This is a genomic window from Cellulosimicrobium sp. EB106-03-01-XG111 (assembly GCF_058792115.1).
On sequence record NZ_JBYTEQ010000009.1, the window covers coordinates 37 to 113,579 of the forward strand.

At 75.2% G+C, this 113,543-nt stretch carries 104 protein-coding genes (1 of these 104 running past the window's edge); 72 read left to right on the plus strand and 32 right to left on the minus strand.

Annotated features, from left to right (window positions below; genetic code table 11):
• Nucleotides 1-292 precede the first annotated feature (292 nt).
• The 5 genes from AC3WT4_RS09550 (at nt 293) to AC3WT4_RS09570 (ending at nt 6,798) form a co-directional block, all read left to right on the plus strand.
• The gene (locus tag AC3WT4_RS09550) at nt 293-1,606 is read left to right on the plus strand and encodes an ammonium transporter (RefSeq protein WP_074809975.1); all 1,314 of its coding nucleotides are present in this window, start codon (nt 293-295) and stop codon (nt 1,604-1,606) included.
• Entirely contained in the window at nt 1,603-1,941 is a 339-nt protein-coding gene (locus tag AC3WT4_RS09555) for a P-II family nitrogen regulator (protein WP_021483028.1), read from the plus strand. The genes AC3WT4_RS09550 and AC3WT4_RS09555 overlap by 4 nt, the downstream gene beginning before the upstream one ends.
• Nucleotides 1,942-1,957: 16 nt before the next feature.
• Entirely contained in the window at nt 1,958-3,805 is a 1,848-nt protein-coding gene (locus AC3WT4_RS09560) for a [protein-PII] uridylyltransferase (protein ID WP_492315331.1), read from the plus strand.
• 111 nt (nt 3,806-3,916) lie between these two features.
• Complete coding sequence (gene ffh, locus AC3WT4_RS09565; protein ID WP_074809977.1) at nt 3,917-5,530, plus strand: signal recognition particle protein; 1,614 nt, start codon at nt 3,917-3,919, stop codon at nt 5,528-5,530.
• A gap of 146 nt (nt 5,531-5,676) precedes the next feature.
• Nucleotides 5,677-6,798: an amidohydrolase family protein gene (locus AC3WT4_RS09570; protein WP_400109762.1), complete on the plus strand. Its 1,122-nt coding sequence runs from the start codon at nt 5,677-5,679 to the stop codon at nt 6,796-6,798.
• Between the two features lie 17 nt (nt 6,799-6,815).
• Here the strand turns inward: AC3WT4_RS09570 and AC3WT4_RS09575 are convergent, their stop codons facing one another.
• Both AC3WT4_RS09575 and AC3WT4_RS09580 read right to left on the minus strand, forming a co-directional pair.
• Nucleotides 6,816-7,907 carry a peptidase M16 family protein gene (locus AC3WT4_RS09575; RefSeq protein WP_492315332.1) on the minus strand — a complete coding sequence of 364 codons (1,092 nt, stop codon included), beginning with the start codon at nt 7,905-7,907 and terminating at the stop codon, nt 6,816-6,818.
• A complete protein-coding gene (locus AC3WT4_RS09580) occupies nt 7,835-8,371 on the minus strand; it encodes a hypothetical protein (protein ID WP_492315333.1) in 537 nt (178 codons plus the stop codon). Before AC3WT4_RS09580 ends, AC3WT4_RS09575 begins: the two co-directional genes overlap by 73 nt.
• A 258-nt stretch (nt 8,372-8,629) precedes the next feature.
• Here AC3WT4_RS09580 and rpsP point away from each other — a divergent pair, with 258 nt between their 5' ends.
• From rpsP to AC3WT4_RS09640, 12 genes are all read left to right on the plus strand, one after another.
• Entirely contained in the window at nt 8,630-9,067 is a 438-nt protein-coding gene (gene rpsP, locus AC3WT4_RS09585) for a 30S ribosomal protein S16 (RefSeq protein WP_021482888.1), read from the plus strand.
• Nucleotides 9,067-9,306 (plus strand): RNA-binding protein, encoded by a 240-nt coding sequence (locus AC3WT4_RS09590; protein ID WP_061268928.1) that lies wholly within the window; start codon nt 9,067-9,069, stop codon nt 9,304-9,306. Before rpsP ends, AC3WT4_RS09590 begins: the two co-directional genes overlap by 1 nt.
• A gap of 137 nt (nt 9,307-9,443) precedes the next feature.
• Nucleotides 9,444-10,034: a ribosome maturation factor RimM gene (gene rimM / locus AC3WT4_RS09595; protein ID WP_492315334.1), complete on the plus strand. Its 591-nt coding sequence runs from the start codon at nt 9,444-9,446 to the stop codon at nt 10,032-10,034.
• A 1-nt stretch (nt 10,035) separates the two neighbouring features.
• Nucleotides 10,036-10,854, plus strand: coding sequence for a tRNA (guanosine(37)-N1)-methyltransferase TrmD (trmD, locus tag AC3WT4_RS09600; protein WP_074809981.1), 819 nt, complete (start codon nt 10,036-10,038; stop codon nt 10,852-10,854).
• A gap of 274 nt (nt 10,855-11,128) precedes the next feature.
• Complete coding sequence (gene rplS / locus AC3WT4_RS09605; protein WP_074809982.1) at nt 11,129-11,488, plus strand: 50S ribosomal protein L19; 360 nt, start codon at nt 11,129-11,131, stop codon at nt 11,486-11,488.
• Nucleotides 11,489-11,630: 142 nt separating this feature from the next.
• Entirely contained in the window at nt 11,631-12,446 is an 816-nt protein-coding gene (gene lepB, locus AC3WT4_RS09610; protein WP_286185895.1) for a signal peptidase I, read from the plus strand.
• Nucleotides 12,443-13,273: a ribonuclease HII gene (gene rnhB / locus AC3WT4_RS09615; RefSeq protein WP_074809983.1), complete on the plus strand. Its 831-nt coding sequence runs from the start codon at nt 12,443-12,445 to the stop codon at nt 13,271-13,273. Before lepB ends, rnhB begins: the two co-directional genes overlap by 4 nt.
• Nucleotides 13,274-13,323: 50 nt before the next feature.
• Nucleotides 13,324-13,623, plus strand: a complete 300-nt coding sequence (locus AC3WT4_RS09620) for a DUF2469 domain-containing protein (protein ID WP_024840525.1) — start codon at nt 13,324-13,326, stop codon at nt 13,621-13,623.
• Nucleotides 13,624-13,736: 113 nt separating this feature from the next.
• A complete protein-coding gene (locus AC3WT4_RS09625; protein WP_021483325.1) occupies nt 13,737-14,096 on the plus strand; it encodes a YraN family protein in 360 nt (119 codons plus the stop codon).
• A complete protein-coding gene (locus AC3WT4_RS09630) occupies nt 14,096-15,634 on the plus strand; it encodes a YifB family Mg chelatase-like AAA ATPase (RefSeq protein ID WP_492315335.1) in 1,539 nt (512 codons plus the stop codon). Before AC3WT4_RS09625 ends, AC3WT4_RS09630 begins: the two co-directional genes overlap by 1 nt.
• Before the next feature lie 31 nt (nt 15,635-15,665).
• Entirely contained in the window at nt 15,666-17,033 is a 1,368-nt protein-coding gene (gene dprA / locus AC3WT4_RS09635; protein WP_492315336.1) for a DNA-processing protein DprA, read from the plus strand.
• A gap of 291 nt (nt 17,034-17,324) precedes the next feature.
• Nucleotides 17,325-18,221: a tyrosine recombinase XerC gene (locus AC3WT4_RS09640; protein WP_400110160.1), complete on the plus strand. Its 897-nt coding sequence runs from the start codon at nt 17,325-17,327 to the stop codon at nt 18,219-18,221.
• 95 nt (nt 18,222-18,316) lie between these two features.
• On the opposite strand, the gene AC3WT4_RS09645 is transcribed toward AC3WT4_RS09640, so the two are convergent.
• On the minus strand, nt 18,317-18,826 hold the full coding sequence (locus AC3WT4_RS09645; RefSeq protein WP_492315337.1) for a peptidoglycan DD-metalloendopeptidase family protein: 510 nt from the start codon (nt 18,824-18,826) through the stop codon (nt 18,317-18,319).
• 660 nt (nt 18,827-19,486) lie between these two features.
• On the opposite strand from AC3WT4_RS09645, the gene rpsB reads away from it, so the two are divergent.
• From rpsB to AC3WT4_RS09705, 12 genes are all read left to right on the plus strand, one after another.
• Nucleotides 19,487-20,470 (plus strand): 30S ribosomal protein S2, encoded by a 984-nt coding sequence (rpsB, locus tag AC3WT4_RS09650; RefSeq protein ID WP_034652460.1) that lies wholly within the window; start codon nt 19,487-19,489, stop codon nt 20,468-20,470.
• A 192-nt stretch (nt 20,471-20,662) separates the two neighbouring features.
• Entirely contained in the window at nt 20,663-21,502 is an 840-nt protein-coding gene (tsf, locus tag AC3WT4_RS09655) for a translation elongation factor Ts (protein WP_034652463.1), read from the plus strand.
• 163 nt (nt 21,503-21,665) lie between these two features.
• Nucleotides 21,666-22,421 carry a UMP kinase gene (gene pyrH, locus AC3WT4_RS09660; protein WP_031315725.1) on the plus strand — a complete coding sequence of 252 codons (756 nt, stop codon included), beginning with the start codon at nt 21,666-21,668 and terminating at the stop codon, nt 22,419-22,421.
• A gap of 75 nt (nt 22,422-22,496) precedes the next feature.
• Nucleotides 22,497-23,054 (plus strand): ribosome recycling factor, encoded by a 558-nt coding sequence (frr, locus tag AC3WT4_RS09665; protein ID WP_074809986.1) that lies wholly within the window; start codon nt 22,497-22,499, stop codon nt 23,052-23,054.
• A 32-nt stretch (nt 23,055-23,086) separates the two neighbouring features.
• Nucleotides 23,087-23,944, plus strand: coding sequence for a phosphatidate cytidylyltransferase (locus AC3WT4_RS09670; protein ID WP_492315338.1), 858 nt, complete (start codon nt 23,087-23,089; stop codon nt 23,942-23,944).
• Between the two features lie 59 nt (nt 23,945-24,003).
• On the plus strand, nt 24,004-25,149 hold the full coding sequence (rlmN, locus tag AC3WT4_RS09675) for a dual-specificity RNA methyltransferase RlmN (protein ID WP_074809987.1): 1,146 nt from the start codon (nt 24,004-24,006) through the stop codon (nt 25,147-25,149).
• Nucleotides 25,146-25,697: a DivIVA domain-containing protein gene (locus tag AC3WT4_RS09680; RefSeq protein ID WP_021482018.1), complete on the plus strand. Its 552-nt coding sequence runs from the start codon at nt 25,146-25,148 to the stop codon at nt 25,695-25,697. The genes rlmN and AC3WT4_RS09680 overlap by 4 nt, the downstream gene beginning before the upstream one ends.
• 16 nt (nt 25,698-25,713) lie before the next feature.
• Nucleotides 25,714-26,469 (plus strand): class I SAM-dependent methyltransferase, encoded by a 756-nt coding sequence (locus AC3WT4_RS09685; protein WP_492315339.1) that lies wholly within the window; start codon nt 25,714-25,716, stop codon nt 26,467-26,469.
• Between the two features lie 60 nt (nt 26,470-26,529).
• Complete coding sequence (gene dxr / locus AC3WT4_RS09690) at nt 26,530-27,729, plus strand: 1-deoxy-D-xylulose-5-phosphate reductoisomerase (RefSeq protein ID WP_492315340.1); 1,200 nt, start codon at nt 26,530-26,532, stop codon at nt 27,727-27,729.
• A 58-nt stretch (nt 27,730-27,787) separates the two neighbouring features.
• A complete protein-coding gene (locus AC3WT4_RS09695) occupies nt 27,788-29,098 on the plus strand; it encodes a M50 family metallopeptidase (RefSeq protein ID WP_492315341.1) in 1,311 nt (436 codons plus the stop codon).
• A 247-nt stretch (nt 29,099-29,345) separates the two neighbouring features.
• Entirely contained in the window at nt 29,346-30,485 is a 1,140-nt protein-coding gene (ispG, locus tag AC3WT4_RS09700) for a flavodoxin-dependent (E)-4-hydroxy-3-methylbut-2-enyl-diphosphate synthase (protein ID WP_021482273.1), read from the plus strand.
• 7 nt (nt 30,486-30,492) lie between these two features.
• Nucleotides 30,493-31,458 carry a GNAT family N-acetyltransferase gene (locus AC3WT4_RS09705; RefSeq protein ID WP_492315342.1) on the plus strand — a complete coding sequence of 322 codons (966 nt, stop codon included), beginning with the start codon at nt 30,493-30,495 and terminating at the stop codon, nt 31,456-31,458.
• A gap of 39 nt (nt 31,459-31,497) precedes the next feature.
• Here AC3WT4_RS09705 and AC3WT4_RS09710 read toward each other — a convergent pair whose 3' ends face one another.
• Nucleotides 31,498-32,421, minus strand: coding sequence for an Fpg/Nei family DNA glycosylase (locus AC3WT4_RS09710; RefSeq protein ID WP_492315343.1), 924 nt, complete (start codon nt 32,419-32,421; stop codon nt 31,498-31,500).
• A gap of 33 nt (nt 32,422-32,454) precedes the next feature.
• Between AC3WT4_RS09710 and AC3WT4_RS09715 the strand changes: the two genes are divergently transcribed.
• Nucleotides 32,455-34,338: a proline--tRNA ligase gene (locus tag AC3WT4_RS09715; RefSeq protein WP_492315344.1), complete on the plus strand. Its 1,884-nt coding sequence runs from the start codon at nt 32,455-32,457 to the stop codon at nt 34,336-34,338.
• A 182-nt stretch (nt 34,339-34,520) separates the two neighbouring features.
• Here the strand turns inward: AC3WT4_RS09715 and AC3WT4_RS09720 are convergent, their stop codons facing one another.
• Nucleotides 34,521-35,690: a DUF4439 domain-containing protein gene (locus AC3WT4_RS09720; RefSeq protein WP_492315345.1), complete on the minus strand. Its 1,170-nt coding sequence runs from the start codon at nt 35,688-35,690 to the stop codon at nt 34,521-34,523.
• 148 nt (nt 35,691-35,838) lie between these two features.
• Between AC3WT4_RS09720 and rimP the strand changes: the two genes are divergently transcribed.
• The 10 genes from rimP to AC3WT4_RS09770 all read left to right on the plus strand — a co-directional run bounded on the left by rimP (nt 35,839) and on the right by AC3WT4_RS09770 (nt 46,073).
• Nucleotides 35,839-36,444, plus strand: a complete 606-nt coding sequence (rimP, locus tag AC3WT4_RS09725; RefSeq protein ID WP_074809993.1) for a ribosome maturation factor RimP — start codon at nt 35,839-35,841, stop codon at nt 36,442-36,444.
• 2 nt (nt 36,445-36,446) lie between these two features.
• Entirely contained in the window at nt 36,447-37,508 is a 1,062-nt protein-coding gene (gene nusA / locus AC3WT4_RS09730; RefSeq protein WP_492315346.1) for a transcription termination factor NusA, read from the plus strand.
• 81 nt (nt 37,509-37,589) lie between these two features.
• Nucleotides 37,590-37,913, plus strand: a complete 324-nt coding sequence (locus AC3WT4_RS09735) for a YlxR family protein (protein WP_257418918.1) — start codon at nt 37,590-37,592, stop codon at nt 37,911-37,913.
• A gap of 157 nt (nt 37,914-38,070) precedes the next feature.
• On the plus strand, nt 38,071-40,929 hold the full coding sequence (gene infB, locus AC3WT4_RS09740) for a translation initiation factor IF-2 (protein ID WP_257418919.1): 2,859 nt from the start codon (nt 38,071-38,073) through the stop codon (nt 40,927-40,929).
• A gap of 197 nt (nt 40,930-41,126) precedes the next feature.
• On the plus strand, nt 41,127-41,579 hold the full coding sequence (gene rbfA / locus AC3WT4_RS09745; RefSeq protein WP_074809997.1) for a 30S ribosome-binding factor RbfA: 453 nt from the start codon (nt 41,127-41,129) through the stop codon (nt 41,577-41,579).
• 22 nt (nt 41,580-41,601) lie between these two features.
• Nucleotides 41,602-42,564: a tRNA pseudouridine(55) synthase TruB gene (gene truB / locus AC3WT4_RS09750; protein ID WP_492315347.1), complete on the plus strand. Its 963-nt coding sequence runs from the start codon at nt 41,602-41,604 to the stop codon at nt 42,562-42,564.
• Nucleotides 42,565-42,715: 151 nt separating this feature from the next.
• Nucleotides 42,716-43,750 (plus strand): bifunctional riboflavin kinase/FAD synthetase, encoded by a 1,035-nt coding sequence (locus AC3WT4_RS09755; RefSeq protein ID WP_492315348.1) that lies wholly within the window; start codon nt 42,716-42,718, stop codon nt 43,748-43,750.
• A 2-nt stretch (nt 43,751-43,752) separates the two neighbouring features.
• Nucleotides 43,753-44,445 carry an ABC transporter ATP-binding protein gene (locus AC3WT4_RS09760; RefSeq protein ID WP_108051705.1) on the plus strand — a complete coding sequence of 231 codons (693 nt, stop codon included), beginning with the start codon at nt 43,753-43,755 and terminating at the stop codon, nt 44,443-44,445.
• A 2-nt stretch (nt 44,446-44,447) separates the two neighbouring features.
• Complete coding sequence (locus AC3WT4_RS09765) at nt 44,448-45,461, plus strand: DUF6297 family protein (protein WP_492315349.1); 1,014 nt, start codon at nt 44,448-44,450, stop codon at nt 45,459-45,461.
• Between the two features lie 81 nt (nt 45,462-45,542).
• A complete protein-coding gene (locus AC3WT4_RS09770) occupies nt 45,543-46,073 on the plus strand; it encodes a hypothetical protein (RefSeq protein WP_492315350.1) in 531 nt (176 codons plus the stop codon).
• A gap of 19 nt (nt 46,074-46,092) precedes the next feature.
• On the opposite strand, the gene AC3WT4_RS09775 is transcribed toward AC3WT4_RS09770, so the two are convergent.
• Entirely contained in the window at nt 46,093-46,869 is a 777-nt protein-coding gene (locus AC3WT4_RS09775) for an ABC transporter ATP-binding protein (protein WP_492315351.1), read from the minus strand.
• Between the two features lie 41 nt (nt 46,870-46,910).
• Nucleotides 46,911-48,038 (minus strand): ABC transporter permease, encoded by a 1,128-nt coding sequence (locus tag AC3WT4_RS09780; protein WP_492315352.1) that lies wholly within the window; start codon nt 48,036-48,038, stop codon nt 46,911-46,913.
• Nucleotides 48,039-48,256: 218 nt separating this feature from the next.
• Here AC3WT4_RS09780 and AC3WT4_RS09785 point away from each other — a divergent pair, with 218 nt between their 5' ends.
• From AC3WT4_RS09785 to AC3WT4_RS09820, 8 genes are all read left to right on the plus strand, one after another.
• Nucleotides 48,257-49,705 (plus strand): sensor histidine kinase, encoded by a 1,449-nt coding sequence (locus tag AC3WT4_RS09785; protein ID WP_492315353.1) that lies wholly within the window; start codon nt 48,257-48,259, stop codon nt 49,703-49,705.
• Nucleotides 49,702-50,340 carry a response regulator gene (locus AC3WT4_RS09790; RefSeq protein WP_492315354.1) on the plus strand — a complete coding sequence of 213 codons (639 nt, stop codon included), beginning with the start codon at nt 49,702-49,704 and terminating at the stop codon, nt 50,338-50,340. Before AC3WT4_RS09785 ends, AC3WT4_RS09790 begins: the two co-directional genes overlap by 4 nt.
• Before the next feature lie 282 nt (nt 50,341-50,622).
• Complete coding sequence (locus AC3WT4_RS09795; protein WP_074810004.1) at nt 50,623-52,569, plus strand: peroxidase family protein; 1,947 nt, start codon at nt 50,623-50,625, stop codon at nt 52,567-52,569.
• Between the two features lie 152 nt (nt 52,570-52,721).
• Nucleotides 52,722-52,991, plus strand: coding sequence for a 30S ribosomal protein S15 (rpsO, locus tag AC3WT4_RS09800; RefSeq protein WP_021479897.1), 270 nt, complete (start codon nt 52,722-52,724; stop codon nt 52,989-52,991).
• Nucleotides 52,992-53,302: 311 nt separating this feature from the next.
• Complete coding sequence (locus AC3WT4_RS09805) at nt 53,303-55,528, plus strand: polyribonucleotide nucleotidyltransferase (protein WP_074810005.1); 2,226 nt, start codon at nt 53,303-53,305, stop codon at nt 55,526-55,528.
• A 1-nt stretch (nt 55,529) separates the two neighbouring features.
• Nucleotides 55,530-56,861 (plus strand): M16 family metallopeptidase, encoded by a 1,332-nt coding sequence (locus tag AC3WT4_RS09810; RefSeq protein ID WP_074810006.1) that lies wholly within the window; start codon nt 55,530-55,532, stop codon nt 56,859-56,861.
• 207 nt (nt 56,862-57,068) lie between these two features.
• On the plus strand, nt 57,069-57,824 hold the full coding sequence (gene dapB / locus AC3WT4_RS09815) for a 4-hydroxy-tetrahydrodipicolinate reductase (protein ID WP_492315401.1): 756 nt from the start codon (nt 57,069-57,071) through the stop codon (nt 57,822-57,824).
• 59 nt (nt 57,825-57,883) lie between these two features.
• Entirely contained in the window at nt 57,884-58,357 is a 474-nt protein-coding gene (locus AC3WT4_RS09820) for a hypothetical protein (protein ID WP_074810111.1), read from the plus strand.
• A 19-nt stretch (nt 58,358-58,376) separates the two neighbouring features.
• Here AC3WT4_RS09820 and AC3WT4_RS09825 read toward each other — a convergent pair whose 3' ends face one another.
• The 6 genes from AC3WT4_RS09825 to AC3WT4_RS09850 all read right to left on the minus strand — a co-directional run bounded on the left by AC3WT4_RS09825 (nt 58,377) and on the right by AC3WT4_RS09850 (nt 62,971).
• A complete protein-coding gene (locus AC3WT4_RS09825) occupies nt 58,377-58,835 on the minus strand; it encodes a hypothetical protein (RefSeq protein ID WP_074810007.1) in 459 nt (152 codons plus the stop codon).
• Nucleotides 58,836-58,914: 79 nt separating this feature from the next.
• Entirely contained in the window at nt 58,915-59,424 is a 510-nt protein-coding gene (locus AC3WT4_RS09830) for a GNAT family N-acetyltransferase (protein ID WP_034656108.1), read from the minus strand.
• 40 nt (nt 59,425-59,464) lie between these two features.
• Nucleotides 59,465-59,785 carry an AzlD domain-containing protein gene (locus AC3WT4_RS09835; RefSeq protein ID WP_492315355.1) on the minus strand — a complete coding sequence of 107 codons (321 nt, stop codon included), beginning with the start codon at nt 59,783-59,785 and terminating at the stop codon, nt 59,465-59,467.
• Entirely contained in the window at nt 59,782-60,633 is an 852-nt protein-coding gene (locus AC3WT4_RS09840; protein ID WP_400109717.1) for an AzlC family ABC transporter permease, read from the minus strand. The genes AC3WT4_RS09835 and AC3WT4_RS09840 overlap by 4 nt, the downstream gene beginning before the upstream one ends.
• Nucleotides 60,630-61,271 carry a TIGR00645 family protein gene (locus AC3WT4_RS09845; RefSeq protein ID WP_257417094.1) on the minus strand — a complete coding sequence of 214 codons (642 nt, stop codon included), beginning with the start codon at nt 61,269-61,271 and terminating at the stop codon, nt 60,630-60,632. Before AC3WT4_RS09845 ends, AC3WT4_RS09840 begins: the two co-directional genes overlap by 4 nt.
• A 215-nt stretch (nt 61,272-61,486) precedes the next feature.
• Nucleotides 61,487-62,971 (minus strand): NAD-dependent succinate-semialdehyde dehydrogenase, encoded by a 1,485-nt coding sequence (locus AC3WT4_RS09850; protein ID WP_074810012.1) that lies wholly within the window; start codon nt 62,969-62,971, stop codon nt 61,487-61,489.
• Between the two features lie 126 nt (nt 62,972-63,097).
• Here AC3WT4_RS09850 and dapA point away from each other — a divergent pair, with 126 nt between their 5' ends.
• The 3 genes from dapA to AC3WT4_RS09865 all read left to right on the plus strand — a co-directional run bounded on the left by dapA (nt 63,098) and on the right by AC3WT4_RS09865 (nt 66,731).
• Nucleotides 63,098-64,042, plus strand: a complete 945-nt coding sequence (gene dapA / locus AC3WT4_RS09855; protein WP_492315356.1) for a 4-hydroxy-tetrahydrodipicolinate synthase — start codon at nt 63,098-63,100, stop codon at nt 64,040-64,042.
• 51 nt (nt 64,043-64,093) lie between these two features.
• On the plus strand, nt 64,094-65,779 hold the full coding sequence (locus AC3WT4_RS09860) for a ribonuclease J (protein WP_492315357.1): 1,686 nt from the start codon (nt 64,094-64,096) through the stop codon (nt 65,777-65,779).
• Between the two features lie 82 nt (nt 65,780-65,861).
• Entirely contained in the window at nt 65,862-66,731 is an 870-nt protein-coding gene (locus AC3WT4_RS09865) for a DUF4328 domain-containing protein (protein ID WP_492315358.1), read from the plus strand.
• A gap of 49 nt (nt 66,732-66,780) precedes the next feature.
• Here the strand turns inward: AC3WT4_RS09865 and AC3WT4_RS09870 are convergent, their stop codons facing one another.
• Complete coding sequence (locus AC3WT4_RS09870) at nt 66,781-67,371, minus strand: TetR/AcrR family transcriptional regulator (protein WP_074810015.1); 591 nt, start codon at nt 67,369-67,371, stop codon at nt 66,781-66,783.
• Between the two features lie 101 nt (nt 67,372-67,472).
• Between AC3WT4_RS09870 and AC3WT4_RS09875 the strand changes: the two genes are divergently transcribed.
• Nucleotides 67,473-67,883: a hypothetical protein gene (locus AC3WT4_RS09875; RefSeq protein ID WP_492315359.1), complete on the plus strand. Its 411-nt coding sequence runs from the start codon at nt 67,473-67,475 to the stop codon at nt 67,881-67,883.
• A 45-nt stretch (nt 67,884-67,928) separates the two neighbouring features.
• Entirely contained in the window at nt 67,929-68,294 is a 366-nt protein-coding gene (locus AC3WT4_RS09880) for an immunity 51 family protein (protein ID WP_257417099.1), read from the plus strand.
• An 80-nt stretch (nt 68,295-68,374) separates the two neighbouring features.
• On the opposite strand, the gene AC3WT4_RS09885 is transcribed toward AC3WT4_RS09880, so the two are convergent.
• Nucleotides 68,375-69,283 carry an MBL fold metallo-hydrolase gene (locus AC3WT4_RS09885; protein WP_492315360.1) on the minus strand — a complete coding sequence of 303 codons (909 nt, stop codon included), beginning with the start codon at nt 69,281-69,283 and terminating at the stop codon, nt 68,375-68,377.
• A gap of 121 nt (nt 69,284-69,404) precedes the next feature.
• Here AC3WT4_RS09885 and AC3WT4_RS09890 point away from each other — a divergent pair, with 121 nt between their 5' ends.
• The 4 genes from AC3WT4_RS09890 (at nt 69,405) to AC3WT4_RS09905 (ending at nt 74,191) form a co-directional block, all read left to right on the plus strand.
• Nucleotides 69,405-72,233 carry an FtsK/SpoIIIE family DNA translocase gene (locus tag AC3WT4_RS09890; RefSeq protein WP_492315361.1) on the plus strand — a complete coding sequence of 943 codons (2,829 nt, stop codon included), beginning with the start codon at nt 69,405-69,407 and terminating at the stop codon, nt 72,231-72,233.
• Between the two features lie 63 nt (nt 72,234-72,296).
• Nucleotides 72,297-72,926: a CDP-diacylglycerol--glycerol-3-phosphate 3-phosphatidyltransferase gene (gene pgsA, locus AC3WT4_RS09895; protein WP_074810018.1), complete on the plus strand. Its 630-nt coding sequence runs from the start codon at nt 72,297-72,299 to the stop codon at nt 72,924-72,926.
• Nucleotides 72,923-73,480, plus strand: coding sequence for a CinA family protein (locus AC3WT4_RS09900; protein ID WP_083385401.1), 558 nt, complete (start codon nt 72,923-72,925; stop codon nt 73,478-73,480). Before pgsA ends, AC3WT4_RS09900 begins: the two co-directional genes overlap by 4 nt.
• Nucleotides 73,481-73,849: 369 nt before the next feature.
• Nucleotides 73,850-74,191 carry a helix-turn-helix domain-containing protein gene (locus tag AC3WT4_RS09905; protein ID WP_021483863.1) on the plus strand — a complete coding sequence of 114 codons (342 nt, stop codon included), beginning with the start codon at nt 73,850-73,852 and terminating at the stop codon, nt 74,189-74,191.
• Nucleotides 74,192-74,242: 51 nt separating this feature from the next.
• On the opposite strand, the gene AC3WT4_RS09910 is transcribed toward AC3WT4_RS09905, so the two are convergent.
• Nucleotides 74,243-75,082 carry a DNA-formamidopyrimidine glycosylase family protein gene (locus AC3WT4_RS09910; RefSeq protein ID WP_175009572.1) on the minus strand — a complete coding sequence of 280 codons (840 nt, stop codon included), beginning with the start codon at nt 75,080-75,082 and terminating at the stop codon, nt 74,243-74,245.
• Nucleotides 75,083-75,126: 44 nt separating this feature from the next.
• Entirely contained in the window at nt 75,127-80,091 is a 4,965-nt protein-coding gene (locus tag AC3WT4_RS09915; RefSeq protein WP_492315362.1) for an Lhr family helicase, read from the minus strand.
• A gap of 87 nt (nt 80,092-80,178) precedes the next feature.
• On the opposite strand from AC3WT4_RS09915, the gene AC3WT4_RS09920 reads away from it, so the two are divergent.
• The 5 genes from AC3WT4_RS09920 to AC3WT4_RS09940 all read left to right on the plus strand — a co-directional run bounded on the left by AC3WT4_RS09920 (nt 80,179) and on the right by AC3WT4_RS09940 (nt 85,436).
• Nucleotides 80,179-80,412, plus strand: coding sequence for a DUF3046 domain-containing protein (locus AC3WT4_RS09920; RefSeq protein WP_034655650.1), 234 nt, complete (start codon nt 80,179-80,181; stop codon nt 80,410-80,412).
• A gap of 104 nt (nt 80,413-80,516) precedes the next feature.
• Complete coding sequence (locus AC3WT4_RS09925) at nt 80,517-82,712, plus strand: alkaline phosphatase family protein (protein WP_492315363.1); 2,196 nt, start codon at nt 80,517-80,519, stop codon at nt 82,710-82,712.
• Nucleotides 82,709-83,509: an MBL fold metallo-hydrolase gene (locus AC3WT4_RS09930; RefSeq protein ID WP_492315364.1), complete on the plus strand. Its 801-nt coding sequence runs from the start codon at nt 82,709-82,711 to the stop codon at nt 83,507-83,509. Before AC3WT4_RS09925 ends, AC3WT4_RS09930 begins: the two co-directional genes overlap by 4 nt.
• A gap of 209 nt (nt 83,510-83,718) precedes the next feature.
• On the plus strand, nt 83,719-84,828 hold the full coding sequence (gene recA, locus AC3WT4_RS09935) for a recombinase RecA (protein ID WP_492315365.1): 1,110 nt from the start codon (nt 83,719-83,721) through the stop codon (nt 84,826-84,828).
• Nucleotides 84,829-84,944: 116 nt separating this feature from the next.
• Nucleotides 84,945-85,436 (plus strand): regulatory protein RecX, encoded by a 492-nt coding sequence (locus AC3WT4_RS09940; protein ID WP_255181047.1) that lies wholly within the window; start codon nt 84,945-84,947, stop codon nt 85,434-85,436.
• A gap of 87 nt (nt 85,437-85,523) precedes the next feature.
• Here AC3WT4_RS09940 and AC3WT4_RS09945 read toward each other — a convergent pair whose 3' ends face one another.
• The 4 genes from AC3WT4_RS09945 to AC3WT4_RS09960 form a co-directional block, all read right to left on the minus strand.
• On the minus strand, nt 85,524-86,426 hold the full coding sequence (locus tag AC3WT4_RS09945; RefSeq protein ID WP_492315366.1) for an amino acid ABC transporter permease: 903 nt from the start codon (nt 86,424-86,426) through the stop codon (nt 85,524-85,526).
• Nucleotides 86,423-87,112 carry an amino acid ABC transporter permease gene (locus AC3WT4_RS09950; protein WP_074810025.1) on the minus strand — a complete coding sequence of 230 codons (690 nt, stop codon included), beginning with the start codon at nt 87,110-87,112 and terminating at the stop codon, nt 86,423-86,425. Before AC3WT4_RS09950 ends, AC3WT4_RS09945 begins: the two co-directional genes overlap by 4 nt.
• A 99-nt stretch (nt 87,113-87,211) precedes the next feature.
• Nucleotides 87,212-88,075 (minus strand): glutamate ABC transporter substrate-binding protein, encoded by an 864-nt coding sequence (locus AC3WT4_RS09955; protein WP_492315367.1) that lies wholly within the window; start codon nt 88,073-88,075, stop codon nt 87,212-87,214.
• A gap of 195 nt (nt 88,076-88,270) precedes the next feature.
• On the minus strand, nt 88,271-89,089 hold the full coding sequence (locus AC3WT4_RS09960; RefSeq protein WP_083385403.1) for an amino acid ABC transporter ATP-binding protein: 819 nt from the start codon (nt 89,087-89,089) through the stop codon (nt 88,271-88,273).
• A 102-nt stretch (nt 89,090-89,191) separates the two neighbouring features.
• Here AC3WT4_RS09960 and miaB point away from each other — a divergent pair, with 102 nt between their 5' ends.
• Nucleotides 89,192-90,856 (plus strand): tRNA (N6-isopentenyl adenosine(37)-C2)-methylthiotransferase MiaB, encoded by a 1,665-nt coding sequence (gene miaB, locus AC3WT4_RS09965; RefSeq protein ID WP_492315368.1) that lies wholly within the window; start codon nt 89,192-89,194, stop codon nt 90,854-90,856.
• Between the two features lie 82 nt (nt 90,857-90,938).
• On the opposite strand, the gene AC3WT4_RS09970 is transcribed toward miaB, so the two are convergent.
• Nucleotides 90,939-91,451 (minus strand): type III secretion system chaperone family protein, encoded by a 513-nt coding sequence (locus AC3WT4_RS09970; protein ID WP_074810028.1) that lies wholly within the window; start codon nt 91,449-91,451, stop codon nt 90,939-90,941.
• On the minus strand, nt 91,448-92,047 hold the full coding sequence (locus AC3WT4_RS09975; protein ID WP_083385404.1) for a type III secretion system chaperone family protein: 600 nt from the start codon (nt 92,045-92,047) through the stop codon (nt 91,448-91,450). The genes AC3WT4_RS09970 and AC3WT4_RS09975 overlap by 4 nt, the downstream gene beginning before the upstream one ends.
• Nucleotides 92,048-92,146: 99 nt before the next feature.
• Here AC3WT4_RS09975 and AC3WT4_RS09980 point away from each other — a divergent pair, with 99 nt between their 5' ends.
• A complete protein-coding gene (locus tag AC3WT4_RS09980) occupies nt 92,147-92,842 on the plus strand; it encodes a hypothetical protein (protein ID WP_492315369.1) in 696 nt (231 codons plus the stop codon).
• Here the strand turns inward: AC3WT4_RS09980 and AC3WT4_RS09985 are convergent.
• From AC3WT4_RS09985 to AC3WT4_RS09995, 3 genes are read right to left on the minus strand one after another with little or no spacing between them, the layout of a single operon-like run.
• Entirely contained in the window at nt 92,832-94,826 is a 1,995-nt protein-coding gene (locus AC3WT4_RS09985) for a hypothetical protein (protein WP_108050156.1), read from the minus strand. The two genes, AC3WT4_RS09980 and AC3WT4_RS09985, sit on opposite strands and share 11 nt — an antisense overlap.
• Complete coding sequence (locus AC3WT4_RS09990) at nt 94,823-96,799, minus strand: HSP90 family protein (protein ID WP_108050158.1); 1,977 nt, start codon at nt 96,797-96,799, stop codon at nt 94,823-94,825. The genes AC3WT4_RS09985 and AC3WT4_RS09990 overlap by 4 nt, the downstream gene beginning before the upstream one ends.
• On the minus strand, nt 96,796-97,293 hold the full coding sequence (locus tag AC3WT4_RS09995) for a type III secretion system chaperone family protein (protein ID WP_074810031.1): 498 nt from the start codon (nt 97,291-97,293) through the stop codon (nt 96,796-96,798). Before AC3WT4_RS09995 ends, AC3WT4_RS09990 begins: the two co-directional genes overlap by 4 nt.
• Nucleotides 97,294-97,434: 141 nt before the next feature.
• Between AC3WT4_RS09995 and miaA the strand changes: the two genes are divergently transcribed.
• Nucleotides 97,435-98,505, plus strand: a complete 1,071-nt coding sequence (miaA, locus tag AC3WT4_RS10000) for a tRNA (adenosine(37)-N6)-dimethylallyltransferase MiaA (RefSeq protein WP_492315370.1) — start codon at nt 97,435-97,437, stop codon at nt 98,503-98,505.
• Nucleotides 98,502-99,524 carry a diaminopimelate epimerase gene (gene dapF / locus AC3WT4_RS10005; protein ID WP_492315371.1) on the plus strand — a complete coding sequence of 341 codons (1,023 nt, stop codon included), beginning with the start codon at nt 98,502-98,504 and terminating at the stop codon, nt 99,522-99,524. The genes miaA and dapF overlap by 4 nt, the downstream gene beginning before the upstream one ends.
• 9 nt (nt 99,525-99,533) lie before the next feature.
• Here dapF and AC3WT4_RS10010 read toward each other — a convergent pair whose 3' ends face one another.
• Nucleotides 99,534-100,223, minus strand: a complete 690-nt coding sequence (locus AC3WT4_RS10010; protein ID WP_492315372.1) for a class I SAM-dependent methyltransferase — start codon at nt 100,221-100,223, stop codon at nt 99,534-99,536.
• Nucleotides 100,224-100,371: 148 nt separating this feature from the next.
• On the opposite strand from AC3WT4_RS10010, the gene hflX reads away from it, so the two are divergent.
• The 3 genes from hflX to AC3WT4_RS10025 all read left to right on the plus strand — a co-directional run bounded on the left by hflX (nt 100,372) and on the right by AC3WT4_RS10025 (nt 105,275).
• On the plus strand, nt 100,372-101,928 hold the full coding sequence (hflX, locus tag AC3WT4_RS10015) for a GTPase HflX (protein WP_257417469.1): 1,557 nt from the start codon (nt 100,372-100,374) through the stop codon (nt 101,926-101,928).
• A gap of 168 nt (nt 101,929-102,096) precedes the next feature.
• Nucleotides 102,097-104,238 (plus strand): ATP-dependent DNA helicase, encoded by a 2,142-nt coding sequence (locus AC3WT4_RS10020; protein WP_492315373.1) that lies wholly within the window; start codon nt 102,097-102,099, stop codon nt 104,236-104,238.
• 29 nt (nt 104,239-104,267) lie between these two features.
• A complete protein-coding gene (locus tag AC3WT4_RS10025; protein ID WP_108050166.1) occupies nt 104,268-105,275 on the plus strand; it encodes an L-lactate dehydrogenase in 1,008 nt (335 codons plus the stop codon).
• 115 nt (nt 105,276-105,390) lie between these two features.
• Here AC3WT4_RS10025 and lexA read toward each other — a convergent pair whose 3' ends face one another.
• Nucleotides 105,391-106,125: a transcriptional repressor LexA gene (gene lexA, locus AC3WT4_RS10030; RefSeq protein ID WP_492315374.1), complete on the minus strand. Its 735-nt coding sequence runs from the start codon at nt 106,123-106,125 to the stop codon at nt 105,391-105,393.
• Nucleotides 106,126-106,459: 334 nt separating this feature from the next.
• Between lexA and AC3WT4_RS10035 the strand changes: the two genes are divergently transcribed.
• Complete coding sequence (locus AC3WT4_RS10035) at nt 106,460-106,825, plus strand: LysM peptidoglycan-binding domain-containing protein (protein WP_286186133.1); 366 nt, start codon at nt 106,460-106,462, stop codon at nt 106,823-106,825.
• Nucleotides 106,826-107,193: 368 nt separating this feature from the next.
• Nucleotides 107,194-107,724: a transcriptional regulator NrdR gene (gene nrdR / locus AC3WT4_RS10040; protein ID WP_108050170.1), complete on the plus strand. Its 531-nt coding sequence runs from the start codon at nt 107,194-107,196 to the stop codon at nt 107,722-107,724.
• A gap of 181 nt (nt 107,725-107,905) precedes the next feature.
• Here the strand turns inward: nrdR and AC3WT4_RS10045 are convergent, their stop codons facing one another.
• Complete coding sequence (locus tag AC3WT4_RS10045; protein WP_492315402.1) at nt 107,906-108,928, minus strand: aldo/keto reductase; 1,023 nt, start codon at nt 108,926-108,928, stop codon at nt 107,906-107,908.
• A gap of 272 nt (nt 108,929-109,200) precedes the next feature.
• Here AC3WT4_RS10045 and AC3WT4_RS10050 point away from each other — a divergent pair, with 272 nt between their 5' ends.
• Nucleotides 109,201-109,395 carry a DUF5302 domain-containing protein gene (locus AC3WT4_RS10050; protein ID WP_031316400.1) on the plus strand — a complete coding sequence of 65 codons (195 nt, stop codon included), beginning with the start codon at nt 109,201-109,203 and terminating at the stop codon, nt 109,393-109,395.
• Nucleotides 109,396-109,464: 69 nt separating this feature from the next.
• Here the strand turns inward: AC3WT4_RS10050 and AC3WT4_RS10055 are convergent, their stop codons facing one another.
• The 3 genes from AC3WT4_RS10055 to AC3WT4_RS10065 all read right to left on the minus strand — a co-directional run.
• Entirely contained in the window at nt 109,465-109,884 is a 420-nt protein-coding gene (locus AC3WT4_RS10055) for a pyridoxamine 5'-phosphate oxidase family protein (RefSeq protein WP_074810039.1), read from the minus strand.
• A gap of 111 nt (nt 109,885-109,995) precedes the next feature.
• The gene (gene serA / locus AC3WT4_RS10060; RefSeq protein ID WP_108050173.1) at nt 109,996-111,195 is read right to left on the minus strand and encodes a phosphoglycerate dehydrogenase; all 1,200 of its coding nucleotides are present in this window, start codon (nt 111,193-111,195) and stop codon (nt 109,996-109,998) included.
• 88 nt (nt 111,196-111,283) lie between these two features.
• A protein-coding gene (locus AC3WT4_RS10065; protein ID WP_492315375.1) for a HelD family protein crosses the window boundary here: on the minus strand, nt 111,284-113,543 show its 3' portion. Its footprint extends 5 nt past the window's final position; the window shows 2,260 of its 2,265 coding nt (coding positions 6-2,265); its start codon lies beyond the right edge, outside the window; the stop codon is at nt 111,284-111,286.

Here is a 113,543-nt window from a genome sequence, read left to right on the forward strand (position 1 = left end):
CACCCCCCCCCCCCCCCCCCCCCCCCCCCCCCCCCCCCCCCCCCCCCCCCCCCCCCCCGCGCCCGTCCGGGTGCCGGGCCGCGGCTCCCAGCAGGTCACGGCACGATCACGGTGCGATCACGACCCGGTCGCGGCGCCCCTGGCCGGGCGGCCGCGCGGTGCGGCGAAACCGAACGTTTACGTCCGGGCGGCCCTTGTCACGCCGGCGTAACGCGGCGACACCGCCGGGGAAACCCGCCCGCACCACCGTAGTCCCCGACCGGCCGCCCGGCCGGCGAGGGGAGATGATCCGATGGAGTGGGACACCGGGGCGACCGCGTGGATGCTGACCTCAGCATCCCTCGTGCTCCTGATGACGCCCGGACTGGCGTTCTTCTACGGCGGCATGGTCCGCGCCAAGTCCGTGCTGAACATGATGATGATGTCGTTCGGCGCGATGGCCGTCGTGGGCGTCGTCTACGTGCTGTGGGGCTGGTCGATGTCCTACGGCGAGGCCGGCACGGGTGGCCTGTTCGCCAACCCGTTCGCGCAGTTCGGCCTCAAGGGGGCGATCACGGACGCCGACGGCAGCGCCGTCGCGAGCACGCTCGGCAACTACCCGAACGTGGTCGACATCGCGTTCCAGGTGACGTTCGCGATCATCACGGTCGCGCTCATTTCGGGTGCGCTCGCCGACCGCGTCAAGTTCGGCACGTGGCTGACGTTCACGGCGATCTGGGTCACGGTCACGTACTTCCCGCTCGCCCACATGGTGTGGGGCGGCGGCTTCCTCTCGGCCAACGAGAACGGTCTCGCCGCGAAGGTGTTCGGGGTGACCGACGGCGCCGCCACGGTCGCGCCGATCGACTTCGCGGGCGGCACCGTCGTCCACATCAACGCCGGTGTCGCGGCGCTCGTGCTCGCGCTCCTCATCGGCAAGCGCAAGGGCTTCGGCACCGAGCCGATGCGCCCGCACAACCTGCCGTTCGTCATGCTGGGCGCGGCGCTGCTGTGGTTCGGCTGGTTCGGCTTCAACGCGGGCTCCGCGTTCGGCGCGAACGAGACGGCCGGCCTCGCCTGGATCAACACCACGAGCGCCACGGCGGCCGGCATCATCGGCTGGCTCGTCACGGAGAAGATCCGCGACGGTCACGCCACGTCGCTCGGCGCGGCGTCCGGCGTCGTCGCGGGCCTCGTGGCGATCACGCCCGCGGCCGGCGCGCTCAACCCGGTCACGTCGATCGTCCTGGGCCTCGTCGCCGGCGCGCTCTCCGCGCTCGCGGTCGGCCTGAAGTACCGCTTCGGCTACGACGACTCGCTCGACGTCGTCGGCGTCCACCTCGTCTCCGGCCTCTGGGGTACCGTCGCGATCGGCTTCCTCGCGACCGACACGGGCCTCTTCTTCGGGGGCGGCGCGCAGCAGCTCGTCGTCCAGGTGCTCATCGCGCTCGTCGCGATCGTCTTCACCGCGATCACGACGACGGTCATCGGCCTGATCCTCAAGGTCACGATGGGCTGGCGCGTGAGCGAGGACGCCGAGGTCGGCGGCATCGACCTCGCGGTCCACGGCGAGACGGCGTACGAGTCCATCCAGCAGGGCAGCGTCATCAGGGAGGTGCGGGCATGAAGCTCGTCACGGGAATCATCCAGCCGCACCGGCTCGACGACGTGAAGTCGGCGCTCGAGGCCGCGGGCGTGCGGGGCATGACGGTCAGCGAGGCCAGCGGGTACGGCCGTCAGAAGGGCCACACCGAGGTCTACCGCGGGGCCGAGTACACGGTGGACCTGGTCCCCAAGGTCCGCATCGAGGTCCTCGTGGACGACGCCGACGCCACCGCGGTCACCGAGGTGATCGTCAAGGCGGCGCAGACCGGCAAGATCGGCGACGGCAAGGTCTGGACGGTGACCGTGGACGACGTCGCCCGGGTGCGCACGGGCGAGCACGGCCCCGGCGCCCTGTGAGGAGACGGACCATCGGATGACTCACCACGCCGACACCCCGACCACGGGCGGGGTCGCAGGGGGATCGGCGGGGCGCCCGGCAGGGCCGGGAGAGCACGGCACGCAGGTCCCGCACCTCGAGGGGGTGCGGGACCTGCGTGCGCGGATGCTCGACGTCGCGCGGTCCATGAGCGGACCCGGCCGCAGCGGGGTCGCGCGCCGCGCCGCCGTCGTCGACCTCGTCACGTCCTCGCTCGCGAGCCTCTGGCTCGACGCGACCGACGGCGTCGCGCCCGAGGGGCTCGCGCTCGCCGCGGTCGGGAGCCTCGGGCGGGGCGACATGGGCCCCGCGAGCGACCTCGACCTCGTCCTCGTCCACGACGGTCGTACCCATTCCCCGGACGAGGTCGCCCACGTCGCCGAGCGGCTCTGGTACCCGCTGTGGGACGCGGGCGTCGACCTCGACCACGCGGTGCGCTCCCTCTCGCAGTGTCGCCAGGTGGCGTCGAAGGACGTCCCCGCAGCCGTCGGGTGGCTCGACGTGCGCGCGGTCGCGGGGGACGCGCTCGTCGTGCACCGCGCCTCCTCCGCGGTGCTCACCGACTGGCGGTCCGCCTCGCGCCGCCGCCTGCCCGACCTGCTCTCCTCGACCCGCGAGCGCGCCGAGCGGTCCGGCGAGCTCGCGTACCTCATCGAGCCCGACCTCAAGGAGTCGCGCGGCGGCATCCGGGACGCGGTCGTGCTCTCGGCGCTCGCGGCGACGTGGCTCACCGACCGCCCGCACGGGTCGGTCGACCGCGCGCACGCCCACCTGCTCGACGTCCGCGACACGCTCCAGGTCGTGACTGGTCGGCACACGAGCCGCCTGCTGCTCGCCGACCTCGACGAGGTCGCCGCGCTGTCCGGGTACGACGACCCCGACGAGCTGCTCGCGAGCCTCGCCGCGGCGGGCCGCGAGATCTCCTACGCGCTCGACACCACCGTCCGCCGGGCGCGGCAGGCGCTCCAGCGGCCGTCGGTCGCGCGCCGCCCGGTGCTCGTGCGGGGACGACGCGCGGCGCCACGGCTGCGGTCGGTCGGCGACGGGCTCGTCGAGCACGACGGCGAGCTCGTGCTCGCCGTGGACGCCCACCCGGAGGCGGACCCGCTCCTGTCGCTGCGCGCCGCGGCGACGGCGGCCCGCACGGGGCTGACGCTCTCGCCCGTCTCCGTCGCCAGCCTCGCGCGCTGCCCCGCCCTGCCGGAGCCGTGGCCGCGCGCCGCGCGGTCCGCGTTCCTCGCCCTGCTCGGGTCCGGTCAGGCGCAGGTCGCGGTCTGGGAGGCGCTCGACCTCGCGGGCGTCGTCACGACGTGGATCCCCGAGTGGGCGGGCGTGCGCAACCGGCCGCAGCGCGCCGCCGTCCACCGGCACACCGTCGACCGGCACCTCGTCGAGGTCGTGGCGCGCGCCGCGCGCGCCCGCAAGGAGGTCGAGCGCAGCGACCTCCTGCTGCTCTCCGCGGTCCTGCACGACATCGGCAAGCGCGCCGGAGCCGTCGACCACTCCGTCGAGGGCGCGCGGCTCGTGCCCGCGATCCTCGGCCGCATGGGGTTCGAGCCGGACGTCGTGGCCGACGTCGAGCGCCTCGTCCGCCACCACCTCACCCTCTCGCGCCTGGCCGTGAGCGAGGACCCCGACGACCCGGCGACGGTCGCGGAGCTCGCGGACGCCGTCGACCACCGCGCCGACCTGCTCGTGGTGCTGCGCGCGCTCACGGAGGCGGACGCGTCGTCGCTCGGCCCGAGCGCGTGGACGGCATGGCGCGCGCGCCTCGTGGACGACCTCGTGGGGGAGACGCTCCGCGCGCTGGGCGCCGTGCCGGGGGGACCGGGCGCCGCCGGGTAGGCTGGACCCTCGCGGACGGCCCGTCCCGTGCCCGCCCCACGTCTGCCGGGGAGCGGGGACGACGGAGGGCCGACGCGCACGAGACTTCCGACGACTGGTGAGGATGACGCGGTGTTCAACACGCTGTCGGACCGACTGACTTCGACCTTCAAGAACCTGCGTGCGAAGGGCCGGCTGTCCGAGGCGGACATCGACGCGACGATCCGGGAGATCCGGCGCGCGCTGCTCGACGCCGACGTCGCGGTGCCCGTCGTGCGCGAGTTCAGCGCGACGGTGCGCGAGCGCGCGCTCTCGTCCGAGGTCTCGGGCGCGCTCAACCCGGCGCAGCAGGTCGTCAAGATCGTCAACGAGGAGCTCGTCGGCATCCTCGGCGGCGAGAGCCGCGGGCTGCGGTTCTCCAAGACACCGCCGACCGTCATCATGCTCGCGGGCCTCCAGGGTGCCGGAAAGACGACGCTCGCGGGCAAGCTCGCCCTGCACCTGCGCGAGCAGGGGCACACGCCGCTCCTCGTCGCCGCCGACCTGCAGCGCCCGAACGCCGTCACCCAGCTCTCGGTCGTCGCCGAGCGCGCCGGCGTCCCGGTGTTCGCGCCGCACCCCGGCAACCAGAGCGGCGTCGAGGTCGACGACGTGATCGGCGACCCGGTCGCCGTCGCGCGCGAGGGCGTCGAGACGGCGCGCCAGCGCCAGCACGACGTCGTCATCGTCGACACCGCGGGCCGCCTCGGCCTGGACGCCGTCCTCATGCAGCAGGCGTCGGACATCCGCGACGCCGTGCAGCCCGACGAGGTCCTGTTCGTCATCGACGCGATGATCGGCCAGGACGCCGTCGCGACCGCGAAGGCCTTCGAGGAGGGCGTCGACTTCACGGGCGTCGTGCTCACGAAGCTCGACGGCGACGCGCGCGGCGGTGCCGCGCTCTCCGTCCGCGGGGTCACCGGCCGCCCGATCCTCTTCGCCTCCACGGGCGAGAAGCTCACCGACTTCGAGGCGTTCCACCCGGACCGCATGGCGTCGCGCATCCTCGACATGGGTGACGTCCTCACGCTCATCGAGCAGGCCGAGAAGGCGTTCGACGCCGAGCAGGCCGCGAAGATGGCCGAGAAGGTCGCCACGGGGCAGGACTTCACGCTCGCGGACTTCCTGGTGCAGATGCAGCAGATGAAGAACATGGGCTCGATGAAGAAGATGCTCGGCATGCTGCCCGGCATGGGCCAGATGCGCGAGGCCATCGAGAACTTCGACGAGCGCGAGGTCGACCGCATCGAGGCCATCATCCGGTCGATGACCCCCGCGGAGCGGGACAACCCGAAGATCATCAACGGCTCGCGGCGCGCGCGCATCGCGCGCGGCTCCGGCGTGACGACGAGCGACGTCAACCAGCTCCTCGAGCGGTTCGCCGGCGCGCAGAAGATGATGCGGCAGATGAGCCGCGGCGGCGGGATGCCGGGCATGCCGGGCATGGGCAGCCTCCCGGGCATGGGCGGCAAGAAGGCCCGGGGCCGCCAGGCGCCGCAGCGCAAGGTCAAGGGCAAGTCGGGCAACCCGGCGAAGCGCGCCGCGCAGGAGCGCGCGGCCGCCGCGCGCGCGGCGGGGGAGCTCACCGGTCCCGCGGCGCCGTCGGGCTCCGCGTTCGGCGTCGGGCCCACGGACGCGCCGCCGTCCGCCACCCCGGACGACCTGCAGCTGCCGCCCGGGTTCGAGAAGCTGCTCGGCGGCCGCTGAGCCGCGGCCGTCCCGGACGGCCGCCCGCGCCCGGGTGCGACCCGCAGCCGCCCGGGCGCTAGGTTATGTCCGTGGCACCGCCCGGTGCCGCACCGCGCCCCCGACCGGGCCGTCTCCCGTCCCGTCCGTCCTCACCCAGGAGCCGCATGTCCGCGCTGGAAGGCCCCACGCTGCACGTCCGCGGCCACGTCATCGTCGGCGACGACCGCGAGGTGGGCGACCTGTGGGTCAAGGACGGGCGGATCAGCCTCACGCGGCCGTCGGCGCAGGGCACCAACATGGTCGAGCTCGAGGGCTGGGCCCTGCCCGGCCTCGTCGACGTGCACTGCCACGTGGGTCTGGGCGCCCAGGGCGCCGTCGACGCGACGACCGCGCAGGAGCAGGCGCTGACGGACCGCGACAGCGGGGTGCTCCTGGTGCGCGACGCCGGATCGCCGCTCGACACGCGGTGGGTGCACGGCCGTCGTGACCTGCCGCGCCTCGTGCGCGCGGGGCGCCACCTCGCCCGGCCCAAGCGCTACCTGCGCCACTACGGGCTCGAGCTCGACGACGTCGCCCAGCTCCCCGAGGCCGTGCGCCGCGAGGCGCGCCAGGGCGACGGGTGGGTCAAGATCGTGGGCGACTGGATCGACCGCGACCTCGGCGCCGAGGGTGACCTGCGGCCGCTGTGGCCCGACGACGTCCTCGCCGAGGCGGTCGCGGCCGCGCACGCCGAGGCCGCCCGTGTGACCGTTCACGCGTTCTCCGACGAGGTGATCCCGTCGCTGCTCGCCGCGGGCGTCGACGGGATCGAGCACGGCACGGGGATCCACCCCGACCTCATGTACGAGATCTCCGAGCGGGGCGTCGCGGTCACCCCGACGCTGCTGCAGATCGGGCAGTTCGAGAACATCGCGCGCCAGGCCGACGCCCGCTACCCGGTGTTCGCGGCGCGTATGCGGCGCCTGCACGAGCGGCGGTACGAGCAGGCGCGGGCGCTGTACGAGTCCGGCATCCAGATCCTCGTCGGCACCGACGCGGGCGGGACGATCGGGCACGGTCGCCTCGCCGACGAGTGCGCCGAGCTCGTCGCGGCGGGCATCCCCGACGCCGCGGTCGTCGCGGCCGCGAGCTGGCAGGGCCGGGAGTACCTCGGCTACACGTCGCTCGTCGAGGGCGCGTCGGCCGACTTCGTCGTCTACCCGCAGGACCCGCGCCAGGACGTCGGCGTCCTGCGCGCCCCGACCGCCGTCGTGCTGCGCGGCGAGATCGTGGCGCCCGCGGGCTGACGGCGCGACGGTGAAGGTCAGCGCGCGGGGACAGGTGCCGGGTCGCCGGTCTTCCCCGCAGCGGTGGACTTGACGTAGCGCACCGTGGGCCCGAGCCGGTCGACCGCGCCGGCGAGCGGGGCGGCGAGGTTCCGGAAGAAGGCCGGCACGAGGACGACGCTGGCGCCGCGTGCCGTGACGAGCTCGACGTCGCCGTCCTCGTCGACGCCGGCGAGGAGGACGTCCTGGTGGCGGATCGTGTACGTCGCACCGGGGTCGGCGAGGACGAACCGGTCCTCGAGGAGCCGGACGCTCGATCCCCTGGCCGGGGAGAAGAGCCGGGCCTTGTGGCGGGAGCCCCCGCGGCGCGGGACAGGGGTCGTGTCGTCGAGGAGCGACACCGCGGCGAGGCGGTCCTTCGCGAGCCGCGCCAGCGCCTCGTCGTGCGGGGCGTGGCCCGCGGGGAGGCAGACGAGGAGGGTGCTGCGGAGCTCCGCCAGCACGGACGCGACGGCTCGGCCGGACACCAGCGGGAGTCGTTCGCTCACCTCGCCGGGCGGGGAGGCCGCGAAACCACGCAGCTCGTAGGACGCCGCGAGGTCGAGCCACCAGGCGTGGGAGGCCACGAGGTCGAGCTCGTTCGCGAGCACCGCCCGGGCGCGCTCCAGCTCGTCGGGACCCGGCCCGGAGACCGCGAGGCGTTCGAGGACGTCCAGGGCGGTGACGAGGACGTCGCACACCCGCTCGGGTCCTGGATCGGCCGCGATCGTCAGGACGTCGCGGACGTCGTCGATCTGGACCGCCATCGACTGGACCGTGTAGACGTCTCCCTGAGCCGTCCGCAGCGTCGCGTTGAGCGCCTCGGTGAGCACGGCGGTCGCGAGGATGCGGGTGGCGTCGTCGTGCTCCGTCGAGCACTCGCCGGACAGCACGAGCTCGTCGCTGCTGTGCTCGGCCCACGAGGGGCCGGGGAGCGCCGACGGAGGGTGCGGCAGCCGGGCGACCGGCGGCCCCGAGGGAAGCTCCAGGCGGAGGCCTTCCGGCAGGGGAGCGGTGCTCACGAGCACGGCGTTGTCCCGGTGGAACCACCGTGCGGCAGTCTCCCGTACCTCGTCGATCGTCCAGTCCATGAGCCGCGTGTGCGAGAGCGCGGCGACCCCGGTGCCAGAGACGGTCCGTAGCGGACCGTGAACGCGTCGTGCGCCGCGTACAGACTCTCGCGCCCGACCTCGGCGAGCACGGTCCGCCGTTCGAGGTCGACCTCCTCCGGCGTCACCGTGCTCAGCTCTCGGACCGCGCGGCACGCACGGTCGACGAAGTCGACGAGCTGGTCCGGCCGGCCGGTCGCGTAGAACGAGGTGGAACGCAGCGTCGACTCCGCGTTGTGGGGGATGTCGACGCGACCCACGCGGCGCATGACGAGGTGCTCCACCAGATGGGTGATGCCCACCGTCCGTGGGTCCATGTCCTGGAGGCCGACCCCGAAGAGGAGCGTCACGGTCGGGTCCGTGGCGAGGTCCGCCCAGAGGACGGGGACACCGTCGACGACGGTACGGTGGTGGGGGCGCTGCGGTGCGCCGTGGGGCTCGGCCATGCGGTTCCTTCTGACGGTCCGGGACCGGCCCCGGCGCCGCGCGGCGGTGGCCACGTGAGGCGGGACTCTACACCGTGGCCGGACGCTCGGGAGCGGGCGATGTTGGTCAGCGCCCGTACGGTCTGGCACAATGTCCCGGTACTCGGCGTGCCCCGGCCCCTCTCTCCGGCGCGTGCCGTGTCCTGAACCCCTTCCTCGTCCTGTCCCCACGGGACGATCGCGGGTTCGCCCGAACCAGAACCAGGAGAGACCACCACTGTGGCCGTCAAGATTCGTCTGAAGCGTCTCGGCAAGATCCGTGCGCCGTACTACCGTGTCGTCGTCGCCGACTCGCGCACCAAGCGCGACGGTCGTGTGATCGAGGAGATCGGCAAGTACCACCCCACCGAGGAGCCCTCGTTCATCGAGATCACCTCGGACCGCGCCCAGTACTGGCTCGGCGTCGGCGCGCAGCCGACGGAGCAGGTGCTCGCGCTCCTCAAGGTCACCGGCGACTGGCAGAAGTTCAAGGGCCTGCCCGGCGCCGAGGGCACGCTCAAGGTCAAGGGCGAGAAGGTCGACCCGACCGCCGCCATCGAGGCCGCCGCCGCGGACGCCGAGAAGGTCAAGGCCAAGGCTGCCGAGAAGAAGACCGAGGCTCCGGCCGAGGAGACCGCCGACGCGGCCGACGAGGCCGCTGCCGACGAGCAGGCCTGATGATCGCCGAGGCCCTCGAGCACCTCGTGCGCGGCATCGTGGACAACCCGGACGACGTCCGCGTGGCCACGAAGACGCTGCGTCGCGGTGACCTGCTCGAGGTCCGGGTGCACCCGGAGGACCTCGGCCGCGTCATCGGTCGCGGCGGGCGCACCGCCCGTGCCCTGCGCACGGTCATCGGCGCGCTCGCGACCGACGGGCCGGTCCGCGTCGACGTCGTGGACGTCGACCGCCGCTGAGGCCCGCACCGACGACGCCCCGCGAGGGGCGACGGGCAAGGCCCGGCCCGCCACCGGCGGCCCGGGCCTTCCTGCGTCCGCCGCCGGAGGACCGGCGCGCACCCGTCCCATCCAGCACCACACGAGGAGACACGACGATGGAGCTGACGGTCGCGCGCGTCGGCAAGGCGCACGGGCTGCGAGGCGAGGTCGCCCTCGACCTGCGCACCGACGAGCCGGAGGAGCGCCTCGCGGTGGGGGAGCGTCTGGAGACGCGACCCGCCGACGCCGGCCCCCTCACCGTCGCCACCGTGCGCGTCCACCAGGGCCGCTGGCTCGTCGGCTTCGAGGGCGTGCGCGACCGCACGGGCGCCGAGGCGCTGCGGGGCGTCGAGCTCGTCGTCGAGGTCGAGGCGTCCGACGAGGAGGACGCGTGGTACCCGCACGAGCTCGCCGGGCTCCGCGCCGAGAGCGCGGACGGGCGCGTGCTGGGGCGCGTCGAGGGCCTCGAGCACCTGCCCGCGCACGACGTGCTCGTGCTGCGCGAGCCGGACGGCGCCCGCACGCTCGTGCCCTTCGTCCGGCAGATCGTGCCCGTCGTCGACGTGGCCGGCGGCCGGGTCGTGCTCGACCCGCCGGGCGGCCTGCTCGCGTCGGACGCGGAGCGCCTGGAGGTCGCGGCGCCGAGCGCCGGCGACGCGGCGGACGCGCCCGGGCCGCAGGACGCCCCGGCCGACGGCGAGGCCTGACGTGCGGATCGACGTCGTCACGATCTTCCCCGACTACCTCGCCGCGCTGGACCTGTCGCTCGTCGGCAAGGCCCGCACGGCCGGGATCCTCGACCTGCGCGTCCACGACCTGCGCGACTGGACTTCGGACCGGCACCGCACGGTCGACGACACGCCGTTCGGCGGCGGCGCGGGGATGGTCATGCGCCCCGACGTGTGGGGGCGGGCGATCGACGACGTGTCCGGCCTCTCGGCCGAGGCGCCTGGGGGCGAGGCGAGCGCGGTGCACCTGGTCGTGCCGACGCCGTCGGGCGCGACCTTCACCCAGCGCACCGCGGAGGAGCTCGCGACGGAGGAGCACCTCGTCGTCGCCTGCGGACGCTACGAGGGCATCGACGCGCGCGTGGCGGAGCACTACCGTGCCGCCGGGATGCGCGTCAGCGAGCTCTCGATCGGCGACTACGTGCTCAACGGCGGCGAGGTCGCGGCGCTCGTGATGATCGAGGCCGTCGGGCGGCTGCTGCCCGGCGTCGTGGGCAACCCGGAGTCGCTCGTCGAGGAGTCGCACGGGGCGGCGGGGCTCCTGGAGTATCCCGTCTACACGAAGCCGCCCGTGTGGGACGACCTCGAGGTTCCCGACGTCCTGCTGTCCGGGCACCACGCCCGGATCCGGCGGTGGCGCCGGGACGAGGCCCTGCGTCGTACCGCCCGCCGCCGCCCGGACATGGTGCGCGCGCTCGACGTCGCGGCCCTCGACCGGCACGACCTGGCGGTCCTCGCCGAGGCCGGCTGGGACGTCGTCGACGGCCACCTGGAGCGCCCCGCCGACGACGCCCGCTGAGCCGGGCCGCGCGGCGCGGGCACGCGCGGTCGTCCGTGGCTGCCGCACCGACCCTCGGGTGTGGCAGAATGGTCGATCGGTGTGTGCCGCCCCGGACCTCTGCCACAGGGGAGCCCGCGCCCGATCCTCGGGCGGACTGGCACGACGGACCCGACGACCGCGAGGTCGTCGACCGTCCACGCGCAGCACGGCACACCCCACCGATTCGACGACGGCCCGGCCTGTCCGGGCCCACGAGCACGCGTCCGACCTGTGGCGGGCGAGGAGAAGCACCATGCACACGCTGGACAGCGTCGACGCAGCATCGCTGCGCAGCGACGTCCCGGAGTTCCGTCCCGGCGACACGCTCAAGGTCAACGTGAAGGTCGTCGAGGGCACCCGCTCCCGCGTCCAGGCGTTCCAGGGTGTCGTCATCGCCCGTCAGGGCAGCGGCGTCCGCGAGACGTTCACGGTCCGCAAGATCAGCTTCGGCGTGGGTGTCGAGCGCACGTTCCCCGTGCACTCGCCGTCCATCGATTCCGTCGAGGTCGTGACGCGCGGTGACGTGCGTCGCGCCAAGCTGTACTACCTGCGCGCGCTGCGCGGCAAGAAGGCGAAGATCAAGGAGAAGCGCGACACCGCGCCCAACCGCTGATCGGCTGTCGACCGACACCGCCGCTCCGCTCGTCCGACGGCGGCCGTCCCTCCCGGGGCGGCCGCCGTCGGCGTACCCGGTGCCGCCGTCCGCGGGCCGGTTCCGTTTCCCGGATCGCGGCCCGAGGTGGCATTGTGAACGCGTGACCGACAGCGCCCCGCCCCGCGGCCCGCAGCCCGACGCCGGCACCGAGCGCGCGGCGCTCGGCCCCGAGGACGACGGGCGCTCCCCGCACGGCCAGCACCTGGCGGCGGAGGGGGCGGAGAGCGCCCCGCGCGAGCGCCCGCGCAAGTCGTCGCTCCTGCGCGAGACCGCGATCATCGTGGTCAGCGCGCTCGTGCTCTCCTTGCTCATCAAGACGTTCCTCGTGCAGGCGTTCTTCATCCCGAGCGCCTCGATGGAGGACACGCTCGTCGAGGGCGACCGCGTGATGGTCTCCCGTCTCGTGCCCGGTGTGTTCGACGTGCACCGCGGCGACATCGTCGTGTTCAAGGACCCGGGCGGCTGGCTGCCGCCGCCGGAGCCCCAGGACGAGAGCCCGGTGTCCGAGGCCGTCCGTGCGGCGCTGACGTTCGTCGGCCTCCTGCCGCAGGACACGGGGGAGCACCTCATCAAGCGCGTCATCGGCGTCCCGGGCGACCACGTCGTGTGCTGCGACGCGGAGGGTCGCGTGAGCGTCAACGACGTGCCCGTCGACGAGACGTACATCAAGCCGGGTTCGATCCCCAGCCAGGACGCGTTCGACCACACGGTCCCCGCCGACATGCTGTTCGTCATGGGCGACAACCGGCAGAACTCCGCGGACTCGCGCTACAACACGGGCAAGCCCGGGGGCGGGTTCGTGCCGATGAGCAACGTCGTGGGCACGGCGTTCGTCAAGGTGTGGCCGTTGTCGCACGTCGGTCTGCTGCGCAACCCCGGCGACGTGTTCGCCGACGTCCCCGAGGTGGAGCCGTGACGCTCGACGCCGTCGCCCGGCCGGAGCCCGCGCGGGCTCCGGCGCGCCGGGCACCCGCGCGTCGTCGGCCCGACCTGCGCCAGGAGCGCGCCATGCTGCGCGACGGCGCGCGGCTCGTCGCCGGGATGGACGAGGTCGGTCGTGGCGCGCTCGCCGGGCCGGTGTCGGTCGGGGTCGTCGTCGTCGACCTCGCGACGAAGCCCTGCCCGCCCGGGCTCACGGACTCCAAGCTGCTCACCGCGGCGGCGCGCGAGGCGCTCGTGCCCCTCGCACGCTCGTGGTGCGTCGCGTGGGCCGTCGGCCACGCGGGTCCGGCCGAGATCGACGCGCACGGGATCGTGGGCGCGCTCCGGCTCGCGGGCCGCCGTGCGCTCGCCCAGGTGCGCCGGACGGTCGGCGACGTCGACACGGTCCTGCTCGACGGCAAGCACGACTGGCTGAGCCGCCCCTCGGCGGTGGACCTCTTCGAGGCGTTCGACCTCGACCCGCACGACGACGTCCGGCTCGTCGACCCGCGCGTGCGCACGCTCGTCAAGGCCGACCTGCAGTGCGCGTCGGTCGCCGCCGCGAGCGTGCTCGCGAAGACGGAGCGCGACGGCCTCATGACGAGCCTGGCGCGCCAGTACCCGGCCTTCGGGTGGGACCAGAACAAGGGCTACGGCGCGGCGGCGCACGTCGAGGCCCTGCGCGCGCACGGTCCGACGCCGCAGCACCGGCGGTCCTGGCGGCTGCCCGAGCGCGGTGACGAGGGCATCGACGTCCCGGCGTACGGCGACCCGGTCGACGTGCTCGAGCTCGACCCCGAGGCCGGTCTGCCGACGAGCTGAGCGGTGTCCTCCGACCGGTCCGGTGGCCGCCGATGGTCCATGATGGAGCCGTGAGCGCCGAAGACCTGGAGAACTACGAGACCGAGATGGAGCTCGCGCTGTACCGCGAGTACCGCGACGTGGTGGGGCTGTTCTCGTACGTGGTGGAGACCGAACGCCGTTTCTACCTGGCGAACCAGGTCGACCTCCAGGTGCGATCCGCCGCCGGTGAGGTCTACTTCGAGCTGCGGCTCGCCGACGCGTGGGTCTGGGACGTGTACCGCTCCGCGCGGTTCGTGAAGTCGGTGCGCGTCGTGACGTTCAAGGACGTGAACGTCGAGGAGCTCGCGAAGGCCGAGCTCCAGCTCTGACGCCCGTCGTGGCCGTGCACAGGACCGCTGCCTGACGGCGGCTCCACAGGCCGCCCGGCGCCCCTGGCGCCGCCCCCGCGCCCTGCCCCACGGTGGGCCGCGGAGGTGAGCCCATGGGAGCGAACGACGCCGTCGGGCGGTACGGGGAGAAGGTGGCCGCGGCCCACCTGGTCGAGGCGGGCTGGACGCTCCTCGACCGCAACTGGCGCGGGACGCGCGGCGAGCTCGACGTCGTCGCGCTCGACGGGGACGTGCTCGTGGCCGTCGAGGTCAAGACCCGGCGCGGCACGGGGTTCGGGCACCCGGCGCAGGCCGTCACGCCCGCGAAGCTCGGCCGCCTGCGCCGGCTCACGGGGGAGTGGCTCGCGACGCACGACGTCCGCGCCCGATCGGTCCGGATCGACGTCGTCGCGGTCCTCGTGGCGCGTGCCGGTGCGGCACGGGTCGAGCACCTCGTCGGGGTGAGCGCCTGATGGGGCTCGGGACCACGCGCGCGGTCGCGCTCGTCGGGCTCTCCGGTCACGTCGTCGAGGTGCAGGCCCACCTCGCGGCGTCCGTCCCCGGCTTCGTCCTCGTGGGGCTGCCGGACACCGCCCTGAGCGAGTCGCGCGACCGTGTGCGCGCCGCGGTGACCTCCTCGGGCATCGCGTGGCCCCAGCGCAAGGTCACGATCAACCTCTCGCCGGCGGCGCTGCCGAAGTCCGGGACGGGCTTCGACGTCGCGATCGCCGTCGCGCTGCTCGCCGGTGCCCAGGTGCTGCCCGCAGGTGCGGCGGACGGCGTCGTGCACCTGGGCGAGCTGGGTCTCGACGGCCGGCTCCAGCCCGTGCGCGGCGTCCTGCCGGCCGTGGCGGCCGCGGTCGCGGCCGGGTTCCCGGACGTCGTGGTGCCGGCGGCCGACGTGGCGGAGGCGCGCCTCGTGCCCGGTGCCCGGGTGGTCGGGGCGGCGAGCCTCGCGGACGTCGCGCGGCTCCACGGCGCGTCTCTCGAGGGCGCGGACGAGGTAGCGACGCCCGTCGTGGTCCCGCGGCCCGTCGTGCCCGTGGCCCGCCCCGGGGACCTCTCGGAGGTCGTCGGGCAGGACGAGGCGCGGCACGCGCTCGAGGTGGCCGCCGCGGGCGGCCACCACCTGCTCCTCGTCGGGGCGCCGGGCGCGGGCAAGACGATGCTCGCGTCGCGGCTCCCGGGGATCCTGCCGGACCTCACGGAGAGCGAGGCGGTCGAGGTCACCGCCGTCCACTCGGTGGCGGGGGTGTTCGACCCCGGCGCGGGGCTGGTCCACCGCCCGCCCTACGAGGACCCGCACCACACTGCGACGCCCGCCGCCATCGTCGGCGGGGGCAGCGGCCTGCCGCGACCCGGGGCCGCGTCGCGCGCGCACCGGGGCGTGCTCTTCCTCGACGAGGCACCCGAGTTCGGCGCCCGCGTCCTCCAGACGCTGCGCCAGCCGCTCGAGCACGGCGAGCTCGTCATCCACCGGGCGGGCGGGACGGCGCGCTACCCCGCGCGCTTCCAGCTCGTCCTCGCCGCCAACCCGTGCCCGTGCGGCCAGGGCGTCGGCAAGGGCCTCGCGTGCACGTGCTCGTCGGTGGCGCAGCGCCGGTACTTCGGGCGGCTCTCCGGGCCGCTCCTCGACCGCGTGGACGTGCAGGTCGAGGTCCGGCCGGTGACCCGGGTCGAGCGCGCGCGAGCAGCGGCCCCGGAGCCGAGCGCGGTCGTCGCGGCGCGCGTCGCCGCAGCCAGGGAGGCGGCCGCGTCCCGGCTCGGCGGCACGCCGTGGCGCACCAACGGCGAGGTGCCCGGCACGTGGCTGCGCGAGCAGCTCGGCCCCGACGCCGGCCTCCTGGCCGACGTGGACCGCGCGCTCGACCGCGGCACCCTGAGCCTGCGTGGCGCGGACCGCGTCCTGCGCCTGGCCTGGACCGTCGCCGACCTGGCCGGGCGCGCCGCGCCCACCCGGGCGGACGTCGGGACCGGGCTCGCGCTGCGCACCCGGGGCTACCGTGCCTGAGCGCGGCTCGGGCACCGGGGACGGACGCCCGGTGTTCGACGTCCTCGACGAACGCCTCGCGCGCGCGGCGTGGTCGCGCATCGCGGAACCGGGCGACCAGGTCGCGGTCGCGCTCGTCGACCAGCTCGGCGCCGGTCCCGCGCTCGAGTGGCTCCACGAGGCGGCCCGTGACCCGGCCGGTGCGCGCCGCGCGCTGGTCCGGCTCGCGGACGACGGCGCGCCTCCGGCCCGGGAAGGACCCACGAGCCTGCCTGCGGTCGATCCTGCTCCCGACGCGTGCGAGAACGGGATCGGCCCGGTGGCGCGCTCGACCGACCCGGGAGTGACCGCGCGCGACCCGGTGGGCCGGTCGACCGACGCACGCGTGGCGGAGCACGACCCGCGCGCCCGGTCGGTGGCACGGCTCCTGCGCGCCGTCGGGCGGTGGGCGCCGCGCCTCGACGGGCTGGACCCCCGCCGTGAGCTGCGCGTGCTCGATCGCCTCGGCGGCACGTTCGTCGTGCCGGGCGACGACCGGTGGCCGTCCGGCCTCGACGACCTCGGCCCCGTGCGCCCGCTCGCGCTGTGGGTGCGAGGGCGCGCGGGGGTGCAGGACCTCGCCGCGCGCTCGGTCGCGGTGGTCGGCGCCCGTGCCTGCACCGACTACGGCCGCCACGTGACGGGTGAGATCGCGGCGGGGCTCGTGGCGCGGGGCTTCACCGTCGTGTCCGGCGGTGCGTACGGGATCGACGCGGCGGCGCACCGGGCGGCGATCCTCTCCGGCGGACCGACGGTCGCGTTCCTCGCGGGCGGCGTGGACCGGTTCTACCCGGCCGGGAACGTCGACCTGCTCCGCTCGGTCGTCGAGGCGGGCGGCGCGGTCGTCTCGGAGGTCCCGCCCGGATCGGTCCCGAGCCGGGTGCGGTTCCTCCTGCGCAACCGGCTGATCGCGGCGTTCGCGAGCGCGACGGTCGTCGTCGAGGCGGCCTGGCGCTCGGGCTCGCTCAGCACGGCGTCGCGCGCCGCGGAGCTCTCGCGGCCGGTGGGTGCCGTGCCCGGGCCCGTGACGTCGATGGCGTCGACCGGGTGCCACCGGCTGCTGCGCGACGGTGTGGCGGTGTGCGTCACCGACGCGGACGAGGTCGTCGAGCTGGCGGGCGACCTCGCGCGGGACGCGGCACCGGCCGCACCCGCCCCGAGCTCGTGGCGTGCGGCGCACTCCGCCCCGTACGACGACCTGGACCCTGTCGAGACACGTACCTGGGACGCGCTCCCGCTGCGCGCCGGAGCCACGACCGAGGCGATGGCTCGCGCCGCCGGTCTTGCCGTGGCGGACGTGGTCGGTGCGCTGGGGAGGCTCGAGGCCCGCGGCCTCGCCGAGCGGGCGCCTGTCGGCTGGCGGCGGGTGCGTGAGCCATGAGCCGCGCGCCTCGCTCCGCGTCTGTCGTGCCTCGCGCCGCCTCGTGCCTCGCCCCGCCTCGTGCCTCGTGCCTCGCGCCTCGTGCCTCGCGCCGCGCGGCGCCTCGCGGGCAGACTGTCGCAGGCGGTGAGCCGTGAGCCACGGGTGGTGAGCAGTGCACGGTGGGCGGAGCGCCTCCGCGGGCCCGGGCCCGCCGCGCGCGAGACTGGGGGAGTGACACGAGCCGACCGCACCGAGGAACGTGCCGCGGACGAGCGCACCGCGGCACCCGGCGTCGCGCTGCCCGAGGCGATGCGTGCCGCGCTCGCGGACTTCGCGGTGCACCTCGAGGTGGCGCAGGGGACGTCGGCGCACACGGTCCGCGCCTACACCGGCGACGTCGAGTCGCTGCTGCGGCACGCCGTCCGCCACGGTGCGTCGGTGCCTCGTGACGTCGACCTCGCCGCGCTGCGTGCGTGGCTCACCACGCAGTCGGAGCGCGGGCTGGCCCGCGCGACCCTCGCCCGACGTGGTGCGGCGGCGCGGGCGTTCTTCGACTGGGCGCGGCGCACCGGACGCGTCGACTCCGACCCGGCGGCGCGGCTCGCGAGCCCGCGCGTGCCCCGCACCCTGCCGACCGTCCTCGCGGTCGACGCGGCGGCGCGCATGCTCGACGCCGCACGCGACTCCGCTGTCGAGGGCGAGCCGGCCCGGCTGCGCGAGTGGGCCGCCGTCGAGCTCCTCTACGGGGCGGGGATCCGCGTCGGCGAGCTCGCGGGGGTCGACGTCGACGACGTGGACCTCGCGCAGCGCGTGGTGCGCGTGCTCGGGAAGGGCGACAAGGAGCGCGTCGTGCCGTTCGGCGTGCCGGCGGCGCGCGCGGTGACCCGCTGGCTCGACGTGGGGCGGCCCGCCCTCGTCACCGCGCGCTCGGGCCCCGCGCTCTTGCTGGGCGACCGCGGCGGACGCTGGGGGCAGCGGCAGGTCCGCGAGGCGGTGCACCGCCTCGCGGCGGCCGCGGGCGTCGACGACGTCGCTCCGCACGACCTGCGGCACAGCGCCGCGACGCACCTCCTCGCGGGAGGCTCGGACCTGCGCAGCGTGCAGGAGATCCTCGGGCACTCCTCGCTCGCGACGACGCAGCGCTACACGCACGTGACCGCGGAGCGGCTGCGCAGCTCGTTCGAGCAGGCGTTCCCGCGCGCCTGAGCGCGTCCTCGTCGGGCCCCGGTCGGCCGTCGCCGAGGGAGAGCGGAACGACCGGGGTTCCCGCGCGCGTGAGCGCGTCGTCGCGGACGGCCCGGTCAGCCCTCGCCGAGGGGCAGCAGCACGACCGGGGGGCGGTCGCCGAGGAGAGCCAGCGGGTCGAGGTAGCGCTCGCCGCGCCGCACGCCCCAGTGCACGCACGTGGCGGCGCAGTGGCTCCCCGGGGCGCTCTCCGCGGGCTGCACGGTGCCGAGCGCGGAGCCGGGCGCGACGCGCTCGCCGCGCCCGACGGACGCCGTCACCGGCTCGAGCGAGGTGCGCAGGCCGTCGTCGTGCAGGATCACGACCACGTCGCGGCCCGCCACGGCCCCGGCGAACGACACCACGCCGGGAGCAGGCGAGAGGACGGTCTCGGCGGGGGCAGCCGCGAGGTCGACGCCGCGGTGTCCTGGCAGCCAGTCGTGCTCGGGCGGGTCGAACGGTGCGAGCACGCCCAGGTCGGCGACGTCCCGGTCGAGCGGGGGGACCCACCCGGTCGAGGCGGCTCCCTGGCCGACGTCGGGAGTCGTCGCCGCCCCGGCGACGGGCGTGCCGAGGGCGACGAGCACGCCGAGCGCCAGGACAGCCCCCCGGAGCCGGGCACGACGTCGGGTGGCGCGGCCGGGCGGGAGGCCGACCGGGCGGCCCTGCGGGCGCCCGGCGCCACCGCCCCGCGGCCGATCGGGCGGACGCGCGGGGAGACGGCCGGACGCGCGGTCGGACCGTCCGTCGGCGGCACGGACCGCCCGTCGAGCGGACGAGCGGGCGGACGGGGCACGGGCGTGGTCGACGGTCACGGCGCCAGCGTGCCGGAGGAGCGCGAGCAGGCGCGGGCGCGGCGGCCTCGGCTGTGGACGAGCGGTCCGCGCGAGCGCGCACGACGGCGGCTGTGGTCGGCCCTGCCGTCGGGTAGACTTGCCGCTGCGACCGGCGCGTTCGCCGTGCCCGGCCCGAGGGAACCACCTCGGCCGAGGACGGAGCCGGTCGACTTCGCGCGTCACGTCCTCGCCCTCGTCTCCCGGTCCGTCCGGGTCCGGGCGGGGCCGCGTCCGGCGTCGGTCCTGCTCGCACCGTCCACGGTGCGCCGCAGGCGTCGGCACGGGTGGCGCCAGGGGTGCGACCACCAGGGTCGTCACCGACAACCGCACCGCGGCCCGTCCTACGGGAGGGGCCGCCAGAAGCGTGCGCGCACCGGGTGGATCCCGGGCCGCACGGCGAAAGGACGTGTCATGGCCGTCGTGACCATGCGCCAGCTCCTCGAGAGCGGTGTCCACTTCGGGCACCAGACCCGCCGTTGGAACCCGAAGATGAAGCGCTTCATCTTCACCGAGCGCAACGGCATCTACATCGTCGACCTCCAGCAGTCGCTGTCGTACATCGACCGCGCGTACGAGTTCGTCAAGGAGACCGTCGCGCACGGCGGCTCCATCCTCTTCGTCGGCACCAAGAAGCAGGCTCAGGAGCCCGTGGCCGAGCAGGCCGCGCGCGTCGGGATGCCCTACGTGAACCACCGCTGGCTCGGCGGCATGCTCACCAACTTCACCACGGTGCACAAGCGTCTCCAGCGCCTCAAGGAGCTCGAGGAGATCGACTTCGACGACGTCGCCGGCTCGGCGCTCACGAAGAAGGAGCTCCTCGTCCTGCGTCGCGAGAAGGACAAGCTCGCCCGCACGCTCGGCGGCATCCGCGACATGGCGAAGGTCCCCTCCGCCGTGTGGATCGTCGACACGAACAAGGAGCACCTCGCGGTCGACGAGGCGCGCAAGCTCCACATCCCGATCGTCGCGATCCTCGACACCAACTGCGACCCCGACGTCGTGGACTACAAGATCCCGGGCAACGACGACGCGATCCGCTCCGTGACGCTGCTCACGCGTGTCATCGCGGACGCCGTCGCCGAGGGTCTGCTCCAGCGTCACTCGGGCCGCTCGGGCGCCGAGGCCGAGGCGGGCGCCTCCGCCGAGCCGCTGGCCGAGTGGGAGCGCGAGCTCCTCGCCGGCGCCGAGCAGCAGCTCGAGGCGGACGAGAAGGCCGCCGAGGCGAACGTCGAGGCCGCCGCGGCCGAGGGCGTGGCCGAGGCTGCCGCCGAGGTCGCCGCCGAGGAGCCGGGTGACGCCACCGCCGAGGTCGTCGAGGAGGCCGCCGCCGAGGCTGCCGTCGTCGCGGACGCCGAGGCCGTGGTCGCCGACGCCGAGGCCGACGAGACCAAGTGACGTCCCGGGGGGGGGGGGGGGGGGGGGGGGGGGGGGGGGGGGGGGGGACGGNCCCACCCCCCCTCCCCCCCCCCCCCCCCCCCCCCCCCCCCCCCCCGTGCCGTACCACCGGCGTACCGGGCACCGACGCGGTGCCGCCAGCACGTCGCTTGTGACGAAGTACCCGTGACGAACCACGAGTGAGGAACCATCATGGCGAACTACACCGCCGCTGACATCAAGGCCCTGCGCGAGCGCACCGGCGCCGGCATGCTCGACGTCAAGAAGGCTCTCGACGAGGCGGGCGGCGACGCGGACAAGGCGCTCGAGATCATCCGTGTCAAGGGTCTGAAGGGCGTCGCCAAGCGCGAGGGCCGCTCGACCTCCGAGGGCCTCGTCGCCGTCGACATCCGCGACACCGAGGGTGGCCAGGTCGCGACGCTCATCGAGCTGAACTCCGAGACGGACTTCGTCGCGAAGAACGACACGTTCATCTCCCTCGCGGACCGCGTGCTCAAGGCCGCGGCCGAGGCCGGTGCGCGCGACGCGGACGCGGCGCTCGCCGCGGACGCGGACGGCGAGACCGTCCAGCAGGTCATCGACAACCAGGCCGCGACGCTCGGCGAGAAGATCGTCCTGCGCCGCGTGACCCGCGTCGCGGGCGAGCGCGTCACCGCGTACCTGCACCGCACCGCGCGCGACCTGCCGCCGTCGATCGGCGTCGTCGTCGCCACGGACGCCGCGGGCGAGGCCGTCGCGAAGGACGTCGCGCAGCACGTCGCCGCGATGTCCCCGACCTACCTCTCGCGCGACGAGGTCCCGGCCGAGACGGTCGAGAACGAGCGCCGCATCGCCGAGGAGACCTCGCGCAACGAGGGCAAGCCGGAGGCCGCGCTGCCGAAGATCGTCGAGGGTCGTCTCAACGGCTTCTTCAAGGACGTCGTCCTCGTCGACCAGCCGCTCGCGAAGGACCCGAAGAAGACGGTCGGCCAGGTCGTCTCCGAGGCCGGCGGCACCATCACGGAGTTCGTGCGCTACCGCGTCGGCGCCTGACGCCCCCGTCGGCCCGGCCCCGTCGTCTCGTGGACGGCGGGTCCGGGCCGACCGCGCACCCGGGCCCGGCCCGGGCGCGCGACGACCGCCGACGTGCCGCACCATCAGGTGGACGACGGCGGAGCAGGACCACCCCGCCCCACCGGGCCAGGACGAAGGACAGGTGTCGACAGTGACGGCAGGCGAGCAGACCGAGCCCCGGACGGGGACCGAGCACCGGCGGGTGCTCCTCAAGCTGTCGGGCGAGACGTTCGGCGGCGGGCAGATCGGCCTCGCGCCCGACGTCGTCCAGCGCGTCGCCCAGGAGATCGCGGCCGCGGTCGAGCAGGGCGTCCAGGTCGCCATCGTGGTCGGTGGCGGCAACTTCTTCCGCGGGGCGGAGCTCTCCCAGCGCGGGCTCGACCGCGCCCGTGCCGACTACATGGGCATGCTGGGCACGGTGATGAACTGCCTCGCGCTCCAGGACTTCCTCGAGCAGGCGGGGGTGAAGACGCGCGTGCAGACCGCCATCGCGATGGGCCAGGTCGCCGAGCCCTACATCCCGCTGCGCGCGATCCGGCACCTCGAGAAGGGCCGCGTCGTCATCTTCGGCGCCGGTGCCGGGATGCCGTACTTCTCGACCGACACGGTCTCCGTGCAGCGCGCCCTCGAGACGCACTGCCAGGAGGTCCTCATGGGCAAGAACGGCGTCGACGGCGTCTACACGGCGGACCCGCGCACGGACCCCTCGGCCACCAAGCTCGACCACCTCACCTACACCGACGCGCTCGTCAACGACCTCGGGGTCATGGACGCGACGGCGCTGAGCCTGTGCCGGGACAACGACGTGCGCATGCGCGTGTTCGGCATGAGCGAGCCGGGGAACGTCACGCGCGCCCTGGTCGGCGAGAATATTGGCACACTGGTCACGACCGACTGACACCGGTGCGACCAGGCCGGTGATCCCGGCCACGACCGCACGGACCGACCCACGACGAACGACGAAGGAGCACTGGTGATCGACGAGACCCTCCTCGAGGCCGAGGAGAAGATGGACAAGGCCGTCGAGGTGGCCAAGGAGGACTTCGCCGCGATCCGCACGGGCCGTGCGAACGCCGCGATGTTCAACAAGATCACGGTCGACTACTACGGCGCCCCGACCCCGCTGCAGCAGCTCGCGTCCTTCACGGTGACCGAGGCGCGCACGATCCTCGTCTCCCCGTTCGACAAGAGCTCGATGACCGCGGTGGAGAAGGCGCTGCGCGACTCCGACCTCGGGGTGAACCCCTCGAACGACGGCAACGTCATCCGGGTCGTGCTGCCCGCCCTCACCGAGGAGCGCCGTCGTGACTTCGTGAAGCTCGCGAAGTCGAAGGCGGAGGACTCGCGCGTCGCGATCCGCAACGTCCGCCGTCGGGCGAAGGAGGAGCTGGACCGCATCGCGCGCGACGGCGAGGCCGGCGAGGACGAGGTCGGGCGCGCCGAGAAGGAGCTCGAGGGCCTCACGAAGACGCACGTCGACCAGGTCGACGCGCTGCTCGCGGGCAAGGAGAGCGAGCTGCTCGAGGTCTGAGCACCTCGTTCGGCGAGCTCCTCCACGCACCGATGACCGATACCTCCTCGACGGCCGCAGGCGAAGGCACCACCGCGGCGCGCGCACCCAAGGCGGGCCGCAACCTCCCCGTGGCGATCGCGGTGGGCCTCGGCCTGCTCGCGCTCGTCGCGGTCAGCCTCGCCTTCCGGCCCGAGCTCTTCGTGCTGCTCGCGACCGTCGCGGTGGGCGCGGCGCTGTGGGAGCTCGCCCAGGCGTTCCGGCGCCGCGACCTGCACCTCCCGCTGCTCCCGCTCCTCGTGGGCACGGTCGGCATCCTCGTCTCCTCGTACTACTCGGGGCCCGAGGCGCTGCTCGTCTCCTTCATGCTCACCGTGGCGGGGGCGGTGGTGTGGCGCGTGATCGACGGGTCGGGCACGGCCGCCGTGCGCGACGCCGCCGCCGCGACCTTCGCGGCGGCGTACCTGCCGTTCATGGCGGGCTTCGTCATGCTCATGCTGGCCGCGCCGGACGGTCGGGTGCGCGTCCTGCTGTTCATCCTGCTCGCGGTCGCGAACGACGTCGGCGGGTACGTCGCGGGCGTCCTGTTCGGGCGGCACCCGCTCGCCCCGTCCGTGAGCCCGAAGAAGTCGTGGGAGGGGCTCGCGGGGTCGTTCGTCCTCGCGACCGCCGTCGGGGTCGTCGGCGCGGTCGTGGGGCTCGGCGCGAGCCCGCTGCTCGGCGTCGCGCTGGGCGTCCTGGCCCCGCTCACGGCGACGATCGGTGACCTCGCCGAGTCCATGGTCAAGCGGGACCTAGAATTGAAGGACATGGGGTCGCTCCTGCCCGGCCACGGAGGCATCCTCGACCGGCTCGACTCCATGCTCCTCACCGCCCCGTTCGTGTACGTGCTGCTCGCCCTGGCCGTCTGACGGCCCGGCTCACGGCGCGGCGCACCCGTCCGCACCGCCCCCCACGCTTGGACCTCCTCATGACCGTCCGTTCCGTCCGCCCGTCCGCGGAGTCGAAGCCGCTGCCGCTCGTCATGTCGGCCCCGCGCCGCGGCAAGCCGCCGCGCCACTTCGCCGACCTCGCGCCCGAGGAGGTGCGGGACGTCGTCGTCGAGCTCGGGGAGAAGCCGTTCCGCGCCAAGCAGCTCGCGACGCACTACTACGCGCACCTCACGCGGGACCCCGAGGCGATGACGGACCTGCCGAAGGCGACGCGCGACGTGCTCGCCGAGGCGCTCTTCCCGCCGCTGCTCACGGCGGCGCGGCGCATGGAGGCCGACGGCGGCACGACCGTGAAGACGCTGTGGCACCTCTTCGACGGCGCCAAGGTCGAGTCGGTCCTCATGCGCTACCCGCAGCGCTCGACCCTGTGCGTGTCGAGCCAGGCGGGCTGCGGCATGGCGTGCCCGTTCTGCGCGACCGGCCAGCTCGGCCTGACCCGCAACCTCTCGGTCGCGGAGATCGTCGAGCAGGTGCGCTCCGCGGCCCGGTCGCTCGCGGACGGCGAGATCCCCGGCGGCCCGACGCGCCTCAACAACCTCGTGTTCATGGGCATGGGCGAGCCGCTCGCGAACTACAAGGCCGTCATGGGCACGGTGCGCCGTCTGGTCGCCCCCGCGCCCGACGGGCTCGGGATGTCGGCACGCAACATCACGGTGTCGACGGTCGGGCTCGTGCCCGCGATGCGCAAGCTCGCCGACGAGGGGATCCCGGTGACCCTCGCGCTGTCGCTGCACGCCCCGGACGACGACCTGCGCAGCGAGCTCGTGCCGATCAACACCCGGTGGAGCGTCGACGAGACCCTCGACGCGGCCCGGCACTACTTCGAGGTCACGGGCCGCCGCGTGAGCATCGAGTACGCGCTCATCAAGGACATGAACGACCACGCGTGGCGTGCCGACCTCCTGGGCGAGAAGCTCGACGCGCGCGGCCGCGGCTGGGTCCACGTCAACCCCATCCCGCTCAACCCGACGCCCGGATCGATCTGGACGGCCAGCGACCCTGCCGTCGAGGCGGAGTTCGTGGCACGATTGCGCGGTCACGGGATCCCGACGACGATCCGTGACACCCGCGGCAGCGACATCGACGGCGCCTGCGGGCAGCTCGCTGCAGAGGAGGACGAGTGAGTTCGCTGTTCACCACGGTGTCGAAGACCCGGAACGGGTACGACCCCGAGGAGGTCGACGACTTCTTCGAGCACGCTCGTGACGTCTACGAGGGCCGGGTGTCGGAGCGGCTCACGAGCACCGAGATCCAGGCGTCGGTCTTCGACCTGGTCCGTGGCGGCTACGACACGCACGAGGTCGACGCCGCCCTCGACCGGCTCGAGGGCGCGTTCATCGCGCGCCAGCGGGCCGAGTACGTCGCGGCGCACGGGCAGCAGGCGTGGATGAACGCGCTCGCGGAGCGCGCGCGGACGCTCTACGGGCGACTCGGTCGCCCGGACGGCGAGAAGTTCGCGCTCGCGGAGCGCGGCAAGCCCGCCTACGACATCGACGACGTCGACGACCTGTGCGACCGGCTCGTCGCCTACTTCGACCGCCAGGTGCCGATCACGGCGGCCGAGATCCGGTCCGCGACGTTCGGCCGGGCGCGCGGGCGCGACGGCTACGCGGAGGGCCCGGTCGACGCGTTCTTCGCGCGCGCCATCGAGGTGCTGCTCGGCGTCGAGTGACGACGCCCCGCCCCGCGTGAGCCTCGATCCCCGGACGACGTCGAGCCGTCTGCTGCGGCGCGCGGTCGCGTCGCTGGCGGCGTTCAACGCCCGCCACCCCTGGAACCACAACGAGCACTTCCACGGCTGGGTCCTGCAGCGCGTGCCGCACGACGCCCGCGTCGTGCTCGACGTCGGCTGCGGCGCCGGCGTGCTCCTGGGACGGCTGCGGGCCCGGGTCGCCGAGGTGCACGGGATCGACGCCGACGCGGGCATGGTCGCCCAGGCCCGGGCGAGGCACTCTGCCGACCCCGCCGTGACGGTGCGCCGGTTCCGGTTCGACGACGTCCGCTCGCCCGACGACGTCCGCTCGCCGGGCGCGTCCGGCCCGCCCGGGCCGGGGGCCGGTGCCCCGGAGCACCGCGGGTACGACGCGGTGACGATGGTCGCGGTGCTGCACCACCTCGACCCGGACGAGGCGCTCCGGCACGCGCGGCACCTCCTCGCGCCGGGCGGCCGGCTGCTCGTCGTGGGGCTCGCGCGGGTCGCCACGCCCACGGACCTCGCGGTCGACGTCGTGTCCGCGCTGCTCAACCCGCTCGTGGGCCTCGTGAAGCACCCCCACCGAGCGCGGCAGGGCGACGCCGGGACGGACGCCCCGGGCATGCCGGTCCGGGACCCACGGCACTCCGTCGACGAGATCAGGCGCACGGCCCGGGCGCTGCTGCCGGGCGTCCGTCTGCGCCGCCGCCTGTTCTTCCGGTACACGCTCGAGTGGACCGCCCCGCGCTGACCTGAGGCCGCGACCGGCGAGGTGCCCGCGCACCGCCGGCGGCCTGGAAGGATGGGAGCCATGCCCGACAGTCCCGCACGCACCCCCCGCACCGTGACGATCCTCGGCTCGACCGGGTCGATCGGCACGCAGGCGATCGACGTCGTCCGGGCCCACCCCGACCGGTTCCGGGTCGAGGCGCTCTCGGCGGGCGGCGGCGACGTGGACCTGCTGGCGCGCCAGGCGGCCGACCTGGGCGTGCGCACGGTCGGGGTGGCGGACGCGACCCGCGCGAAGGCCCTCGGCGAGGCGCTCACGGCGACCTATGCCGGCCGCGGGGACGCCCCCGAGGTGCTCGCCGGGCCCGACGCCGCCGCCGAGCTCGCGGGGCGGGGGAGCGACGTCGTCCTCAACGGGGTCACGGGGTCGGTGGGACTCGGCCCGACGCTCGCCGCGCTGCAGGCCGGGTCGACGCTCGCGCTCGCGAACAAGGAGTCGCTCGTCGCCGGAGGAGCGCTCGTCCGCGCGGCCCAGCAGCGCCCGGACCAGATCGTCCCGGTGGACTCCGAGCACTCGGCCATCGCCCAGTGCCTGCGGTCGGGGACGCGACCGGAGGTGCGCCGGCTGATCCTCACGGCCTCGGGCGGCCCGTTCCGCGGCTGGGAGGCCGACGCGGTCAAGGCAGCGACCGTCGACCAGGCGCTCGCGCACCCGACCTGGGCCATGGGTCCGGTCGTCACGGTGAACTCCGCGAGCCTCATGAACAAGGGCCTCGAGCTCATCGAGGCGCACCTGCTCTTCGACGTCCCGGCCGACGACATCACGGTCGTCGTGCACCCGCAGTCCGTCGTGCACTCGATGGTCGAGTTCGTCGACGGCTCGACGATCGGGCAGGCGTCGCCGCCCGACATGCGCCTGCCCATCGCGCTCGGGCTCTCGTGGCCCGAGCGGCTCGACCCGGTGACCCCGCCGTGCGACTGGTCCGCCGCGACGTCGTGGACGTTCGAGCCGCTCGACGACACGGCGTTCCCCGCGGTGAACCTCGCGCGTGCGGCCGTGGCGGCGAGCGCCACGCACCCCGCGGTGTACAACGCGGCCAACGAGGAGGCCGTCGCGGCGTTCCTCAGCGGACGCGCAGGTTTCGGTGACATCGTGGCGACGGTCGAGCGCGTGCTCGCGGCGCACGACGGAACCCCCGCGCACGCGCTGACGTTGGAGCACGTGGCGGACGCCGAGGCGTGGGCGCGCACGCGCGCGCACGAGGTGCTGGACCGCCGGTGACGAGCAACCGTCGGGGCGGGAGGGCCGCCCGGGACGTCGAGAGGGAGCAGAGGGAACGATGGCCACGCTGATCGGCATCCTGGTGATCGTGGTCGGGATCGTCGTCTCGATCGCGCTGCACGAGGTCGGCCACATGGTGCCCGCGAAGAAGTTCGGCGTCCGCGTGAGCCAGTACATGGTCGGGTTCGGCCCGACACTGTGGTCGCGGACCAAGGGCGAGACCGAGTACGGGCTCAAGGCGATCCCGCTCGGCGGCTACGTGCGCCTCGTGGGCATGTATCCGCCCGCGCCCGCGGGGGCGCGTCCCCGCGGCGGCGGGTTCTTCTCCCAGGTCGTGGCCGACGCGCGGGACGCCAGCACGGAGGAGATCCGGCCGGGCGAGGAGCACCGCGCGTTCTACAACCTCTCCGCACCCAAGAAGGTCGTCGTCATGCTCGGCGGCCCCTTCATGAACCTCCTCATCGCGTTCGTCCTCATGGCGATCGTGTGCGTCGGCATCGGCCTGCCCGCGATCACGACCACGGTCGGCTCGGTGAACGCGTGCGTCCCGTCCGCCGTGACGGACGAGGAGCAGGAGTGCGCCGCCGGCGCCGACCCCTCGCCGGCCGCCGCCGCGGGGCTCCAGCCGGGCGACACGATCGTGGCGTTCGACGGCGAGGACGTCACCTCGTGGGACCAGCTCTCCGGCATGATCCGCGGCGCCGCCGGGCAGGCGACGCCCGTCGTCGTCGAGCGCGACGGCGAGCAGGTCGACCTCACCATCACGCCCGTCGACGTGGAGCGCCAGGTCGTGGCCGAGGACGGGACGCCCGTCGTCGACGACGACGGCGAGCCGGTCACGAAGCCCGCCGGATTCGTCGGGTTCGCGCCGACCGTCGAGCGCGCGCCCGCCGGGATCGGCGTGGCCGCGGAGGCCACGTGGCAGCAGGTGAGCGGCACGGCGGGCATCATCGTCACCCTGCCGGTCAAGGTCTACGAGGCCGCCCAGGCCGCGTTCACCGACGCGCCCCGCGGGCAGGACTCCGTGATGAGCGTCGTCGGGGTCGGCCGCGTCGCGGTGGACGTCGCGGGCGCGGAGAGCCCGGTGCTCGACCGCGTCGTCACGATGCTGCTGCTGCTCGCCGCGCTCAACGTCGCGCTGTTCGTCTTCAACCTCATCCCGCTCCTGCCGCTCGACGGCGGGCACGTGGTCAACGCGCTGTACGAGGGCGCCAAGCGCACCGTCGCGCGCGTCCGCGGCCGCCCGCGCCCGGGGCCGGCCGACCTGGCGCGGATGATGCCGGTCGCGTACGTGATGTTCGTGGTCCTCGTCGGCGTCGGCGCGCTGCTGATCCTCGCCGACATCATCGACCCCGTCCGCCTCACGTAGCCGTGAGCGGCGTCGCGACCGCGGTCCCGCCCCGGGCCGCGCGCGAGGTAGAGCGTTCGGTCGCGAGGTAGCAACCGACGACGTCTACCTCGCGACCGGAGGCCCTACCTCGGCGGGAGGCGTGCGTGGAGGTGCCGCGAAGATGTGCGGGACCGCGCGGGAAGGTGACGTCTCGGACAGCCGGCGGTGCCCCGTTCGACGCTCGCCGGGGGATACTAGGGGCGTGAGCGTACCCATCAGTCTCGGAATGCCTGCCGCGCCGCCGCCGGTCCTCGCGCCGCGCCGCAAGAGCCGCAAGATCAAGGTCGGCAAGGTGGACGTCGGCGGCGACGCGCCGATCAGCGTCCAGTCCATGACGACGACGCCGACGACGGACATCAACGCCACCCTCCAGCAGATCGCGGAGCTCACGGCGTCGGGCTGCGACATCGTGCGCGTCGCGGTGCCGAGCGCCGACGACGCGCTCGCGCTGCCGGCGATCGCGAAGAAGTCGCAGATCCCGGTGATCGCGGACATCCACTTCCAGCCCAAGTACGTGTTCGCCGCGATCGACGCGGGCTGCGCCGCGGTGCGCGTGAACCCGGGCAACATCCGCAAGTTCGACGACCAGGTCAAGGAGATCGCGAAGGCGGCGTCCGACGCGGGCGTGTCGCTGCGCATCGGCGTGAACGCCGGGTCCCTCGACCCGCGCCTGCTCGCGAAGTACGGCAAGGCGACGCCCGAGGCCCTGGTCGAGTCGGCCGTGTGGGAGGCGTCGCTGTTCGAGGAGCACGGCTTCCACGACTTCAAGATCTCGGTGAAGCACAACGACCCGGTCGTCATGGTGCGGGCGTACGAGCTGCTCGCGGAGGCGGGGGACTGGCCGCTGCACCTCGGCGTGACCGAGGCCGGACCGGCGTTCCAGGGCACGATCAAGTCGGCCACGGCGTTCGGCGCGCTGCTGAGCAAGGGCATCGGCGACACGATCCGCGTCTCGCTCTCCGCGCCCCCGGTCGAGGAGGTCAAGGTCGGCAACCAGATCCTCCAGGCGCTCAACCTGCGCCCCCGCAAGCTCGAGATCGTCTCCTGCCCGTCGTGCGGCCGCGCCCAGGTGGACGTGTACACGCTCGCGGAGAAGGTCACGGCCGGGCTCGAGGGCATGGAGGTGCCCCTGCGCGTCGCCGTCATGGGCTGCGTCGTCAACGGCCCGGGCGAGGCGCGCGAGGCGGACCTCGGCGTCGCGTCGGGCAACGGCAAGGGGCAGATCTTCGTCAAGGGCGAGGTCGTCAAGACGGTCCCCGAGTCGCTCATCGTCGAGACCCTCATCGAGGAGGCGCTGCGCATCGCGGAGACCATGACGCCGGAGAACGACGCGCAGGCCGGCCCGCCGGTCGTCACGGTCGGCTGACCCCCTCGTGAGCCGCTGGCGCCCGTCCGTCCCGGCACTGCGGCCACGGGCGCGCGCCGGGTCGGGCGACGACGCGACCGAGCGGGCCCGCGTGCTCGCCGACGCGGACGTCCCCGAGGCGCTCGCGGTGTGCGCGGGCGACCCGGTCGCCTCGACGCTCGCCGCGGCACGGCTCGCCGTCGCCCAGCACGCCGGCCTGCACGCCGCGGGCGGCCAGGCGTGGGGCTTCCCCGCCGTCGGCCCGCTCGAGGCGGTGTGCTGGGCCGGGGCGAACCTCGTGCCGGTCGTGCCGGCGTCGCTCGACCCCGACCGGGCCCGCACGGCGGTCGCCGCGTTCGCCGGGCTCGCGCGGCACGCCGGGCGACGGTCGTCGTCGGTCGTGGGCGAGCGCGACGCCGCGCTGGCGCTGTGGGAGCTGCTCGCCCCGCACTGGCCGGCGCCGCGCGAGATCCGGGCGAACCAGCCGTCGCTCGCGATCGACCGCGACCCGGACGTCGAGCCCGACCCGCACGTGCGCCGCTCCGTCCCGGCGGAGGTCCCCGTCGTGCTCCCTGCGTGCGTGCGGATGTTCACCGAGGAGGTCGGCTACTCGCCGGTCGAGGGCGGGGGCCGCGCGTACGAGGAGCGCGTCCGCTCGCTCGTGCTCGCGGGCCGGTCCTTCGTCCGCATGGCCGCGGAGCCCGGCCGCTCCCCGCACGTCGTCTTCAAGGCGGAGCTCGGCGCGGTCGCGCCGCACGTGGCGCAGGTGCAGGGCGTGTGGGTCGACCCGCGGTACCGCGGGCAGGGTCTCGCCGCCCCGGGGATGGCCGCCGTGGTGCGCCTCGCGCGCGAGCTCGGGCCCGCGGACGCGGCGCGCGGTGCGGCACCTCCCGTGGTGTCGCTGTACGTCAACGACTACAACGCGCCCGCGCTCGCGACGTACCGCCGGGTCGGGTTCGAGCGGGTCGGCACCTACGCGACCGTGCTGTTCTGACGGCGCCCGCCCCGGGCCGCGCGGCCTGCCCCCGGTCGCTCACTTGAGCAGGCGCGACATCCGCCGGTCGGCGAGGATCTGACCCCCGGTCTGGCACGTCGGGCAGTACTGGAGGCTGCGGTCGGCGAAGCTCACCTCGCGCACGGTGTCGCCGCACACGGGGCAGGGCAGACCCGTGCGCCCGTGCACGCGCATCCCCGCGCGCTTGGCGTCCTTGAGCTCGGCGGCCGGCTTGCCCGACGCCGCCGCCACGGCCTCCGCGAGCACCTCGCCCACGGCGGCGTGCACGCGGGCGACCTCGTCGGGCGTGAACGAGCGCGTGAGCTTGAACGGGCTCGTGCGCGCCGCGTGCAGGATGTCGTCGGAGTAGGCGTTCCCGATCCCCGCGATCGACGACTGGTCGCGCAGCAGCCCCTTGACCTGCTGGTTGCGCGCCGCCATGAGCTCGCCCAGCGCCGCGGGGGTGAAGGCCGGGTCGAGCGGTTCGACGCCCAGGGTCTCGATCGCCCGGATCTCCTCCGGGTGCCGCACGACGTGCACCGCGAGCCGCTTGCGCGTCCCGGCCTCCGTGAGGTCGAACCCGGAGCCGTCGTCGAACCGCACGCGCAGCGCGAGCACCGCGGCCTTCCCGCCGCCGCTGCCGCCGAGACGCGGGCGGACGGGCGTCGTCGGCGCCTTCTCGGACCAGCGCAGCCACCCGCCCCGGGCGAGGTGGAACACGAGGTGGACCTCGGCGTCGGGCCCGGGCGCACCGGTGCCGTCGCCGGCCTCGGCGAGCACGAGGTCGAGCCACTTGCCGTGCCGGCGGGCGCCCGTGACGACCCGGCCCACGAGCGCCGTGACGGGCGGGTCGAACGTCTTGAGCGCGGCGATCTGCGCGACGTCCGCGGCCACGACGGTGCGGCCGGTCGCGCGGTCGTCGAGGAACCGGACGAGGGCCTCGACCTCGGGCAGCTCGGGCATGGGGACATCCTCCCCGCCGGTAGGGTGGGGCGCATGTCTTCCGTCACGTCCGGCGCGCCCGCCGCGGCCTCCACCCGCGTCCGGGGCGCCGACCTCCTGCGCCTGTCCACCCTGTTCGTCCGGACGCTGCGCGAGGACCCGGCCGACGCCGAGGTCGCGAGCCACCGGCTCCTCGTGCGCGCGGGCTACATCCGTCGCGCCGCCCCCGGCATCTACACCTGGCTCCCGCTCGGCCTGCGCGTGCTGCGCAAGGTCGAGGACGTGGTCCGCGAGGAGATGGCGGCCGCGGGCGCGCAGGAGGTGCACTTCCCGGCGCTGCTGCCCAAGGAGCCGTACGAGGCGACGGGCCGCTGGACGGAGTACGGGCCGAACATCTTCCGCCTCAAGGACCGCAAGGACGGCGACTACCTCCTCGCGCCCACCCACGAGGAGATGTTCACGCTCCTCGTCAAGGACCTGTACTCGTCGTACAAGGACCTGCCGCTGACGATCTACCAGATCCAGACGAAGTACCGCGACGAGGCGCGCCCCCGCGCGGGCCTCATCCGCGGCCGCGAGTTCGTCATGAAGGACGCGTACTCGTTCGACACGACGGACGAGGGCCTCGAGCGCTCGTACGAGGCGCAGCGCGCGGCCTACCGGCGCATCTTCGACCGGCTCGGGCTCGAGTACGTCATCGTCGCGGCGACGTCCGGCGCCATGGGGGGCTCGCGCTCCGAGGAGTTCCTCACCCCGACCGCGATCGGCGAGGACACGTTCGTGCGCTCGCCCGGGGGGTACGCCGCGAACGTCGAGGCCGTCGTCACGCCGGTGCCCGAGGCGGTCGACTACGCCGACGCCCCGGCCGCGCACGTCGAGGACACGCCTGACACCCCGACCATCGCCTCGCTCGTCGAGCTCGCGAACGCCCGCTACCCCCGCGCGGACCGCGCATGGACGGCGGCCGACACGCTGAAGAACGTCGTGCTCGCGCTCACGCACCCGGACGGCCGCCGCGAGGTCGTCGTCGTCGGGCTGCCGGGCGACCGCGAGGTCGACCTCAAGCGCGTCGGCGCCGCGTTCGAGCCCGCCGAGGTCGAGCCGGCCACCGACGCGGACTTCGCCGCCCACCCCGAGCTCGTCAAGGGCTACATCGGCCCGCAGGTGCTCGGCCCGAACGCCCCCCGCGAGGCGCCCGCGGACGGCGACGCGTCCGACGCGTCGGCGGGGGAGACCCCCGAGCGGCACTCGGTGCGGTACCTCCTGGACCCGCGCGTCGTCGCGGGCACGCGCTGGATCACCGGCGCGAACGCGCCCGGCCGCCACGTGTTCGACCTCGTCGCCGAGCGCGACTTCGCCGCCGACGGCACGGTCGAGGCCGCGGAGGTGCGCGCGGGCGACCTCGCGCCCGACGGCTCGGGCCCGCTCGAGCTCGCGCGCGGCATCGAGATCGGCCACATCTTCGCGCTCGGCCGCAAGTACGCCCAGGCCCTCGGGCTCACGGTGCTCGACGAGAACGGCAAGCAGGTCGTCGTGACGATGGGCTCCTACGGCATCGGCGTCACCCGCGTCCTCGCGGCGCTCGCGGAGGCGAACCACGACGACGCCGGGCTCGCGTGGCCCGCCCACGTCGCGCCCGCGCACGTGCACGTCGTCGCCACGGGCAAGGACGCGAGCGTGTTCGAGGAGGCCGAGCGCCTCGCGACCGAGCTCGCCGGCCGCGGCGTCGAGGTGATCTACGACGACCGGCCCAAGGTCTCGCCCGGCGTGAAGTTCAAGGACGCCGAGCTCCTCGGCGTGCCGCTGCTGCTCGTCGTGGGCCGCGGCCTGGCCGACGGCGTCGTCGAGGTCCGCCCGCGCGCGGGCGAGGCGGCGCAGGTCGCGGTCGCGGACGCCGTCGAGCACGTCGCCGACCGGGTCGCCGAGCTTCTCGGCTGATCCATCGCGCCGCAGCGCCCCGGTCCGGTCTCCCGGGCCGGGGCGTCCTGCTGTGCCCACGGCAGCTCGCGGGCGCGGTGTGCCGAAGCGGCGCGCTGCGCGCCGGAGCCGTGCGGAGGTCGTGGGCGGGGCGGTGCGTCGGGCAGGTGCGGCGTCTGGGCCGGTGCGCCCGGCGTGCGCGCTCAGCCCGCCGTCTGCTCCGGCAGGCCCGGGAACGCCACGGGCGCCTCGCCCCACGCGACGGCGGCCGCCCACGCGTCCGCGAGCAGCGCGACGGCCTCGGCCCGGGACGTCGGGGCCGCCGCGGCGACGAGGCTCGCGTACGTGCGCGCGAGCCCCGACTCGACCTGGCGCGCGAGGGCTGCCGCGTCCGTGTCGTCGGGCAGCGCGTAGGCGACGCGACGCGGGTCCTGCGGCGTCCCGTCGGTGCCGGCGGCGAGGGCCCAGCCCTGCGCGCGGGCGCGGTGCTGGGCGGCGCGCGCGACCGCGGCGGTGCGCACGTCGCCCTCCGACTGCGCGGCGCGCACCTCGTAGCCGTACCCGGCGGCGTCCTCCGACTCGACGAGCGTCGCGAGGTCGGCGGCGCCGACCCCGCCGGGCGCCTCGTCGACGGGCGGCGGCTCGGCGAGCCCTGCCGCGGCCGTCGAGCCCGTGGCCGCGGCGAGCCGCTGCGCCGAGACGTGCTCCGAGGCGGCGACCGACGCGAGGAGCCGCGCGAGCCGGGCGTCCGGCGAGGCGTCGGCCGCCGCGCCCGTGCGCTCGGCCGCGCCCACGAGCGCGGTGACGACGTCGTCCGTCGTCGCGGTGCCAGGAGCGGGCGCGCCCGCCGCGTCGGTGCCCGCCGCGTCGGTGCCCGCCGCGTCGGTGCCCGCCGCGTCGGTGCCGGTTCCTGCGGTGCCCGGGTCAGACGCCGTCCCGTCCGTGCCGGGCGTGGTGGTGCCTGCCCCCGGGGTGCCGGTCTCGGTGGTGCCGGACCCGGCGCCGCTCTCGGGCTCCGCGGGGTGCTCCAGGCCCGAGTCGTAGACGCCGCCGAGCGCGTCGACGTGCTGCTCGGCGAACGCGGCGGCCTCGCCCAGCACGGCGAGCGCGGCCGGGTCGGTCACCCGGGGCGTGACGTCCGCCACCAGCGCGGCGACCGCGAGCGCGTCGTCGACGGCCCCGGAACGGAGCACCTCGACCGTGTCGGGGGAGGGCTCCGTGGGCGGCGGCGTGTCCAGCCGGACGCCGCACCCGGCCGCCAGGACGCCCGTCGCGAGCACCGTCACGGCCGCGAGCAGACGGCCGGCACGGGCCGCGGGACGGGTCCGCCGGGCTCGGGGGGCGGCGTCGGCCGCGGTCGCGTGGGGAGTCATCGGGGGCGATGATGTCACGTCCGGGGCTCGCGAGTCGTTAGGCTGGTCCCCGTTCCGACGTCCCGCGAGCCGGGGGTCGGAGCACCCGAGACAACAACACACCGGTCGTCTGGCGTACCCGGCGTGGGACACGGACAGGAGCTGAGTCATGGCAGGGCAGGCGGGCGGTCAGTCCGGCAGAGGGTCCGGAGGCGACGCGGCGGCGCACGCGCTCCGGGAGAGCGTCCGCGAGGCGGTCGAGCCCGCGGTCCGCGACGCCGGGCTCCACCTCGAGGACGTCACGGTGTCGCGCGCGGGTGCCCGTTCGGTGGTGCGCGTCGTGCTGGACCTCCCCGACGACGTCGAGGGCAACCTCGACCTGGACGCGGTGGCCGAGGCCACGCGCCCGATCTCCGCGGCGCTGGACACGGTGGACCCGCTCCACGGCGCGTACACGCTCGAGGTCTCCACGCCCGGCACCGACCGTCCGCTCACCGAGCCGCGCCACTTCCGGCGCGCCCGCGGCCGCCTCGTGCGGCTCGTCCTGGCCGACGGCGGCACGCTCGAGGGCCGGCTCCGCTCCGGCTCGGCGATCGAGAACGAGCTGGTCCTCGACGTCCCCGGCGCCCGCGGCGCGGTGACGGAGCGTGTGGTGCCGCTCGCCGACGTCGTGCGCGGCGAGGTGCAGGTCGAGCTCAAGCGCGCCCTCGAGGCGGACCTGCCCGAGCTCGACGGCGCCGCCGACGAGACGACCGACCACGACGAGGAGGCCTGACGATGGACGTGGACATGAGCGCGCTGCGCCTGCTGGAGCGCGAGCGGGACATCAGCCTCGACGTGCTCGTCGCGGCGATCGAGCAGGCCCTGCTCTCGGCGTACCACCGCACCCCCGACGCGTACACCCGCGCGCGCGTCGAGCTCGACCGCAAGTCGGGCCACGTGACGGTGTGGGCGCGCGAGGAGCTGCCCGCTCCCGAGACCGACGACGAGGACGCTCCGCGCGGCCCCGTCGAGTACGGTCCCGAGTTCGACCACACGCCCGCCGACTTCGGCCGCATCGCGACCTCGACCGCACGCCAGGTCATCGTCCAGCGCCTGCGCGACGCGGAGGACGACCAGATCCTCGGCACGTTCCGCGGCAAGGAGGGCGAGGTCCTCGCGGGCGTCATCCAGCAGGGCCGCGACCCGCGCGTCGTGCTCGTGGACGTGGGCGGCGCGGAGGCCGTGCTCCCGCCGCACGAGCAGGTGCCCACGGAGGAGTACGTGCACGGCGAGCGTCTGCGCGCCTACGTGCTCGAGGTCGCCCGGGGAATGAAGGGCGCGCAGATCACGTTGAGCCGCACGCACCCCAACCTGGTCCGCAAGCTCTTCGAGCTCGAGGTCCCGGAGGTGGCCGACGGCTCCGTGGAGATCACGGCCATCGCGCGCGAGGCGGGGCACCGCACCAAGGTCGCCGTCCGCTCGCGCGTCCCGGGGCTCGGCGCGAAGGGCGCGTGCATCGGGCCCATGGGCTCGCGCGTGCGCGCGGTCATGGCGGAGCTCCACGGCGAGAAGATCGACATCGTGGACCACAGCGACGACCCGGCCCAGTTCGTGGCCAACGCGCTGTCCCCGGCGCGTGTGTCGTCGGTCACGGTGGTCGACGAGGTGGCACGCGCCGCGCGCGTCGTCGTCCCGGACTTCCAGCTCTCCCTCGCGATCGGCAAGGAGGGGCAGAACGCCCGCCTGGCCGCGAAGCTCACGGGGTGGCGCATCGACATCCGCTCGGACGAGGGCGGAGCCGCGGCCGAGGGGCCCGATGGTGCTGCTCCCGCAGGTCCCCGCGCTGCCGACCGGTAGCCGCGAGGCGTGGGACGGTCACGGATGACGGACCGGCGCGGTAGACTGTCATCGACCGGGCCGCGAGCCCGCACCTCGACCATGCCCCCGGACTCCACGACCCGCCCCGTTCCCACGGGATCGGGTCCGGTCCGCACGTGCGTCGGGTGCAGGCAGCGCGACCTGCGGTCAGCTCTTCTCCGTCTGGTCCTCGACCGGTCCGGCGTGGGCACCGACGAGCCACGGCTCGTGGTGGACGCCGGGCGGTCGCTGCCGGGTCGCGGTGCGTGGCTCCACGCGTCGGCCCGGTGCCTCGAGACGGCGGAACGCCGGCGGGCCGTCCCGCGGGCCCTGCGTGTCGCCGGGCCCCTCGACCTCGCCGCGGTCCGCGCCGCGATCGAGGCCCGTCCGGGAGAGCACCTCTGAGCCATGCGTCACGACCCCGTCCGTACGGGGCCGCCAGCACGACACGTCGACAAGGAAGCGGGTTAGAAGCCGATGGGCACCCGATGAGTACCCAGCGATGAGCACCCAGCACTAACGACGGTCCTCCCTGTCCGGGGCGGGCCGAGACAGGAGAGTTGTGGCAAAGGTCCGCGTCTACGAGCTCGCGAAGGAGCTCGGGGTGGAAAGCAAGACCATCATGACCAAGCTGACGGAGCTCGGTGAGTTCGTCCGCTCGGCATCCTCGACCATCGAGCCACCGGTGGTCCGCAAGCTGCGCGACGCCTTCCCCGCCGGGGGCGGCGGCGCGAGCAAGCCCGCGGCACCCGCCGCGCGTCCGGCCGCACCGAAGCCGGCCCCGAAGCCGGAGGTCAAGGCCGAGCCGGCCGCGCCGGCTCCGCAGGCCCCGCAGGCCGCGGCCCCCGCCGAGCCGTCCGCACCGGCCCCGAAGGCTCCGGCACCCGCCGCGCCCGCGGCCCCGGCCCCGAAGGCCCCGGCACCCCAGGCTCCCGCGGCGCAGCGTCCGACGCCCGCGCCCGCGCAGAAGCCCACCGCCTCGCCCAAGCCGGGCGGCGGCACGAACGCGCCCGCCCCGCGTCCCGGGGGCTCGGGCGGACGTCCCGGTGCACCGCGTCCGGGGAACAACCCGTTCGCGACCAGCCAGGGCATGCCCCGGCAGGGTGGCCCGCGTCCGGGCGCACCGCGCCCGGGCAACAACCCGTTCGCCCCGAGCCAGGGCATGCCCCGGCCCGGGTCGCGCCCCGAGCGCACCGAGGGTGCGGCGGCGGCGTCCGGCGAGCGCTCCGGCGGTCCTCGCCCGGGCGGCCCGCGTCCCGCGCCGCGTCCTGGCGGCCCGCGCCCCAACCCGGGCATGATGCCCGGCCGCACCTCGATCGGCCGTCCCGGTGAGCGTCCTGCTCCCGGTGGTCGTCCCGGTGGCGGTGGCGGCGGTCGTGGCGGCGGCTTCGGCGGTCGTCCCGGTGGTGGCGGCGCTCCCGGCGGTGGCGGCGGGTTCGCCGGCCGTCCCGGTGGCGGCGGCCGCGGTGGCGCCGGTCGTGGCTCGACGCAGGGCGCCTTCGGGCGCGCCGGCGGTCGCCCGGTCCGTGGGCGGAAGTCGAAGCGCGCGAAGCGCCAGGAGTTCGAGCAGATGCAGGCGCCGTCGCTCGGCGGCGTGCAGGTTCCCCGCGGGAACGGCTCGACCGTCGTGCGGCTGCGTCACGGCTCGTCGCTCAACGACTTCGCCGACAAGATCGACGCGAACCCCGCGAGCCTCGTCACCGTGCTGTTCCACCTCGGTGAGATGGCCACGGCGACGCAGTCGCTCGACGAGGACACGTTCGGTGCCCTCGCGTCCGAGCTCGGCTACGTCATCGAGATGGTCTCGGCCGAGGAGGAGGACCGCGAGCTGCTCGGGTCGTTCGACATCGACCTGGACGCGGAGCTCGAGGCCGAGGGCGACGACGAGCTCGCCGCCCGCCCGCCGGTCGTCACCGTCATGGGTCACGTCGACCACGGAAAGACCAAGCTCCTCGACGCCATCCGCCAGACGGACGTCGTCGCGGGCGAGGCCGGCGGCATCACCCAGCACATCGGTGCGTACCAGGTGCGCCACGAGCACGAGGGCGTCGACCGCGCCATCACCTTCATCGACACCCCGGGTCATGAGGCGTTCACCGCCATGCGTGCCCGCGGTGCCCAGGTGACGGACATCGCGATCCTCGTCGTGGCCGCGGACGACGGCGTGATGCCGCAGACCATCGAGGCGCTCAACCACGCCCAGGCGGCGAACGTGCCGATCGTGGTCGCGGTGAACAAGGTGGACAAGGAGTCGGCGAACCCGGCCAAGATCCGCCAGCAGCTCACCGAGTACAACCTGGTGGCCGAGGAGTACGGCGGCGACACGATGTTCGTCGACGTGTCCGCCAAGCAGAACATGGGCATCGACGACCTCCTCGAGGCCGTCCTGCTCACGGCCGACGCCTCGCTCGACCTGCGTGCGAACCCCGACAAGGACGCGCGCGGCGTCGCCATCGAGGCGAACCTGGACAAGGGCCGCGGCGCCGTCGCGACCGTCCTCGTCCAGTCCGGCACGCTGCACGTCGGTGACGCGATCGTCGCCGGCACGGCCCACGGCCGCGTCCGCGCGATGTTCGACGAGCACGGCAACGCCGTGACCGAGGCGGGCCCCGCCCGTCCGGTCCTCGTGCTGGGTCTCGCTTCCGTGCCGAGCGCGGGTGACACGTTCCTCGTGGCGCCCGACGAGCGCACGGCCCGCCAGATCGCCGAGAAGCGCGAGGCCGCCGAGCGTGCCGCCCTCCTGGCCAAGCGCCGCAAGCGCATCAGCCTCGAGGACTTCACGCAGGCCCTCCAGCAGGGCAAGGTCGAGACCCTCAACCTCGTCCTCAAGGGCGACGTGTCCGGTGCCGTCGAGGCGCTCGAGGACGCGCTGCTCAAGATCGACGTGGGCGACGAGGTCGAGCTGCGCGTCATCCACCGCGGTGTCGGTGCGATCACGCAGAACGACGTCAACCTCGCGACGGTCGACAACGCGATCATCATCGGCTTCAACGTGAAGTACGGCGAGCGCGTCGAGGACCTGGCCGAGCGCGAGGGCGTCGACGTCCGCTTCTACTCGATCATCTACCAGGCGATCGAGGACGTGGAGGCCGCGCTCAAGGGCATGCTCAAGCCGGAGTACGAGGAGGCCCAGCTGGGCACGGCGGAGATCCGCGAGATCTTCCGCTCCTCCAAGTTCGGCAACATCGCCGGTTCGATCGTCCGGTCGGGCGAGATCCGCCGCAACGCCAAGGCGCGCGTCCTGCGCGACGGCAAGGTCGTGGGGGACAACCTCACGGTCGAGTCGCTCAAGCGGTTCAAGGACGACGCCACCGAGGTCCGCGAGGGCTTCGAGTGCGGTATCGGTCTGGGCTCGTTCAACGACCTCCAGGTCGGCGACACCATCGAGACGTTCGAGATGCGCGAGAAGCCGCGCTCCTGACGCTCGTCACGCCCGGGGGCGGTCACGGTCACCGTGGCCGCCCCCGGGCGTTCGTCACCCCGCGGTCGTCACCCCGCGGTCGTCACCACCCGCACCCGTCAGCACCCCACCGCGGTCACCCACCCGGCCGGTGGGCCCCGTTCGACGTACGGTCGTCGGGACCGTCGCCGGAAGGCTCGGCACGAAAGGAAGAAGACATGGTCGACCACCCCCGGGCGAGGAAGCTCGCCGACCGCATCAAGGAGATCGTCGCGCAGATGCTCGACACCCGGATCAAGGACCCGCGCCTCGGGTTCGTCACGGTGACGGACGTCCGTGTCACGGGTGACCTGCAGAACGCCTCGGTGTTCTACACCGTCTACGGCACGGACGAGGAGCGGGCCGGGACGGCCGCCGCGCTGGAGAGCGCGAAGGGCCTCATCCGCTCGGAGGTCGGCAAGCAGACCGGCATCCGCCTCACTCCGGCGATCGAGTTCCACCTCGACTCGGTGCCCGAGACCGCGGCGCACCTCGACGCCGCGCTCGTCGAGGCCCGCCGGCGCGACGCCGAGCTCGCCGCCCTGCGCGAGGGCAAGCCGTTCGCCGGGGACGCCGACCCGTACCGCTCGTCGGAGGACGCGGACGCCGTCGCCGACGACGACCGGGCCTGACCGCGTGGGCGAACGCCCGCCCGTGACGGACCGTCGGGAGCGACGTCCCGTCGCTCCCGACGGTCTCGTCGTCGTCGACAAGCCCGCCGGCTGGACGAGCCACGACGTCGTCGGCCGCGGGCGACGCCTCGCCGGCACGCGCAAGGTCGGCCACGCGGGCACGCTCGACCCCATGGCCACGGGCGTGCTCGTGCTCGGGGTCGGGCGCGCGACGAAGCTGCTGACGTACGTCGTCGGTGCCGACAAGGACTACGACGCGACGATCCGGCTCGGCGCGGCGACCACGACGGACGACGCGGAGGGCGAGGTGCTCTCGCGGGCGGACGCGTCCGTCGTCGGGCGGGGCGACCTCGACGCGGGGGTCGCGGCCCTCACCGGTGAGATCCTCCAGGTGCCGAGCACGGTCAGCGCGATCAAGGTCGACGGGCAGCGCGCCTACGCCCGCGCCCGCGCGGGCGAGGAGGTCGCGCTGGTGGCGCGGCCCGTCGTCGTCTCGCGCTTCGACGTGCTCGCCGTGCGGCCGGTGGCGCCGGGGGAGCAGGGCGTCCCCGACCACGCGCCGCCCGCGCTCGACGTCGACGTCCGGGTGACCGTGTCCTCGGGGACGTACGTGCGGGCGCTCGCGCGCGACCTCGGGTCGGCGCTCGGCGTCGGCGGCCACCTGACGGCGCTGCGGCGCACGCGGGTGGGCGGGTACGGGCTCGACGTCGCCTCGACGCTCGAGGAGCTCGAGGCCCAGGCGGACCGCGACGGCGTGCTCGCGACCCTGCCGCTCGCACAGGCGGCCCGTGCGACGTTCCCCGTGCGCGAGCTGACCGCGGAGCAGGCGACCGCGCTGTCCTACGGGCAGTGGATCGACGCGAGCGGGACGCCCGGCACGACGGCGGCGATGTCCCCGGCGGGCGAGCTCGTGGCGCTCGTGGAGGACACCCGCCGCGGCGGCAAGGACCTCGCCCGGCCGGTCCTCGTGCTCGCCCCCGCCTGACGCGTCCGGTTCGGCGTCGTGCCCGGGGCGTGGCAGTCTTGTCCAGCGCGGTCCCGGTGCCTCCCCGTCCGGTCCGCCGCCGCCCCCGTCGGCACGGGTGGCCGCCCCGGGCGGCGCCCGCGGCCTTCCTGCTCACCTGAGGAGTTCTCGCGTGCACCTGTGGACGGACCTGAGCCAGGTTCCCCCGGGTTTCGGCCCGTCGGTCGTGACGATCGGCAACTTCGACGGCGTCCACCGCGGGCACGCCCAGGTGCTCGGACGCATCGTCGACCTCGCGCGCGAGCGCGACGCGCGCGCCGTGGCCGTGACGTTCCACCCGCACCCCGCGGCCGTGCACCGTCCGGAGAGCGCGCCCGAGCTCATCACGGGCATCGCGGACCGTGTCGAGCTGCTGGCCGCGACGGGCCTGGACGCGGTCCTGCTCGTCGAGTACACGCTCGAGTTCGCACGGCAGACGCCGGAGGAGTTCGTGCGCGCCTACCTCGTCGACGGCCTGCACGCGGGCGCGGTCGTGGTCGGGCACGACGTCCGTTTCGGCCGCGACAACGCGGGCACCATGGAGACGATGGTCGCGCTCGGCGCGCGGTACGGCTTCGACGTGGTGGCGATCGACGACGTCGGCCAGCACCAGGGCGTGCCGGTGACGGACGAGGAGACGCCGGGCGACTCGCAGGTGCGCTGGTCGTCGACGGGCGTGCGCGCGCTGCTCGCGACGGGCGACGTGCGCGAGGCGGCCCGCATCCTCGGACGGTCCCACCGGGTGCGCGGCACCGTCGTGCACGGGGACGCGCGGGGGCGCGAGCTCGGCTTCCCGACGGCCAACCTCGGGTCGATCAGCGGCATGGTCCCCGCCGACGGCGTCTACGCGGGCTGGCTCGAGCGCCCGCAGCTCGCGGGCGCCGACCCCCGCCACGCGGACGTGCGCCTGCCGGCGGCGATCTCGATCGGGACGAACCCGACGTTCGACGGCGTCGAGCGCCGGGTCGAGGCGTACGTCCTCGACCGCGCGGACCTCGACCTGTACGACGAGGACGTGGTCCTGGAGCTGGTCGAGCGGCTGCGCCCGACGCTGCGCTTCGACGGCATCGAGCCGCTCGTCGCGCAGATGCACGACGACGTCGCGCGCGCCCGGGAGATCCTCGCCGCCCCGGGCGGGGAGCCGGGCGCGACGACCCCGGGCGCCTGACCGTGGCCGCCCCGGCACCCGTGCTCGAGGCGCGCGCGCTGCGCGTCGGCTACGCGGACGTCGCGGTGTGCGCACCCGTCGACCTCGCCGTGGGCCCGGGCGAGCTGGTCGTGGTGATCGGCGCCAACGGCAGCGGCAAGTCGACCCTCCTGCGCACGCTGCTCGGCCTCCAGGCGCCGCTCGGCGGTGCGGTGCGCGCGTTCGGGCGCGACGTGGACGAGCGCGAGCGCGACTTCCGGGCGCGCGTCGCGGGCGTGCTCGACGACGACGCGTTCTTCCCGGCGCTCACGGTCCGCGAGCACCTCGTCCTCGTCGCGCGGGGGCACGGCGTGCCGCGAGCCGGGGCGGTCGTGGACGAGCTCCTCGACCGGTTCGGGATCGCCGAGCAGGGCCGGTCGCTCCCGTCGGCGCTCTCCTCCGGGCAGCGACGACGGTTCCTGCTCGCCTCCGGCTTCGTGCGGCCCCGCGAGCTGCTCGTCCTCGACGAGCCGGAGCAGCGGCTCGACCCCGGGATGCGGGAGCGCCTCGCGGCGCTGCTCGTCGAGGACGCGCGCAGCGGCGTGGCCGTGGTCCTGGCCACGCACGACCCGGAGCTCGTCGAGCGCACGGGCGCGCGAGGGCTGCTCGTCGGCGACGACCGCTGCGTCCCGCTCGCCCCGGCCGACACCCGCGCGGCGCTCCTGGCGGTGCGCTGACCGTGGCGCACGGACCGAGCGCGCTGCGCTCCGACCCGGACGAGCTGCTGACCGGCCGCGAGCTGCGCCGTCTCACGGCCCGCGCCGCGGCCGCGCGGGCCGACGCCGGGCCGGGCGAGATCGTCGTCGACGTCGCCTACGCCGTGGTGTCCGTCGCGCTCGCGACGGGCTGGGTCGTCGGGCTCGCCTCGATGCTGCGCTCGACGCTCGCGACCACCGTGCCGACCGGCGGGCCGCCCGTGCTGGGGCCGGGGGCCCTCCAGGCGCTCGGGACGACGGCGCTGCTCGCGTTCCTCGCGGGCACCGCGGTGCGCCTGGGCCCGGTCGGCGCAGGCGGGGGCGGGGTGCGCTGGTGGGTGCCGACGCCCGCCGACCGTCGAGGGCTCCTGTCGCCGTCGTTCGCGCGCGCCGTCGTGCTGGGGGCCGTGCTCGGCACGCTGGGGAGCGCCGTCGTCGCGGTCGCCGCCGGGCTGGACGCGGTGCCCGCGCTGCGGGCCGGCGCGACCGGCGGCGCCCTGGGCCTGCTCCTCGTCGCCGTCGCGGGGCTCGCCCAGCCGTCGGCCCGCGCCGCCGGGGTGCTCGCGCGGGCGAGCGACGTCGCGGTCGCGGCCGTCCCGGTCGTAGGCCTCGCGCTCGTCGTCGCCGGGCGCTCCGGTCTCCCGTCGCTCGACGCGCCGCTCGTCGTCGTGCTCGGCCTGCTCGTCGTCGCGGCGCTGCTCGTCCTGCGGTGGTGGCGCGGGCTGGAGTCCCTCGGCGCGACGGTGCTGCGCGCGCAGAGCGCGGTCGCGGACCAGGTGGGCGGGGCCGTGCTGTCCTTCGACACGCGCGACCTCGGCCGGGCCCTGCGCCGGGCCGGCGCCGCGCGGTTCCGCGTCCGTCGGCCGCGCCGGTTCGCCGCCGTCCGGGGTCCTGTCGGCGCGGTGGTCGCCGCCGACCTCGTGCTGCTGGGCCACAGCCCGTCGGCGCTCGCGCAGCTCGAGACGGCCCGCGGCGCGAGGCAGCGGGAAGGACCGTGACCCGGTCACCCGCAGGCCCAGGGCACGGCACGTCGCGACGATCCGGTCGGTCTCGCCGCCCTCACGGTCGTCGCGCAGCAGGTGCCCGGCCTGGGCTCGGGCTTCGGTCTCTTCGTCCTGCTCGTCGCCGCAGGCCTCGGTGCGGCGGTGCTCGGTGCGGAAGGGGCGCGCACGGCCGAGATGGCCCCCGTCGTCGACGCGCTCGTGCCGCTCCGCGCGCGGTGGACGCGGCTCGCGCGCGGCGTCGTCCCGACGCTCACCGCGACGGCGTGCCTCGCCGCCGGCACGGCGCCGCTCGCGGTGGCGACGGGCGACGCACGGTGGCTCGCGGTCGCGGTGCTCACGGCGGTCGTGCAGGGCGCCGCGGCGGTGCGCAGCGCCTACCGCGAGCCGCCGGACTGGGGCGGGCCGCTGCTCGCGACGCCCTCCGGCGGCCTGCCGACGGGCGCCGCGGCCGTGCTGCGCAAAGGACCCGACGTCGCGGTGCTCGGCGCGGTCCCGCTCGGGGTCGCGCTGCTCGTCGGCACCGCCGGGTGGGGCGTCGTGGCGGCCCAGGCGCTGGCCGCCGTCGTGGGGGTCGCGGTCGCGACCCGCGTGCGCGCGGTGCGCTGACCCGAGCGCGGGTGCGGCGTCAGGCCGTCGCGGGCGCCGGGACGAGGCGGCCGTCCGCGAGGTGGACCCGCGCGTCGACCGGGTCGAGCGTCGCCTCGTCGTGCGAGACGAGCAGCGTCGCGGCGTCGAGGTCGCGCGCGAGCCGCACGACCAGCTCCACCACCTGCACACCCCGCTCGTGGTCGAGCGCCGACGTCGGCTCGTCCACGAGGAGCACCTCGGGGTCGTTCATGAGCGCGCGGGCGATCGCGACGCGCTGGCGCTGCCCGCCCGAGAGGTGCTCGGGCCGGCGGTCCGCGCGGTCGGCGACCCCGACGGCGTCGAGCAGCTCCAGCGCGTGCGTCCGGCGTGACGCGGGGGAGCGGCCCCGCAGGTGGCTCATGAGCTCGAGCTGCTCGAGCACGGTGAGCGACGCGACGAGCTGCGGCTGCTGGAACACGAGCCCGATGCGCTCGCGGCGCAGCGCCGCCGCCCGGTCCGCCGCGCGGCGCGCGCGCCGTCGGCCGCGCGGTCCGGACGCGTTCCCGGACCCGGCGTCGGGACCGGCGTCGGGACCGGCGTCGGGATCGGCGTCGAGCGGTGCGCTGACGACGTCGGGCCCCACCCGTACGACTCCCGACGTCGGCGGCGTGAGCGTCGCCGCGACGGCGAGCAGGCTGGACTTGCCGGCGCCGGACGGGCCGAGCAGCGCCGTCGTGGTGCCCGAGGGCACGGTGAGGGAGACGTCGTCGACGGCGACGAGGACGCCGTCGCCGTCGGGGTAGGTGAGACGGACACGGTCGAGGACGAGGTCCACGGGGAGCTCCTGAGGGTCGGTACGGACGAGAGAGGGCGAGGTCAGCGGGCCGCGAGCGCCGCGTGCGGGTCGACGCGCGCCACGCGCGTCACGGCGAGGACCGCGCCGAGGCCGCCGAGCACGACGAGGACGACGGCGGGCACGAGGGTCGTCGAGAGGTCGACGACGACCGGCATGACGTGGGACGCGAGCAGTCCCGCGCCCGCCGCGAGCGCGGTGCCGACACCGACGCCCACGCCCAGCACGACGCCGGCCTGGCCGATCGCGTCGCGCAGCAGGTACCGGGTCGAGGCGCCGAGCGCGCGCAGCACGGCGACGTCCCCCGCCCGCTGGATGGTCCAGACGGTGAAGAAGGCGCCGACGACGAGCGCGGAGATCGCGAGGAGGAAGACCTGCATGAGGGTCAGCGAGAGGTTCTCGGCGGTGAACGACGAGATGGCCGAGCGCGCCTCGCGCGGCGTCGCGGTGACGGTCCCGACGCGGGCGTCCGTGGCGGCGAGCGCGTCCGCGGTCGGGGGGTCGTCGCCGAACCGCAGGGTGACGACGGTGGCCACCTCGCCGCCCGTGCCGTCGGTCGCGGTCCCGTCGGACGACGCGCCGCCGCGCGCACCGACGGCCTGCCAGTCGTCGAGTGCCACCCAGACGACCGGGGTGTGTGAGTAGTCGGCCTTCACGTCCGCGACGGCGGAGACCGTCAGCCCGAGCGGCCCGGCGTCGACCTGGTCGCCCACGTCCGCGCCGAGCGCGTCGGCCGCGCCCCGCGAGAGCACGACGGCGCCGGGTGCGACGTCGGCGCCCTCGGCGGCGGGGACGAGCCCGGAACCGGGGTGCACGCCGAACGCCGTGACGGCGGCCGTGCTCTCGCCCGACGCGCGCACGGTCGCGACGCCGAGCGGCTCCGCGTCCTCGACGCCGGGGACGGCGGCCCAGGCGTCCGTCTGCGCGGCGGTCACCTCGGACTCCGTGAAGGAGGGGGACGCGCCCTCCTCCGGGGGCGCGAAGACGACGCGGTCGACCGGCAGGTCGGTGACCGCCGAGGTGCTCGCGCGGCCGAGGCCCGCGGTGAGCGCCGCGAGGAACGCGACGAGGAACGTGATGAGCGCGACGACGACCGTCATGAGCGCGAAGCGACCGCGCGCGTGGCGCAGGTCGCGCAGGGCGAGGAACACGGGGAGACCTCCGGGGTCCGAGGGGCAGGGGGACGGGACGGCCCCGCGAGCACGAGCGGTCGTGCGCGGCAGGACCCGTCCCGACGTCCCGTCCACCGTCCCGCGCGACGGCGTCGTGCGGATCACCGGTGCGACCGGTCCCGGGGCGCCGCAGGGACGAGCCCCGGATCGACCGTTCGGACGATGCCGGGCCGTGCCGCCGTGGCTAGGGTGACGGCGTGACCCCGCCCGGACCCGAGCCCGCCGTGCCTGCCGCGCCCGTCGGCCGCACGGCGCCGACAGGCGACGCGGTGCCGGCCGACCGCTCGGTGCCGGCGGGTCGTGTCGCGCCGGTCGTGCCGGCCGCGACACGGTGGCTGCGGCGGGGCCTGGACGTGCTGCTCGTCGGGCTGGTGGCGCTCGCGGTCGCGGGCGCGCTCGTCACGTCGACGGCGCGGGGCGTGGGTGCCGTGCTGCTGGGCGCGGCGTTGCTCGCCCTGTACGTCGTGGGCCGTCGTCGCGTCCCCGTGCCCGTCGACGTGCGCGCTCCGCGCGGTGCGTGGTGGCCCGCGGGGGCGTGGGTGACCGGCCTCGTGGCGCTCTGGGTCGGGCTGTCGCTCGTCACGACGACCGCCGTCTGGGTCGCGTTCCCCCTGATGTTCGTCGCGATGCACGTCCTCGGCCCGCGCCGGGGCCCGGTCGCGGTCGCGGTGGTGGTCGTGCTCGTCGTCGGCGTCATGGCCGTGTGGACCGCGCGCGTCGCGCTGCCGTTCGTGCTCGGGCCGGCCATCGGCGGGGCCGTGGCGGTCGTCGTCGTGCTCGCGCTCGAGGCCGTCGTCCGGGAGTCGCAGGAGCGCCAGCGCACGCTCGACGAGCTCGTGCGCACCCGCGACGAGCTCGCGGTGTCGGAGCGGGAGCGGGCCGTGGCGGCCGAGCGCGAGCGCCTCGCGCGCGAGATCCACGACACGCTCGCCCAGGGCTTCTCGTCCGCCGAGCTGCTCCTGCGCGCGGCGCGGACCGCGCTCGACGCGGGCGACCCGGCGACGGCGCGCGGGTACGTCGAGCAGACGCGCGAGGTCGCCCGGCACAACCTCGCCGAGGCACGCCGCGTGGTCCGGGCGCTGGCTCCCGCCGACCTCGCGTCGTCGAACCTCGTCGGGGCCCTGCGCCGCGTCGCGGACCGTGCGTCCGGCCGCGCCGCCGAGGGCGGGCCGCGCGTCGTCGTGCGGGTCAGCGGCGAGCCCGTCCCGCTGCCGACGGAGGTCGAGGCCGCGCTGCTGCGCGTCGCGCAGTCCGCGCTCGCCAACGTCGAGCGGCACGCCGGTGCGACGCGCGCCGCCGTCACCGTGAGCTTCCTCGCGGGCACCGGGCCGGGGGACGACGCGGTCGCGCTCGACGTGGTCGACGACGGGCGCGGGTTCGACCCGGACGCCGTCCCCGCGCCGACGGCGGACCGGCCGGGCGGCTTCGGGCTGGGCGCCATGCGCGCGCGGGTCGCGGACCTCGGGGGCACGCTGTCCGTGGAGTCCGCGCCGGGCGCCGGCACGGCGGTGGCCGCGTGGGTGCCCCTCGCGGCGACGACCGGGACCCGGTCGGGCACCGCGCCCGACGACGCGGCTCGCCACCCGACCGACGACCCGACCGACGACCCGACCGGCACCCCGACCGGCACCGAGGAGGAGCGATGACCGGCCCTGCGGTGGACGTCGTCCTCGCGGACGACCACCCCGTCGTGCGGACCGGCCTGCGCGCCGTGCTGGAGGCCGAGCCGGACGTGCGGGTCGTCGCCGAGGTCGGTTCGGCCGAGGAGCTGCTCGCGCGGCTGCGTGCCGGGCTGCGGGCCGACGTCGTGCTGCTCGACCTGCAGTTCGGCCCCGGGCGCCTCGGGGGCGTGGACGCGGTCCGGGAGATCGTCGCGACGGACGGTCCGCCCGTGCTCGTCGTCACGACCTACGACGCGGACGCCGACATCCTCGCCGCGGTCGAGGCGGGCGCTCGCGGCTACCTGCTCAAGGACGCGCCGACCCACGAGCTCGTCGCGGCCGTGCGCTCGGCCGCGGCGGGCGAGGTCGCCCTCGGCCCCGCGGTGCAGCGCCGGCTGCTCGGCCGGCTGCGCAGCCCGGGCACCGCGCTCACCGCGCGCGAGCTCGAGGTGCTCGCGCTCGTCGCCGAGGGGCGCACGAACGACGAGATCGCGCACGAGCTGTTCCTCTCGCGCGCGACCGTGAAGACGCACCTCGTGCACGTCTACGACAAGCTCAGCGCGCCGTCGCGCACGGCGGCCGTCGCCGAGGCCCGGCGCCGCGGGCTCCTGCGGGGCTGAGCGCGGCACCCTCGCTGCCGGGCCGTCGTCGACGTGGCGTCGCGCCGCCGCGCAAGCGTTCCGCGGCGTCGTCCTGCGGCCGCTGCCGAGCCGTGTCACGACACCCGCGCCGGGCCCTCCCTCCGGGTGAGCGGCGCCGTCGTGCACGGCGCCCAGGCGGCCGCGCGGTCCCCGGGCTGCGGCCCGGGGCGGTCGCACCCGTCCCCGCGCGCGCACGCCCGCGGGGGCGCCGGCGGCTCGCGCGCGGGCCGCACGAAGACCTCCGACAGAGAGGGCAGAGCCATGGAGGCTCAGCAGCACGCGGCGACCCCCGTCGCCGAGACCGTCGTCGACGACGTCGCCCCCGACGCCGTCGACCAGGCGTCCACCCCGGTCGGCCGGACCGTCCGCAGCGTCGGGCACGGGTCGGCCGTCGTCCCCGACGAGGTCGCGACCGACGCGGACGTCGACCCGGCGGAGTCGGACGCACCGCTCCTGCCCGCGGCCGAGGCCGCGGTGGCGCGGGACCTCGAGCACCACCGGTACGACTCCACGACCGCGTTCGACTACCTGTTCCCGCAGCTCGCCGAGCGCTTCCCGCGGTTCCACCTCCCGGTCGGGAACGGCGCGACGGCCGCGACCGTCGCCGCGCTGAAGACGCTCGGGGCGGCGATGGTCGCCCGGCCCGTCACCCCGCCCGGGCAGCCGCCGCGCAGCCTCGACTCGCACGTGCCGGCCGTGTACACGTACTGGGGCCAGTTCATCGACCACGACATCACGCTCAACACCAACGGCCCCGACACGACGACGGGCCGGGACGGGGACCAGGCGCTCGGCGACGTCGACGCGGTGCCCTTCCAGGTGTTCGCGCCGTGGGTCGTGGTCCGCTCGCTCCACAACGGTCGCCACCCGGCGCTCAACCTCGACTCCCTGTACGGCAGCGGGCCGCGGTTCGAGGGAGAGCGCGGCTACCGCACGACGCGCAGCGAGGCGTCGTACGTGCCGGGCTCGGCGAAGCTGCGGCTCGGCCGCATCTCGACCGAGCCGCTCGTCATCCCGGGCGGCCCCTCGTTCTCGCTCGTGGCACCCGGCGACGACGCGCAGCGCGACCTGCCGCGCGACGACGGCGGCGCACCGCTGATCCCGGACGGACGCAACGACGAGAACCTCGTGGTCGCCCAGCTCCACCTCGCGATGATCCGGTTCCACAACGCCGTCGTGGACTGGGTGGACGACGTCGAGCCCTGGACCCGGCACACGGGCGGGGAGCGCGGCGTGTTCGAGCGCGCGAGCCAGCTCGTGCGGTGGCACTACCAGTGGCTCGTGGTCAACGACTACCTGCGCACCCTCACCAAGCCGGGCGTGCTCGACGCGACGCTCCTGAGAGACACGTCGTTCTTCCGGCCCCGGTACCCGATCTCCATGCCGCTCGAGTTCGCGGTCGCGGCGTTCCGGTTCGGGCACTCGATGATCCGCGACTCCTACGACTTCAACGTCAACTTCACGGGCCCGCCGCCCGCGAACGCGAGCCTGACCCAGCTCTTCCAGTTCACGGGGAACGGCGGCAGCCTGCGCCCGGGACCGCAGGGCACGCCCGTCCTGCCGTCGAACTGGCCGATCGAGTGGGCGCGGTTCGTCGACAAGGGTGACCCGCGCACGTTCCGTGCGGCCGAGAAGATCGACACGTTCCTCGCACCCAGCCTGGGCACCATGGTCAAGGAGGGGAACCTGCCGCCCGAGCCGCCGGCGCACACCCCGGCCCAGCTCGTCGCGAGCGCGCTCCAGAAGCAGCTCGCGCAGCGCAACCTGCTGCGCGGGTACATGCTCGCCCTCCCCACGGGCGAGGCCGTCGCCGCGGCGTTCGGCGTCACCCCGCTCACCCCGGCCCAGCTCGAGGACCGGGCGGGGGACGACGTGAAGCAGGCGCTCGCGGCCCTGCGGGACGGCGACCACGGCGGCACCCCGCTGTGGTACTACGTCCTCAAGGAGGCCGAGCTCCAGGGCGACGGCAGCTTCCTCGGCGAGGTCGGCAGCCGCGTGCTCGCGGAGACGTTCGTGTACCTGCTGCGGCAGGACGACACGTCGTACGTGCGCACGAGCAACCGCTGGACGCCCGCGCAGGGCGTGCACTTCGAGGACGGGGCGCTCGTCCTCACGCTGCCGGACCTGCTCCGGTTCGCCGGGGTGCTGCCCGACGCCGCGGGCCGGTTCCGCGGTGACGGCACGGCCGGGCACGACGGCGCCCCCTGAGGCGGGTCGCGCGGTCCGGCCGGGCGGGCCGGGTCGCGGCCGACGACGGCGCGTCCGTTTGGTAGGGTGGATGCGCCGTCTGACCGGCCGCGGACAGAGAGAGCCCGGGAGATCCGTCCCGGCGCACCGCGCAACGAACCCGAAGGAGAACCGTGCCGCTCGACACTGCCACGAAGCAGCGCATCATGACCGAGTACGCGACGAGCGAGGGCGACACCGGTTCGCCCGAGGTCCAGGTCGCGCTCCTCACGCAGCGCATCAAGGACCTCACCGAGCACCTCAAGGAGCACAAGCACGACCACCACAGCCGTCGTGGTCTGCTCCTCCTCGTCGGCCAGCGCCGTCGCCTGCTCGGCTACCTGCAGAAGGTCGACATCAACCGCTACCGGAGCCTCATCGAGCGTCTCGGTCTGCGTCGCTGACACGACACCGCCAGCCCGGTCCCTGCGGGGACCGGGCTGGTCTGGTGTGATGTACCCGTCACACCCCGGCTGAGCACCACCAGCCGCACACCACCCACCGCGCCGCCGGCCTCTCGTTCGGTCCTCGGTAGTGGCTCACGGACCCCCTCGGCACCGTCCTCGGACGGCGCCGGTGCGGGAACCGCCGTGGACCTCGATCGAAGACCGCCGAGCGTCGAGTGCGACCGGAGCCCCTGCGCCACGCGCCGGGGCACGGACCGGAACCCTCGACAGGGCTACCCGGGCGGCGCTTCGAGAAAGGGAGGGCACCCGTGGAGGGTCCCGAGATCCAGTTCGCCGAGGCCACGATCGACAACGGTCGCTTCGGCACCCGCACCGTCCGGTTCGAGACCGGGCGCCTCGCCCGTCAGGCCGCCGGCTCCGTCGCCGCGTACCTCGACGACGAGACCATGCTCCTGTCGGCCACGACGGCCGGCAAGCACCCGAAGGAGCAGTTCGACTTCTTCCCCCTGACGGTGGACGTCGAGGAGCGCATGTACGCCGCGGGCCGCATCCCCGGCTCGTTCTTCCGCCGCGAGGGTCGTCCCTCGACGGACGCGATCCTCGCGTGCCGCCTCATCGACCGCCCGCTGCGCCCGCTCTTCGTCAAGGGCCTGCGCAACGAGGTCCAGGTCGTCATCACGGTCCTCGCGCTCCACCCGGACGACGCGTACGACACGCTCGCGATCAACGCCGCGTCGGCGTCGACCCAGATCTCCGGCCTGCCGTTCTCCGGCCCGGTCGGCGCGGTCCGCATCGCGCTGGTCGACGGCCAGTGGGTCGCGTTCCCCAAGTACTCCGACAAGGAGCGCGCGGTCTTCGACATGGTCGTGGCCGGCCGCGTCGTCGGTGACGACGTCGCGATCGCGATGATCGAGGCCGAGGCGACCGACGGCGCCTGGGGCCTCGTCAAGGACGAGGGCGTGGCCGCGCCGACCGAGGAGGTCGTCGCCGAGGGCATCGAGGCGGCCAAGCCGTTCATCAAGGCGCTGTGCGACGCGCAGTCGGCGCTCGCGGCGCAGGCCGCGAAGCCCGTCAAGGAGTACCCGGTCTTCCTGGACTACCAGGACGACGCGTTCGCCGCGGTCGAGGCCGAGGTCGCGACGGACCTGCGCGAGGCGCTCGCCATCGCGGACAAGCAGGACCGTGAGAACCGTCTCGACGAGATCAAGAACGAGATGGTGGGCAAGCTCCAGGCCGGGTTCGACGGCCGCGAGAAGGAGCTCTCCGCCGCGTACCGCTCGCTCCAGAAGAAGCTCGTGCGCCAGCGCGTGCTCACCGACGGCGTGCGGATCGACGGCCGTGGGCTCGCGGACATCCGCACCCTGTCGGCCGAGGTCGAGGTGCTGCCGCGCGTGCACGGTTCCGCGCTCTTCGAGCGTGGCGAGACCCAGATCATGGGCGTCACCACGCTGAACATGCTCCGCATGGAGCAGCAGATCGACTCGCTCGGTCCGGAGACGCGCAAGCGCTACATGCACAACTACAACTTCCCGCCGTACTCGACCGGCGAGACCGGCCGTGTCGGCAGCCCGAAGCGCCGCGAGATCGGTCACGGCGCGCTCGCCGAGCGTGCGCTCGTGCCGGTGCTGCCGAGCCGCGAGGAGTTCCCCTACGCGATCCGTCAGGTGTCCGAGGCCCTCGGCTCCAACGGCTCGACGTCCATGGGCTCCGTGTGCGCCTCGACGCTCTCGCTCCTCAACGCGGGCGTGCCGCTGCGCGCCCCCGTCGCGGGCATCGCGATGGGCCTCATCTCCGACACGGTGGACGGTGAGACCCGCTACGCGGCGCTCACCGACATCCTCGGGGCCGAGGACGCGTTCGGCGACATGGACTTCAAGGTCGCCGGCACGCGCGAGTTCGTCACGGCCATCCAGCTCGACACCAAGCTCGACGGCATCCCCGCCTCGGTGCTCGCCGGTGCGCTGACCCAGGCGCGCGACGCGCGCCTGACGATCCTCGACGTGCTCGCCGAGGCCATCGACGTGCCCGACGAGATGTCCCCGAACGCCCCGCGCGTCATCTCCGTGAAGGTGCCGGTCGACAAGATCGGCGAGGTCATCGGCCCCAAGGGCAAGATGATCAACCAGATCCAGGAGGAGACGGGCGCGGACATCTCCATCGAGGACGACGGGACCGTGTACATCGGCGCCGTCGACGGCCCGTCGGCCGAGGCCGCCCGCGCGGCGATCAACGCGATCGCCAACCCGCACGTCCCGGAGATCGGCGAGCGCTTCGTCGGCACGGTCGTCAAGACGACGTCGTTCGGCGCGTTCATCTCGCTCTCCCCGGGCAAGGACGGTCTGCTGCACATCAGCCAGATCCGCAAGCTCGTGGGCGGCAAGCGCGTCGAGAACGTCGAGGACGTGCTGTCCATCGGCCAGAAGGTCCAGGTCGAGATCGGCGAGATCGACCCGCGCGGCAAGCTCTCGCTGCACGCCGTGGTCGAGGACGAGGCTCCGGCCGACGCTCCCGCGACCGAGGACGCGGACGCCTGACGTGCCGTGGGACCTTCCGCTCGTCCCGGCGGGTGACGCCGGGGCCGAGCTGACCGCCGGGCAGGACGGCGCGACGATCCGTCGCTCCGTCCTGCCCGGCGGGGTCCGCGTGCTCACCGAGTCGATGCCGGGCCTGCGCTCGGCGACGGTGGGCGCGTGGGTCGGCGTCGGCTCACGCGACGAGACCGACGGCCACTTCGGGTCGACGCACTTCCTCGAGCACCTGCTGTTCAAGGGCACGGCCCGCCGCTCCGCGATGGACATCGCCGAGGCGTTCGACGCCGTCGGCGGCGAGGCCAACGCGGCGACCGGCAAGGAGCACACGTGCTACTACGCGCGCGTGCTCGACGCCGACCTGCCGATGGCGGTCGACGTCATCACCGACATGGTGACCTCCGCGCGCCTGGACCCCGACGAGCTCGAGACCGAGCGCGGCGTGATCCTCGAAGAGCTCGCGATGAACGACGACGACCCCTCGGACGTCGTGCACGAGGAGTTCGCCGCCGCGGTCCTCGCCGGCCACCCGCTGGGTCGGCCGATCGGCGGCACCCCGGACACGATCAACGCCGTGCCCCGGGACGCCGTGTGGGAGCACTACCGCTGGCACTACCGTCCCGAGACGCTCGTCGTCGCGGCGGCGGGCGGCGTCGACCACGACACGCTCGTCGACCAGGTGGGCCGGGCGCTGCACGACGGCGGCTGGGCGCTCGACGCGTCGGGCGCGCCCCGGGCACGCCGCGACCCCGTGGACCCGGCCCTGGCGGGCCTGGGGTCTGCGAGCGTCGAGCTGTCGGTCCACCGGGCGGTCGAGCAGGCGAACGTCGTCATCGGCGGCACCGGCCTGGCCGCGACGGACGACCGCCGCTTCACGCTCTCCGTGCTGAGCGCCGTCCTCGGCGGCGGCATGAGCTCGCGCCTCTTCCAGGAGATCCGCGAGCGGCGCGGCCTCGCGTACTCGACCTACTCGTTCGCGTCCGGCCATGGTGGCATCGGCACGTTCGGCCTCTACGCCGGGTGCGCGCCGTCGAAGGTGGACGAGGTGACCGCGCTCCTGCACAGCGAGCTCGACCGCCTCGCGGCCGACGGCATCACCGGCGCCGAGCTCGACCGCAGCATCGGCCAGCTCTCCGGCGGCATGGTCCTCGGGCTCGAGGACTCCGGCTCGCGCATGAGCCGGCTCGGCAAGGCCGAGCTCGTCTACGGGGAGCTCCTGAGCGTCGAGGAGTCGCTCGACGCGATCCGCTCCGTCACGGCCGACGACGTGCAGAAGCTCGCCGATGACCTCGCGTCGCGGCCGCGCTCCGTGGTGCGCGTCGGTCCGTTCGGCGACTGACACCTCGCCTCCCACGGCGTCGCGCGGCGGCCGTCCTCCTCGCGGAGGGCGGCCGCCGTCGTGCTGTGGGCAGACCCACTGCCCGGTGCGGTGGACGAGGAACCGGTCGGCCCGTGCTCCGGCGATAGGGTGACGGGCGTGAGCGAGCAGAGCACCCCCGCGCCCGATCCTGCCCCGACCGCCCCCGGCAGGGAGCCCGGTCGCCCGCTGCGGGTCGCCGTCCTCGGCGCCGCCGGGCGCATGGGCGCGACCGTCTGCGCCGCCGTCGAGGGCGCCGCGGACCTCGAGCTCGTCGCGCGCCTCGACGCGGGCGACGAGGTCGCCGCCGCGATGCTCGGCGGCGCGGACATCGCGGTCGACTTCACCGTCCCGTCCGCGACCGAGGCGAACGTCCACGCGCTGATCGACGCGGGCGTGCACGCCGTGGTCGGGACCACGGGCTGGACGGAGGAGAGCCGCGGGCGCGTCGTCGCGCACCTCGGGCGCGCCGCCGCGGCCGGCGCACCGGGGCTCGGCGTGCTCATCGCGCCCAACTTCGGGCTGTCCGCCGTCCTCGCGATGACGTTCGCCGCCAAGGCCGCGCGGTACTTCGAGTCGGCCGAGGTGATCGAGCTCCACCACCCGGACAAGGTCGACGCGCCGTCCGGCACCGCGCGGCACACCGCGGCGGCGATCGCCGCCGCGCGGGCCGACGCCGGTCTCGCGGCGAGCCCGGACGCGACCGAGACGGGCTGGGAGGCGCGCGGTGCCGACGTCGACGGCGTGCGCGTGCACGCGGTCCGGCTGCGCGGCCTCGTCGCGCACGAGGAGATCCTCTTCGGCAACGCGGGCGAGCAGCTCGTGATCCGGCAGGACTCGTTCGACCGCGTCTCGTTCATGCCGGGCGTCCTGCTCGCCGTGCGCGAGGTCGTGGGCCGGCCCGGGCTGACCGTCGGCCTCGAGAACGTGCTGGACCTCGCGTGAGCGTGCCCGGCGGACCCACCGGCCCGGACGCCCCCGGACCCGGGGGCGGCGGGTCGCGCGTGCCGTCGCGATCCGGGCGACCGTGGAAGGCGATCGTCGGCGCGGTCCTCGTCACCCTCCTGCTCGCGCTGTACGTGTGGCAGGTCGCGGGACGCTCCGCGGCCCTCATCGGCACGGGCGAGCCCGTCGCCATGGCGATCGGGGCGGGCGTGCTCGTGCTGCCGCTGCTCGTCGTCGGTCTGATCGGGCGCGAGTTCCTGCTCGCCGGCACCGTGCAGCGCATGGCCGACGACCTCGCGGGCCGCGGCCGCCTGCCCGTCGACGACCTGCCGCGCTCGCCGGGCGGCCGGATCGACCGCGAGGCCGCGGACGCCGCCTTCGGCCCGTACCGCGACGCGGTCGACGCCGACCCCACGAGCTGGGAGGCGTGGTACCACCTCGCGTTCGCGTACGACGCGGCGCGCGACCGCCGCCGCGCCCGGGAGGCGCTGCGCAAGGCCGCGGCGCTCTACCGCGCGCGTCGTCGAGCCTGACGGCTCCCGAGGACGGGCGTCAGAGGCTCGTCCAGCAGTAGAGCCGGTGCCCCGCGTCGTCGGCGCGGACGCACAGCGCCGCGAGCCGGTGCAGCGCGTCGGCGAGGTCCGCGGGGTCCGACCCCTCGAGCTCCTCCGTCCCCGCCCACCGCACGGCGACCTCGTCGAGCGCGGCGGGCGTCGCGGAGGCGAGCGCCCCGACGAGCACGTCGGTCACGGAGACCACCCAGGGCCCCTCGTCCCCGCCGGTCGCGACGAGCGAGCCGTGGCGCGCGTCCGCCGTGACCTCCGCGTACGGGCGGTCGGTGAGCAGGCTCGTCAGGGTGCCGAGGACCACGAACGGGTCGATCCCCTTGAGCTCCACGGTCGCGAAGCCCGGCTGCGTGGTCAGCGGGTCGGGGGAGGCCGGTCCGGCCTGCGCGGCGAGCGCGGCCCGTGCGTCGTCCGGTGCGGCGAAGTAGTCGGTGAGGATGCCCATGGCGGACGATCCTCGCAGGTCACGGGGACGAACGGGTCACGGGCGTGTCACGGCTGCGTGACGCGGGGCTCCGCGGTCCTCAGATCTCGGCGGTCCAGCGCCGCTCGACGACGTCCCGCAGCCCGGTCGCGAGCGTCCGGGTGCGCCCGTCGGGGCCGAGCCCCGACCCGGAGAGGAACGCCTCGCGCGCGGCGTCACCGTCGAGGACCCACGTGACGACCTCGTCCGCGCCGTCGCGCCGCAGCCGGTCGACGGCCGCCGCCAGCAGGCGCGACCCGTGCCCGCCGCGCTGGTGGCGCGGCTCGACCTCGAGCGCGAGGACCTGGCCGGGCGCGACCGCGGCGAACCCCACGACGTCGGCCCCCGCGCACGCGACGAGCACCGCGAAGCCGGGGCCGGGCGGGGAGGAGATCGCGGCGGCCCACTGCTCGCGCATCCGCACGGTGTCGAGCGCGTCGAGCACGTCGTCGCCGAGCACGTCGGCGTGCGAGGAGCGCCACGCTCCGACCTGGATCGCGGTCATCGCGACGTCGTCGCCGGGCACGGCAGGGCGGACGGAGACGTCGGCGGTCTCGCGGAAGAGGCTCACGGGTTCACCCTACGAGACCCGGCCGGGCGCCGGGACGGTCTCAGCCCCAGCCGAGCGCGCGCAGGCCCGCGGCCGTGACCGCGGCGAGGACCACGACGACGATGAACGGCGCGCGCAGCGCGAGCGCGAGGGCCGCGACGCCCAGCGCGGGCAGCCGCGCGTCGACGACGAGGGCCTGCCCGTCGCCGACGGTCTGCACCGTGACGAGCGCCGCGAGGAGCGCGGCCGTCACGAGCGCGGCGGTGCGCGCGACGCGCTCGTCGGCGAGCCAGTGCTCGGGCACGAGGTGGCCCGCCAGCTTGAGCGCGAAGCACACCGCGGACGCGGTGAGCACGACGACCCAGACGGTGGCCGAGGTCATGAGGGCTCCTCTCCGCGGGGACCGCGCACGGCCCCCGCACGGTCGGCCGCCCGTCGGCGCCGCGCGTCGACCTGACCGATGACGACGGCGACGGCGGCCGCCGCGAGCACCGGCACGCCGCCCGGCGCGACCGGGACGAGCGCCGCCGCGACGACGACCGCCGCGGCCGCGGTGAGCTGCATCGCCCGCGTCGCGAGACGAGGCCACAGGAGGCCGAGGAACGCGGCCGCCGCGGCGGCGTCGAGCCCCCACGCGCGCGGGTCGCCGAGCGCGTCGCCCGCGAGCGCCCCGACGAGCGTCATCGCGTTCCAGAGGACGAAGATGCCGACGCCCGTCCACCAGAACCCCGCCCGGACGGCGCGCCGGGACCGTTGCGCGGTCGCGACGGCGGTCGACTCGTCGATCGTGAACTGCGCCGCGACGACCTTGTGCCACGAGCGCAGCGCGAGCAGCGGGCCGAGCTGCGCGCCGTAGAGCGCGTTGCGGACGCCCAGGAAGCCCGCGGTGGTGATCGCGGCGACCGGCGCGCCCCCGGCACCCACGACGCCGATGAGCGCGAACTGCGAGCCGCCCGAGAACATGAGCAGGCTCAGCGCCATGGTCTGCGCCACGTCGAGACCTGCGACGACCGAGAGCGCGCCGAAGGAGATGCCGTACAGGCCCGTCGCGACGGAGACCGACACGGCCTGGCGGACCGCGGCGCGGACCTCGTCCTCGACGGCCTGCTCGACCACGTGCTCGACGACGTCCGGCACCACGACGACGTCCGGCACCTCGGCGCCGTCCGCGCGCGGAGCACCGGGCGCGGGGTCGGCGCCGGGGCGCGGGACGTCGTCGGGCCGGCTCATGCGTGCGGGTCGGCCGGGCCCTCGCCCGCGGCGGCGGCGTTCGCCGCGCGCTGGTGCGCGGTGAGGGACATGCGGTCGATGAGCGCGAGGGCGAGCGCCGAGAGGACGAAGGCGAGGTGGATGAGCGTCTGCCACATGAGCTGCGTCGGCGTGTACCGGCCGCTGTCGATGAAGGTGCGCAGCAGGTGGATCGAGGAGATCCCGACGATGGACATCGCGAGCTTCGTCTTGAGCACGTTCGCGTTGACGTGGCTCAGCCACTCGGGCTGGTCGGGGTGCCCCTCGAGCCGGATGCGCGAGACGAACGTCTCGTAGCCGCCCACGATGACCATGATGAGCAGGTTGGAGATCATGACGACGTCCACGAGCCCGAGCACCGCGAGCATGATCTCCTCGGCGCCGAAGTCGACCACCTCGTGCGTCGCGTGGTCCGTCGCGCGGCCGGTGAAACCGCCCACGACGAGCAGCCACAGCTCCTTGAGGAACTGCCACACGTAGACGACCTGGGCCACGATGAGGCCGAAGTAGAGCGGCGCCTGGAGCCAGCGCGACGCGAAGATCATGTACCCGACGGTGGTGACGCGGGCGCTGGGCGAGGGGACGGTCGGGCTGGTGGTCAACGCGGGCGTCGAGGGCACGGGCGTGGGCTCTCCGGGAGTCGGTGACGGCGGACGGGGACGACGGCTCGGCGCGCGCAGCACCGGTCACCGGTCGTCACCGGGGCGTCAGGGTACCAACGCCACGTGAGGCCCCCGCGTCCCGCTCGTCGACCACGGGGTCCGCGACCAGGATCGGCCGATCCCGGTCGCGGACCCCGTGCTCGGCGGCGGGGTGGGTCGGCGGCGGGCCGACGTCAGAGGGCGACGTAGACCGTCTCCAGGTACTCCTCGAGGCCGGCCTCGCCGCCCTCGCGGCCGAGACCGGACTGCTTGAGCCCGCCGAACGGGGCGCTCGCGTCGGAGACGAGGCCGCGGTTGACGCCGATCATCCCGGCCTCGACCTCCTCGGAGACGCGCACGGCCCGGTCGAGCGACGTCGTGTACGCGTAGGCCGCGAGCCCGTACTCGGTCGCGTTCGCGAGCGCGATGCCCTCGTCGTCGTCGCCGAACGCGACGACGGGCGCCACCGGACCGAAGATCTCCTCGGTGACGACGCGCGCGTCCGGGTCGACGCCCGACAGGACCGTGGGGGAGTAGAAGTACCCGGGGGAGCGGGGCCGCTCCGCGCCGGTGAGCACCTGGGCCCCGCCGTCGGCCGCCGCGTCGACGAGCTCGGCGACCTTGTCGACGGCCTTCGCCTCGATGAGCGGCCCGACCTGCGTCCCGTCCTGGGCACCCGGCCCGACCCGCAGGTCGGCGAACGCGGCGGCGAGGCGCTGGGCGAACTCGCGCGCGACGGCGTCGTGCACGAGGAAGCGGTTCGCCGCCACGCACGACTGCCCCGCGTTGCGGAGCTTCGCGACGACGGCGCCCTCGACCGCCGCGTCGAGGTCGGCGTCCGCGAAGACGAGGAACGGGGCGTTGCCGCCGAGCTCCATCGAGGTGCGCAGCACCTGGGCGGACGCCTTCTCGAGCAGCGTGCGCCCGACGGGCGTCGAGCCGGTGAACGACAGCTTGCGCAGGCGCTCGTCCGCGAGGAGCGGCTCGGTGACGTCGGCGGCGCGCGACGAGGGGACGACGTTGACGACGCCCGTGGGCAGCCCGCGGTCGGCGAGCTCGGAGCGGATCACCTCGGCGACGAGGGCCGTCGTGAGCGGGGTGAGCCGCGCGGGCTTGACGACGACCGTGCACCCGGCGGCCAGCGCCGGGCCGATCTTGCGCGTCGCCATGGCGATGGGGAAGTTCCAGGGCGTGACGAGCAGCGCGGGCCCGACGGGCCGGCGGAAGACGAGCTGGCGGTTGCCGCCCGCGGGCGCGGTCCGCGCGAGCCCCTCGGCGCGCACCGCCTGCTCCGCGTACCAGCGCAGGAAGTCGGCGCCGTAGAGCACCTCGGCGCGCGCCTCCGCGAGCGGCTTGCCGCACTCGGCCGTGATGAGCGCGGCCACGTCGTCGGCCCGCGCGACCACCCGGTCGTAGACGGCGCGCAGCACCTCGCCCCGCTCCCGCGGGGGAGTCGCGCGCCACGCGGGCGCCGCCCGGTGCGCGGCGTCGAGCGCGCGCAGCGCGTCCGCCGGGCTCGCGTCCGCGACGTCGAACAGCGACTCCTCGGTCGCCGGGTCCTCGACCTCGAAGGTCCGCCCGCCCTCGGCAGGACCCCAGTGGCCGTCCACGAGGAGCCCGGTGGGCACGTGGGCGACGAGCGCGGGGGAGAGGTTCGACGTCGAGGCGGGGCGGGACATGCTCCGAGTATCGCCCTGGGGGTCGCGGGGACGCACCCGGGCGAGCGCCGGCCTGTGCCCCGGACGGCGTCCGGCCGCTGCCGGACGGGCGCGGTGCGACGACCCGCCGCACGGTAGTTTGTGCACATGGTCCTTCCCGCCACCCCCGCGCGCCCGTTCGGTGCCGTCCTCACGGCCATGGTCACCCCGATGACGCCCGACGGCGCCGTCGACCTCGAGGCGGCGGCCCGGCTCGCGAAGCGCCTGGTGGACGACGGTAACGACGGCCTCGTGCTGAGCGGCACGACGGGCGAGTCGCCCACGACCCACGCCCCCGAGAAGCAGGACCTCGTGCGCGCCGTCGTCGAGGCGGTCGGCGACCGCGCCGCCGTCCTCGCGGGCGCCGGGTCCAACGACACCGACCACGCGCTGCGCATGGCCGAGCAGGCCGCCGAGGCCGGGGCGGACGGGCTCCTCGTCGTCACCCCGTACTACTCGCGCCCCAGCCAGGAGGGCGTCTACCGGCACGTCGTGGCGATCGCCGAGGCGGCCGACCTCCCCGTCATGCTGTACGACGTCCCCGGCCGCACCGGCGTGCGCGTGGCCCCCGACACGTACGCGCGCCTCGCGGCGCACGAGCGGGTCGTGGCGAGCAAGGACGCGACGGGCGACGTGTACGCCGCCGCGAAGCTCGCCGCCTCGACCGGCCTCGCGTTCTACAGCGGCGACGACGGCCTGCTGCTGCCGTTCCTCGCGCACGGCGCCGCGGGTATCGTCTCCGTGTCGGCGCACGCCGTCGCGCCGCAGTTCGCGGAGGTCGTGCGCCGGTTCGACGCCGGCGACCCGGCGGGCGCGCTCGAGGTGTTCCTCACCACGACGCCCATCATCGACGCGCTCAACGGTGCCGGCTTCCAGGCCGTCATGGCCAAGGCCGCCGTCGAGCTGCTCGGCGTCACCGACAACCGTTTCCTGCGCCTGCCGAACGTCGCGGCGACCGAGGACGACGTCGCGCTCGTGCGCGACGCCCTCGCCGCCGCGGGCGTGCTCGGCGGCGTGCCCACCGCGGCAGGCGCTGCCGCACCCACGAGCTAGCGAGGGCAGGAGCCCTCGAAACCCCCAGGCTCAGCCACGACAGGAGGCCCCGTGAGCCATCCCCACCCCGAACTCTCCCTGCCTCCCGAGCTCCCCTCCGGAGGGCTGCGCATCGTCGCCCTCGGCGGTCTCGGTGAGGTCGGCCGCAACATGGCCGTCCTCGAGTACGACGGGCGCCTGCTCGTCATCGACTGCGGCGTCCTCTTCCCCGAGGACAACCAGCCCGGCGTCGACCTCATCCTCCCGGACTTCGACTACATCGCGGACCGGCTGGACGACATCGAGGCGATCGTCCTCACCCACGGCCACGAGGACCACATCGGCGCCGTGCCGTACCTGCTGCGGCTGCGCCGCGACATCCCGCTCGTCGGGTCGCAGCTCACGCTCGCGTTCGTCGAGGCGAAGCTCAAGGAGCACCGCATCTCGCCCGTGACCCTCGCGGTCAAGGAGGGGCAGGTCGAGCAGCTCGGCGTGTTCTGCTGCGAGTTCGTCGCCGTGAACCACTCGATCCCCGACGCGCTCGCGGTCGCGGTGACGACCGGCGCCGGGACCGTGCTGCACACGGGCGACTTCAAGATGGACCAGCTCCCGCTCGACGGGCGCATCACCGACCTGCGGGCGTTCGGGCGCCTCGGCGAGCAGGGCGTCGACCTGTTCATGGTGGACTCGACCAACGCCGAGGTCCCCGGCTTCGTCACGCCCGAGGTCGAGATCGGCCCGGTGCTCGACAACGTCTTCGCGGCTTCCGAGAAGCGCATCATCGTCGCGTCGTTCTCGTCGCACGTGCACCGCGTGCAGCAGGTCCTCAACGCCGCGCACCACCACGGCCGCCGCGTCGCGCTCGTCGGGCGCTCGATGGTCCGCAACATGACGATCGCGTCCGAGCTCGGGTACCTCCACGTGCCCGAGGGCGTGCTCATCGACCTCAAGAAGGTCGACTCGCTGCGCGACGACGAGATCGTGCTCATGTGCACGGGGTCGCAGGGCGAGCCGATGGCCGCCCTGTCGCGCATGGCGAACGGCGACCACAAGGTCCAGGTCGGCCACGGCGACACGGTCATCCTCGCGTCGTCGCTCATCCCGGGCAACGAGAACGCCGTCTTCCGCATCATCAACGGCCTCACGCGCCTCGGCGCGCGCGTCGTCCACGGCGGCAACGCCAAGGTGCACGTGTCCGGCCACGCGAGCGCGGGCGAGCTCCTCTACTGCTACAACGTGCTCAAGCCCAAGAACGTCATGCCGGTGCACGGCGAGGTCCGTCACCTCGTCGCCAACGGGGCGCTCGCGGTCCGCACGGGCGTGCCGGCCGACCGCGTCGTGCTCGCCGAGGACGGCGTCGTCGTCGACCTCGTCGACGGGCGCGCGTCCGTCGTGGGTGCCGTGCCGTGCGGGTACGTGTACGTCGACGGGTCGAGCGTCGGCGAGATCACGGACGCCGAGCTCAAGGACCGCCGCATCCTCGGCGAGGAGGGCTTCGTCTCCGTGTTCGCCGTCGTCGACTCCGCGACGGGCAAGGTCCTCGCGGGGCCGCAGATCCTCGCGCGCGGTTTCGCCGAGGACGACAAGGTGTTCCAGGACATCCAGCCCGAGGTCGTCAAGGCGCTCGAGGACGCGATCGCCGGCGGCGCGACGGACACGCACCAGCTCCAGCAGGTCATGCGCCGCGTCATCGGCCGGTGGGTCTCGAACCGCCTGCGCCGTCGTCCGATGATCGTCCCGGTCGTCGTCGAGGCGTAGCCTCCGCGACCGGCGTCGGACCGGTCTCCGCCCAGGTCGGGGCGCCAGTATGCTGGCGCCCCGACCAGCGCAGGAGGCACCCTTGACGCACCACGACCCCTCCGGGGTCCCGCCCTACGGACAGCCCGGCGGCCCCGTCCCCGGACAGCCTCCGGCGCCGGGCCGGCCGGTACCGCAGTACGGCGCGTACGGCACCGCGCCCGTCCCCGCGTACGGGCAGGCGGCACCCCCGCACCCCGGCGCGTCCGGCCAGATGCCGCCCTCCGCGCCCGTGTACGGGCAGCCGACGCCGCCGGTCTACGGCGCGTACGGCGGCGGGTACGGCTACGTCCCGCGACCGCCCGTCCCCGGGGGCCTCGCGACGGCCACGATCGCGCTCGCGGTCGCTGTCACCGCCGTGCAGGTGCTGGCCTGGCTCACGTCGTTCGGCGCGGCCGAGGAGTTCGAGCGCGCCGCGCGCGCCGGCACCCCGAGCGCCGAGGTCCTCACCGGGTACGACGCCGTCGGCCTGCTGCTCCTTCCCGTGCAGCTCGCGGCGGCGGTCGTGACGTGCCTGTGGCTCTGGCAGAGCCGCGTGCTGGCCGAGGCCGTGTCGCCCGCGCGCGGGCACGCGCGCAGCCGGGTGTGGGTCTGGCTCGGGTGGATCGTGCCGGTCGTCGCGTTCTGGTTCCCCTACCAGGTCGTGCGCGACGTGCGCGCCGCGACCGTCGTCGTCCCGCGTCCCGGCCTCGGGTGGTGGTGGGCCGGGTGGCTGCTGTGGAGCGTCGCCACGAACGTCGCCACCCAGCTGACGACGCTCTCCTCGACCGGTGCGGCCGGGACGTTCGCGCTGCTGCCCGTCGCGGAGACGGTGGGCACCGCGGGCCTCGTCGTCGCGCTCGTCCTGTGGGTGCGCACCGTCCGGGAGATCACCGCGGGCCAGCGCGCCGCGGTGGGTGCCGACGCCCGGTGACCGCACGGGCCCTCGCCGGGGACGGGCGGGCGGGCCGGCGTCCCCGGGGCTACGACGCCGCGCCGCGCCGCACGAGCCCCGGGCCGACGGCGGCGAGCGTCGCGGCGTAGCGCGCCGCGCGGGCGTCGTCCCCGCCGGGCACGAGGCCCGCGAGCTCGAGCGAGACCAGGCCGTGCACGAGCCCCCACAGACCGAGCGCGACGTCGGCGGCACCCGCGTCCTCCGGGACGAGGCGCGCGACGGCGTCGCGCAGCACACGGAACGTGGGCTCCTCGACCGCCTCGGGCCGGTCGGGCCCGGGGCGGACGCCGCGCGCGAACATCACGGCGTAGAAGTGCGGGTCCGCGAGCGCGAAGTCGCGGTACGCCCGTCCGAGGGCTGCCAGATCGGAGGCAGGGTCGTCGGTACGGGGGACCCTCGCGAGGCGTGCGGCGAAGCGTCGGAAGCCCTCCGCGGAGACGGCGGCGACGAGCTCGTCGCGGCTGCCGAAGAGCGCGTACACCGCCGATGCGCTCGTCCCGGCCTCGGTCGCGACCGACCGGACCGTCACGGCTGCCTCCCCGTGCATGGAGACGGCGCGCGACGCCACGTCGAGGAGGCGGTCGCGCAGGGCGTCGTCGTGCAGGCGGGGTCGTGCCACGCGCCGAGTCTAGGGGTCTTGACGAGTGATTGCGAACGTTGTTCTATAACAGTGTTTGCAAACCGGTGCGCGAGTTCTCGCGCCGCCCCTCTGGAGGTCCCGTGCTCGAGCTCACCGACGCCGCCCGGCTCACCGCCGGCATCGTCCTCCTCACCGTCGTCGGCATCGAGTCCGGCGGGGTCTTCCTCGTCCGGGTCGTGACACGGCGGGTCCCGGCCACCGCGTTCCAGACGTCGTTCTTCCGCGCCGGGCACGCGCACGCAGGGGTGCTCGTCATCCTCGGCCTGGTGTGCCTGCTCCTCACGGAGGCCACGGGCCTCGTCGGCCTCTGGCGATGGCTCGCGGCGACCGGCGTGCTCGTCGCGGCGATCCTGCTCCCGGCCGGCTTCTTCCTGTCGGCCGTCGGCCCCGGTCGCGAGACGCCGAACCGGGCCGTCGCGCTGCTGCCCGCGGGGGCCGTCGTCCTCGCGGCGGGCGTCGTGACCCTCGCCGTCGGCCTCTTCCTCGGCTGACCGATCCGGGGCCCTGACGTGGGTGGCTCTCGCTACCGTTCCTCCATGACCACCGCCGAGGACTTCGTCCCGCTCGACCCCGTCCGTCTCGTCACGCTGGCCCAGGGGTGGAGCATCATCTACTCGCCCGGCGGGCCGGAGTGGCACCATCACCGGGGTGCGCTCGAGCGGCACGGCGTCGAGGGTTCGGGCGACGACTTCTCCGGCGCGCTCCAGGCCACGCTGACCGACCACGAGCCGGACGTGCTGGGCGCCGTCGGGTTCGACCCCGAGGGTGGCATGGTGAGCGTCTACGGCTCCGACCTCGACGCCCTGCACGTCGCGGCGCGGCACCTGCACCGCCTCGTCACCGACGAGCAGGCCCTCGACGCGGCGCTCGCCCGGTCGGTCGAGCTCGGGCTCGACGACTGAGCGCGGAGCGCGGCAGGTCCAGGAGGCCTCGTGCCGTCGGACCGCGGCTCCGCGATCCGGGCACGACCGCCCAGGCGGCCTCAGCGTGCGCGCAGCGCGGCGAGCTGCTCGTCGTGCCACGTCGCGACGTAGCCGGTGAGCCGGTCGTCGGCCACCACGGCGTCCGTGTGCGTGACCGCGTGCTCCAGCGCGTCGAGGTAGGCGCGGTCGGCCGCGAAGCGCGCGGCGACGGCGGCCCGACCGACCGCCGGGCTCCCGTGGCCCGGGACGAGGGCGTCGACGTCGCGCGCCGCGAGCTCGAGCGCGTCGAGCGCGCCGCGGTACGTGCGCACCGGGTCGCGCGACCCGGTGTCGACGAGCGGCACCTCCACGTCCGAGAGCATGTCGCCGGCGAGCAGCACACCGTGCACGACGAGCGCCGCGTGCCCCGGCGCGTGGGCGTCGTGCTCGACCACGACGGCGCCGGCCGGCTCGCGGGGCTGCTCGTCGGCCTGCGCGGCGGGCCCTCCGTCGGCCGTCCTGCCGGTCGGCCAGGGCAGCCGTCGTGCGCCGCGGGGGAGCGGGGTGAGCGCGCCGACGAGCGCCGGGTCGTGGCCGGGTGCCGCGGCGTCGGCCGCGGCGACCAGGTCCGTTCCCCGCGACCGGGCCGCGTCGGCGCCGCGGGCCGTGGCGTAGCGTGGTGCGTCGCCCAGGGAACGGGACCACAGCACGTGGTCCCAGTGCGGGTGCGTCGCGAACCCGGCGGTCACGCGCCAGCCCTGCCCGTGCACGGCCGCGGCGAGCGCCTCGACCTCCTCGACCGTGACGGCGGGGTCGACGACGAGCGCCTCCCCGCCCGGGGCGACCACGACCGTCGACGTCGTCGTCCAGATCGTCGCGGCGGCCACCCAGACCCCCGGGCGGACCTCGACGAGGTCGCGCGGGCACGGGGAAGCGGCGTCCGTCGTCGCGTCGCCGTCCGCGCGCTGCGACCCTGCGGGCTCGTCCATCGGTCCTCCGCTCGTCCTCGTGGGACCGGGGCGGCGAGACCTGCCCGGGCCCCGGTCCGGCGGGGACACGCGCCCCGGGGTCCCCGGCGCCGTCGTCCCTCGCAGGTAGGTTAGGACCACTATGGCGACCCGCACGTCCCCGCAGGCACGTCGGACCGCGAGCAACCGCACACCAGCGCCCCGCACCGCGGCGCGCGGCGGTTCGTCCTCGGCCCGCGGCACGTCGCGCGCCGGCACCGGTCGCGGACGGTCCTCCTCCTCGAGCGCGCGCCGCCCGGCGCGTCGCCCGGCGGCGGGGCCGCCGTGGCCCGTCCGCGCGGTGCGGGGGGTCTGGCTCGGCGCCGCGCACGGCGTGGGATCGCTCGTGCGCACCATCGGAAGAGGAGCAAGAGAGCTGGACCCGGCACACCGGCGCGACGGCGTCGCGTTCACCCTCATCGCCCTCGCGGTCGTCGTCGCGGCGCGCGAGTGGTGGGGCATCCAGGGCACGTTCGGCAAGGTCGTCCACGGCGTCGTCGCGGGGACGTTCGGCCTCGCGGGCGTCGCGGTCCCCGTCCTGCTGCTCTGGCTCGCGGTGCGCATCATGCGGCACCCCGAGCGCGCCCAGGCGAACTCGCGCGTCGCGATCGGGCTCACGCTCATCGTCGTGTCCGTGTGCTCCCTCGTGCACATCTCGGAGGACCTGCCCGCGCCGCGGGACGGGTTCGCGGCGGTGCAGGACGCGGGCGGCATCGTCGGCTACCTGGCAGCCACGCCGGTCACCGCCGGTCTGACGCCGTGGTTCGCCGTCCCGATCTTCCTGCTCCTCGGGTTCTTCGGGCTGCTGGTCGTGACCGCGACGCCCGTGCACCGCATCCCGAGCCGGCTGCGCGGCCTCTACGACGTGCTCACCGGCAACCACCGCGCCGAGGACGACGGGCTCGACGCCGACGGGCTCCCGCTCGCGGAGGGCGTCTCGCGCCACGATGGCAGCGAGCCCCCGGCGGGTCGCCGACCCCGCAAGCCGCGGCGCACCAAGGCGCAGCGCGCGGCGGAGGCGGCGGAGATCGAGAAGCCCGAGGGCGGCTTCTCCGGCGACGAGGCGTTCGAGACGGCCGCGTTCCTCGACTACGAGGACGACGCGCCGCGCGGCCGGGGGAAGAAGCGTCGCGCGGAGGACCCGGGCGCCGGCACCGCCGCGACGGAGGTGGTCCCCGCCGTCGGGCAGGGGACCGCGCAGGACACGGCGGCGGCCGCGATGGGCGCCGTCGCGCCCTCCCCGGAGGACGGCGCCGGCAGCGTGCCGCCGCCCCCGCCCGGTCCCATGCCGCGGGGTGTGCAGCCCATGCTCGAGGGCGACACCGTCTACCTGCTCCCGGACGAGGACGCGCTCGTCAAGGGCGCGCCGCACAAGGTGCGCTCGGCCGCGAACGACCGCGTGGTCGAGGCGCTCACCCAGACGTTCGAGCAGTTCGAGGTCGACGCGAAGGTCACCGGGTTCACCCGCGGGCCCACGGTCACGCGCTACGAGGTCGAGGTCGGGCCCAAGGTCAAGGTCGAGCGCATCACGTCGCTGTCCAACAACATCGCGTACGCGGTCGCGAGCGCCGACGTGCGCATCCTCGCGCCGATCCCCGGCAAGTCCGCGATCGGCATCGAGATCCCCAACACGGACCGCGAGACGGTCGTGCTCGGCGACGTGCTGCGGTCGTCGGCCGCGCGGCGCACCGAGCACCCGATGGTCATGGGCGTGGGCAAGGACGTCGAGGGCGGCTACGTCGTCGCGAACCTCGCGAAGATGCCGCACATCCTCGTCGCGGGCGCGACGGGCGCCGGCAAGTCGAGCTTCATCAACTCCATGATCACGTCGATCCTCATGCGCTCGACGCCGGAGCAGGTGCGGCTCGTGCTCGTGGACCCCAAGCGCGTCGAGCTGACGATCTACGAGGGCATCCCGCACCTCATCACGCCCATCATCACGAACCCGAAGAAGGCCGCGGAGGCGCTCGACTGGGTCGTCCGCGAGATGGACGCCCGCTACGACGACCTCGCCGCGTTCGGGTTCAAGCACATCGACGACTTCAACGCCGCCGTCCGGGCCGGCAAGGTCAAGCCGCTGCCCGGCTCCGAGCGCAAGATCGCGACGTACCCGTACCTGCTGGTCGTCGTCGACGAGCTCGCGGACCTCATGATGGTCGCGCCGCGCGACGTCGAGGCGTCGATCCAGCGCATCACGCAGCTCGCGCGCGCGGCGGGCATCCACCTGGTGCTCGCGACGCAGCGCCCGTCGGTCGACGTCGTCACGGGCCTCATCAAGGCGAACGTGCCCTCGCGGCTCGCGTTCGCGACGTCGTCCCTCGCGGACTCGCGCGTCGTGCTCGACCAGCCCGGCGCGGAGAAGCTCATCGGCCAGGGTGACGCGCTGTTCCTGCCCATGGGTGCGGCCAAGCCCATGCGCGTGCAGGGCGCGTGGGTCTCGGAGTCCGAGGTGCACGCCGTCGTCGAGCACGTGAAGAGCCAGCTCAAGCCGGTCTACCGCGAGGACGTCACGCAGGCGGCCACGAAGAAGCAGATCGACGAGGACATCGGCGACGACCTCGACCTGCTGCTCCAGGCGGCCGAGCTCGTGGTGACGTCGCAGTTCGGCTCCACGTCGATGCTCCAGCGCAAGCTGCGCGTCGGCTTCGCCAAGGCGGGGCGCCTCATGGACCTCCTGGAGTCGCGCGAGATCGTCGGGCCGTCCGAGGGGTCCAAGGCCCGGGACGTGCTCGTCACGCCCGAGGAGCTGCCCTCGGCGCTCGCGCTCATCCGGGGCGAGCCCGCGCAGGACGTCTTCGACGGCCAGGCGCCCGCCGCGGCCCCCGCACCCGCGAGCGGCGGCCACGACTACGGCGAGGGCACCGACGGGCACATGCCCCCGGTCGCGACGGAGTACCACGACGGCGCCGACGTGGAGTCGGGCTGGCGGTGACCCGGGCGGCCGGTGGCGCCGTCGACGGTCGGCGCACCCCGGACGACCCCCTAGGCTGGTGACGTGGTCAACGCCGTCCCCTCGCCGTGGAACTCCGCGAACCTCGTCACCATGGCGAGGATCCTGCTCGTCCCGTTCTTCGCGTGGGCGCTCCTCGTCGACGGCGGGGAGTCCGTCACGTGGCGCCTCGTCGCGACGGGCATCTTCGTCCTCGCCGCGACGTCGGACCGCCTCGACGGCTACCTCGCACGGCGCTACGACCTCGTCACGGACCTGGGCAAGCTCCTCGACCCGATCGCGGACAAGCTGCTCGTGGGCACCGCGCTCGTGCTGCTCGCGTGGCCGCTCGGCGAGCTGCCCTGGTGGGTCCCCGTGGTCGTGCTCGCGCGCGAGCTGGGCGTCACGCTCCTCCGGTTCGCCGTCCTCAAGTACGCGGTCATGCCCGCGTCGCGCGGCGGGAAGCTCAAGACCGTGCTCCAGACCGTCGCGATCACGCTCTTCGTGCTCCCGCTGGCGCACCTGCCGGCGTTCGTCGGCGTCGTCGCGTGGGTCGTGCTCGCCGCGGCCATCCTCGTCACGGTCGTGACCGGGCTGGAGTACGCGTACCAGGGCTGGCGCCTGCGCCGCGACGCGGTGCGCGCGGCCCGGGTCGTCGAGCGCGGTCCGAGCGCGGACGGCGCCTCCGTCTCATGACCGCCGCCGCGGTCCCGGCGGGGACGTCGTCGGCCACCGGGCCGGACGTCCGGCCCGACGTCGTGGACCTGCTCGACGCGCTGGGAGCCCGGGGGTGGACCCTCGCGACGGCCGAGTCCCTCACGGGCGGCCTGCTCAGCGCGACGATCGTCGACGTGCCCGGCGCCTCGCGCGTGCTGCGGGGCGCTGTCGTCGCGTACGCGACCGACCTCAAGGAGGCGGTCCTCGGCGTCGACGGCGAGCTGCTCGCCGCGCACGGAGCCGTGCATCCCGCGGTCGCGCGCCAGATGGCCGAGCGCGTGCGCGGCGTGCTCGGGGCCGACGTCGGGCTCGCGACCACGGGCGTCGCCGGCCCCGACCCGCAGGACGGCCGGGCGCCGGGCACCGTCTTCGTCGCCGTGAGCGGACCGGGCGGCACCGACGTGCGGGAGCTGCACGTCGACGGCGACCGTGCGACCGTCCGCGCCGCGACCGTGGCCGCCGCGGTGGCGCTCGCGCGCTCCGCCGTCGGGCCGCCGACCGTCGGCGGCGGAGAGGCGCCCGCCGTCGGGTGAAATCCTCGGCGGGCGTCGGGCGGGGAAGCCGTGCGCGAGCCCGGCCGGACGCGTCGTGGAGAGGTCGTGAACGTGCCGCGGGGGACCGGCCGCGAGCCCCGGTGCGGGAACAACGCCCCACGTCGGGACGTTGCACAGCACGTGATCGCCAACAGGACCGTCAACCGACCGGTGGGACGCACGGACAACGCCCCTGCGGCCCGTCCCGCACGGGGCACCGGCGACGTGAGCGGACCGCGGGCGGGGTACGGTAGGACGACCCCGTCACGCGGGGCAGTGAACAGGAAGACCGGCACGAGCAGTTCGCGCACCCAGGTGGGGGCCTCTCCGGCTCCCGGGGGCGCACGGGACACGGAAGGGGGTCGCCAGATGATTGTTCTTCGACGAGAGATCGGGGACGTGCTGCGAGACGCTCGCCAGCGACAGGGGCGCACCCTGCGAGAGGTGTCCTCCGCCGCACGGGTCTCGCTGGGCTACCTCAGCGAGGTCGAGCGCGGTCAGAAGGAAGCGTCGTCGGAGCTCCTCGGCTCGATCTGCGAGGCGCTCGACATCCCGATGTCGTTGGTGCTGCGCGAGGTCAGCGACCGGGTCGCCGTCGCCGAGGGTCTGCTGATCCCCGACACCATCCCGGCCGACTTCGCGACGGCTGTGCTGGGTCGCCAGCATCCCGAGGGCACGGCACGCCGCGAGGACCTGCAGCCCGTCGGCTGACGGTCGGGCCGGGACCGGCCGCACCGGGAGCGGGGGCAGCGACGCCCGCCGTCATCCCGCTGCGGGCGGTGCCTGGCAGGTCGGGCACCAGAAGATCGGACGGTCGTACGGGGGCTCGTTCGCCGTACCTTCCGCGACAGGCGTGCCGCACACGTGGCACGCCTTTCGTGTGCGCCCGTGCACGTGCCGCACGACGCCCGCGCGCGGGTCGAACCCGTGCCGGACGGTGCGCTGCATGAGCGCCCGCGCCGTGAGCAGGAGGCCCTCGAGGTCCTCGACGTCGCGGACGGGCGTCCACGGGTAGACGTGCTCGGCGAAGAGCGACTCGGCCGTGTAGATCGTGCCGATGCCGGCGACGAGGTGCTGGTCGAGCAGGGCCTCCGCGACGGGCACGCCGGTCGTTGCCCGCTCCGGCCGGTGCCGGGGGCCGCTCCCGCCCGCCGCGTCGTCGGCCCGCATCCGTGCGACCGCCTCCGGCAGGCCGGTCTCCGGGAAGTCGTCGCCGAGCACGTCGGGGCCGAGGGGCCCGACGATCACCCGCTCGTCCGCGGTGCGCAGCACGTGCAGCATGCCGATCCGGTTCCCGACCGCCGTCCACCACTCGTTCGCGAGGACCACGCGCACGTTCGGCTCCGCCCCGCGCGCGTCGTGCGTGCCCGTCCGGGCGAGCCGCCACGACCCCTCCATGCGCAGGTGCGTGTGCAGGGACCGGCCGTCGTCGAACCGCGTGAACAGGTGCTTGCCGTAGGCCGCGTTCCCGACGACCACCCGGCCGGCGAGGTCGATCTCCGCCGCGCTCGGCCACCGCAGGTCCGAGCGGACAAGCACCCGGTCCTTGAGCGCCTCGTCGAGGCGGGCCGAGACGAGACGCAGGATGTCACCCTCGGGCACGCGACCGCCCTCCGTGGCCGCAGGCGTGCGACGACCGGCGCACGTCAGGCCGCCCGCAGGCCGCGCGGCGTCGCGCGGAAGCCGGCGTCGAGCAGCGCGCGCACCGCGTCGTCCGCCGGGGTCGCGGTGGTGCCCGCACCGGCGAGCGCCTCCACGCCGTCGACCCGCTGGACCACGATCTTCCCGAGCGTGCCCGCCCGCACCGCGCGGACCAGCGCGGCGCTCGCCTCGGCGAGGCGCGGACCGTCCACGAAGGACAGCACGGACCGCCCGCCGCGCTCGACGTAGAGGGCGAGGTCGCCGTCGCTCAGCACGACGACGGCACCGGCCTTGCGGCCCGGGCGGTGGCCGCGCGAGCCCTCGCCGGTCGTGCCCTCGGCGCCGGGTGCGCCCGGTCCGGTCGCCGGGCGGGAGGGCCAGGGGAGCGCCGCACCGTAGGGGTTCGCCGGGTCCGTCGCGGCGAGCAGCACGGCGCCGGGACGCGGACCGCCGCGCGACGTCCGCGCGTCGGGGAGCGGGGCGAACGGGTCGGTCGCGCCCGCCGCCGCGTCGGCCTCGAGCGCGCGCTCACGGTCCTGCGCGTCGGTCCGGAGCTGGTCGACCGCGCCCGGCAGCGCGAACTGCGAGCCGCCGAGGTGCTCGACGAAGTACCCGCGCCGCGCCGCGCCCGTGGCCTCCAGCTCGCTCAGCACGCGGTACACCGCGCGGAACGACCCGGCGACGCCCTCGGCGGGCGCGACGGCGCGGGTGAGCACGCCGTGGCGGTCGAGCAGGACCCGGGCGAGCGCGTGTGCCCGGCGTGTCGGGTCGGGTTCGCGCGGAGGCAGCGCCGACCAGCGCCCGGCACCTCCGCGCAGCACCGTCTCGGGCGACGTCGGTGGGCGCAGCCCCGCGAACCGGCCGCGCGCGAGCGGCCGGGCCCGGGCCGGGGCGCGCGGCGCGCGGTGGGTCCCCCCGGCAGCGCCCAGCCGCGCGCGCAGCGACCCGAGGCCGTCGTTCGTCACGTGGCCCGACCACACGAGGTCCCACAGCGCCTCGAGCGTCGGGACGGTCTCCGCGCCGGCGCGCTCGGCCAGCCGCGGGAGGAAGTACCCGCCCGAGCCCTCGAGCAGGTCGAGCAGCGTGGCGTGGAGGCCGGTCTCGGGCGCCGGGCCCGGGTCGGGCAGCGTGAGCGGCGCCCACTCGGCGAGGTGCAGGCTGACGAGACCGTCGCCGCCGCCCGACCCGGGCAGCGGAGCGTGCCCGCACCAGACGACCTCGCCGGTCGTCGTCAGCTCGTCGAGCATCGTCGGGGTGTAGTCGCTCACGCGCGCCGGGAGCACGAGGGTCTCGAGCGCCGACGCGGGGACGGCCGCTCCGGAGAGCTGCTCGACGACGCGCAGCAGCCCGTCGACGCCGCGCAGCGCGCCGAGGCCCTGCCAGCGCGGGAGGAACACGCCCAGCGTCTCGGCGGGGACGGGCTCCACCTCGGCGCGCAGCGCGGCGAGCGAGCGGCGGCGCAGGACGCGCAGCACCTCGGCGTCGCACCAGTCGTCGCCCGTGCCGCCGATCGCCTCGGGCCGGAGCCGGCCGCGCACGACGAGCCGGGCCGCCTCGAGCCGCTCGAGCGTCTGCACGACGACGGCGACGCCCAGCCCGAGGCGTGCCGCGAGGTCGGCGGCGGTGAACGGGCCGTGCGTGCGCGCGTGGCGGCGCACGAGGTCGCCCAGCGGGTCGGGGACGGGCTCGGTGAACACCTCGGGGATGCCGACGGGCAGCGCGACGCCGAGCGCGTCGCGCAGGCGGCCGGCGTCCTCCACGACCGCCCACTGCTGCGCACGCTCGGGCGCGACCCCCGCCAGCCGCACGGGCATGATGCGGCGCGCCGCCTCGAGCTCGCGCAGCCAGGCCGCGACGTCGGCCCGCACGTCCTCGCGGGTCCGCGCCGCGACCTCGGCCTCGGTGAGCGGGCCCAGCCGGCGCAGCACGTCCCACACGTCCTCGGTGTGGCGCGCCTGCCGCTCGGGCGCGAGCGCGCCGAGCTCGGCCTCGGTCCGCTCGATCTGGGCAGGGTCGAGCAGGTCGGCGAGCTGGGCCGCGACGCCGTCGCCGCCGAGCAGCTCGGCGAGGAGCGTGGGGTCGAGCGACAGCGCGGCGGCGCGGCGCTCCGCGAGCGGGGCGTCGCCGTCGTACAGGAACTGCGCCGTGTACCCGAACAGCAGGGACTGGGCGAAGGGCGACGGCGTCGGGGTCGTCACCTCGACGAGGCGCACGCGCCCGGCGGCGAGGTCGCGCATGAGGTCCGTGAGCGCCGCGACGTCGAAGTCGTCCTGCAGGCACTCGCGCGCGGCCTCGAGGACGATCGGGAACTCCGGGTACTCCGACGCCACCGACAGGAGCTGGGCCGAGCGCTGGCGCTGCTGCCACAGCGGCTGGCGCCGGTCCGGACGGCGCCGGGGCAGCAGGAGCGCGCGGGCGGCGGCCTCGCGGAACCGCGACGCGAACATCACCGACCCGCCGAGCTCGTCGCGCACCGCGTCGAGCACGTCGTCCGGGTCGAGGAGCAGGTCCTCCACGCCGACGACGGGCGCGTCCCCGCCGAGGCCGCCCGAGCCGTCGGTCGCTCCCTCGAGCCACGAGTCCCCGGTGTCCGGGAGCCGCAGGACGATGCCGTCGTCGGCGTGCATCGCGGCGGCGTCGACCCCGTAGCGCTCGCGCAGGCGCGCGGCGAGGACGAGCGCCCACGGCGCGTGCACCTTCGCTCCGTACGGCGAGTGCACCACGACGCGCCAGTCGCCGAGCTCGTCGCGGAAGCGCTCGACGACGACCGTGCGGTCGTCGGGGACGCGCCCGGTCGCGTCGCGCTGCTCGCGCAGGTAGGCCAGCAGGTTGTCGCTCGCCCACGCGTCGAGCCCGGCGGTGCGCAGGCGGTCGGCCGCCGCGTCGGGGTCGGTGGCCGCGAGCGCGTCCGTCTCGCGCACCCACGCGCCGAGCGCCCGACCGAGCTCGGCGGGGCGGCCGGGGGAGTCGCCCTTCCAGAACGGCAGCCGCCCGGGGATGCCCGGCGCGGGCGTGACGAGCACGCGGTCGGGCGTGATGTCCTCGATGCGCCACGTGCTCGACCCGAGCGTGAACGTGTCGCCGACGCGCGACTCGTAGACCATCTCCTCGTCGAGCTCGCCGACGCGCTTGCCGCCGCGCGGGGCGCGTCCGCCCGCGGTGTCCGGGTCGCCCGCGACGGTCCCCGTCCCCGCGTCCGTCGCGAGGAACACGCCGTACATCCCGCGGTCGGGGATCGTCCCGCCGCTCGTCGCCGCGAGGCGCAGCGCGCCCGGCCGCCCGGTCAGCCGGCCCGACGCGCGGTCCCACACGATCCGTGCGCGCAGCTCGCCGAAGTCCTCGCTCGGGTAGCGGCCCGCGAGCATGTCGAGGACGGCGTGCAGCGACGCGTCACCGAGGTGGGCGTAGGGCTCGCTGCGCCGCACGAGCGTCGCGAGCTCCGCGACCGTCCACTCGTCGACCGCGACCATCGCCACGACCTGCTGGGCGAGGACGTCGAGCGGGTTCGCGAGCACGTGGAGCTCTTCGATGCCGCCGGAGCGCATGCGCTCGGCGACGACCGCCGACGGCACGAGGTCGCCCCGGTGCGTGGGGAACACGACGCCGTGCGACACCGCCCCCACCTGGTGGCCCGCCCGCCCGATCCGCTGCAGGCCCGACGCGACCGAGGGGGGCGCGCCGACCTGCACCACGAGGTCCACCGCGCCCATGTCGATGCCGAGCTCGAGGCTCGACGTCGCGACGACCGCGGGCAGGCGGCCGTCCTTGAGCTCGGTCTCCGTGCGCGTGCGCTCGGCCCGGCTCATCGACCCGTGGTGCGCGCGGGCGATGACCGGCTCGACGCCCGAGCTTGCGCCCGACTGCGCCTGCACCTGCGCCGCGGTGACCGTGCCCGGGTCGAGCACGTCCTCGCCCTGCCGCTCGGCCCACAGCTCGTTCATGCGCGCGGTGAGCCGTTCCGCGCCGCGCCGCGAGTTCGTGAAGACGAGCGTCGAGCGGTGGTCGGTGACGAGGTCGACGACGCGCTCCTCGACGTGCGGCCAGACGGACGGGCGTGGCGGGCGGACGTCGGGAGCGCCCGTCGGGCGCGACGTGGCCGGGCCCGTGAGGTCGCGCTCGCCCGGGGGCAGGGGCGGCAGACCGCCGTCGGACCGTGACCCGGCGTCGGGCACGAGCGCGGCCGTCCCGAGGTCGGAGAGGTCCGGGACGGGCACGACGACGTCGACCTCGATGCGCTTGCTCGACGGCGGCTGCACGACGACGACCTCGCGCCCGCCCTCGGCCTCGGGCCGGTGCCCGCCGAGGAAGGTCGCGACCGCCTCGACCGGACGGACCGTGGCCGACAGGCCGACGCGCTGCGCCGGAGGCCGCTCGTGCGCCTCGAGCAGGGCGTCCAGGCGCTCGAGCGACACGGCGAGGTGGGCGCCCCGCTTGGTCCCCGCCACCGCGTGGATCTCGTCGACGATCACCGTCTCGACGCCCACGAGCCCCGCGCGCGCCTGCGACGTCAGCACGAGGAACAGCGACTCGGGCGTCGTGATGAGGATGTCCGGCGGGTGCGTGGCGAGCCGGCGGCGCTCGCTCGTGGGGGTGTCGCCGGTGCGCGTGCCGACGACGACGTCCGGCACGTCGAGCCCGAGCCGCACCGCGGCCTGGCGGATGCCCGCGAGCGGCGAGCGCAGGTTCCGCTCGACGTCCGCGGCGAGCGCCTTGAGCGGCGAGACGTAGACGACGCGGCAGCGCGCCTCGCGTGCCGGGGCCTCCTCCGGGGGCGCGGCGAGGATCCGGTCGAGCGACCAGAGGAACGCGGCGAGCGTCTTGCCCGAGCCGGTCGGGGCGACCACGAGCGCGTGCCGGTCGCTCGACACGGCCTCCCACGCACCGGCCTGCGCGGCGGTCGGGGCGTCGAACGCGCCCGAGAACCACGCGCGCGTGGGCGCGGCGAAGCGGGCGAGCGGGTCCGAGGTCACGCGCCCATTCTGGGGGTACCCACCCACACGCGCCCGCCCGCTCCGGTGCGCGACCGGGCGGCCGCGGATCCGTGCAAGGCTTGGTCCGTGCGCTACCGCGAGTTCTCCGAGCTGGTCGACGAGGTGTTCGGCGCGGCCCTCGGCCGCGCCTACGTGCGGGAGCAGGTGCTGTCCGCGCTCGACGACCGGACCGCCGCCCAGGCGCTCGAGGACGGGGTCGAGCCGCGCGTCGTCTGGCACGCGCTGTGCGACGCGCTCGACGTGCCCGACGCGCGGCGGTGGGGGAACGACGACCACCGCCAGGCGCCGCCGCGCCGCTGACCGGACCTGCCCCTGACCGGACCTCCCCCTGACCGGGCCGGAGCCGGGGCCCAGCCCGGGACGGTCGAGGGGCGCACCCCGTCGTGCCCCGCGATGATGGCGGCATGAGCGTTCCCGCCCGCGGCCGCCGCGCCACGCTGCGCCTCACCGCCGCCGACGTGCGCGGCGCGGCCTGGTCGCTCGTCTCGACGGCGGCCGGGCTGGGGCTCGCGATCTGGGTCGTCCCCGGCGTCGAGGTGACGAACCCCTGGTCGCTCGTCCTGGCGGCGCTCGCGGTGGCGGTGGGTGACGCGCTGCTGCGCCCGGTGCTGCGCGGGGTCGCGCGCCGGTCCGGCGTCGTCGGCGCTCTCGTCTCGGGCGTGGTCGCCCAGGTCGCGGTCGCGTGGGCGGCGCTCACCTACCTCCCGGGGTTCCGGAGCGGGACGTGGACCGACGTCCTCGCCGTCCTCGTCATCGCGGCCGTGCTCATGGCGCTCGGGCGCTGGGTCGTCGGGGCGAGCGACAACGAGTACGTGATCGGGGACCTGCTCCGGCGCGCGCGGCGCCAGGCCGGGGTGCCCCGGGGAGGCGCCGCGGGCGCCGGGGCGGAGCGCCCGGCGGGCCTGCTCGTCGTCCTGCTCGACGGCGTCGCGCGCCCCACGCTCGACTACGCCCTCCAGGCGGGGCTCGCCCCGACGCTCGCGCGGTGGGTCGGCGACGGCAGCCACCACCTCACGACGTGGTGGGCCCGCGTGCCCGCGACGACGCCCGCCTCGACCGTCGGCCTCCTGCACGGGTCGACCGAGCACGTGCCCGCCTTCCGGTGGTGGTCGCGCGCGCTGGGGCGGCTCGTCGTGACGAACCGGCCCGCGGACGCGGCGGCGGTCGAGGCGCGCACGAGCGACGGCGCCGGCCTGCTCGCGGGCGGCGGGGTCGCCGTCTCGACGATGTTCTCCGGCGACGCGGCGACGAGCCTGCTCGTCATGAGCCGGGCGCGCGAGGGCCTGGGGCCCGGGCAGATGTTCGTGCACTTCTTCGCGAGCCCGTTCGTCCTCGTGCGCGCCGTGGTCGTCGCGCTCGGCGAGCTGCTCAAGGAGCTGTACCAGGGCTGGCAGCAGGCCGTGCGCGGCGTGGAGCCGCGCGTGTCGCGCCTCGGCTGGTACCCGGTGCTGCGCGCCGTGACGAACGTCGTGCTCCGCGACCTCAACACGACGCTCGTCGCGGAGCAGCTCGTGCGCGGGGCGCCCGTCGTCTGCGTCGACCTCGTGGACTACGACGAGATCGCGCACCACGCCGGACCGCTGCGGCCCGAGTCGCTGCGTGCGCTCGAGGGCCTGGACCGCGTCGTCGGGCTCTGGGAGCAGGTCGCGGCCGTCGCGCCCCGGCGCTACGACGTCGTCGTGCTCTCGGACCACGGGCAGTCGCTCGGCGCGACGTTCGAGCAGGTGACCGGCCGCTCCTTCCTCGACGAGATGCGACGCCTCATGGCGCTCGACCCGCCCGGCGACGGGGCTCGCCCGGACGACGACGGCGGCGCGCGGGACGGCGCCGCGTCCGCCCGGGGCGAGGGGCGGCGTCGGGCGACGGCCCCGGACAGCGAGGCGTGGGGCCCCGCGAACACGGCCCTCAACGCGCTGCGCCCGGCGCAGCCGGGCGCTCAGGACACGGACGCGGGCCGCATGCTCGTGGGCCCGGACCGCTCCGAGCGCCGCGCCGACGCCACACCCGCCCTGCCCGAGCTGCCCGAGGTCGCGGTCGTCGGGTCGGGCAACCTCGGGATGGTGTGGTTCCCGCGCGCGCCGCGCCGCCTCACGGGCGACGAGATCCGGGCCCGGTGGCCCGCGCTGCTCCCGGGGCTCGTCGCGAACCCCGCGGTCGGCGTCGTCGTGGAGCGCGGCCCGCGCGGGGAGGTCCGGGCGCACGGCCGGGGCGGCTCGCGCGACCTGCTGACGGGCGAGGTCGTGGGCGAGGACCCGCTCGCGCCGTTCGGGTCGCGAGCGGCGGCGGACCTCGTGCGCGTCGCCGGGCTGGAGGACGCCGGGGACCTCGTGCTCATCTCGAGCGTCGACGAGGTCGGGATGGTGCACGCGTTCGAGGGCCTCGTCGGGTCGCACGGCGGTCTCGGCGGGGCGCAGAACCAGGCGGTGCTGCTGCACCCGGCGCACCTCGCGGTGCCCGACGACGAGCTCGAGGACGTCGACGGCACGCCGATGCTCGTCGGGGCGGAGGCGGTGCACCGCCGGCTCGTCGCGTGGCTCAGGGACCTCGGGGTGCGGCCGCCGGTCGCCGAGGAGGCACCGGGCCGGGGGAGCGTCGCGTGAGCGTCACCGTGACGTGGCTCGGGCACTCGAGCGCGGTGCTCGACCTCGCCGCGACCCGCGGCGGGCCGACGGCGCGGCTCGTGACGGACCCGCTCCTGCACCGGCACGCCGGGATGCTCCGACGGCGCGGGGCGCAGCCGGCCCCGGTGTGGCGCGGCAGCGACGCCGTCCTGCTGTCCCACCTCCACCACGACCACGCCGAGCTGCGGTCGCTGCGGCTCCTCGGCGACGTGCCCGTCCTCACGGCGCCCGCCAACGCGCGGTGGCTGCGCAGCAAGGGGCTGCGCGGCGTCGGCCTGGGCGAGGCGTGGCACGCCGTGGGGCCGCCGGCGGCCGGGGTCGAGACGCGGCTCGTCACCGCGGTGCACGGGCACCGGCCGATGCCGCACCGGCCCAACGCGGCGAACGGCCACCTCGTGCGGACGACCGGTCCCGACGGCCTGCGCGTGTGGGTGGCGGGCGACACCGAGCACCACCCCGGGATGGTGCACCTGCCGGCGCTCGCGGGCGGGCCGGTGGACGTGGCCCTCGTGCCCGTCGGCGGGTGGGGGCCGCGGCTCTCGGGCGGGCACCTCGGTCCGGCGCAGGCCGCGCGGGTGTGCGCCGAGGTCGGGGTGCGTGTCGTGGTCCCCGTGCACTGGGGCACGCTGCACGCGCCCGGGGGGCAGCACCTGCCGCGCGGCTGGATGGACCACGCGGGCGCGGCGTTCGAGGCCGCCGTGCAGCGCGAGTCCCCCGGGACGCGGGTCGTCGTGCTGAAGCCCGGCGGGTCGTGGTCCGCGGACGACGACGGGTGAGCCGCGAGGTCGTGGACACGCCGGGGCGCGTTCCGTGATCGAACACGTGTTCGGCTAGAGTTGTGCACAGGGCGCGCTCCGGCGGGCCCGGGACGCCGGTCCGGCACGACGGTCCCCAGGTCCGGGGCTCGTCGGCACCGCGTGTCGGTGGCTGCCCGTAACGTCGGGCCACAACGAACTGATGGACGTCGAACCGAAGGTGGACTGACATGCCCGCACCCGCAGACCGCGAGAAGGCGCTCGAGGCAGCCCTCGCCCAGATCGACCGGAGCTTCGGCAAGGGCTCCGTCATGCGCCTCGGCGAGGAGGGCCGCGCCCCCGTCGAGGTCATCCCCACGGGCTCCATCGCGCTCGACATCGCGCTCGGCATCGGTGGCCTGCCGCGCGGGCGCGTCATCGAGGTGTACGGCCCGGAGTCCTCCGGAAAGACGACGGTCGCGCTGCACGCCGTGGCCAGCGCCCAGCGCGCCGGGGGCATCGCCGCGTTCATCGACGCCGAGCACGCCCTCGACCCGGAGTACGCGAAGAAGCTCGGCGTCGACACCGACGCCCTCCTCGTCTCCCAGCCGGACACGGGGGAGCAGGCGCTCGAGATCACGGACATGCTGATCCGCTCGGGCGCGCTCGACATCATCGTCATCGACTCCGTCGCGGCCCTCGTGCCCAAGGCGGAGATCGAGGGCGAGATGGGCGACAGCCACGTCGGTCTCCAGGCCCGCCTCATGTCGCAGGCGCTGCGCAAGATCACCGGTGCGCTCAGCGCGTCCGGCACCACCGCGATCTTCATCAACCAGCTCCGCGAGAAGATCGGCGTGTTCTTCGGCTCTCCGGAGACGACGACCGGTGGCAAGGCGCTGAAGTTCTACGCCTCGGTCCGCCTCGACATCCGCCGCATCGAGACCCTCAAGGAGGGCACCGACGCGGTCGGCAACCGGACCCGCGTGAAGGTCGTCAAGAACAAGATGGCCCCGCCGTTCAAGCAGGCCGAGTTCGACATCCTCTACGGGGTCGGCATCTCTCGCGAGGGTGGCCTCATCGACATGGGCGTGGAGCACGGGTTCGTGCGCAAGTCCGGGTCGTGGTTCACCTACGGCGGCGACCAGCTCGGTCAGGGCAAGGAGAACGCGCGCTCGTTCCTGCGCGACAACCCCGACCTCGCGAACGAGCTCGAGAAGAAGATCAAGGAGAAGCTCGGCGTCGGGGCCAAGGTCGACGCACCGGCCGACCCGGCCGCCGGCGTGACCGTCGCGGCCGACGCCGCGCCTGCCGCGGCGAAGGCACCTGCCGCGGCCGTCAAGGGGAAGAAGTCGCCGTTCTGATCGGCGAGCAGGACGGGAGCGAGGGCGTCGAGCCTCTCGACCCGCCCGAGGAGGACGACGGGCGCCGCACGGGCCGCAAGGCCGGGCGGCGCCCGCGCCCGTCGCTGCACGAGCTCGTGGAGCGCGGCGAGATCAGCGACGCCGACCTCGCCGAGCGTGCCCGCGAGACCGTCCTGCGCATCCTCACCGCAGCGCCGAAGAGCCGTGCGGAGCTCACGCAGTCGCTCGCGCGCAAGGGCTACCCGGAGCACGTCGTGCTCCCGATCCTCGACCGTTTCGAGGAGGTCGGGCTCGTCGACGACGCGCAGTACGCGGAGATGATCGTCCGCACGCGCCACGCGGAGCGTGGGCTGTCCCGCCGCGCGATCTCGACCGAGCTGCGCCGGCGGGGGATCGACGGCGAGGTCGGCGCGGTCGCGCTCGAGCAGGTCGACGACGACTCCGAGGCGGACGCCGCCCTGGCCCTCGCGCGGACGCGTCTCGCGAGGACGCGCGGCCTCGACCGCGACGTCCGCGTGCGGCGGACGGTCGGCGCGCTCGCCCGCAAGGGGTACAGCCCCGGGCTGGCCTTCGAGATCGTGCAGCGCGAGCTCGACGCGGAGGAGTGACCGCCCCGCCGACCCGGTCGCGGACCGGCGGACCGCTCGGCGGCAGCGGCACGTCGCCCGCCCGTGACCGGGCGGGCGACGGGCGCGTCAGCGCGCGGTGGACACGGCCGGCGCCTCGTCCGCGGGACCGCCCGCGACGGCTGTCGGGTTGCCGATCCCCGGGCCGGCAGCCGTGGCGCCCGCGGTGCGCCCGCTGAGGAAGCGCGAGAGCCACTGGGCCAGGGTGGTCAGGGCGTAGTTGATGACGATGAAGATGACCGCGGCGACCGTGAGCGTCTGCAGGGTGTTCCCGAAGCCGACGCCGAGGATCTGCGCGGCCCGCAGCAGCTCGGGGTATGTGATGATCTGGCCGAGCGCCGTGTCCTTGAGCACGACGACGAGCTGCGACACGAGCGCGGGCAGCATGGCGATGAGCGCCTGCGGCAGCTGGATCGACCGCAGCGTCTGACCGCGCGTCAGCCCGATGGCCAGACCGGCCTCCCCCTGCCCCTTCGGCAGGTTGCCGACGCCGGACCGGACGAGCTCGGCGATCACCGAGCCGTTGTAGAGCACGAGCGAGATCACGACCGCGAGGAACGGGGCGTCCGGGACTTTCTGCAGGCCCAGCAGGAGCCAGAAGAAGATCATCATGAGCAGCACCGGCACGGCGCGGAAGAACTCGACCACGACACCGCACGCCCAGCGCACGACCCGCACGTGCGAGAGCCTGCCGGAGCCGAAGACCAGCCCGAAGACGACGGCACCGACGATCGCGAACCCGGCGGCACGCAGCGTGTTCTGCAGGCCCGGAAGGAAGTAGTTCTCCCACGCGTTGGCCGTGAAGACGGGGCCCCACTGCTCCCACGAGAGCTGGCCCTTGCGCCCGAGCTCCAGCAGCACGAGCGCCGCTATCCCGAGCACGACCACGGCACCGATCACGTTCCCGACGGCGATGGCGCGCCGGGCGCGGGGGCCGGGGGCGTCGAAGAGGACGGACTGCTGGGTTCTCATCGGCGGACCGCCAGTCGTTGGGAGAGGGACGTGGTGAGCAGGCCGATGGGGATGACCAGCACGACGTAGCCGATCGCGAACGTGAGGAAGATCCCGTAGATGTAGTTCGAGTTGAACTCGATCATGGTCCTCATGAGGGTCGACGTCTCGGTCGTGACGCTCGCGGCCGCCGCCACGGTGGAGTTCTTCAGCAGCGCGATGAGGGTGTTGCCGAGCGGGGCGATCGCGCCGCGGAACGCCTGCGGCAGGATGACCAGGCGCGCGGCCGGCAGGAACGACAGACCGATGGCTCGCGCGGCCTCGGCCTGACCGATCGGCACGGTGTTCACCCCCGAGCGGATCGCCTCGCAGACGAACGCGGCGTGGTAGACGGCGAGGCCGATGACCGCGAACCGGAAGAAGTTCGAGGCGAAGTCCGTGGACAGGCTGATCTGCAGCTGGGTCCACACCGCGAGGACCATGAACGTCATGATGATCGTCAGCGGCGTGTTCCGCAGGAGGTTCACGTATGTCGCGCCGGCCCAGCGCAGGCTCGGCACGGGGGAGATACGCATGAGCGCGAGCGCGGTGCCGAGCACGAGGGACAGGATCGCTGCCCAGAACGTCAGCTGGATGTTGACCCAGAACGCTCCGAGCACGTCGTACTCCTGGGCGAGCGCCCAGGTCTGGGAGAGGTAGTCACCCACGGTTCGTTGTCCTCCGGGTGGGGTCGTGCCGGGTCGTCGAGGGACCCGACGGCCGGGGTAGCGGCGCAGCGGTGCGCCGCTCCCCCGTGACGTGGACGGTCAGGCGCAGGCGTCGACCGTCGGCGGGTTCTCGCTCGCGTTCGGCGTGTACCCGGTGCCCTCGGTGTTCTTGCTCACGAACTCCTCCCAGGAGCCGTCCTCGATCATCTTCTCGATCGCGGCGTTGACGTCCTCGCAGACGTCGTTGTCCTGGGGGAGGCCGACGCCGTAGCGCTCGGTCGAGAACGGGGCGCCGACCACCTTCACCTTGCCCTTGTTCTGCGGCTGCGCCGCGAGGCCCGCGAGGATGATGTCGTCGGTCGTGACGGCGTCGACCTGGCCGGCGGTGAGCGCCGTGACGCACTCCGCGTACCCGGGGCGCTCGAGGAGCTGCACGCCCGCGGCGTACTCGTCCTTGATCCGCTGCGCGGACGTCGAGCCCGAGACGGAGCAGAGGTTCTTGCCCTCGAGCGACTCGGGGCCGGTGATGTCGGTGTTGCCCTCGGCGACGAGCAGGTCCTGCCCGGCGACGAAGTACGGGCCGGCGAACGCGACCGTCTCCTTGCGCGTGTCCGTGATGGAGTACGTCGCGAAGATCATGTCGACCTGACCGGTCTGCAGCATCGTCTCGCGCTGCGCGGACGGAGCCTCGACCCACTCGATCTGGTCCTCGGAGAAGCCGAGCTCGCCCGCCACGTAGGTCGCGACGTCGACGTCGAACCCCGTGTAGGTCGACCCGTCCTGGTACCCCAGGCCGGGCTGGTCGAACTTGATGCCGATCTTGACCGTCTCGCCGCCGCCGTCGGCGGTCTGCTCGGAGTCCGTGGTCGTGCTCTCGCCGCCGACGTCGCCGCCGCCGCACGCTGCGAGCGTGAGCGCGGTGAGAGCGGCCAGCGTGGCAGCACCTGCGTGTCGTGTGCGCATCGTTCCTACCCTTCGTGAGTGGTGGCCGTCCGACGACGGTGTGCCGTGTCGGTCGGCCGGGTGTGGGGGGCCGGGTGGCCCGGTCCGTGGTGGTCGGTGCGTGGTCGTGGTGTCGGGTCCTCCGGACCGGTCCGGTTGCGGCGCCTCGCTGCTCCGCCCGGTGCGTCTCCGGTGGTCAGGTCCCCGGTCCGGGGCTCAGTGCGTGAGGATCTTGGAGAGGAAGTCCTGGGCGCGCTCGCTCTTCGGCGCGGTGAAGAACTCCTCGGGGTGGGCCTCCTCGACGATCTGGCCGTCCGCCATGAAGACGACGCGGTTGGCGGCCTTCCGGGCGAAGCCCATCTCGTGGGTGACGACGATCATGGTCATGCCCTCCTTGGCGAGCGAGACCATGACGTCGAGTACCTCGTTGATCATCTCGGGGTCGAGCGCCGACGTGGGCTCGTCGAACAGCATGACCTTGGGCTTCATCGCGAGTGCCCGGGCGATGGCCACGCGCTGCTGCTGGCCGCCCGAGAGCTGCGCGGGCATCTTCTGCGCCTGGTTCTTCACGCCGACCCGGTCGAGGAGGGCCAGGGCGCGCTCCTTGGCGTCCTTGCCCCGCTCGCGGCGCACCTTGACGGGCCCGAGCGTCACGTTGTCGAGGATCGTCTTGTGCGCGAACAGGTTGAAGGACTGGAAGACCATGCCGACGTCGGAGCGCAGGCGTGCGAGCGCCTTGCCCTCCTCGGGCAGCGGCTCCCCGTCGACGAGGATCTCGCCCGAGTCGATCGTCTCGAGCCGGTTGATCGCCCGGCACAGGGTCGACTTGCCCGAGCCGGACGGTCCGATGACGACGAGCACCTCGCCGCGCCGGACCGTGAGGTTGATGTCGCGCAGCACGTGGAGCTCGCCGAAGTGCTTGTTCACGTCGCGCAGCTCGACGAGCGGCTCACCGAGGACCTGCTCGGCGGGGAGGGGCTGAGCGTCCTGCGCGCTGCGCTGCGCGTCGGACGGCGAAGGGGTTTCGTCGGCCATTCCTGGACACTATGTCCCTTCTGTTGCACGGTGCCACCTCATCCGGCAACAACCGGGCAACAGTTCAGTAACACGGCACCCGGAGCCGTACCCTGGACGGTGATGTCCACGATCGCCCCCGCCCCCGTCCCGGCTTCCCCCGCACCTCGCTCCAGCGCCGCTGCGCCGGCCGACGACGCGCACCCCCGCACCTACGTCGTGCGCACGCTCGGGTGCCAGATGAACGTCCACGACTCCGAGCACATGGCGGGGATGCTCGAGCAGGCGGGCTACACGCGCGCGAGCGCGCAGGACGAGGCCGCGAACCGCGCCGACGTCGTCGTCATCAACACGTGCGCCGTGCGCGAGAACGCCGCGACGCGTCTCTACGGCAACCTCGGTCAGCTCGCCTCGGTCAAGGCCGCGCGGCCCGGCATGCAGATCGCCGTCGGCGGCTGCCTCGCCCAGAAGGACCGCGGCACCATCGTCGAGAAGGCCCCCTGGGTCGACGTCGTCTTCGGCACCCACAACCTCGACGCCCTGCCCGTCCTGCTCGAGCGCGCGCGGCACAACGAGGCGGCGCAGGTGGAGATCGCCGAGTCGCTGCAGGTGTTCCCCTCCACGCTGCCGACGAAGCGCGAGTCGGTCTACGCCGGGTGGGTCTCCATCAGCGTCGGCTGCAACAACACGTGCACGTTCTGCATCGTGCCGCACCTGCGCGGCAAGGAGCGCGACCGTCGCCCGGGCGAGGTGCTCGCCGAGGTCGGCGCGCTGGTCGAGGCGGGCGCCATCGAGGTGACGCTGCTCGGCCAGAACGTCAACAGCTACGGCGTCGAGTTCGGCGACCGCGGCGCGTTCGCCAAGCTCCTGCGCGCGTGCGGGACGATCGACGGGCTCGAGCGCGTGCGGTTCACGTCGCCGCACCCGGCCGCGTTCACCGACGACGTGATCGCGGCCATGGCGGAGACGCCGAACGTCATGCCCCAGCTCCACATGCCGCTCCAGTCGGGCTCCGACCGCGTGCTGCGCGCGATGCGCCGCTCCTACCGCTCCGAGCGGTTCCTCGGGATCCTCGACCGCGTCCGGGCCGTCATGCCCGACGCCGCGATCACCACCGACATCATCGTGGGCTTCCCGGGCGAGACCGAGGAGGACTTCGCGGAGACGATGCGGGTCGTCGAGGCGTCGCGCTTCTCCTCCGCGTTCATCTTCCAGTACTCGCCGCGCCCCGGGACGCCCGCCGCGACGATGGACGGGCAGCTCCCCAAGGAGGTCGTGCAGGAGCGCTTCGAGCAGCTCCAGGCGCTCCAGGAGCGGGTCGCCGGCGAGGAGTCGGCACGCCAGGTCGGCCGGACGATCGACGTCCTCGTCGGTGAGGGCGCGGGCCGCAAGGACGGCGCGACGCACCGCGTGACCGGCCGAGCACCCGACAACCGCCTCGTGCACCTCGCGCTCCCGGCGGACGTCGTCTCGGTGCCCGACGACGCCCCGTCCGACCGGACCGGGGCGCCCGGCTCCGTCGACCCGCGCCTCGCGGACGACCTCGACGCCCGCCTGCCGCGTCCCGGCGACGTCGTCACGGTCGAGGTCACCCGGTCCGCGCCGCACCACCTCCTCGCCGACTCGGCGCTCGCAGGCGGCACGTTCGCCGTGCGCCGGACCCGCTCCGGTGACGCGTGGGCGAAGCGCGAGCGCGCCCGCCTGGGCGGTGGCGACGACGACCACGGCCACGGCGGCGGCGCGCCGTCGGGCCCCGTCGTCCTGGGCCTCCCCACGCTCCGCGCCTGAGCGCGGGATCCAGGAGCGAGGTGCAGACGCCGGGGACCGCGCGAGCCCCGTGGGTGGACCCGACGACGGGTGCCCCCGTGCGTCAGTCGTCCAGGGTCCCCGGCGGGAGCTGGGCGCCGATCGCGTGGAAGAGCTGCACGGCGGTGCCGAGCCCGCACGAGACGGTCTGCGCGAGCTGGTCGTCGGTCGCGCCGTGCTCGAGGTCGACGGAGACCTCGGCGTAGAGCGCGAGCCGTCCCCCCTCCTCGCGCACGTAGACCTTGGGCCAGATGCGCTCGCGGTTCCAGTCGTTGACGGTCTGGAGCGTGAGGAGGCGCGACTCGACGGGGAGCGTCGTGGACCAGCGGCCGCGGACCTGGAGGATCTCCGACCGGTCGCCGAGCAGCAGGAACCAGAAGCGGTGACCGTCCCACGTGCCGGTGATGTCGCCGTCGTCGTCCACGCGGAAGTGGTAGCCGCGGCGGGTCAGGTGGTCGCCGATGCGCGCCATCGACAGCGCGCGCGGCAGCTCCTCCTCGCGCGGGAACGAGTCCGGCGCCTTGGGCCGGCGGTTGCCGAACAGGCGCGTGAACCAGTTGGTGCGGGCCTGCGTCATGGCGCCTGCCCCGCGGGGTCGGGGTAGAACTCGTCGAGCGCGTCGAAGAACATCGAGCCCGTGCTCAGCCCGCACTGGAGGAGCTGGTCGAGCTGGTCGTCCGTCACGCCGTGCTCGAGGTCGACCGTCACCTCGGTGAAGACCTGGATCATCCCGTTGTCGCGGACGCGCGTGTACGTCTTGGGCCAGATGCGGTCCGCGTTCCACTCGTTGCAGAACTCGAGGATCTCCTCGAGACGCTCGAGCGCGAGGTCGCGGTTCCACTGGCCGCGCACCTGGAGGATCTCGTCGTTGTTGCCGAAGAGCAGGAAGTAGAACAGGCGGCCGTGCCACAGCCCGCCGACGTCACCGTCGGAGTCGACGAAGTAGCTGTACCCGCTGTCGGTGATCCACTCGACGACCCGCGAGAGCGTGAGCGGCGTGGGAGGCCGCAGGACGTCGGTCGCGACCTGGCCCAGCTCGCGCGCCAGCAGGTCCTCGACCTGCGACTGCAGGTCGTCCGCCGGCCGGGCCGCGCCGGGTCGGCCCCCGTCCTGCGCCCCGCCGGGATTCCCGTCCCGCCGGTCGTCGTCGTCCCGCGCCCCGAAGAACCTCACCTCCCTACCGTACTCGCGCCCGACCGCGGACGCCGCATCGCGGGCCGTCCGGGGAGGCCGCCGCGACGGCGGGGGAGCGGGCACCACTACGGTGGGACGGTGACCGTCCGTGCCGTCGTGCTCCCTGGAACCGTCCTGCTCGTCCCGGGAGCGGCCGGCGCCGCCTCGGTCCTCGGGCCCGTGCGCGAGGCGGCGCTCGCGGCGCTCGCGGACCTCGTGGCGGACCCGCCCGGTGGGGCGGGTGCGTCCTCCGTGGTGGTGGTCGCCCCGGGAGCCGCGCGCGCCCGCGGCGCCGCCCGGGCCTCGCTCGCCGCGGCGGGTGTCGCGGACCGGTGGATCGACCCGGCGTGGGCCGCCGCCACGCGACCGCTCGACCGACCCGTCGCCGGGACGGCCGCCTCCGTGGCGCTCCTCGCGCTCGCCGGTGCGGGATGGACGGGTCCCGTCGACGTCGTCGAGCTCGGTGACGCGGTGACGCGGACGGCGGCAGGCGCGGGCACGAAGGCGGGTCCGGAGACGGCTACGGAGGCGGGTGCGGCGTCGCCGGCGGCCCTGGACACCGCCCGGGAGCTCGGCGCGGAGCTCGCCCGCGAGGGGGCGCGGCTCGTCGTCGTGCACGACCCGCGCGCGCCCCTGCCGCAGGCCGCGCTCGACGGGTTCGTCGCTGCGGCGGGCGCGGAGGCCGCGCCGGTCGCGACGTGCGACGAGCCGGACCCTGCCGTGGCGGTGCGGCGGTACGCGGTCCGCACCCCCGCAGCCGCCAGCGGCCCGGCAGGGCCCGCCGTCAGCCGCTGAGGCCCGTCCCGACGGCGGCGGCCTCGTCGTCGCGCCCGAGGCGGCGCAGCGCGGCGACCATCTCGTTGCCGACCATCGCGCGCGACTCGGCGTCGTGGACGATGGCGAAGCCCTCCATCGCCGACTCGAGCAGCTCCACCGCGTCCGTGTCCTTCCCCGCCTCGCAGCGCGAGCGCCCGGCGAGCCAGAAGGCGTGCGCCGCGTCCCGGACGTCACCGGCGCGGGCGAACTCCTCGGCGACGGACTCCGCGAGCGTCGCCGCCGCGTCGAGGTCGCCCGCGGTCGCGAGGAGGCGGGCGCGCGTGTCGTCGAGGTCGCGACGCTCGCGCGCGTCGGCTGCCGCGTCGCGCTCGACGAGCTCGGCGGCCCGTGGCGCGGACCCGTCGCTCGTGCCCTCGCTCGCCGCGGCGAGGTCGTCGAGCGTGCGCTCGACCTGCCCCAGGGCGCCGGTCACGTCGCCACGCCCGGCCTCGAGCCGCGCGTACGCGCGCACGACCTGCCCGACGAACCGGGGCGCGACACCACCTGCCCGCAGGAGCGCGAGCGCGTGGAGGAACGCCGGCGCGGCGCCCTCGTCGTCGCCCTCCAGCGCGGCGAGCTGCGCCGCCTCGGCGAGCGCGAACCCGGCGCGGTCGAGGTGGCCGGAGGACTCCAGGAGCGACGACGCGCGACGCAGGAGGCGTGCGGCCCGGACCGGGTCGTCGCCTGCCACGTCGTCGGCGAGCGCGAGCAGACCGTCGGCGTCGGTGGGCTCGACGGCGGTCTCGGCCGGGGTGCCGTCGGCGACCGCGGACGCCTCGGGCGCGAGCTCGGCCGGGAGGTCCGACGGGCCACCCGCGGTGCCTTCGGCCGCGGCGGGCTGCGGTGTCACCACCGGGGCGTCCACGGAGAGCACGGCCAGGTCGACGGGGAGCGTGCGTGCGCCCCGCTCCCACGCCGCGCGCAGCCGCTCGGACGCCGCCGTCGTGCCGTTGCGCGCGTCGAAGGACTGCGCGAGCGCGGCCGCCTCGCCGCGCACCCACGCGTCGAGCTCGGCGACCGTCGTGGCGGGCACGTCCCGCAGCGCGAGCGGGGCGTCGCCGTGGTCGGCCCGCAGGACGCCCGTGGCGACGCTCACGCTCGTGAGGAAGCCGAGCCGGTCGCCCGGCGAGTCCGCCTCCGTGAGGAAGGCCTGGTGCTCCACGAGCATTCGGAGCGCGCGCGACGCGTTGCCCGTCCGCGCGAGGAACTCCACGTGACGACCCTTCGGGCCCGTCATCGTCACCCCGGTGTCGAGGTGGCGCAGCCCGCGGCGGTGCGTGCGCGCCGCGGCCTCGGCGTCGCCGACCTCCACGTACGCCAGCTGGAGGTGGGACAGCATGTCACCGGGCTCGGTGGCGCACGACGGCGATCCCTGGAGCACGCCCTCGAGCAGCCGGACGCCCTCGTCGTGCCGGCCCGTCTCGAAGAGGTACGCCGCGCGGTCGCCCGGCTCGCACGCCTCGCACTGCGAGTAGTCGTCGCGCGGGGTCGCGACCCACGCGCGGTACGCGTCCTCGACGTCCGTGGCGCCCCGCTCGCGCGCCCACTCGAAGCGCTCCAGGGCGACGGCGTTCGTGCCGTTGCCCGCGAGCGCGTACCGGCGCGCCATGTCGTCGAGAGTGCGCTCGATCTGCGCGGCGGGGACGTCGGGGAACTCCATGAGGTGCCCGACCATCCACTTGAACGACCAGAACAGCGAGTGTGCGTCCTCGGCGTCGAAGTGCTCGGGGTGCTCGTCCCACCAGCGCAGCATCTTGGTGAACGGCAGGTACGCCTTGGTCACCTCGCCGCCCCACACGTACGACTCGACGAGGACGAACAGCGCGTAGGCGCGCGCCGCGTCGGGGCCCTCGGCCTCGACGCGCTCGAGCTCGGCCGCTGCGGCCGTGGAGCGCGCGAGGCCGTAGGGCATGCGGCGGACGTCGTACAGGGCGGCGTTCACCTGGTCCACGGACCGGGTCATCGGTTCTCCTCGTCGGCAGGGGGGTCGGGTTCCGTGGCGGCGTCCTGCCCGGCCGCGAGGGCGCGGGCGAGCAGGAGCGACAGGGAGTCGTTCATGAGGGTCGCCTCGGCGGGCTGGAGCGCCTTGCCGGACGCGAGCACCGCCGTGACATAGAGGGAGCGGGCGCCCGCCGCGCGCACCTGCGCGTCGGGGCTCGCGAGCAGGTCGCGCACGGTGGTGTTGGCGTCGTTGAGGACCAGGCGGCGGGGGCGGGCCGGGGCGCTGAGCCCCGCGAGGATCTCGCCCCACAGGTCGTCCGTCTCCGCGACGCGGGCGGCCTCGCGCGCGTGGTCGCCCTCGCGGTCGTGCAGGAGCATGGCCGGGAGGGCGTCCGGCTCGTACCGGCGCAGCACGACGTCGCAGTCCTGCTCGGCGAGCGCGTCGTCGAGCGACGCGAGCGCGTCGGCGACCTCGAGCTCGCGCAGCGGCTCGACCTCCGTGAGGACGTGCGCGACGTCCGCGGCCGAGACGGGCGACAGCCGCCACCGCGGGAACCGCGCCGCGACGCGCTCCAGCAGGTCGGCGTCGTAGACGTAGCCGCCGTTGACGACCGCGAGCCCCTGCGCCGCCGCGACGGGTGCGATGCGCCGGAACTCCTCGACGCTCGCCGTGTACAGCAGGCGCCCGTCGGGGTGGTCCGCCGCGAGGTCGGCGAGCGTCGTGGACCCGGCCGTCGTCTCGAAGGGCAGCACGCGCGCGGCGACGTCGAGCATCTCGTCGTCGGTGAGCGCGAGCGCGCGCACGGCGAGGTGGTGCGTCTCGAGGAAGCGCCGCGCGAGGACGGAGTCCGTCGCGAGCGTCTCGAGCAGCCATCGCCGCACCTGCGCCCCGAGCGCGTCGCGGGTCGCGAGCAGGACCTCGTCCTCGTACAGCCCCTCGCGCGACGCCGTCGGGCGCAGCACGGACGCGTCGAGGACGCACCGCACGAAGAACGCCCACGGGGGCAGCAGGTCGTCGACCGCGCTGCCCAGGAGCATGCGCTTGAGGTAGACCCGGTGCCGCGACGTCGTGGTCGGCGCGACCGCGGCCGGGAGCACGTACGCGACGCCCGTCAGGCCGGCGAGCGGCAGGTCGAGGTCGATCCGGGCCAGCGGGGTGAAGCCGAGGGTGCGCTCGGCGTACGCGGCGAGCGCGGCGTCGCGGGCTGCGGGCGTCGGGTGCGCAGCGCGCCACGGCAGGTCCTCGCCGCTGAGCCGGCGCACCGCGACCGGGGCGTCGCCGGTCGGGGTGCGCACGCCGGGGCCGTCGTCGAGACGTGTCTCGACGAGCAGCTCGACCGGCAGGAGCGAGCCGAAGTCCTGGGCGAGCGCGACCACGGACTCGGGGGCCAGCCAGTGCTCGGTGTCCCGCCGCGGGTGCAGCCGGACGACGCTCCCGGGCTCGGCGGGCGCCGCCGGGTCGTCCGGGGAGAGCTCGACGAGCTCGTACGTGCCGTCGGCACGGCCGCGCCAGCGCACGGGGGCGGGTGCGTCGCCCGACGCCGTGCGGCGTGCGGAGCGCGAGACGAGCTCGATCTCGTCGGCGACCATGAACGCGGACAGGAGCCCGATGCCGAACTGGCCCAGGAACTCCTCGCGTCCCGTCCCGAGCTCGACGTCGCGCTTGGAGCTGCGCCCGATGGTCGCGAGGAGCTCCCGCGCCTCGTCCCGGGTCAGCCCGACGCCCGAGTCGTGCACCTCCAGGCCGCCGTCGGGCAGCGGGCGGAGCAGGATCCGCGCCGGTGCCTGCGGCCCCTCGAGCCCGGCGCGCGCGGTGATCGCGTCGACGCCGTTCTGCAGCAGCTCGCGCAGGTAGACGCGCGGGCTCGAGTAGAGGTGCCGGGCCAGGAGGTCGACGACGCCCCGCAGGTCGACCTGGAAGGCCGTCGCCTCCTCGCCCGGGGCGCCGCCGTCCGGGGCGGTGCGGCCCGCGGTGCTCTCGTGCGTGCCGGTCACCGCGCGTCGACGTCGGCGCCGCCCTCGGCCACGGTCTGCGCGGCCGTGTCGGGGAAGCGGGAGTCGAGCGCGTCGAAGAACTGCAGGCCCGTGAACAGGCCGCACTCGAGGAGCTGGCCGAGCTGGTCGTCCGCGACGCCGAACTCCAGGTCCGTCGAGACCTCCGTGTAGACCGCGAGCTGGTCGTCCTCGACGCGCGCGTAGACCTTCGGCCAGATCTTGTCGCGGTTGAACTCGTTGGCGACGAGCGCGACCTGCGCCTCGGCCGACGCGGGGAGCGTCCGGTTCCACCGGCCGCGGACCTGCAGGATCTCCTGCTTCTCACCCATGAGGAAGAAGAAGAACACCTTGCCGTCCCAGTTGCCGCCCAGGTCCCCGTCCGAGTCGACGAAGTACCGCCACTCGCGGCTCGTGAGGAACGCCTCGACGCGCTCGCGCGTCAGCGGCGCGTTCTGGCTCGTCGGTGCGGCGTCCGGCTTGGTGAAGAAACCCATGTTCTCGAGTCCTTGTCGTCTGAGAGGTCGTCGTGAGTCGTGCGAGTCGGTGGTCGCGCGGGCGGACCGACCACGGACACACTACGCATCCCCGCCCACACGCCCCGGCTCGCCGACGGGCCGGACGGTACCGTTGCGCGGGTGAAAACCGAGCACGACCCCGCCGGGGCGCCCGCGTCCGCCCGAGGCGTCGTCGTCGCCGTCGTGGGACCGACCGCCACGGGGAAGTCGGACCTCGCCCTCGACCTCGCCGAGCGCCTGTCCGTCCCCGGGGCGCCCGCGGAGATCGTCAACGCCGACGCCTACCAGCTCTACCGCGGCATGGACGTCGGGACCGCGAAGGTCCCCGTCGCCGAGCGCCGCGGCGTGCGCCACCACCTCCTCGACGTGCTCGACCCCGCCGAGGACGCCTCGGTGGCCCGTTACCAGTCCGAGGCGCGCCGGGTGCTCGACGAGATCGCCGCGCGGGGCGCGCGCGCCGTCGTCGTGGGCGGCAGCGGGCTGTACGTCCGCGCGCTCCTCGACGACATGCGGTTCCCGGGCACGGACCCCGCCGTGCGGGCGGCGCTCGAGGCGCGCGCCGAGGAGCAGGGCCCGCGCGCGCTGCACGACGAGCTCCTCCGACGCGACCCCGCGGCGGCCGCGAGCATCGGCCCGGCCAACACCCGCCGGCTCGTCCGGGCGCTCGAGGTCATGGAGCTCACCGGCGAGCCGTTCACGGCGAACCTCCCGCGCCAGGTCTACGTCCGCCCGACCGTGCAGATCGGCCTCGACTGCGACCGGGCCGTGCTCGACGCGCGGGTCGCCGGCCGCGTCGAGCGCATGTGGGAGCAGGGCCTCGTGGCAGAGGTGCGTCGCGTGGAGGCGCACGGCATGGGCCGCACGGCCCGGCGCGCCGTCGGCTACGCGGAGGTGCTCGCCGCGCTGCACGGCGAGATCACGGAGGACGCCGCGCGCGAGGCCGTCACCGCCAACACGCGGCGCCTCGCGCGCAAGCAGATGGGCTGGTTCGGCCGGGATCCGCGCGTCGGCTGGCTCGACGCGCAGTCGCCGACGCGCGTGGAGGACGCTCTCGCGCTCGTCGCCGCGGCAGACGAGCGCGCGGCCTCGCAGGGCACGGACGGGCAGTGGCCCGGGGCTGCGCCGGGCACCGCCGTCGGGCCGGACGAAGCGGACAGCGGCGTGCCCGTGCGCCGTAGTCTGGGCTCATGACGCGCACCCGCTTCACCAAGGGCCACGGGACCCGCAACGACTTCGTGCTGCTCGCCGACACGAAGGGCGAGCTCGATCTCACGCCCGAGCTCGTGCGCGCCCTCGCCGACCGCCGCGGCGGCATCGGGGGAGACGGCGTCATCCGCCTCGTGCCCACCGCGCTCGTGCCCGAGTCGCGCGACGTGCTCGCGGAGGACCCGCACGCCATCTGGTTCATGGACTACCGCAACGCCGACGGCTCGGTCGCCGAGATGTGCGGCAACGGGGTGCGCGTCTTCGCGGCGTTCGCCGAGCGGCTCGGGCTCGTGAGCTTCGCGAGCGGCACCGAGGTGCCGGTCGGCACGCGCGCGGGCGTCAAGCGCGTGCGCAAGGAGGACGACGGCTGGTTCGCCGTCGACATGGGTCCGTGGTTCCTGCCCGGCGGCCGACCCGCGCTCCAGGACGGCTACGACGCGACCGTCGTCGTCCGGGGCTGGGAGGTCCCGCGCCCGGCGCTCAGCGTCGACCTCGGCAACCCCCACACCGTCCTCGCCGTCGCGCGCGAGGACGTGCTCGAGCGCGCCGACCTCACCGAGGCGCCCGTCGTCGAGCCGACTCCGTCCCACGGGACGAACGTCGAGCTCGTGGTGCCCCTCGGCGAGACGACCGCGGAGGACGGCACCGTCGTCGGGCACGTGCGCATGCGCGTGCACGAGCGCGGCGTCGGGGAGACGCCGTCGTGCGGGACGGGCGCGTGCGCGGCGGCGCTCGCGGTCCGCGTGTGGGGCGGGCCCGACGCGCCGGACACCTACCTCGTCGACGTCCCGGGCGGCACGGTGCGCGTGCGGGCGCTCCCGGGCGGCCGCGTCGAGCTCGCGGGTCCCGCGGTGCTCGTCCACGCGGGCGAGATCGACCTCGCCGCGCTCGTCCCGGGCTCGCCGGACGACGCCGCGCGCGCCGGCGCGGACGACGACCCCGCGGCGGGCCCGGCCGCCGAGCCGGTCGTGGCGGCGGCCGAGGACGACCGCGCGCCGGTCTGACGGCCCGTCTCAGCGCGGCGCGACGACCTCGAGCACGCGGAACCCCTTCGCGCTCGCGGCGCGCCCGACGACCGCGCCCGGCAGGAGCGGGGGCAGCGCCTCGGCGAGCCAGCGCTGGAGCGAGTCCGAGCCCAGGTTGCGCTGGACCACGAGGTGCGCGCTCGCGCCCGGCGCGAGCCGGGGCAGCCAGTGCAGGAGCATGCCGTGCAGGACGTCCTTGCCGACCCGGATCGGCGGGTTCGACCACAGCGCGGCGAGCGCGACGTCGTCGGGCACGTCGTCCGGGAGGACGGCGCGGACGTTGTCCAGCCCGAGGCGCTGCGCGTTGCGGCGCACGAGGTCGAGCGCGCGCTCGTTGACGTCGACCGCCCACACGGTCGCCTCCGGCGCCTCGAGGGCCATCGTCAGGGCCACCGGACCCCAGCCGCAGCCGAGGTCGAGGACGTGGGCGGGGCCGTCGTCGGGCCGGGCGGCGAGGACGTCGTCGAGCGGCGGGGTGGTGCGCAGCAGCACCTGCGTGCCGAGGTCCAGGCGGCCGGGCGAGAAGACGCCCGAGGCGACCTCGACCTCGACGTCGCGGCCGGCGAGCCGCACCGCGATCGTGCGGCGCTCGGCAGCGGAGGCGGGCCGTGCGGTGAAGTAGTGGTCCGGCGCGCCGTCGGGCGCGGCGTCGACGGCGGGGTCCTGGTCCTCGGTCACGTCGGCCGATCCTACGCGGGCGTGCTCGCCGCAGCGGGCGCCGGACCGCTGTTCGTGCGCTTAACCGCTGGCCTCGGGACGATTTCGCGTGCCACGCTTGTTGTCACACCCGGACGCACGAGCGCCCACCACCGACGGAAGGCGGCACATGAGCCCAACCCCTGCGAACACTCCGAACCCCACCTCGGCTCAGGACGAGCCGACCGGCGCGACGCGGGACATCGCGAGCGACGTCGTGGCGCGGGTGCTCGCTCGGGCCGGGACGGCACGCGCCGAGGGCGGCACGGTCCACGCGGAGCACGACGGCGAGCAGCTCGAGCTCGAGGAGCGCAGCGCGCTGCGCCGCGTCGTCGGCCTGTCGACCGAGCTCCAGGACGTCACCGAGGTCGAGTACCGGCAGCTGCGCCTCGAGAAGGTCGTGCTCGTCGGGCTCTGGAGCCCCGGCTCCGACCCGCGCGAGGACGGCGCGCCCACGTCCGCCGAGGAGGCAGAGATCTCGCTGCGCGAGCTCGCCGCCCTCGCGGAGACCGCGGGCTCCGAGGTGCTCGACGGCGTGATCCAGCGCCGCGCGAAGCCCGACCCTGGCACGTACCTGGGCTCCGGCAAGGCCGCGCAGCTCGCCGACGTCGTCGCCGCCAGCGGCGCGGACACGGTCGTGATCGACGGCGAGCTCGCGCCCTCCCAGCGGCGCGCGCTCGAGGACATCGTCAAGGTCAAGGTGATCGACCGGACCGCGCTGATCCTCGACATCTTCGCCCAGCACGCCAAGTCGCGGGAGGGCAAGGCCCAGGTCGAGCTCGCCCAGCTCGAGTACCTCCTCCCGCGCCTGCGCGGATGGGGCGAGTCGATGTCCCGCCAGGCGGGTGGCCAGGTCGGCGGCGCCGGCGCGGGCATGGGGTCGCGCGGTCCCGGTGAGACGAAGATCGAGCTGGACCGCCGGCGCATCCGCAACCGCATGGCCAAGCTGCGGCGCGAGATCCAGGCGATGGCCCCGGGGCGCGAGACGAAGCGCGCGTCGCGCAAGCGGCACGCCGTCCCGTCCGTCGCGATCGCGGGCTACACGAACGCGGGCAAGTCGAGCCTCCTCAACGCCATCACCGGCGCGGGCGTGCTCGTCGAGAACGCGCTGTTCGCGACGCTCGACCCCACGGTGCGCCGCACGCGTACCGAGGACGGCCGGGTCTACACGCTCGCCGACACCGTCGGGTTCGTGCGCGCGCTGCCGCACCAGCTCGTCGAGGCGTTCCGCTCGACGCTCGAGGAGGTCGGCGACGCCGACCTGCTGCTGCACGTGGTGGACGCCTCGCACCCGGACCCGGAGGGTCAGATCGCGGCGGTGCGCCACGTCCTGGCCGACATCCCGGGCGTGGAGGACGTGCCCGAGGTGATCGTGCTCAACAAGGCGGACCTCGCCGACCCGGAGACGATCGCGCGCATCCGGCTGCGCGAGCGCCGCACGGTCGTCGTGTCGGCGCACACGGGCGAGGGGATCGAGCACCTGCGCGAGCTCATCGCGCACGAGCTGCCGCGCCCGGACGTGGAGATCGACGTCGTCGTGCCGTACCACCGTGGCGACCTCGTGCACCGCGTGCACACCGAGGGCGAGATCGACCACGAGGAGCACACGCCCGAGGGCACGCTCCTGCGCGGCCGCGTCGCCCAGGCGCTCGCGACGGAGCTCGTCGGAGCCTCCGCGGCGAGCTGACCTCCTCCCGCCGGGTCTGCCGGCGGACCGGGCGGCCCGGCCTCGTGCGGGACCGCCGTCCGACCTCGTGGACGACCCCGTGCGGCCTGCGCCGCGCGGGGTCGTCCCGTCTCCGCGGCGTCCACAGCCCTCGCCCGCGGCGTGGGCGCCCGACCGTAGACTCGGCGGGTGCCCCCCTCCACCCGAACCGCACCCGTGCCCGACCGTCCGGACACGGAGGCGACCGGGCAGGCCGGGTCGGACGCGGCTGCGTCGGCGTCGGGCGACGTGCCCGCCGTCGAGGAGCTCCTCGACCTCGCGGTCACGCGCCTGGGCGGTGCGCGGCGCGACGGCCAGCGGACCATGGCGCGGGCCGTCACGGACGCCATCGGGGGCTCCGAGCACCTCGTCGTCCAGGCGGGGACCGGGACGGGGAAGTCGCTCGGCTACCTCGTCCCCGCCGTGCGCCACGCGGTCGCGACCGACGAGCGCGTCGTCGTCTCGACGGCGACCCTCGCCCTCCAGCGCCAGGTCATCACGCGGGACCTCCCGCTCGTGGCCGACGCCGTCGCGGACCGCCTCCCGCGGCCCGCGTCGATCGCGCTGCTCAAGGGGTGGCACAACTACCTGTGCGTGCACAAGATCGCGGGCGGCTACCCCGCGGACGAGCCCACGCTCTTCGACCTCCCCGGCGAGGCGGCGGGCGCCGCCGACCACCCCGCCGCGCGCGGTGGGACGAGCATGGCGGCCCTCGGCGAGCAGGTCGTGCGCCTGCGCGAGTGGGCCGACGAGACGCCCACGGGCGACCGCGACGACCTCGTCCCCGGCGTGAGCGACAAGGCGTGGCGGCAGGTCTCCGTCACGGCGCTCGAGTGCCTGGGCCAGCGTTGCCCGCTGCTCGCGGAGTGCTTCCCCGAGCGGGCGCGCGCCGCGGCCCGCGAGGCCGACGTCGTCGTGACGAACCACGCGATGCTCGGCATCGCGGCCATGGGGTCGCCCGGGGTGCTGCCCGAGCACGACGTGCTCGTCGTCGACGAGGCGCACGAGCTCGCGGACCGCGTGACGGCGGCCGCGACGGTCGACCTCTCCGTCCCGGCGATCGAGAGCGCGGCGCGCCTCGCGCGCCGCCACGGCGGGGTCACGACGGACGCGCTCGACGCCGCCTCCGCCGCGTTCGGCACGGTCGTCGGGTCGCTGCCCGCCGAGCGCTTCCCCGACGGCCTGCCGGACGCCGCGCGGTCGGCGGTCGCGGCCGTGCGGGACGCGGCACGCGAGGTGCTCTCGACGCTCAAGCCCGAGACCGGCGTCACGAAGCCGGCCCAGCCGGACACGGGCCTGAAGATGGCGCAGTCGACGATGCTGCAGCTCTTCGAGGTCGCCGAGCGCATGGCGGCCGACCCCACGGGCCACGACGTGCTGTGGTGCTCGCGGCCCGGGGAGGGCGGCTGGTCCGGCGACCGCTTCGGCGACGGCGCGAGCCGCCTGCACGCCGCCCCGCTCGGCGTGGCGGGCCTCATCCGCACCCACCTGCTCGCCGAGCGCACCGGAGTCTTCACGTCCGCGACGCTCGCGCTCGGCGGGAGCTTCGACGCCGTCGCGCGCACGTTCGGGCTCGGCCCCGCGCCGACCGCAGGCGCGGACGGGGGCAGCACGGACGCGCCGCGGTGGCGCGGGCTCGACGTCGGGAGCCCGTTCGACTACCCGCGCCAGGGGATCCTCTACGTCGCGAAGCGCCTGCCGACGCCTGGCCGGGAGGCGTCCACGGAGCACCAGCTCGACGAGATCGCGGCGCTCGTCGAGGCAGCCGGCGGACGTACCCTCGGCCTGTTCTCCTCGCGGCGCGCGGCGGTGGCCGCAGCGGAGGCGATGCGCGAGCGGCTGGACGTGCCGATCCTGTGCCAGGGCGACGACCAGCTGCCGACGCTCGTCCGGGAGTTCGCGGAGGACCCGGCGACGTGCCTGTTCGGCACGCTGTCGCTGTGGCAGGGCGTGGACGTGCCCGGGCCGTCGTGCCAGCTCGTGCTCATCGACCGCATCCCGTTCCCGCGCCCGGACGACCCGGTGAAGTCGGCCCGCGCTCGCGCGGTCGAGGCCGCGGGCGGCAACGGGTTCATGCAGGTCTCCGCGACGCACGCGGCCCTCCTGCTCGCCCAGGGCGCCGGTCGGCTCGTCCGGTCCACGGCCGACCGCGGCGTCGTGGCGGTCCTGGACCCGCGGCTCGTGACGGCGCGCTACGGGTCGTTCCTCACGCGGTCCATGCCGGGGTTCTGGCAGACGACCGACCGCGACGTGGCCACCGCTGCGCTCCGCCGCCTCGCCGCCCTAGGCTGAGCCCTTTCCAGCGACTTCACGGAGGCGACATGACGAGCACGTCACCGCAGGGCACCGGCGACGCGACCGCGGGCGGTCCGGGAGGGGGAGCACGGACCACGAAGCTCGCGATCGTCGGCGCCGGGGCCGTCGGCTCGACGCTGGCCTACGCCGCGCTCATGCGCGGCGCGGCGCGCACCGTGGCGCTCCTCGACGTCAACCGCGCGAAGGTCGAGGCCGAGGTCCTCGACCTCCAGCACGGCATCCAGTTCATGCCCATGGCGCGCGTCGAGGGGTCCGACGACGTCGCGGTGTGCGCGGGGGCCGACGTGGTCGTGGTGACGGCCGGCGCCAAGCAGAAGCCGGGCCAGACACGCCTCGACCTCGCCGAGGGCACGATCGGGCTCATGCGGACGATCCTCCCGGGCCTCGTGGAGGTCGCTCCGGACGCCGTCTACGTCATGGTGACCAACCCCGTCGACATCGTCACGTACGCGGCGCTCAAGTTCTCGGGGCTCCCCCCGACGCAGCTCTTCGGCAGCGGCACGGTGCTCGACTCCTCGCGGCTGCGGTTCCTCGTCGCGCAGCACTGCGGCGTCGCGGTGCAGAACGTGCACGCGTACATCGCCGGGGAGCACGGCGACAGCGAGATCCCGCTCTGGAGCTCCGCGACGATCGGCGGGGCGCCGCTGCTCGAGTGGCAGGGCATCGGCGGCCGGGGGCCGCTCACGGGCGACGTGCGCGACGAGATCGCGCGCGAGGTCGTGCAGTCGGCCTACCGGATCATCGAGGGCAAGGGCGCGACGAACTACGCCGTCGGGCTCGCGGGCACCCGGATCATCGAGGCGGTGCTCGCCGACGAGCACCGGGTGCTCCCCGTGTCCACCCTCCTCGACGGCATCTACGGGCTCGAGGACGTGTGCCTCTCGCTCCCGACGCTCGTCGACCGCCGCGGCGCCACGGAGCGTGTCGAGGTCCCGCTGGCGGACGACGAGCTCGCGGGACTGCGCTCGTCCGCAGAGTCGCTGCGCGCGGTCGCGCGGCGCTTCGGCATCTGAGCCCGCGGGCCTCGTCGGGCCCTGCACGACGAGAGCCGGGTGGTCGAGGGACCACCCGGCTCTCGTGCTGACCGGACCCTGCTCGCGGTCCGCGCGCAGGCTGCGCGGGGACGGTTCAGAGGCTGCGCAGGACGGAGACGACGCGCCCCAGCACCTGGGCGTCGTCCCCGGGGATCGGCTCGTACGCGGCGTTGTGCGGCATCAGCCACACGTGGCCGTCCGCGCGTCGCAGGCTCTTGACGGTCGCCTCGCCGTCGATCATGGCGGCCACGATCTCGCCGTTCTCCGCGACCGGCTGACGGCGCACGACGACCCAGTCGCCGTCGCAGATCGCCGCGTCGATCATCGAGTCGCCCTGCACGCGCAGGAGGAAGAGCTCGCCCTCGCCGACGAGCTGGCGCGGCAGCGGGAAGACGTCCTCCACGACCTGCTCCGCGAGGATGGGGCCACCGGCGGCGATGCGGCCCACGACAGGGACGTACGACGGCGCGGGGTGGGCCTCGTCGTACGTGGGCTCGGGTGCGGCCCCGGCGGGCGCGAGGGGGGTGGCACGGCGGGAGTCGTCGGGCTGGACGACCTCGATCGCGCGCGGGCGGTTCGGGTCGCGGCGCAGGAAGCCCTTGCGCTCGAGCGTCGTGAGCTGGTGCTTGACGGAGGACGGGCTGGTGAGCCCGACGGCCTCGCCGATCTCGCGCATGCTCGGCGGGTAGCCCCGCTGCTCGACGCACGCGCGGATGGTCTCGAGCACGAGCCGCTGGCGCGGGGTGAGCCCGTCACCCCCTGCCGACCCGTCCGGCAGCTCGCGCACCTCGGCGATCCCCCGTGCCCTGTCCGTGCCTCGTCCCGCCATGGTCGCTCCGCCCTCGTCCGTCGCGTGCCACCGGCCCCGGCCGGGCCTGCGGCTTCCCCTCCCCGGGGCGTGCACCCCGGGACCTCGGTCGCTCCTCCGGGTCCGAGCGGACATGTCCGGCGAACCGACCTGACCCCAGGTTAGGGGAGTATGCGACACGAATCAAACACCTGTTCGAGCATGCCTCGACTCTGTGGGTCGTTCGTGATAGACCTTCGTACAGATGTTCTACGTACAGGTGTTCGACCGGAGCGGTCGGGCGGGAGCGAGACGGGCGCGCGGGTCCGATCGACCGGGGAAGGCGATCGGGCCCGCGGGCCGGGACGGAGGGGACATGGACACGATGGCGATGGCGACGCCGACCGGGTTCGCACGTGGCGGATCGATGGGGGGTGCGCGGGCGGAGGCTCCGCTGCGCATCACGCGACGCGGTCGGGCGGTTCTCGTCCTGCTCGTGGCGGTCGTGCTCGTGCTCGCCGCGCGCGTCGGCCTGGCGGTCGCGAGCGGGCCGGGGGAGCCGGTCGAGGTCCGCGTCCACGTCGTGAGCTCGGGGGAGACGCTGTGGGAGCTGGCGCAGGGCGTCGCGACCCCGGGCGAGGACCTGCGTGAGGTGGTCAGCGGGCTCGTCGAGCTGAACGGCCTGTCGTCGTCGGGCGTGCAGACCGGTCAGACGATCCTCCTCCCGGTCGGCGAGCGGTGACGGGGCACGGGTGCGGGCCCTCTGTCTGTGACGCAGCACACGGCGCTGCTGCGTAGCAGGCTCGCGCGAAGGGTTGCGCCGTCGCATTAGGTACGCCTAAGTTAGTGTCACCTCACACGCCGGCTGGGGGGCTGGGCGGACGAGGCGAGGAGTGCGCGGACCACCGCGACTCCTGTGCACGTCGCCGCGCGCGAGGCGAGTCGCGCGCGAGATGGGGACGGGGGCGTCCCGACGGGGGCGGTCGACCACGACCGCCCCCGTTCTGCTGCCCGGGATCGGGCGGGACGTCCGGCGTGTTGCACCGCGCGCCCGGGACGACATACGTTCGTCGCGCCGACCCGTCGGCGCGACCCGCGGAGGAGCCCGCCATGCACTGCCCGTTCTGCCGTCACGCGGACTCCCGCGTCGTCGACTCCCGCACGTCCGACGACGGCGCCTCGATCCGTCGTCGGCGTCAGTGCCCGGAGTGCAACCGCCGCTTCACGACGATCGAGACCGCGAGCCTGTCGGTGGTCAAGAGGTCCGGCGTGACGGAGCCCTTCTCGCGCGAGAAGATCGTCAACGGCGTCCGCAAGGCCTGCCAGGGGCGGCCGGTGAACGAGGACGACCTCGCGGTCCTCGCGCAACGCGTCGAGGAGACCATCCGCGCGAGCGGCAGCGCCGAGCTCGACGCGTACGAGATCGGCCTCGCGATCCTCGGGCCGCTGCGCGAGCTCGACGAGGTCGCCTACCTCCGCTTCGCGAGCGTCTACCAGGCGTTCGACTCGCTCGAGGACTTCGAGAGCGCCATCACGTCGCTGCGCGTGGACCGGGAGGAACGTGAGGCGGCGGCCGGGCGTGCGGCGGCCGGGGCCGCCGACGGCGGCGCGACCGAGCGCGAGGCGGCACCCCAGGCCTGACAGTCGGATGGCGTTCCGCGCCACCTGCGTGCCACGTGCCCCCCTGTCCGCGCCACGCGCCCGGGGCTCGCGCGTCGGGTCGTCGAAGCGCCCCGACGCGGACCCCGCGACGCCGCGCTGGGCAGACGGGCGTGCGCGGCAGACGGGTGCACGCGGCAGGCGGGCGCACGCGGCAGGCGGGCTACAGGTCGCTCGAGCGTGATGCCCAGATGTTGATGCCTGTGTCCACGGGGAGCGCGTCGACGGCCGCGAGCTCCTCGGGCGAGAGCGCGGGAGCGTCGAGGGCCGCGAGGTTCTCGTCGAGCTGCCGGGTCGAGCTCGCGCCCAGCAGGACCGACGTCACGCGCTCGTCGCGCAGCGCCCAGAGGATCGCCGTGGACGCGAGGGTGCGCCCGTGGGCACGCGCGAGCTCGTCCAGGTGGCGCACGCGGTCGAGGTTCTCCTCGGAGAGGAACGCCGGGCGCAGCGGACCGCCGCGCGCCGCGCGCGAGCCCTGCGGGACCCCGTGGAGGTAGCGGTCCGTGAGCATGCCCTGGGCGAGCGGGGAGAACGCGACGACGCCGAGCCCTTCCGCACCGGCGACGTCGAGCACGTCGGCCCCCGCCTCGTCGTGCGGGTCGGGTGCCTCGATCCACCGGTTGAGCATCGAGTAGGAGACCTGGGTGACGACGAGCTCGACCCCGACGTCGGCCGCGACCCGCAGGGCCTCGCGGGTGCGCCGGGCCGAGTACGACGAGATCCCGGCGTAGCGCGCGCGCCCCGAGCGGACCGCCGTCCCCAGGGCGCCGATCGTCTCGGCGAGCGGGGTCGACGGGTCGTAGCGGTGCGAGTAGAAGATGTCGACGTGGTCGAGGCCGAGCCGGCGCAGCGAGGCGTCGAGGGAGGAGAGCAGGTACTTCCGGGAGCCCCCCTCGCCGTACGGCCCGGGACCCATGCGGTACCCCGCCTTGGTCGTCACGACGAGCTCGTCACGCACGGGGCGCAGCTCGCGCGCGAGCAGCCGGCCCAGCGACTCCTCCGCGGCGCCACCGGGCGGCCCGTAGTTGTTGGCGAGGTCGAGGTGCGTCACGCCGCGATCGACGGCGTGCAGGACGATCTCGCGCTGCGTCGAGAACGGGTCGGCGACCCCGAAGTTCTGCCAGAGGCCGAGTGCGATCTCGGGCAGGCGCAGGCCGCTGCGGCCGAGCGCGCGGTGCGGGAGCACGGCCGGTGCCGGCGCAGGGCGACCGGCGTCGTCGGCGCCGTCGGGTCGGGCAGGGGCAGGCTGCGGCGTGGGGTCGGGTGACACGCCCCGACGCTACCGGACGGCTCGTGCGGGGCGGCCGCGGTGGCGTCGCGGCGTGGGTCGGGCCGGACGGGCCGAGCGGACAAATCAGGTGGCGTCGGGCGGCGCGGTGGGGGAGGCTGGCGGGGTGCCCGACCCGTCGGGCCGAACGCAGTGCCCCCACCGAGTTCCCCGTCGACGAGGAGACCGCCATGGCGTCCGACCAGCAGCGACCCGCTGCAGAGACCGCACCGACCGAGGAGGCCAAGGCGAAGTTCCGGGAGGCGCTCGACCGGAAGAACGCCGCGCGCCACCGCACGGCCGACGGCGAGTCGAACACGGGCTCCGTGCACGGCTCGGAGACCGTCGGCCCGGTCCAGCGCACGTTCCGCCGCAAGTCCGGCTGAGCACGTGCCCCACGTCCGGTCGTCCCTCGGGGGGCGGCCGGACGTCGCACGTCCGGGCACCTGCGGGCCCTACGGCTCCGCGCGCGCGAAGCGCCGTCCGGTGATCTCGCGGGCCTCGACGACGACCCACTCCTCGGTCGGGACGTCGACGGTGGGGACGAGCGGGTCCGCCCCGTCCTGGACCGCTTCCACCTCGTGCTCGGTCCGGCTCCGGTGGGCGGTCCCGCGGACGACCACGCTCCACGCGCCGTCGTCGTCGACGTGGTCCCACTCAAGCGCGACCCGCTCGTTGGTCGCGAGCGTCGCGAGCTTGGTCCCCGGCACGGTGCGGAACCCGAGCGTGCGCTCGTGCACCAGCACGGTGACGGGGTAGATGTCCGGCTCGCCCCGCACGCTCACGGCGAGGCGTGCGACGTGGGTCCCCTCCACGAGGTCCCACGACGCGTCGGCGTCGAGGATCTGCGGCCCGTCGTGCATGTATCCGGTCATGCCTCATCGTGGCACCGGCGCGCGAGAGGCGCTCAGCGGCGAAGGTCACGGTCACCGGGGACCTTCGCCGCGTGCGGACGGACCGGCGCGGCGAAGGTCTCCCGGGCTGTGTCAGTCGAGGATGCGCAGGGCGATCGTCTGCTCCATCGCGGCCAGCGCCTCGATGACGGCCGGCTCCACGCGCGAGCCGACGTCGGTGACGACGTAGCCGATCTCGCCGCGCGTGGCGAGGAGCTGGCCTTCGATGTTCGTCCCGTGCTCGGCGAGCGTCGCGTTGACGGCGGCGAGGACGCCGGGGGTGTTGCGGTGCAGGTGCGTGATGCGCGTGATGCCCGTCGTCTGCTCGAGCGCGAGGTTGGGCACGTTGACGCTGAGCGTCGTCGAGCCGGTGGTGAGGTAGTCGCGCAGCTTGGCGGACACGAACTGCCCGATCGCCTCCTGCGCCTCCTCCGTCGATCCGCCGATGTGCGGCGTGAGGATGACGTTCGGCAGGCCGCGCAGCTCGGAGTCGAACGCGTCGCCCTTGCGCTTGGGCTCGTGCGGGAAGACGTCGACCGCGGCGCCGGCCACGCGGCCCTCGACGATCGCCTCGCGCAGTGCGCCGTAGTCCACCACGAACCCGCGCGACAGGTTGAGGAAGATCGAGCCCTGGCGCATGCGGGCGAACTGCTTGGCGCCGAACAGCCCGGCGTTGCCCTGGCGCCCGTCGACGTGGAGCGTGACGACGTCGGCCTGCTCGAGCAGCTCGTCGAGCGTGTCCATGCGGCGCGCGTTGCCGAGCGCGAGCTTCTCCGCCGTGTCGTAGAAGACGACCGACATGCCGAGGTTCTCGGCGACGACCGAGAGCTGCGTGCCGATGTTGCCGTAGCCGACGATGCCGAGCGTGCGGCCGCGGACCTCGTGCGCACCCTCCGCCGACTTGTCCCAGCGACCCTCGTGCAGCGCGCGGTCGCGCTCGGTGAGGCGGCGCGTGAGCGCGATGATCTCCGCGAGCGCGAGCTCGACGACGGAGCGCGTGTTCTGGAACGGCGCGTTGAACACGGCGACGCCCTGCGTCGCGGCGGAGCGCAGGTCGATCTGGTTCGTGCCGATGCAGAACGCGCCGAGCGCCACCAGGTCGGGGGCGTTCTCGAGCACGTTCGCCGTGACGTTCGTCTTGGACCGGATGCCGAGCAGGTGGACGCCGTCGAGCGCCTCGATCAGCTCGGACTCGTCGAGGGCTCCGGTGCGGACGGTGACGTCGATGCCCGCGGCCTCGAGGTTCGAGGCGGCGAGGGGGTGCAGGTTTTCGAGGAGGAGGGCGCGTAGCACGCCCCCATGGTGCGCCCGTTCCGCGGTCCGGACCAAACGGGTCTTGACCCTCGGGACGAGGTGAACCCGCGCCCGGACGGGACCTCCGTCAGGCCTCGGCCCCCGGTGCGGCGCCCCGTGCGGCGACTGGCGCGTCGTCCGACGGCGGCGCCGCGATGCCGGCGGGCAGCGGGAGCGCGTGCACGACGACGAGGCGCTGCGTCGGCCGCGTCATGGCGACGTACAGGTCGGACGCACCCGACGGCCCGGTCGCGACCTCGGCGGGCTCGACGAGCACGACGGCGTCGAACTCCAGGCCCTTGACCTGCACGGGGTCGAGCACGACGACCGGGTCCTCGCCGCCCGCGTCGGCGAGCCCGAGCGCGGCCCGCAGCGCGGGGACCGCAGGCGCGGCCGCGACGACCGCGACGCGGCCCGACTCCGCGGCGACGAACTCCGCGCGCGCGGCCTCGGCCTCCGCTCGCACCCGTGCCTCGAGCGCGCCCGGTGCCACCGAGACCACGCGCAGGGCGTCCTCCACGTCGCGCGCGGACGTCAGCGGCGAGACCGGGAGGCCGGCCGCGACGGCCGCGCGTCGGGCCGCGTCCGCGACGGAGGCCGGGGTGCGGTAGTTGACCGTGAGCTCCGCGAGCCGCCACGCGTCGCGGAAGACCGGGTCGAGCATGCCCTTCCACGACCGGGCGCCCGCGAGCGACGACGTCTGGGCGACGTCGCCCACCACCGTGAACGACCGCGTCGGGCACCGGCGCACGAGCATGCGCCACGCCATGGCGGACAGCTCCTGGGCCTCGTCGACCACCACGTGGCCGTAGGTCCACGTGCGGTCCTGCGCGGCGCGCTCGGCGGTGGTCAGGCGCGGGCCGCTCGCGGTGAACCGCTCGGCGAGCACGTCGGCCCCGACGATCCCGCCGCCGGCACCGGACGACTCGAGCACCTGCCGCGCGTACTCGAGGTCCTGCGCGCGCTGCGCCGCGCGCGCGGCGGCCTCGGCGCGCTCCGCCTGGTCGTCCTCGCCGAGCAGCTCCGCGGCCTCGTCGAGGAGCGGGACGTCCGCGGGCGTCCACGGTGCACCCTTCGGCCGCTCGAGCAGCCGCCGGTCCTCGGGCGAGAGCTCGGGCGCGGCCTCGGCGAGCCGGTGCGGCTTGGTCCACAGGTCCTCGACGAGGCGTTCGGGCGTGAGCGGCAGCCAGGCCAGGTTGAGCGCGACGCGCACGTCCCGGTGGGAGCGCAGGTCCTCCAGGACGAGCGTGCGGTCCTCGCCGACGAGCGGCTCGCCGAGCTGACGCCCGTACTGCTCGACGAGGCGCGAGAGCATCTCGCGGACGAACGTGACGCGCGCGAGGTTGTGCGGCTTGTGGGTGCGCCGCGCCTTCGCGATGGCGTCGCGCACGTCGCGGCGCCGGATCAGGAGGTCGTGGCCGTCGAGCCGGACCGGGACGTCCGCCGCGGCCACGCGCTCGCGCGCGCGCACCGCACGACGCACCGCGCGGGCCATGACCGCCCGGCCCTTGACGCGCGCGACGCGCGGGTCCTCCTCGCCGTCGGCGACGACGCCCGGCAGGAGGTCGGCGATCGTCGTGCTCACGACGCCGGTCTCGCCGAGCGACGGCAGCACCTGGTCGATGTAGCGCAGGAAGGAGAGGCTCGGGCCCACGAGCAGCACGCCCGAGCGCTCCAGCAGCCGCCGGTGCGCGTACAGCAGGTAGGCCGCGCGGTGCAGCGCGACCGCCGTCTTGCCCGTGCCCGGTCCGCCCTGGACGACGAGCGCCCCCGCGAGCTCGGAGCGGATGATCGCGTCCTGCTCCGACTGGATGGTGGCGACGATGTCGCCCATGCGTCCCGTGCGGCCCGCGGCCATCGCGGCGAGGAGCGCGCCCTCGCCCGAGAGCGTCGTGCCGGTCACGGCCTCCGGCGCGTCGAGGTCGAGGAGCTCGTCCTCGAGCCCCGTCACGGCACGACCGCGCGTCACGAGGTGCCGCCGGCGCACGACGCCGTCCGGGTGGGCCGCCGTCGCGCGGTAGAACGCCTGGGCGGCGGGCGCGCGCCAGTCCGTGAGGAGGCTCGAGTGCTCGGCGTCGGTGAGGCCGATGCGCCCGACGTAGCGGAGGGCGCCGTCGTCGAGGTCGAGCCGGCCGAACGCGAGGCGGTCCTCGACGGCGTCGAGCTGCGCGACGCGGTCCTCGTACAGCGTCGCGAACGCGTCCCGCTCGCTGCGGTTCTGCGGCGAGCCCGACGGCCCGGAGCGCCGGACCTCGTCGAGACGGGCACGGGCGGCCGCCCGCAGCTCGTCGAGTCGCGCGTAGAGGGTGTCCACGACCTCCTGCTCGAGCCGGAGCTCGTCGTTGCGT

What these genes read in the sequence shown, in the direction of transcription:
- dapF (WP_492315371.1), top strand. Translation starts at nt 98,502, where the DNA reads ATGACGCGCACCCGCTTCACCAAGGGCCACGGGACCCGCAACGACTTC.
- AC3WT4_RS09640 (WP_400110160.1), top strand. Translation starts at nt 17,325, where the DNA reads ATGCGTGCCGCGCTCGCGGACTTCGCGGTGCACCTCGAGGTGGCGCAG.
- AC3WT4_RS09995 (WP_074810031.1), bottom strand. Translation starts at nt 97,293, where the DNA reads ATGGGTTTCTTCACCAAGCCGGACGCCGCACCGACGAGCCAGAACGCG.
- rplS (WP_074809982.1), top strand. Translation starts at nt 11,129, where the DNA reads ATGCACACGCTGGACAGCGTCGACGCAGCATCGCTGCGCAGCGACGTC.
- AC3WT4_RS09720 (WP_492315345.1), bottom strand. Translation starts at nt 35,690, where the DNA reads ATGACTCCCCACGCGACCGCGGCCGACGCCGCCCCCCGAGCCCGGCGG.
- AC3WT4_RS10050 (WP_031316400.1), top strand. Translation starts at nt 109,201, where the DNA reads ATGGCGTCCGACCAGCAGCGACCCGCTGCAGAGACCGCACCGACCGAG.
- AC3WT4_RS09670 (WP_492315338.1), top strand. Translation starts at nt 23,087, where the DNA reads ATGACCGATACCTCCTCGACGGCCGCAGGCGAAGGCACCACCGCGGCG.
- AC3WT4_RS09575 (WP_492315332.1), bottom strand. Translation starts at nt 7,907, where the DNA reads ATGGACTGGACGATCGACGAGGTACGGGAGACTGCCGCACGGTGGTTC.
- AC3WT4_RS09735 (WP_257418918.1), top strand. Translation starts at nt 37,590, where the DNA reads ATGCCCCCGGACTCCACGACCCGCCCCGTTCCCACGGGATCGGGTCCG.
- AC3WT4_RS09570 (WP_400109762.1), top strand. Translation starts at nt 5,677, where the DNA reads ATGTCCGCGCTGGAAGGCCCCACGCTGCACGTCCGCGGCCACGTCATC.
- AC3WT4_RS10055 (WP_074810039.1), bottom strand. Translation starts at nt 109,884, where the DNA reads ATGACCGGATACATGCACGACGGGCCGCAGATCCTCGACGCCGACGCG.
- AC3WT4_RS09970 (WP_074810028.1), bottom strand. Translation starts at nt 91,451, where the DNA reads ATGACGCAGGCCCGCACCAACTGGTTCACGCGCCTGTTCGGCAACCGC.
- lexA (WP_492315374.1), bottom strand. Translation starts at nt 106,125, where the DNA reads ATGGCGGGACGAGGCACGGACAGGGCACGGGGGATCGCCGAGGTGCGC.
- AC3WT4_RS09925 (WP_492315363.1), top strand. Translation starts at nt 80,517, where the DNA reads ATGAGCGTTCCCGCCCGCGGCCGCCGCGCCACGCTGCGCCTCACCGCC.
- AC3WT4_RS09710 (WP_492315343.1), bottom strand. Translation starts at nt 32,421, where the DNA reads ATGCCCGAGCTGCCCGAGGTCGAGGCCCTCGTCCGGTTCCTCGACGAC.
- nusA (WP_492315346.1), top strand. Translation starts at nt 36,447, where the DNA reads ATGGACGTGGACATGAGCGCGCTGCGCCTGCTGGAGCGCGAGCGGGAC.
- AC3WT4_RS09630 (WP_492315335.1), top strand. Translation starts at nt 14,096, where the DNA reads ATGGGGCTCGGGACCACGCGCGCGGTCGCGCTCGTCGGGCTCTCCGGT.
- AC3WT4_RS09890 (WP_492315361.1), top strand. Translation starts at nt 69,405, where the DNA reads ATGGCGACCCGCACGTCCCCGCAGGCACGTCGGACCGCGAGCAACCGC.
- rlmN (WP_074809987.1), top strand. Translation starts at nt 24,004, where the DNA reads ATGACCGTCCGTTCCGTCCGCCCGTCCGCGGAGTCGAAGCCGCTGCCG.
- rimP (WP_074809993.1), top strand. Translation starts at nt 35,839, where the DNA reads ATGGCAGGGCAGGCGGGCGGTCAGTCCGGCAGAGGGTCCGGAGGCGAC.
- AC3WT4_RS10035 (WP_286186133.1), top strand. Translation starts at nt 106,460, where the DNA reads ATGGACACGATGGCGATGGCGACGCCGACCGGGTTCGCACGTGGCGGA.
- AC3WT4_RS09985 (WP_108050156.1), bottom strand. Translation starts at nt 94,826, where the DNA reads ATGACCCGGTCCGTGGACCAGGTGAACGCCGCCCTGTACGACGTCCGC.
- miaB (WP_492315368.1), top strand. Translation starts at nt 89,192, where the DNA reads ATGTCCACGATCGCCCCCGCCCCCGTCCCGGCTTCCCCCGCACCTCGC.
- hflX (WP_257417469.1), top strand. Translation starts at nt 100,372, where the DNA reads ATGAGCCCAACCCCTGCGAACACTCCGAACCCCACCTCGGCTCAGGAC.
- AC3WT4_RS09625 (WP_021483325.1), top strand. Translation starts at nt 13,737, where the DNA reads ATGGGAGCGAACGACGCCGTCGGGCGGTACGGGGAGAAGGTGGCCGCG.
- dapA (WP_492315356.1), top strand. Translation starts at nt 63,098, where the DNA reads ATGGTCCTTCCCGCCACCCCCGCGCGCCCGTTCGGTGCCGTCCTCACG.
- AC3WT4_RS09590 (WP_061268928.1), top strand. Translation starts at nt 9,067, where the DNA reads ATGATCGCCGAGGCCCTCGAGCACCTCGTGCGCGGCATCGTGGACAAC.
- AC3WT4_RS09955 (WP_492315367.1), bottom strand. Translation starts at nt 88,075, where the DNA reads ATGCGCACACGACACGCAGGTGCTGCCACGCTGGCCGCTCTCACCGCG.
- AC3WT4_RS09905 (WP_021483863.1), top strand. Translation starts at nt 73,850, where the DNA reads ATGATTGTTCTTCGACGAGAGATCGGGGACGTGCTGCGAGACGCTCGC.
- AC3WT4_RS10025 (WP_108050166.1), top strand. Translation starts at nt 104,268, where the DNA reads ATGACGAGCACGTCACCGCAGGGCACCGGCGACGCGACCGCGGGCGGT.
- tsf (WP_034652463.1), top strand. Translation starts at nt 20,663, where the DNA reads ATGGCGAACTACACCGCCGCTGACATCAAGGCCCTGCGCGAGCGCACC.
- rpsB (WP_034652460.1), top strand. Translation starts at nt 19,487, where the DNA reads ATGGCCGTCGTGACCATGCGCCAGCTCCTCGAGAGCGGTGTCCACTTC.
- dxr (WP_492315340.1), top strand. Translation starts at nt 26,530, where the DNA reads ATGCCCGACAGTCCCGCACGCACCCCCCGCACCGTGACGATCCTCGGC.
- AC3WT4_RS09560 (WP_492315331.1), top strand. Translation starts at nt 1,958, where the DNA reads ATGACTCACCACGCCGACACCCCGACCACGGGCGGGGTCGCAGGGGGA.
- AC3WT4_RS09900 (WP_083385401.1), top strand. Translation starts at nt 72,923, where the DNA reads ATGACCGCCGCCGCGGTCCCGGCGGGGACGTCGTCGGCCACCGGGCCG.
- recA (WP_492315365.1), top strand. Translation starts at nt 83,719, where the DNA reads ATGCCCGCACCCGCAGACCGCGAGAAGGCGCTCGAGGCAGCCCTCGCC.
- AC3WT4_RS09555 (WP_021483028.1), top strand. Translation starts at nt 1,603, where the DNA reads ATGAAGCTCGTCACGGGAATCATCCAGCCGCACCGGCTCGACGACGTG.
- AC3WT4_RS09885 (WP_492315360.1), bottom strand. Translation starts at nt 69,283, where the DNA reads ATGGACGAGCCCGCAGGGTCGCAGCGCGCGGACGGCGACGCGACGACG.
- rbfA (WP_074809997.1), top strand. Translation starts at nt 41,127, where the DNA reads ATGGTCGACCACCCCCGGGCGAGGAAGCTCGCCGACCGCATCAAGGAG.
- rimM (WP_492315334.1), top strand. Translation starts at nt 9,444, where the DNA reads ATGGAGCTGACGGTCGCGCGCGTCGGCAAGGCGCACGGGCTGCGAGGC.
- AC3WT4_RS09550 (WP_074809975.1), top strand. Translation starts at nt 293, where the DNA reads ATGGAGTGGGACACCGGGGCGACCGCGTGGATGCTGACCTCAGCATCC.
- AC3WT4_RS09835 (WP_492315355.1), bottom strand. Translation starts at nt 59,785, where the DNA reads ATGACCTCGGCCACCGTCTGGGTCGTCGTGCTCACCGCGTCCGCGGTG.
- AC3WT4_RS09840 (WP_400109717.1), bottom strand. Translation starts at nt 60,633, where the DNA reads ATGAGCCGGCCCGACGACGTCCCGCGCCCCGGCGCCGACCCCGCGCCC.
- ispG (WP_021482273.1), top strand. Translation starts at nt 29,346, where the DNA reads ATGCCTGCCGCGCCGCCGCCGGTCCTCGCGCCGCGCCGCAAGAGCCGC.
- AC3WT4_RS09960 (WP_083385403.1), bottom strand. Translation starts at nt 89,089, where the DNA reads ATGGCCGACGAAACCCCTTCGCCGTCCGACGCGCAGCGCAGCGCGCAG.
- AC3WT4_RS09825 (WP_074810007.1), bottom strand. Translation starts at nt 58,835, where the DNA reads ATGGGCATCCTCACCGACTACTTCGCCGCACCGGACGACGCACGGGCC.
- AC3WT4_RS09580 (WP_492315333.1), bottom strand. Translation starts at nt 8,371, where the DNA reads ATGGCCGAGCCCCACGGCGCACCGCAGCGCCCCCACCACCGTACCGTC.
- AC3WT4_RS09880 (WP_257417099.1), top strand. Translation starts at nt 67,929, where the DNA reads ATGACCACCGCCGAGGACTTCGTCCCGCTCGACCCCGTCCGTCTCGTC.
- AC3WT4_RS09945 (WP_492315366.1), bottom strand. Translation starts at nt 86,426, where the DNA reads ATGAGAACCCAGCAGTCCGTCCTCTTCGACGCCCCCGGCCCCCGCGCC.
- AC3WT4_RS09695 (WP_492315341.1), top strand. Translation starts at nt 27,788, where the DNA reads ATGGCCACGCTGATCGGCATCCTGGTGATCGTGGTCGGGATCGTCGTC.
- AC3WT4_RS09795 (WP_074810004.1), top strand. Translation starts at nt 50,623, where the DNA reads ATGGAGGCTCAGCAGCACGCGGCGACCCCCGTCGCCGAGACCGTCGTC.
- AC3WT4_RS09790 (WP_492315354.1), top strand. Translation starts at nt 49,702, where the DNA reads ATGACCGGCCCTGCGGTGGACGTCGTCCTCGCGGACGACCACCCCGTC.
- AC3WT4_RS09850 (WP_074810012.1), bottom strand. Translation starts at nt 62,971, where the DNA reads ATGTCCCGCCCCGCCTCGACGTCGAACCTCTCCCCCGCGCTCGTCGCC.
- AC3WT4_RS09715 (WP_492315344.1), top strand. Translation starts at nt 32,455, where the DNA reads ATGTCTTCCGTCACGTCCGGCGCGCCCGCCGCGGCCTCCACCCGCGTC.
- nrdR (WP_108050170.1), top strand. Translation starts at nt 107,194, where the DNA reads ATGCACTGCCCGTTCTGCCGTCACGCGGACTCCCGCGTCGTCGACTCC.